This window comes from Paraliobacillus sp. PM-2 (assembly GCF_001368815.1).
Lineage (GTDB): Bacteria > Bacillota > Bacilli > Bacillales > Amphibacillaceae > Paraliobacillus.
The window spans coordinates 461,370-576,712 of sequence record NZ_CTEI01000001.1; the positions used below are offsets into that span (position 1 = coordinate 461,370).

Here is a 115,343-nt window from a genome sequence, read left to right on the forward strand (position 1 = left end):
TAAATGTTGGCGCATATAAAATTATCTTTCTTCCTTGTAAAGATGGAAATTCATTTTTGGAATTTTCCTCTATTTGTTTTAGATGATATCTATTAAAGAAAGAATCAGTACGCGGAATGCCAGTTCTTAAAATTTGATCCTCAGATAGATTAAAACTTTTACGGAAGATTGTAGCCATCTTTTCTGATCCAACAACCACATAAGAAAAGCGATCATAAACTTTTTGAAACCGTCTATTTGCTCTATCTGATCGCGTAGCATTTGAGGGATCCATTAATCCAAATTGTTTAATAGCCCCTGCGGCATGCCAAAGTTGCACACAGCTGACATTCGGCTTGAATGATGTAACAGATAAAAATCCAAAGTAATTATCAATAAAAATTACTTTGGATGTAGCAAGGTGATAAATAGAACGAATATAATCTATCACTTGAAATACATGAAATTGTAAGGTTTGTATATTGTTAATAGTAGAAAAGTCTTTACGACAGCGCGAATCTTTTAAAACAACTAATTTATGATCGGTTAGTTGATTGACTTCATTAGCAACGTGATAGATATTGTCTCCAAAAGAACTAACAAAGACCGTCTTTTCTTCTTGCGGAAACAGTTTAAAGAAAGAAAATATGATCCTGAATAGGAACAGATAAATATTTATTGCAAATTCTCTAAGCATTATTTACCTTTTTCATATCATTTTTTATTTTAGTAGTAGAAATGCCAACTGTTCTTGGTAAATAAATGACCTCACAATAGTCTTTTAAAAAGTCAAATTTACCTTCCCAGTCATCTCCCATTACAAAAATATCAATATCATGGTTCTTTACATCAGCAATTTTTTGTTCCCATTCATGTTCAGGAATTACTTCATCTACATAGCGAATAGCTTCTAGAATCATTTTGCGATTTTCATAGCTATGATAAGATTTCTTACCTTTAATAGCATTAAATTCATCAGAAGAAATAGCAACGGTTAAATGATCTCCTAATTCCTTGGCGCGACGTAATATATTTATATGTCCATTGTGAAGCAAATCAAATGTACCGTATGTGATTACTTTTTTCATTGTTTTTTTGTCCTCCTAAAATTTACAAACACATAATCTTAAAACTTATTATCCCATAATTATTATTTTACCATAAATAATATACACTTAGTTTTACATTCTATTTACAAATTAACTAAAAGTCAACATATGTAAATGTAATTCACAAAAAATAACAAATTATTATTTTTTATGATAATTTTTTCAAATATATCTTAACATTTTTGGTCTTCTAATCCATAATAGAATAGTAACGGAATAATTAAAAGAAGGGAGAGAGTTGTTTTAAAAGAATGAAATTATATATGAAAATAGTATTCTCTTTATTGGTTTTCTTCACTAGTTTAGTTGTTTTTCAAACTAATAGTCTAGTAAATGCTAGTAGTAGTTGGAGTGGTGTTTATTATGACGAGAAAGATCTAACGGGTAATACAATAGATGTGACATCTGATGCACTGAAATTTAACTGGCAGTATGACGCTCCACATGCCAAAGTACCTTATTACGATTATTCTGCATCATTCTATAAGAAAGTACAAGGGAATCAAGATTACTTTGTACAAACCTATGCAGATGATGGTATTCGTGTAAAGGCAAACAATCAGTTAATTATTGATCGTTGGTCGAATGCGGCAGGTACGTACGATAGTGGACTGATAACCGGTTTAGGAGCTGGCGAGCATACCGTGCAAACCGACTACTTTGAAAATACCGGAAAAGCTGTTTTGTATGCAGAAGTAGTACCACTAGGTGATTGGTATGGTTACTACTATAACAATACAGCGGTAGAAGGAACGCCAGAGAATGCTAGAATGATCGCTGCAGAAAGTGATGGTTCTCTAAAAGAAGATCATGGATACAACGCTCCAATAAGTGGTGTATCAAAAGATGAATTTTCTGCAAAGTATGTTACAGCTAAAGCGATAGAAGCTGGACAATATATCGTTCGTGCTGGTGCGGATGATGGTGTGCGCGTTTATGTCGATGGTAAGTTAGTACTTGATCGTTGGACTAATAGTCGTTATCGTGAAGATGCGGTGAAATTAGATATAAATGATAATAATCAGGCACCAAACGGTCAACAAAATATCCATTGGATTGAAGTAGAATATTATGATAAAACAAACCATGCCAAAGTTGATGTATCAATCGAACCTTACAGTAAGAATGATGCTATAAGTACTGATGGATGGTATGCAGAGTACTATTCGAATACAGCATTACAAGGTATACCATATGTAGAAGGTGGAACGAATGCAACAAACAAAATAGAAAAAATAGACTTTAACTGGGGATTAGGCTCTCCACATATAAGTGTACCTGTTGATGATTTCTCAGTAAGGTATCAAAAGAAATTCAATCTATCTTCTTCCAAAAAGTATCTTGTAAATGCAGAAGCAGATAATGCAGTAAGGATCTATGTTGATGATGAACTAGTAATTGATAAGTGGAATTCGAGTGTGCATTCTTTTAAAGAATTGATGGAGATACCTAAGGGCGAACATATCGTCCGAGTGGAGCACTACGAAAAAACAATCGACTCGAAGCTAAAGGTAGAATTTACTGAGGTTAATCAAGATAAATTCTATGACACAGTCACTTACAATTATACATTTGATTACATGGTAGACAGGCAAGTACGATATGGAAGTAATAAAAGTGATGCAACAGGTAGTTGGATAGATGCAACAAGAAATCAAATAGCTTATTATGTAAACCCCAATAATTTTAATGCTAAAGACTCAGCATCCTATTTTCAATTTATGAAACTATCAGAAACAGCTAATATAAATACAAAGGAAGTAAATGAAAATATACTTACTTCAAGTACGAATAAATTGGCTGGGCTAGCTAAAGTCTTTAAAGATGCTGGTAATGATTATGGTATAAATGAAGTCTATCTATTATCCCATGCGTTACATGAAACTGGATATGGTAAATCAGATTTATCTAAAGGTGTCAAAGTTAATGATAAGATAGTCTATAATATGTACGGTATTGCTGCTTATGATGGTACAGCAGTACTAAGTGGTTCAGAATTCGCATATAAAAATGAGTGGTTTACACCAGAAGCTGCCATAAGAGGAGGCGCTGAATGGATTGCTAATAATTATATTAAACGAGGACAAGATACCTTGTTTAAGATGAAATGGAATCCAGATAGTCCGGCTACTCATCAATATGCAACAGATGTGGGATGGGCCGAAAAAATAACCTCTACAATTAATAAGGTGTATAATAGTATTCAGAACTATGTACTATTCTTTGAGGAACCTATTTTCAATGAACAACCAGATTCAGGTTATAAAGATATTATTTATCCAAAAGGGGTATATGGATTAGTCAATGTTGATAATCTCAATTTTAGAACTGGTCCAAGTACGTCATATGACATCATACGTCAACTTAGCAAGAATACAAAAGTTGAAGTTATAGGGAAAAATGATGTTGATGGTTGGTATAATATTATTGTTGACGGTAAAGAAGGCTGGGTTGCAGCAAAATACATTGATGTATTAAACCTTCTTCAAGTTGATCTAACATCAGGCACGCTTAATGTAAGAAGTGACAGTAGTACAAATTCAGAGATAATCGGTTCTCTAGTAGATAATAGATATGTTGCTGGTGTTATGTCCGACAATTCTATGGTACAGACAACAGATTGGTATAACATAGGATTTGATGGTAAAAATGGCTGGGTTCACAAAGATTTTGTAAATCGTATTGAGTAAGATGTGAATCAACTTTATAGATTTTTGAAAAAACAGGAGCTAACCTAATTATTAGGAAGGCTTCTGTTTTATATGTAATCATTTTTCATAAAACTACATAGTCATATATCTATTTACATATATAATATTTTTTGTAAACTATTCATGTTCGTGATATAATTTGTTATTGAAATTTACATTGAATAAGGTGGAAAAAAATTGAAAAAAATATCAGTAATTGTACCGGTTTTTAATACGGAGGAATTTCTAGAAGATTGTTTATATTCCATAGTTAATCAATCATATTCAAATCTTGAAATAATAATCATAAATGATGGCTCTACGGATAATAGCCAACAAATTATTGATTCATTTGTAGAACAAGACGCACGCATCACATCTTATCTATTCGAGGGAAATAATGGGATGGGAGTAGCGAGAAACTATGGTCTGCAAAAGGCTACTGGAGACTTTATTTATTTTGTAGATAGCGATGATTTTATACCCTTAGATATTTTACAATTATTGATGAATAACATCGATGAATATCCAGTTATATCTGGAAAACTTAAACGCACAGATAAATCAGAAAATAACAATATAGAAATCACGGAAGTGTCACCTATATATTATACAAAGAAAAGAACAAAAATATTTAAGAATAAATCAGCTCTGAATAGACTTTATCGAAAAGACTTTCTTGATCAGTATAATATCCGTTTTTCAGAAGAGGTTGCCTACTTCTCAGATATTGCATTTATTGCCGAGGTACTACAACATACATCAAGAATTCCTTATGTAAAGGAATGTGTATATTATAAGAGAAGACGAAATGATCCTATTAATAACGCCTCTTTGATGCAGCAAGGAAAAAAAGAAAAAATAAAAGCTCTTACTTTCTTGTATATTAAATTAAAAGGTAATTACGAAGAGGATACTCTAGTTTCCAAATACTTAGATCAACAACTGTTAAATTACTATCGCAAATCCATAGTAGTTTATTTCAAAAAAGAAGAAAATATCGTTGACGTTTTTGAGGATTTAGCTAGAGCAATGAAAAAAGTAGATAATAGGTACTTATCAAATAGAAGTAAGTTACTGAAACGAGAAATCAAACCTATGCGTGATAATAATTTAAAATTATTTAAAAAGGTAAATAACCAACACCAAATGCTTAGGGGTTTTAAAAAAGGGTTTAAGAGTAAAAGAGCTTTCTACTTACAAATATATCGTTCTGTTTTCACTAAGCTATCATTGAAAAATGACTTGATTATCTTTGAGAGCTTTTTAGGTAGAAATTATTCTGACAATCCTAAATATATTTATGAACATATGGTTCAAAATAATATGAATTATGAATTTGTGTGGAGCTTTAATGAAACTAATAAAAATATTCCTGGAAACGCGAAACAAGTCAAGCGTTTTAGTTTAAAGTACTATTATTATATGGCCAGAGCGAAGTATTGGGTGAGTAATGCTCGTATACCTAAAACTTTAGGGAAGAGAGAAGGAAATATATATCTTCAAACATGGCATGGGACACCTTTAAAGACGCTTGTTTTTGATATTAAGGATATTCATTCAGCTGATCCTAATCATAAGAAAAATTTCTATATACAATCACGAAGATGGGATTTTCTGATTTCTCCAAATCAATATTCAACAGATATCTTTAGAAGAGCATTTCAATTTAACAATGAGATGTTAGAATATGGATATCCGCGAAATGATATACTTTATTCAAAAAACACGACACAAGACATATTATCTCTAAAGCAACAATTTAATATACCTTCAAATAAAAAAGTGATTTTATATGCACCGACATGGAGAGACAATGAATTTTTTGAGAAAGGCAAATATAAATTCACGCTCAAACTAGAACTGGATAAATTAAGAGAAGAATTGAGTGACGAGTATATTATTATTCTAAGAACGCATTACCATATCTCGAACCAACTAGATATTTCAGAATATGAAGGTTTTGCCTTTGACATGTCGAACTATGATGATATTGCTGAGTTATATTTAATAACTGATATTTTAATTACAGACTATTCATCTGTTTTCTTTGACTTTGCAAACCTTAAAAGACCAATTTTATTCTACACCTATGATCTAGAAAGTTATCGTGATACGATAAGAGGATTTTATTTTGATATTGAAAAAGAAGTACCAGGTCCTCTGTTAAAAACAACTGAATCTGTTATTGATTCAATTAAGAATATTGACCAAGTACAATTGGAATACCAAGAAAGATATAATGAATTTTATGAGAAGTTTTGTAAGTGGGATGACGGTAATGCATCGAAAAAAGTGGTTGATCGAGTATTTAAGCAAGAAATTGACTAGAGGTGAACCTTTTGTTAAAGAAAGCAATCAAAAAAGCGATGAAAAGTCGCCATATAAAAGAATTATACAAATATCTATTTTTTTTAATTGGCTTGTTGCCAGTGAAAAAAAATGTGATTATCTTTGAAAGTTTTCTTGGTAAACAATACAGTGATAATCCTAGAGCGCTTTATGAGTATATGATAGCTCATAATTACCAAAAATCTTTTAAGATGTATTGGAGTATAAACGGAAAAGATATACAAAAGGTTCAGAACTATGACATTACTATTATTAAACGATTATCACTCAAGTGGTTGTGGTTGATGCCGCGTGCGAAGTATTGGATTGTAAATAGTAGGCTTCCTATATGGATTCCGAAACCAAAAAATACAGTTTATTTACAAACGTGGCATGGAACCCCCTTGAAGAAGCTGGCACTTGACATGAAAGAGGTACACATGCCGGGCACAAATACAGAGAAATATAAGGCGAATTTCTTGTACGAGTCTAGGAAATGGGACTACTTAATTTCTCCAAATCGTTATTCTACTAACATATTTAAGCGCGCATTTCAATTTGATAAAGAAATGATAGAATCCGGATATCCACGTAATGATTACTTATACAACAATAATAATGATAACTATATCAGTCAATTAAAGGAAAAACTTGGGTTAGATAAAGATAAAAAAATAATTCTTTATGCACCGACATGGCGAGATAATAGCTTCTATGGAAAAGGAAGATATAAATTTGATCTTGAACTAGATTTATCTCTGATGAAGGAAAAATTGGGTAATGATTATATCATTTTATTACGTATGCATTATTTAGTGGCAGAACACCTTGATTTATCTGAATGTGAATCATTTATTTATGATTTTTCAAAATATGAAGATATCCGAGATTTATACCTAGTTTCAGACATACTTGTAACTGATTATTCTTCTGTCTTTTTTGATTATGCAAATCTAAGGCGTCCAATGTTATTTTTTGTCCACGACATAGACAACTATCGTGATAATTTAAGAGGATTTTATTTTGATTTTGAAACGGAAGCACCAGGTCCGCTAGTAAAGACGACGCAAGAACTAATCAATGAAATAGTAGCAATGGAGGACGGTCAGTTTTCTAAGGTGCAATATTTAGATAACTTCAGGGAGAAATTTTGTAAATTGGAAGATGGTAATGCATCAAAAAGGGTTATTGATAAAATTATTAAATAAATAGAACTGTTTTTTTCATTATAGACAAGGGATTTTATTTCCCTTGTTTTTTATGAGCTGAATTTGCCGATGGTTTAAAGCTATATTATTTAAAAATAAACTCGAGTGATTAGTATGTTTCACTCGAGTTTTTAAAAATTATTTTTAAATTTCTTTAATTAATGAAACCCAGTGATCTACATATTGTTCATGACTAAAGCGTGTGAGTACGTCTTGGGTATTACTGGCTAATTGCTGTCTTAGTGTTTGATTCTCCATTACATGAATTATTTTATCTGCCATTTTTTGTTTATCTTTGTTATCAATCAAAAATCCGTCGACACCATCTCTAATGATATCTCTAGGACCATATTTGATATTAAAGCTTATGACAGGTGTACCAGAAGCAAGGCTTTCAGTTAGGACCATCCCAAACCCTTCAAAATCAGAAGTTAAGATAGAGCAACAAGCTTTTTGATAAACCTTAGTAGGATCGTCGGTGAATCCCTTTAGTTTAACATTCTTTTCTAAATGTAATTCTTTTATAAGTTTCTCAAGAGCGGATTTTTCTTCTCCAAATCCATAAATATGGTATTCAGCATTAGGGAGCTTATCAACAACATATCTAAATGCTCTGATAGCTTCGTCCAATCTTTTTTGTACGTTATATCTAGCAATAGAAATAGCTAAATAAGGAGAGTAATCTGTTGCATCTTTATGATTACTTTTATCTACTGCAGCATGTGGGATAACAACATAGTTACTCTTAATTCCTATGTCTGTCGTGATGTCTTCTTTTTGTTCATTAGTTAAAAACACAACACGATCAAATAAATGGACATTTTTAAAGAAAGGCTCCCAAGTGTGTTTCGAACCATTACTACCATCATAAGGTTTTTTATAATGATTATTATGTAAAACAGCAATCTTCTTTGCATTAATCGTTGCTGTAACATTATCTGTGCTTCTTGCATCTGAGATTACTACAGGATTTCTGTAAAGGGAGACTTTGTCTGCTAACCATTTACTTACAAAGTCAGAATGATTATCAAATTGTTGGTTCTCTTTACCGAATAATAGTGTTGTACTGTTTTGGCCCTCTTTATTTATCCAGATCGTTAGATAACATTTTCCTTGTGGATCAAAATAACGATCTAGTTTTGGTTTATTGGTGTTGAGGTCCATATGTCTGGTGCGAACGAGGTGACCAGAATCATTAAATTCTTCTCTCCGATATCGATGTCTGCCTTCAGAAAAATAATCAATAAATTTCAAAATGTTATGTTTGTCAAAGCGTTTATATTTTATGTACAAACCATTGTTATAATAGCGATAAGAAGGTGTAACATCTCTCTTATCAGTAAAAACGTCTAGTCCTCTTTCTTGTATTTTATGTTTAGCCTTTGAACCAAATATTTTTAATCGTTTTGATTTATTCCCCATCACATCATCAAATAAATTAATAACTTTTACATTTTTATTTAATTTTCCAGTACTATATAATTGCTCAACAATAGAATTGAAATTCGGCTGAAACTTTAACGTTAAAAAAATCACCTCATTGAAATGCTTTGATAAAACATTTGCTCTAGTTATGACAGCTTTAGTCAATCCACCTCTAACTAAATCTAGTGAATTAAAAATAAATATTGGTGTTCTCATGTAGAAAAATACTCCTTTAAATGTTAAAATTTTGGCCAATAGTGTTTTAAGCATGCATAGGTATATAAAAGGAACGAAACCTTATTTCATGGTTTAGCTAGATTCTAAAAAATATATATAACTAGAAAAACTTGTCTATCATTATGATATCTGAAAACCATAAAGATAAGCAAGTAATAAATTGAACTACCAGCCACTTAGCGCCTTACAAGTTGTTTGAAGTTAGTTCCGCAAGAAAGAAGTGAATAGTCTTTACCCATTATCAATCACATGTATTCCAAACGAGAGCCAATATCCGTTTCATATCTTAAAATAGTGTAAAGGTTAGAGCTCAACTTCTTGATTTATTAGGAGGCTAAGCAGCTCCCTAAAACTGTCATATTTTAAAACATTACGTACACCATTATTGTCTTTTTATAAAATAACTAGTATAATTTTAAAAGTATTTATATACAGTGTGAACTGGGAAGGATATTTATATGAAATCTGCATGGAAAGTCTTTAAAGAACAATTTCAGCATTTTTATTTAGTAAGAAGATTGTCACTATATGAGTTAAAAAATAATAATAGCAATAACTATCTTGGAATAGCATGGGAAGTTATTAATCCGTTATTTCAAATTGGAATCTACTGGTTTGTGTTTGGCTATGGTATTCGACAAAGATCTGAAATGCCCGTAGCAGAGAATATGACAGTTCCTTTTATTAACTGGATGTTAGCCGGAATGATTATTTGGTTGTTTTTTTATCAATCCATTATTCAAGGGTCTAAATCGATCTATACCAGAATTAAAATGCTGTCAAAAATGAATTTCCCAATGAGTATTATTCCGAATTTTGTTGTTTTTTCTCGATACTATATACATTTAGTCATGCTTGTTATAACGATTATTATTATGCAAATGACTGGTTTTACCATTAATTTATATTATGTGCAGTTTATTTACTTTACAATAGCTTTGTTTGCTTTTACATTTTCATTATCATTGTTGATGTCAACATTATCAACAATTATTCGAGATATTCAAATGTTTTTACAAGCAACCTTACGAATGGTTTTGTACCTATCACCAATATTATGGAATCTAGATGCTTTACCAGAAAAAATTCAATTTATCATGAAACTAAATCCTCTGTATTATTTGATAGAAGGATATCGATCTAGTTTCTTTGGTTTAGATTGGTATATGATTACAAATTGGCAATATACGCTATATTTTTGGGGAATCACTTTAGTTATATTTATACTAGCCTCCATTTTACACGTCAAATTCAGAAGACACTTTATAGACTTTGCTTAAAAAAGTAGGGATATTATGGATAAATCTATTATAGTAAGAAATGTTTCAAAAAAATACAAATTATATTCTAGTTCATCGGAGCGAATCTTAGATTTGATTACTCCTAAAAGCTATGGTGAAGACTTCTGGGCTTTAAACAATGTTAGCTTTGAAGCAGAAAAGGGAGATGTAATTGGGTTTATTGGAATTAATGGATCTGGTAAATCTACCTTATCAAATATTGTAGCTGGAATCGTACCTGAAACGAGCGGATCGGTCAAGTTGAATGGGCAGGCGTCGCTCATTGCTGTTTCATCTGGTTTAAAGAATGATCTAACTGGGCGTCAAAATATTGAATTAAAATGTCTAATGCTTGGATTTACCAAAAAACAAATTGAAGCAATGGAAAATGATATTATTGAGTTTGCTGAATTAGAACGATTTATCGATCAGCCAGTAAAATCTTATTCAAGTGGAATGAAATCACGATTAGGATTTGCCATTTCAGTTACAATAGACCCCGATATATTAATAATTGATGAAGCATTGTCAGTTGGAGATAAAGCGTTCGGGGAAAAAAGCTTGGCTAAAATGAAAGAGTTTAAGAAACAGGGGAAAACAATGATTTTTGTTAGTCATTCCATCGGTCAAATGAAAGAGTTTTGTGAAAAAATACTTTGGCTAGAATATGGAATGGTTAAAGACTTTGGTACTGTCGAAGAGGTTATACCAAAATATCAAGACTTTATTAATAAATATAAGAAAATGTCTAAAAAACAAAAAGAGGCATATAGAGTAGAGGCATTGAAAGCACAAGGTGTCTTCGTTTAAATCAAATATGTAATATAGATCCTCATCTGGATGATGAGGGTTTTTTATACTGTGATTGCTAACCTTGTCATTCCATGTCATAATAGATAAGAATTTGTATAAAAAGATAGATTACTAGAGAGGTTGCAGCCTGATGTCATATAAACATGTCAATATAATGGATGTCTCTTTTTTGAATATAGAGAGGAAGGAACTGTTCCAAACAATTATATATCCTAGCTTACAGAAGCAAGGAAAGCAGTTTTTCGTAACGGCAAATCCAGAAATAGTGATGTTAGCTAATGAAAAGCCAGCATATAAAGCGATGATTAAACAAGCCGATTATGTTCTACCAGATGGTGCTGGCATCGTTATTGCTTCCAAGCTGATTGGCAATTCGATTGTGGAACGCATTCCAGGATTTGAAGTAATGACACATTTGATTGGTTATGCGGAAGAAAATGGATTAAGCTGTTACTTTTTAGGTGCGCATCAAGAAGTGATTGAAGCATTTATCAAGCGAATAAAAACGCTACATCCCAACTTGTTGATAGCTGGTTATCATAATGGCTTTTTTGATTTAGATGATCCAAACATTGTCGAACATGTAAAAAAAGCAAACCCTGATTTGGTGTTTGTGGCCTTAGGTTCTCCGAGACAAGAGCAGTGGATTACGAAACATTACCATCAATTCGATAAAGGACTATTTATGGGTGTAGGGGGAAGTTTTGATGTGGTAGCAGGAAAAGTAAAGCGAGCCCCCGAATCATGGATTAAATTAAATTTAGAGTGGTTATATCGTTTATTACAACAACCATTTCGTTGGAAACGAATGTTAAAAGTGTTTCAGTTTATGTTTCGTGTACTCATAAGAAAATATTAAAAAGCTGATGAATGATGAGCTGTCTAATAAAAGTTAATGTTTTGACCTAACTTTTGCGGGATGCGTCTCATGTTCATCAGCTTTTTCGCAGCATAATGCAGTAGGAAATAGGATGTAGATCGTTATTAAATGTATGATGTAAGATTGAAATGAAAGAATGAAATAAGCACAGCGAGTAATTCTTAAATGATCTCGTAAAATAAACAATAAATAGAAAGGTGTTTCATAGTGAAAAAAATTATTGTAATCTCCAGCAGTATTCTATTAGTTGCAGCTATTGGAATTGCTATTTCTTTAACGAATAACAACAGTTTTGGTCCAGAAGAGTGGACACAGTATCGAATGAAAAGTGATAAAAATGCTGTATATGATAACGGCGGAAAACCTTTAGAGATGGATACATTTCAAACAACTTGGCAAGTGAGAGCTACACCTGTCGTAGCTGGTGATCGAATGTTTGTAGGTAATCACGGAACAGGTGACTTGCATGCCTTTAATATAAAGACGGGTGAGAAAATTTGGCAATCACAAGCACCGAATTGGGTCCATTCGGAAATGGTATTTTCCAATGATGTAGTCTATGTAGGTTTTGGGAATCGTTTCTTTCAAGACGGTGTACGTGGAACGAAAGAAAGTGGGGTTCTAGCCCTAGATGCAGCAACTGGAGAAAAGCTTTGGAAATACAATACAGAGGGAGAAGTCATGCCTACTCCAGTTATCTATAACGAAAATATTTACGTAGCAACTGGAGATAGACATTTATATAAAATAGATAAAGAATCAGGTAATTTGACTGAACGGACCTTTTTAGGTGCAATAACAAGTATGTCATCACCAAATTTAACGGAAGATGTCTTATATATGGGTGGTAGTAGTGACTATACATTTACAGCCTTTGATCTACAAGAAGATGCAATAAAATGGCAAACCGATTTCCCTGATGTGGTAGCTGGTTTGGATGATGTTCCTCCTGCTGTTTCTGATGGTATAGTTGTGACAACTGCTATAGAAGGTAGTTATGACGACCCGAATCATATGATGTATGCGATGGATACGAACAGTGGCGATATCATTTGGGAAACAAGTCTAGGCGAGGGCGAAATGGTATCAAATAATAAATCTGGAGCACCGATCATACACAAAGGGAATATTTATGTTGGCAGTCCAATAACAAAAACCTTTTATGCATATGATTTAGCGACAGGTGAAAAAGTATGGGAATTTGAAGATGAAATAATGAAGGGGCCTCCAGTGGCTAAAGATGGTGTCGTCTATTTTGGTAATAAGAATGGTGTCATGCATGCTTTAGATACAACAACTGGCGATTTAATAAAGCAAATAGAACTTGATGGTGCATTAGCTCCATCAGGGCCAATTATTATGAATGATACGCTCATAGTAGGCAGCCAAGACCATCAGGTTTATGCTGTTCCTTTAGCCGATTTCACAGGTGAATAAGATTAATACATTCATTGTTAACAAATGCTAGTTATAAACATAAAATAGTCCATACCTAGGTTTAGGTATGGACTATTTTTATGTTGCTGGTGGAAAAGAATAAGTTCGTTTGATTATTCCGTACGCATTGATGTGGTGTCTTCTAGTGTATTGTCATCATCTGTTTGGCTTGAAAACGTGCTTAGACCAAGATGTTCTTTAAGTATTTGTCGCTTTTCGGCTAAGTCTTCATCATTTAATTGATAATAATAGAGATCGGCCCATAAATCAGAACCTTTTAGGCTTAATGTTTCAATATCTAAATTTCCAGTACTTCCATAAGAGACAAAGCTTTTAATTTCTTTAAATGACATGTTAGTCGACATATTATCTCCTACCGCTTGCATAAGGTCGCCAATGTTTAGCAATGTATTAAAGGAAACAGCTTTGTTTACCATTGCTTTGATGATTTCTTGTTGTCTTTTTCCTCGTTCAATATCATTGTCTTGCTTTCTTGTACGAGCTAAAGCAAGTGCTTCTTCTCCATTTAGAGATTGTTCGCCAGGCAATAAATGAATTGCGTTGGCATTATCTTTTGAATCTTGTTCATACATTTCGTATGGTACTTCTACGGTAATACCGTTTAACTCATTTACCACATCAATGAAAGCATTAAAATTGATTTTGACATAATAATCAACCGGGATATCAAATAACCCTTCTACCGTTTCTAACGTTGCCTTCACACCACCTGAAGCATGTGCATGGTTTATCTTGGTTTTATAACCCAAATCCGGGATATACACATAGGAATCACGTGGAATAGAGACCATTTTCACGCTTTTATCTTCTTTGTTTAATGTAGCAAGGATCAATGCATCAGATAGTTCATTACTTTCATTATTTGCTTCGCGTTTTTCACTTTGATCCACGCCGATAAAAAGGATCGAAACATCATCAACGGTTGGATCTACACCATCATCACGCAGTTCTGATCCATTTTCTCTTCCATCATCCTCATAGGAATCAGCGACAATATCTTGCGCTTGGTTCCATACCATGGCGAAATAGGTTCCTCCGCCTCCTAAAAGTAATAGAATAGGAAGTAATATATATAAGTATTTTCGTCTTTTTTTCGTTTTTCGTTTATTCAAGCGAGACGTATTCTTATCTTTATTCATCATGGTATAACTCCTTTATATAAGTAGACATTCAATCTTATTTTACTACTCAGTAAGAAAAAGTAAAATGATATTTTGATTACAAAAAGATTATATTTATTACAAAATCAAAAAATGATAACTGTTAGGTAACTTATCAATTATAATATATTTACAGATTAATGTGAACGGATTATTGTATTTTCTTAAAATTGTCATTATTTCACGCATCCGATCATAAAATGAAGGGACAAGGGGTCAGACGCTCTGTCCCATTTCTCATTTTGGGACAAGGCGTCTGACCCCTTGTCCCACTTATGTGACGGAAGGTGAAAAGATGATGAACATTACAGTAGTTGGTATGGGTTATGTTGGATTATCAAATGCAGTGTTGCTCGCACAACATAATAATGTAATGGCACTAGATGTTGTTCCTGAGAAAATACAGTTAATCAATCATTTATCTTGCCCAATTAAAGATGCTGAGATTGAAGAATATTTAAAAGAGAAACAGTTAAGTCTGTATGCTACAACAGACAAGCAGATGGCGTATCAACACGGTGATATAATTATTATTGCTACGCCAACAAATTATGATACAATCAAAAACTTTTTCGATACAAGTGCAGTGGATGCTGTCATTCAGGATGTTGTTGCTATCAACCCGGATGCAACCATTATGATTAAATCAACAGTACCAGTTGGCTATACATTCGAAGCAAGGGAAAAATTTAAAACAGAGAATATTATCTTCTCTCCAGAATTCTTACGTGAAGGAAAAGCTTTATATGACAATTTGTATCCTTCTCGAATTATCGTTGGTGAACAATCTGAACGCGCCCGGAAGTTTGCAGATCTTCTAAAAGAAGGTGCGTTAAAAGAAAAAATAGATGTGTTATTTACGAATTCTACCGAGGCGGAAGCGATTAAGCTATTTGCGAATACACATTTAGCAATGCGTGTGGCTTTCTTTAATGAATTGGATACATACGCTGAAGTAAGAGGCTTGGATTCGAAGCAAATCATTGAAGGGGTCGGATTAGATCCAAGAATAGGGACGCATTATAATAATCCTTCTTTTGGTTACGGTGGTTACTGTCTTCCAAAAGATACCAAGCAATTACTTGCAAACTATGAAGATGTGCCTAACAACATAATGGCAGCCATTGTTGATGCGAATCGCACGCGAAAAGATCATATTGCAGCAAGTATTCTTGCCCGAAAACCAAATGTTGTCGGAATTTATCGTTTAACAATGAAGACAGATTCTGATAATTTCAGACAATCTGCGATTCAAGGGGTCATGAAACGCATCAAAGCTAAAGGAATTGAAGTCGTTGTTTATGAACCAGTAATAGAAGAAGATGAATTCTACAATTCCAAAGTGATCAAAGATTTAGATGCTTTCAAACAAATGTCTGATGTGATAGTAGCTAACAGATTAACAGACGACATCCAAAACGTAAAAGAAAAAGTATACACAAGAGACCTATTCAGTAGAGACTAATTGGGACACGGGGTCAGGCCCCCTGTCCCATTTTTTCTCTTGTTTCGCTTGGAATATTGTGGTAGGATAATAATGTTATAAATAACAATTAGATGTCAAAATAATTCTACCAAATGGAGCGTTTGAACAAAATGAATAGTAGTAAGGCACTTGATAGTGAAAAAATGAAAGCGATATTATCTAAGGTTTATCTTAAAGATGAACAAGGTGCAAACTTAGAAGATATTATGGAAGATCTAAAAAATGAGTTAGCACAAATGATGAACAAAGAAATGGGACAAGGGGTCTGACCCCCTGTCCCATTATCTGTTTTTGATTAACAATGTTAAATAAATAAGTATGGCAACTAGTACTGAGCCAGCTGCTGTTAAGTAAATATAGCTGTAGCCGAAGCTTGAGGCGATTATACCAAAGGTCATGGCACCAATACCAACACCTAAATCAAAAAAGGCAAAGAACGTCGCATTTGCCATTCCTTTACGATTTGCTGCGGCTTGATCGACGGCCCATGCTTGAAGGGCAGGTTGAACACTACCAAACCCAAGTCCGTAGCATGCAGCTGCAGTATACAAGATAAGCGTATTAGGTAACCATACGAGCAATAACATGGCCGAGAAAATCATTAGTGCACCTGGTAAAAAGACAGCTATGTGCCCTTTCCTATCATATAATCTACCCGCGAACGTTCGTGAAAACATTAGAAATAATGCGTAAACAAGAAAATAAATTTCTATTCCTGCCATTCCTTTTTCCGCTGTGTATAGGGGTAGAAAAGAAGCAATTCCACCAAATGTCACTGTAATAAAAAACAATAGAGTGGCAGGTTTGATGGCACTTTTTTCAAAAATATCGAACTTAACCGTTGTTGCTTTATGCTCGGATTGCTCCACTTTTTTATAATGAATTTGTGAAGATAATAAGAACGCGACCAAGCCTAATGCAGCACATATCAAAAATAATTGGGAGAATGTCAACGTACCAGCCAAAGTCAAACCAAGTGCTGGACCAAACGCTAGAGCAAGATTACCTGACAACCCGAAGTAACCCATTCCTTCCCCACGTCGACTTGGTGGAATAAGGTCTGTAGCGATCGTACCAGTGGCGGTAGTGGATAGACCCCAGCCAATTCCTTGGACCATGCGCATCAGAATCAAGAACCCAATACCAGCAATAATCGAATAAGACCCAACCGATAGAACAAAAATGCCTAAGCCAGTCATATAAACGAATTGACGTCCTTTCGATTCTAAAGCATGTCCAGCATAAGGGCGAAATAATAATGCGGAAAATGTAAATATTCCAGTAATAATACCAATTAATTGATCACTACCACCAAGGTGTTGCACAAATAATGGAATAGTTGGTAATGTCATTTGAAACCCTAAGAAAATAAAAAAGTTTGCCATACAAATCAGGGCGAAATCTTTCGTCCAAATTTTTTCTTTTATCACAGTTGCTTGTGCATGTTTACCATTCGGCATATATACGCTTACCTTCTTTCTTTCGTAACTCGAAATATATTATACACAAGTACAGTCTATTTGCAAAGTGGTCCAGTTTTTTACAGCGTATTAGGATAAAAAAGGTCATGAGGGCGTGTCTTTAATTTAACGTGGCTATAATTCGGCGAACGCAGGCTATAATTCGGCGAACGTGGCGATAATCCGGCGAACACAGGCGATAATCCGGCGAACATAGGCGATAATTCGGCGAACGCGGCGATAATTCGGCGAACGCGGCGGTAATTCGGCGAACACAGGCGGTAATCCGGCGAACACAGGCGATGATTCGGCGAACACAGGCGATGATTCGGCGAACGCAGGCGATAATCCGGCGAACGGAGCGATAATTCGGCGAACGCGGCTATACTTCGGCGAACGCGGGCGATAATTCGGCGAATACAGGCGGTAATTCGGCGAACACACCAAAAAAATAAATTAGATAAGTCCATCCAGCATATAATAGCAGTCCCTTGTCTTTCCTACTTTCTTAATTTTAGGATGATGAAGGATTCTTTTGGTGGCAGAGCTGGATTGCACACCTAAGAATGTACGAGCCTCTTTGTTTGTGATTTTTTGATGAAAAAGAATCGCATATTCTCGGAGAGCGGTCAAATGAGCGTTTTGATCCTTTTTCCTACATTTTGGACAGACCCAATTCCCGTGCATACGCTCCATCATCACTTCCTTACACGCTGGGCACCAGATCCCCTTCTTAATATTCAACGGACTAATCTGGTATTTATCTATGACATGATACGCTTTTGGGGTGTGATTTTTCTTCAGATGTGTCACGAGCGCGGCCAATGCTTTAGTCGAATAATTATGCTGTTGTTGCTTTTGAAAAATTTGTTCCATTCTTCTGGGCAAATGTGGATTGACTACAATAGCTTTGGAATCATGTGCTTCAAGGTTGAGCAATACCTTTTGATGTGTAAATGTAACAATAGGATGAATCTCCAATGGTGCAAATCCCAGCTTTTTAATATAGCGTTGAAGCCGTCGTTTTTGAACATAAACTTGGGCCAATGGATCGTTAAATACTTCGCTCGTTCCTTCAAGTGTACGAATCATCTGTCCCGCATGATTAAAACTTATTTCCCCCTTAAAATTCTTCGCCTCAATGATTAAACAGGTCTTTGATGTTAATAAAAGTGCATCAATTTGAAAATAACTATCAGATTCAGGGAGTCGCAGACCATAAAAAATAAATGCATCATCCAGATCAATTACGTTAATATAATAATCTAGCGTTGATTCTCCATAATATCCACTCGACACCTTGCCATATAAATCATCTAACTGCTGGAAATTTGGATCCCTGCGCATAAGCCTTGGTAACAACATTTCTAATTGCATTAGCTCAACTGTTTTTTGGGAAGGTAGTATAATCAACAAAAAAATCCTTTCTTCGTCTAATTTTTATAAAATTTACTGTTTTAATTAAAACTTTTTTTATTGGCTGGAATAAGACGATTTTAAAGAAATGAACGTTTTTCGTATGGAGCGTCGTCATTGAAAATACGTTCCAATAAAAGCTTTACCGGAGCGATATCTTCAAATGATCAACTTTAACTGTTGGGTGTGTGTATGTAATGCTTAGGAAAATCGGAATGGAAGGGAAGCCAGGTTGATGTAAGGATTTTTATAAAGGTGTCCGATCGCTTTAATAAAACTTTAATTTGAAAAAATTTTTAGTGGAATTGCGTTTACTGTTAAATAGGGAGCTTGTTGTTCACTAAGGGTACGGAAAATTTGTTGCAAGTGTAACGCACTTGTGGAAAATCCTTCCATAATTGTTGTTTTAATGTCGTGTGGCTGATAAAAATGCGGAGTAATATCTTAAGGTTGCTTATTTGGAAACACATTCAATTATAAATTATTGCCGTTAAAAATGCCAGTACTACATATCTAAATTACGTTTGGTATTGAAGGCAGTTTTAGTGCATTTGCCGAATGAATTCGGCGTTCGCTGAATTACTGCTGAGTTCGCCGGAAAAGCGCTCAACATCGCCGGATCAATCCAGAATTTCGCCGGAAAAGCCCCCAACATCGCCGAATCTATCCAAAACTCCACCAAATAAATGCCACCACTAACACTAAAACCATCCTTTTCGTTTAAACCATGCGAACATGGCAATGGCGATTACTACCATTACGCCGAGTGTAATAAAGTATCCGAAATCTGTTTGGAGTTCTGGCATATAGGTGAAATTCATTCCATAAATACCAGCGATTAACGTGAGTGGTGCAAAGATAGAAGTAATAATCGTTAACACTTTCATTACTTCATTTGTTTGATGTGAATTCAGTGATAAATAATTATCTCGAATATCGTTGGCGATTTCACGATTGGATGCTACCATTTCTGAAAGTTTTAATAAGTGGTCATAAATATCGGTAAAGTATGCTTTGCGATCTTTAATTCCTTTTAGATGACTGGAATTGAGCATACGGTAAAATAGATCACGCACTGGATTGATGGTATGCCGCAATTGTAGTAGTTGATGTCTTATGTCAAATAAATTATCAAGTAGTACAGGCATCGCTTCCTCATTGGGATTGTCCTCAACTTCATTTAATTCATCTTCAATCGAATAGACGATGGGAAAATAGTGATCAACAATTTTATCCAATATTTCATAAAAAACACGATAGCTATCCCATTTTTCTATTTGCCCGTTGCGTAATTTAATCACACGCTGCCATACTTGATCAATTTGAATAGACGGCTGGTTATGAAAAGTCACAATTGCTTGATCGCTTAAAAAGAAATCATGCTCTAATTGAGTTAATGCAGTTGGATCAATGGCATGCATAATAAAAAAACTAAAGTCATCATAATAATCGAGTTTGGCTCGTTGTAAATTTTGCAGGCAGTCCTCAATGGCTAAGGGGTGATAATGTAAGGTCTTTTCAAGGTGGGTTACTTCCTCTGGTGTTGGTTGATCAAAATCAATCCAGTACCATTGATAATCAATGGCTGCCAACGCTTCAATGGAATCTAACGCCACTAATTGTTGTTGCTGATTCACTGCAAGAATATGTATCATCTGATAACCCCCTCTTTCTGACTAGTATACCTTTGCACGAACAACGGGACAAGGGGTCAGTCCCCTTGTCCCGTTCCACACAAAAAAATGGGACAGAGGGCCTGACCCCCCGTCCCGTTATAGCATTACTGTATTTTTGTTGAGGTCGATGACGCGTTGGTTTCGACTACCTCTGAATTTCAGTGTTAAATCTTTTTCTGCCAAGACAAATGGTCCATCGACGAGGACGTCACAGTAACGAAGCAGCTCCCGTTGATAAGGATTGTCTGATTGCTGTAATTGTTCTAATGTAAATCCACTGTAAGCCCAAATGTGTTTGCCCATCGCTTTTAGACGTTTAGCCACTTGTGCCACTTCTTGTGCTTGAAAGAACGGCTCTCCACCAGATAAGGTGATATCCGTTAATGGGTTACTTCCGGCTTCTTCAACCACTTCTTCTACCGTCATTTCTGTTCCGTTTCGAATATTCCAACTTGCTGGATTATGGCATCCTTTGCAGAAGTGCGGACAGCCGGCAAAGAAAATAACCGTGCGCAAGCCTTCTCCGTCCACAACCGAATCATGTAAAATATTCATTACTCTCATGAATGATCAGAACACTTCTGTGCGGCAGCAGATCCTTTAGCACCATCTGTTTGGTGTTTCACGCGTTGGCTTTCTTCTGCACGTTTCGCAGAATTCCATTTTTTCATATCACCGACAAGATAACCAGTAATTCGACGAATCCGTTCTACTTTTTCTTGGTCCGCATTTTCGCATTTAGGACAAGCCTCGTCAATAATCCCTGTATATCCACAAGTAGTACAACGATCGACAGGGTGGTTAATCGAACCATAGCCAAAGTCACTAGCTGCCATTGTTTTCACTAACGTATCGAGTGCTTTTGTATTTTTGGAAACATCGCCATCACATTCAATATAAGAGATATGTCCGCCATTACATAATTTATGAAAAGCACCTTCTTTGCGAATTTTATCAATCGCACGAATAGAATAATAGACAGGGACATGGAATGAATTGGTATAATAATCACGTTCCGTTACACCAGGGATGTTACCGAATTCCTTTTTATCGCCTCTTGTAAATTTACCAGATAAACCTTCAGCTGGCGTTGCGATTAAAGAAAAATTCAAGTCATACTGATCAGCAGCTTGATCCGCACGATCACGCATGTGAGAAACGATCTTGTAGCCTAATGCATAAGCATCTTCTGATTCCCCATGATGTTCGCCGATTAGTGCTTTTAAAGCCTCAGCTAATCCAATAAAGCCCATACTTAGTGTTCCGTGTTTTAACACTTCTTCTAGTTCATCTTCAGCGGCTAGTTTCTCACTATCTTTCCATACGCCTTGGCTATATAAAAAGGAGAAATGCTGTGCCTTCTTCTTTATTTGGAAAGCATAACGTTCCAATAATTGTTTAATCACAAGATCAATATAATGATCTAATTTATCAAAAAAACCAGCAACATCGTTCGAAGTCAATGCAATTTTGACAAGGTTAATGGAGGTGAAAGATAGATTACCACGTTTAATACTATTTTCTACCCCATGACGATTCCCCATCACGCGCGTACGACAACCCATGTATGCTACTTCGGATTCGGTTGTTCCATCATAATATTGCCCATTAAAAGTAGAATCGATAAAACTGAAGTTAGGGAATAAACGTTTCGCTGTTGTCTCAAGTGCTACTTGATAGAGATCATAGTTTGGCTCACCAGGTTCAAAGTTAATTCCTTTTTTCATTTTAAAAATTTGAATAGGAAAAATAGGTGTTTCGCCATTTCCGAGTCCTGCTTTTGTTGCTAATAATAAATTTTTTACAAATAAGCGACCTTCGTGTGATGTATCTGTTCCGTAGTTAACCGATACAAATGGAACTTGCCCACCACCACGAGAGTGCATGGAGTTACAATTATGAACAAAAGCTTCACACGCTTGATACACATCGCGATCTGTTTCTTTCCAAGCAGCTGCATCCAGTGCTGCTTCTGTAAGGTTGGTTGCATAACGTTCGATTCGTTTCTTGTGTTTTACAAATGTTTTATGTACATAAGGTGCAAGATCTTTATCGAACATTGGGTAGCTTTGACCACCGTGTTGCATGTTTTGATTCGATTGAAATACAATGGATGCTAGTGCCATTGCACTTAAAATATCATTCGGTTCACGCATATAGCCATGTCCCGTGTTGAAGCCATCTTTCAAAATCTCACCTAACGGAATTTGACAACAGGTGGTTGTTCCAGTTGGCATAAAATCAAGGTCATGTGGATGGATGAAGTTCTCTTCCATCGCTTGTGTAATATCTGGACTTAGCATTACTTTTTTGGCATAGTGCTTGGCTGCTTCTGAAGCAAATTTTGACATTTGACCCATCGGTGATTGGCCATCGACATTGGCATTCTCTTGAATTAAATCCTGATTACTAGAACCAACGATTTGATCTAGTGCTTCAAATAAATGATCTTCTGTCTGTTTTGCGAGCGTTGGCATGGTTAGCATATAATCACTCCTATTACAATATATTGTACACATCTTGTGTTATGTTTACTATATCTAGTGTTCGAATGATAGTTTAGCATGCATATAAAAGAAAAGACTGTGCGCTATATCACACCCAACCAACCCAAAAACGCCCAAAAGCAAGTGGGGCAGGGGACAGGCGATTTCTTCTATTTTTTTGACCGACGTGCCTGCCCCCTGGAATGGGACATAGGGTTACCCCCTGGTTGGGGCACGGGGTCAGTCCCCCTGTCCCATTGCACAGAAAAAGAGCTACCCGAATGAACGGAATAGCTCTCATTAAAGAAGGTTCGCGCTAGTGCTGTGGGATAAACGTTTGACAATCTGTCTCTTTTTGATCACGAGCGTGTTTACCATGATGGCTTACCACATAAATCTCGTCTGCATGACACTGATTACCTGTTGCCCAATATTTACAATTGTGCACTTCACAAAGTACATCCTTTGCCATTGCACCCACCTCCTATGCCACTAGTTTAAACAAACCAAACCGATTTATGCATAAGAGTGGGACGTGGGACCTGACCCCTTGTCCCAACCCCTTGTCCCATTATTCCCAGTTGTCTATTGGTGCGGGTTTTCCTAGCAAAAAGCCTTGTACGTATGTAATGCCGACTGCTTTAGCTACTTGCAATTCTTCCTCTGTTTCTAATCCTTCTAATATTAGTTTAATGTCGTTCTCTTTACAATATTGTAGAAAAAAGCGGATTAAGTTTTGTTTTTTCTTTGATTGATCTAATTGATAGGAAAAAAGTCGATCTAATTTGATATAATTTGGCTCTAAGTCAATCATCATGTCAAAATTCGCATACCCTTTGCCGACATCATCTAAAGCGAAATGGAATCCTTGTTGTTTTAGTCTTTCAATATGCATCCTAAATAATGGCGGATCTTCAATCAGTTCTGATTCAGAAATTTCTAACACGAGTTGATCTTTCCTGATTTGATTATCGCGCAGTAAATGCTCTAGAAAATGATCAAATGCTTCATTGACAATACTAGAAGGAAAGACGTTAATAAATAAAAATAGCTTTTCCGTTGCTATTGCAGATGAATAGTAAGTGGTTATTGCCTTTTTAATCGACTTTGAATCTAATTCATATAATCGTTTTACTTCTTTAGCTGCTTGAAAGGTGTATACCGGATTAGGAAATAGGCTGGTACGCAATAGCACTTCATATCCAATGACTTTCTGACCATTGATATTGAATATCGGTTGAAAATAATGATAAAAGTGCTCTTCCTCAATCACTGTATCAATTAACATGCTTACAACTCCTTGTTAATCATACCAAATGAACAAAAAAAGGTGAACACAACTTTAATAAGTAGGTTCACCTTTTTAAGGAGGCTTCTTCGGTAGCTTGGCAATCGTATCAACAGTTGTTGCTTTAGACCCATAGCTTTGCGTCCTTACCTTTCGATAAGTTTGCTATTATCGGTAAACCGGATATATGATTTTTGTCTATATTATATCAAAATTCTACAAAATTCCAATCCGTTTTACTACATACAAATAGGGAAAAAAGTCACAATTTTGGGACGAGGGGTCAGACGCCCTGTCCCAAAAGTGGGACAAAGCGTCTGACCCCTTGTCCCGTTTAAAATTTTCCTTCGTGAATGGATGCTTGTAATGGGCGGCGAGTGGATGGTGTTTCTCGTTCTTGTAATTCAGGTGTCAATGTTGTTTTATCACCCTGATACCCTAAGGCAACCACAGCATGTAGTTGATAGTGATCTGGAATGTCTAATACCTCGCGGGCTTTTTCTTTATCAAATCCGCCCATTGGATGGGTAACCAACCCATTTTCCATTGCTTGTAATGCGAAAAAGCCAAATGCTGTCCCTGTATCAAACGTATGTGCACCGCCTTTTTTCTCAGAAATAAATAAAATCAAAACAGGTGCCTGCTCACACCATACACGGTTCCCGTCCATAATAAAGGAGTGGAAACGCTCGCGATCTTCCTTTGTCCGGGCAATAATAAAGCGCCATGGTTGAATATTCATACTAGATGGCGCCCACCGTGCAGCCTCTAATGCACTAAAAAGTAATTCCTCTGGCACCTCTTTATCAAGAAACGCTCTTGGTGACCAGCGTTGAATAAACTGGTCATCAATTGGAAAATCTGCCTTGCGATTGTTTTCAATAGTCATCAAAAAATCCCCCTATCAATCAAGCATCATACGATCCATTATACATCTTTTAGCTCAATTGGGACAAGGCGCCTGACCCCGCGTCCCACGAGCCATTATACATCTTTTCACTCAATTGGGACAAGGCGCCTGACCCCCTGTCCCGACCCCCTGTCCCGTCTGGCCACTTATCCCTATTCTTGTCCTTAATTGTAAAAACTTGTCCAAAAAATTAATATTGTATGATATAATTTCGTTTGTATAAATTTAAATATAAATAAACTAAATTATAATCATGCAGGGGGACCGGCAGTATGGAAGAAACAATATCAATAAAAGAAATAATGGAGGTGTTGAAGAAGCGCTTAGGGCTAATTTTCTTACTAACGATTGGTGCAGCGCTTATTAGTGGACTAGTAACCTACTTCTTATTAACACCTACCTATCAATCTAGTTCACAATTCATTGTTAACCAAAAAACAGCAGAAACCGATCGAGTAGATTATAATGAAATTCGATCCAATGTAGAAATTATTAATACATACAATGTTGTGATTCGAAGCCCACGTATTTTGGATAAAGTAATAGACGAACTTGATCTTACACTATCTGCCGGCGCATTAAAGAACAAAATTAATGTAGGTAGTGAGCAGAGTTCCCAGGTCGTGACAGTGACAGCTACTGATCCAGACCCAGCAACAGCCGTAGCCATTGCGAATAAAACGGTTGAAATCTTTCAAGAAGATATTGATGATTTGATGAACGTGGACAATGTTAATATTCTATCGGAAGCAGAATTGAGTGCCAATCCGTCACCAGTAAGCCCGAAACCAACCTTAAATATTGCCATTGCCCTTGTAGTAGGTGCCATGGCCGGAGTAGGATTAGCCTTCTTGCTAGAGTACTTGGATAACACGGTTAAAACAGAACAAGATGTTGAACAAAAACTAGGCCTGCCTGTGATTGGAACGGTCTCACATATTAAAGAAACAGACGTGGCATCGGTACAATACCAGTCCACAGCCATACGTAAGCGAGAAAGGGGAAATTTCAGTGGCTAGAAGAAAAAAACAAGCTAAAAATACAGCAATCCGTCATTTAATTGCAAAGTTAAACCCAAAATCCCCTATATCTGAGCAATATCGTACCATTCGAACCAATTTACAATTCTCCTCTGTCGATGGAGAAATGAAGAAAATATTAGTCACCTCTTCCGGACCATCTGAAGGAAAATCATCCACCGTTGCGAACCTAGCAATTGTGTTTGCACAGCAAGGGAAGAAGGTACTGCTTATTGATGGAGATATGCGTAAGCCAACGGTTCATTACACCTTTCGTATTGACAACCGTCGTGGATTAAGCAGTGTCCTGGTAAGTGAAGCGACCCTTGAGGAATCCATTGAAAAAAGTGATGTAGCAGATTTGGATATCTTAACCTGTGGACCAATCCCACCGAACCCATCCGAATTACTAGGGTCCAAGGCAATGGGCAAACTAATGGAACAGGCCTGCGAATACTATGATATTGTTTTATTTGATACACCACCAGTATTAGCCGTAACCGATGCACAAATTTTAGCGAATAGTTGTGATGGATCTATTTTAGTCCTTCGCAGTAAGCAAACAGACTATGAAGCGGCTCAGAAAGCTCGTGATCTATTACAACCAGCAAATGCTAAACTAATAGGCGCTGTGTTAAATGACCGTGACATGAAAAAAGGAAATAGCTATTACTACTATTATGGTAACCATTAAGCACAACAAGAGAAGCCGTAGCGATCGTGAACGAATCACTGATCGCTACGGTTTTTTTATGCTTTCTGCCAAACGCATTACCTCCCAAATCGTACACGCATAGCGGATCTCCTTTTCCCATACGCATTGCTCCCATTCACTCCTAAATCATTTATCCCTATTTTAATTAGTTAATAACTCCCGTAAAAATAACAAAATATAGTATTTTTATCTTGTTTAACTAATAGTACTTTTGATATAATTAACAATAATCGTTTGGAAAATATAAAAATATATAGACAAACATCAAAAATAGCATTGCTTTATTGCTGTAAATTTAAAAATTGGCTAGTTGCAAAGCAGTTAAATCCATGCTAAGCAACAACGTCCCATTTTAAACCAAAGGCATAGGATAAAGAAATAAAAAATATTTTGCTTTATGACAAAGGTTCTAATCTATCGACACCAATTAAATGATACGATATTACTAGAAGAATGATAACAGGATAATCTGGCAATTTTATTAGGGGGAGAAGGAACAATGATAGATATTCATAGTCATATTTTACCGAATGTTGATCACGGGGCAAAACATATGCAAGAAAGTGTGAAAATCGCCCAACAAGCGGCCCAACAAGGGGTGGACACCATCATAGCCACACCGAATCATTTAAACGGGAAGCATCATAACCCAAAACAACAAATTATGGACCAGGTTGAAAAGTTGAACAACACCCTAATAGAATACAACATCCCAGTGACCGTTTTACCTGGCCAACGAATTCGCCTGCATGGGGATCTTATCGAAGGATTGGAAAAAGACCAATTCTTAACGTTGCGCGATACATCGGAATACCTGTTAATAGATTTACCATCCAATCATTTACCAAATTATACGATGCAATTAATCTATGATTTACAATTGAAAGGATATAAGCCGATCTTCTCTGAACCAACAAAGAACGTCGTATTACAGGAACAACTCGATGTGCTTTATGACCTCGTTAAAAAAGGCGCACTGATCGAAATTTCTGCCCCAGCAGTGACAGGTCAGGTGGGTAAAAAAGTGCAACGACTTACAAAGAAAATGATGGAGCATAACCTGGTTCACTTTATTGGTTCAGGTGTTACCAATCAGAAAGAATATCTATTGAAAGATGCGATCGCAACCATTCAACGATCGGTTGGTAGAGAAAAGGCGACCCAGTATGTTGAAAATGCAACAGCTTTAATCCAAGGGAAAGCCGTGATCGGCGATGAACCAATCCGCCCGAAAAAGAAGAAAATCCTCGGCCTATTCGGTTAAAAGTACAAATCGACTTATTCAGACAAAAGATAACACCTCCACTTGTGGGGGTGTTTTTGTATGCGGTAAAAATAATTTAAAGAAATTTTGGATATATATTAAAAGTGGTGGTGCTCTTTATTCTATTAAGGTTCAAAAGGTAACAAGAAGTTAGTATAAAAGCGCCTTAGCAGAGGAAATATGCGAGACTCCTGCGGGAATAGCACGCGTCCGAAGATCCACTTGGTAAAGTGAATTTCTTTACCAAGTTAGCTTCGGCCGTGCCCGCGGAAAGCGAGTGTATTTCCCCTGCGGTTTAGGTACAAGCATTGCTTATAATAAACTTTTTATAAAAGAGATGGTGGAGCGAGAACCACACCACCACATTTGACAGAGAACCAAAAATTTTTTTCAAAAAACAGAGAAATATGCTCAATTTTTAAGCGTTTTCAGTGTTTTAACCTCCATCTATGGATGGGGTGTTTCTGTTTCTTAAGAAAAAATAGTCCCGAAATAGTAGTTCAATAGATCCATAAGACTTATCTTTCTTTTTAAAAGAATGTCGCATTGTCTGTTTCCAATAAAAATTATTCCTGCTATAATAAATAATGTCATTTGCAAAAAAACAAAATAAAAAGGTTGTGCGTGTATGATCGACATTCATTCTCATATTCTACCTAACATTGATGATGGTGCGAAGCATATGGAAGAAAGTGTCGCAATGGCACGAGCAGCAGTGGCAGAAGGAATTCATACAATTATTGCCACACCACATCATAAGAATGGTCGCTATGATAATACGAAAGAAATGATTCTACCATTGGTAGATCAATTGAATACTAGATTACAACAAGAAGAGATTCCGTTAACGGTTTTAGCCGGACAAGAATCACGTATTTACGGGGAAATGATTGAAGATTACGAGCAGGGAATCGTTCTTCCATTGAATGAAACGACCCGCTATGTGTTTGTTGAATTTCCGTCGAATGATGTGCCGCGCTATGCGAAACAGTTAATGTTTGATATGCAAGTAAACGATCTCAAACCAATTATTGTACATCCGGAGCGGAATAAAGCAATCATGGAGGATCCATCCATCCTATATGAGTTCGTCCGGAATGGCACATTGACCCAAATTACCGCAGCAAGTGTAACCGGTCATTTTGGAAAGAAGATAAAGAAGTTCACCCATGAATTGATTGAATCGAATTTAACTCATTTTATTGCTTCCGATGCACATAACACCTCAACGCGTGGTTTTCGTATGCAAGAAGCCAATCAAGTGATTCAACAAACCTATGGTGCTTCGATGTTATATTATTTCATGGAAAACGCACAATATATGATAGATAACGCAACAGTGATCGGTGAAGAACCAATCAAACCAAAAAAGAAAAAAATTCTAGGGCTATTTTAACGCCCTCCATTCATTGTTAAGTAGTGATTGGGAAGGGAGAACGCAGGATGAAAAAAGTAAGAAAGGCTATTATCCCAGCTGCTGGACTGGGAACACGATTTTTGCCAGCAACCAAAGCGATGCCGAAAGAAATGCTACCCATCGTGGATAAACCAATGATTCAATATATCGTAGAAGAAGCTGTCGCATCTGGCATTGAAGATATTATTATCGTAACAGGTAAAGGAAAGCGTGCAATTGAAGATCATTTTGACTTTGCACCAGAACTAGAACAGAACCTTCGTGAAAAAGGAAAAGTACAATTACTACAAAAAGTAGAACAATCGACAAAATTAGCAGATATTCATTACATTCGTCAAAAAGAGCCAAAAGGCCTCGGTCATGCCGTTTGGTGTGCAAGGAAATTTATTGGCGACGAACCGTTTGCCGTACTGTTAGGTGACGATATCGTGCAAAGCGATGTCCCTTGTCTCAAACAGTTGATTAATCAATATGAAGAGACAGAATCTTCTGTAATCGGTGTGCAACAAGTACCAGAAGAGGAAACCTACCGTTACGGGATTGTGGATCCAAGTGCACAAAACGGTCGACGTTATCAAGTAAACCATTTTGTCGAAAAACCAGCAAAAGGAACGGCACCATCTAATCTTGCTATTATGGGTCGTTACGTGTTTACACCGGAAATTTTCCGTTTTCTTGATCGACAACAGATTGGTGCAGGCGGTGAAATCCAACTGACGGACGCCATTCAAATGTTAAACGAAATTCAAAAAGTATATGCGTATGATTTCCAAGGACATCGTCATGATGTGGGAGAGAAATTAGGCTTTGTGAAAACAACGATTGAATTTGCCTTGCAGAATAAAGAAATCGGTGCAGAAGTAAGAGACGTGTTAAAAGCGATGTTAGCGGAAGAAGCGAACGAATAAAGCAACGAAACAACATAGGGGAGTGGTAGTAGTATTGCTTCCCTGTTCGTTATACATAGAATGCAAGAACGATCTACCTACTAAATATATTTTTAGAAATAGAAAGTCTATATAGTTTTATCAATAGAAAGAAGGAATTAGCTCATGTCCTATCGTTCAAGAATGATATTCCTCATCATTTTAGACTCGTTGATTGTAAGCTCGGCTATCTTTGTTGCTTCATGGATTGTATATCCTAGTATTTCTTCTGGATCAATAAATGTGCTTATCATTAGTTCTATTATATTATTACTGTGCCATCATCTATTTGCTTTTGTTTATAAGTTATACCATAAGGTTTGGTCCTATGCGAGTATTGGGGAATTAGTAGCCATCGTCAAAGCAATTAGTCTATCTATTTTAGCTACTGGTATTATTCAACTTTTTATAAATGATTTTAACATGTATAATCGTGCACTACTTGTTACGTGGCTATTACATATTTTCTTTATTGGCGGATCACGCTTTGTTTGGCGGGTTTTCCGTGATCGATTTATTAGTGCGAATGCAGACCAGAAGCGAACCCTAATTGTAGGTGCAGGTGCTGCTGGTGCGATGATCGCACGGCAATTAAAAAACGAACCACAACATACCGACCTTTGTCCAGTGGCTTTCGTTGATGATGACTTTACCAAACATAAAATGGAGCTGTACGGGATACCGGTGATTAACTCAACCGAACATATTCCGTCTATTGTCGAAACATTCAAAATTGAACATATCGTACTTGCAATTCCTTCAGTAACAAACGGCGCATTAGCCGAAGTACTGGACCGTTGTAATCAAACAGGAGCAAAGGTGCAAATGCTGCCTAAAATTGAAGACTTAGCAAGCGGTCGGGTTTCGGTAGCTGCGTTACGGAATGTCGATGTGGAAGATGTATTAGGCCGTGCCCCAGTTCAATTAGATATTACAAAAATATCCGAGTATGTCACAGGTAACACGGTCATGGTTACTGGTGCAGGTGGTTCGATAGGTTCAGAGATTTGTAGACAATTAATGAAGTTCACGCCAAGTAAACTGTTATTAGTCGGTCATGGGGAATTTAGTATTTATTCGATTGATATGGAATTACGAGAAACCTTCACTAATATGGATATTGAAATTATTCCGATTATTGGGGATGTCCAAGATCAAAAACGCATCTTTGACATTGTCGAAACCCATAAACCAACAATTATCTATCATGCCGCAGCACATAAGCATGTGCCATTAATGGAATATAATCCACATGAGGCAATCAAGAACAATGTGATTGGAACCAAAAATGTCGCAGAAGCAGCCGATGCCTTTGGTGTAGATACATTTGTTTTAGTATCAACCGATAAAGCGGTTAATCCAACCAATGTCATGGGGGCAACCAAACGCGTGGCGGAAATGGTGGTCCAAAGCTTAGCCCAACAATCCACAACAAAATTTGTTGCGGTACGATTCGGAAATGTGTTAGGTAGTCGTGGTAGTGTCATCCCACGGTTTAAAAAACAAATTGAAAAAGGTGGACCAGTCACGGTCACCCATCCAGATATGACACGTTATTTTATGACAATACCAGAAGCATCACGTTTAGTGATTCAAGCTGGAACACTAGCCCACGGTGGAGAAATCTTTGTACTAGACATGGGTGAACCAGTCAAAATTGTTGACCTTGCAAAGAACTTGATTAAATTATCCGGTTATACCGAAGAAGAAATTCCAATTACCTTCTCTGGGATACGCCCAGGTGAGAAAATGTTTGAAGAATTACTCGGAGAAAAAGAAGTACACCCAGATGAAGTCTATGAAAAGATTTATGTTGGCCGAACAATGCGAATTGATACCAAGCAATTATTTGATTTAATCCATCAATTCGAAACCTATTCAACGATAGAATTAAAAGATCAGTTGATGGGGATTGTTTATCAAGAATCACAGTTAGATGTGGTGGAGAATTAATGTGATAGAAAGCTAGATAGAAAGAAACGTTTGTATGGAAAGCAAGAATTAAGGTGATGTCTCCAACACCTTTATCAACGGAGGCACTCGGCTATGCTGTGGGTGGAAACACCTTAGCACTCGTTGGCAGTAGTGTAGCGTGAGGTAGGGTTAGATGCCCTGAGTAGAAAAGTAATGAAAGAAGAAGTAGTGAATGAAAATAATAAATTAATATAAAAGATCAGCTGCTAATTATGTGTTTTATGATTGGTGGCTGATTGTATTATTGGAAGTGAAACATGTATTTGAATAAATTATCTAATAATAAGGGCTTTACATTAATTGAAGTTTTAGCAGTGCTTATTATATTGGGGATTATTATTGCAATTGCTATTTCTTCTGTTTCTGGAAATATTGAAACTAGTAAAAAGAAGTGTGTTCTGTTAACCAGGTAGAAATCGAAAGAATGTATGAAAATCACTTAACATTGGAAGAGTTAGAGCATAGCGATCAACTGTTCATTAGTTATATGAATGAGAATGATCTAAATAAAAGTAATGATCACGGTGTATATAATTATACGGATGGGGAAGTTCATTGTAATGTTCATTCTGATAATGAATTACCAGAAAAAGACGAAGGGGAAAGTGTTCCGATTTTATAGATTTGAAAAATATATAGAGGGACAGTTAATGCTTATAGAGACAACAACAGTTTCCCGGTTAATTGAATGAAATTTTTGTATTAAAAACTTAGGAAGTCCAAAAAATTTTAAATAAAATATATAAAAAATGATTGAATGTTAAAAGGGAACTGAGTATCATAGTTAGATTGAACGTTAGAAACCTTGCGGGATAAGGGTTTGAGGCGTTTTTAGTTAGAATTATAGATTGATTGAATGGTATATATAATAGGAAGAAACTCGGTTTAGAGTGATTATGGAGTGAATATCTATTTCGTATTTGGTTGGTAGATTGAATAGATATTACGAGGTGAGTATCAGAAAGAGATAACAATGTTAGTGGTTTAGTAGTTGGTTGGAATAATGAGATTCCAAGTAAGTCCTAATCTACTAAGGAACAAAATTTTAAGGAGTGTTGCTGGATGTATATGAAAATTAAAAGGTTGATAGATGTCATTCTTTCTTTAATTGGACTAATAGTATTATCACCGATTTTTTTAATTCTAATTATTGCTATCAAGATTGACTCGAGAGGTCCAGTGCTGTTTAAACAAAAGCGTGTTGGAATCAATAAGACACATTTCAATATATTGAAGTTCCGTACTATGAGTATAGATACGCCTAAGGACACTCCTACTCATTTATTAGAGAACCCGGATCAATACATTACTAAAATGGGTAAGTTTCTAAGGAAAACTTCACTTGATGAACTCCCACAAATTTGGAATATCTTTGTTGGTCAAATGAGTATCATTGGTCCTCGCCCTGCATTGTGGAATCAATATGACTTGATTGCTGAACGTGATAAGTACGGAGCCAATGATGTTCCTCCAGGTTTAACTGGGTGGGCACAGATTCACGGGCGTGATGAGCTACCGATTGATGTCAAGTCCAAGTTGGATGGTGAGTATGTTGATAAAATAAGCTTAACAATGGATATTAAGTGTTTCTTCGGAACTATCGTTAGTGTTGTTAAAAGTGATGGTATTGTTGAAGGTGGGACTGGCTCTAAGAAGGAAGTTGCTAAGGAGAGTATTACTAAATGAAAAAAATACTGATAACGGGTAAAAACAGTTATGTGGGGAAGAGCCTAGAGAGTTGGCTCGGAAATTATCCTGATGGTTATTCAATAGATTTAATTAGTCTAAGAGATGATTCATGGAAAGAAAAGGAATTCTCTGTTTATGATGTTGTGTTTCATGTTGCAGGAATTGCTCATGTATCTTCAGATCCCAAAATGGAAGATATTTATTATAAAGTTAATCGTGATCTTACAATAGAGACTGCTAAAAAGGCAAAAGCTGAAGGTGTGAAGCAGTTTATTTTTATGAGCAGTATTATTGTATATGGTGAAAGTAGTAGTGAATTAAGAGTTATTGGTAAAGATACAGCACCTAACCCAAGCAACTTTTATGGAAATAGTAAACTGCAAGCAGAAAAGGGAGTAAATAGCTTGAAATCTGATGAATTTAAGGTGGTAATTTTGCGTCCGCCGATGATTTATGGAAAGGGTTCAAAAGGGAATTATCCAAAGCTTGCTAAAGCATCACGTAAACTACTAGTATTTCCTGATATTGATAATCAGCGTAGTATGATTCATATAGATAACCTTTGTGAGTTTATAAAGCTTATTATTGAAAATGAAGAAAGTGGTTTATTCTTCCCACAAAACAGGGAGTATGTTAAGACAAGTGAAATGGTTAAGTTAATTGCTGAAGTTAATGGTGGAAAGGTTAGACTTACTAAGGTCTTTAATCCTATATTAAGATTTTTAGGGATAAGAATGGGGCTAATAAATAAGGTATTTGGCAATTTGATTTATGAAAAAAGTATTAGTAGGTATAAAGATGACTATCAAATCCGGGATTTAAGGAAGTCAATAGAGTTATCAGAGTTGGAGTGTGAACAAAAGTGAGCAATGTACACAGAAATAACTCAATCGAAGATCTAGTTTCTATAATAATGCCCGCATATAATTGTGGGGACTATATTGGATTCACAATTGATTCTGTGAGAGCTCAAAAATATAAAAACTGGGAACTTATTCTAATTGATGACTGTTCTTCAGATAATACTAAGGAAATAGTTAAACAATATATGGTTCATGATCATAGAATTAAATATTATAAATTAGAAGAGAACTCTGGTGCCGCGGTTGCTAGAAATAAAGCTCTTGATCTTGCAAAAGGAAAATATATGGCCTTTCTTGATAGTGATGATGTTTGGTTTCCTGAAAAGTTAAGTAAGCAGATCAACTTTATGGAGCTTAACGGATATAACTTTACCTGCACTAGTTATACTAAGATTGATGAAATTGGTAACTCCCTCGATCGTACTATTAGGGCACAGAGCATACGTGACTATGATGGAGTTTTAAAAACTTGTCCAGGGAACTCAACGGTTATTTATAATGCAGAGAAACTAGGTAAATTTAAAATTTCAAATATTAAGAAAAGAAATGATTACGTAATGTGGCTTCAAGTTATTAAAAAAGAAAAATTCTTATATGGTATTGAAGAGCCTCTTAGTAGCCATCGTATTAGGACAAATGCAATATCTAGTAATAAGTCTAGTTTAGTGGGATATCACTGGAAAGTTTATAGAGAAATAGAAGAATTATCGGTGATCAAATCAGGTTATTTAATAATATATTGGATTATTACTACATTGTTTAAATTAAGATGAGTACTGAATTAGAAAGAGCCTATGTGTGTTCTTTTGGCTTAATGAGATAAATGCAAAACAAATTTTACAATATTATATATTGTCGATTACCTTTGGTAAGTGATATATATATATATAAAGTTCTAACACACATTACAGATATAATAATGTATGAAATTTTCCATTAAAAATAGTCTTTTATCAGGTTTATAGGGGATGTATCTTATGAAAATCGCGCTGTTGACTCCAAATAAAAATTCTAATGGTGGAGTTGAAGTATATAATAATTACCTTACAACAATTTTCCAAGATGTTGATATTTTTTATTACGACTCTAATAATGTAAAAAAAAGAGGAATTAAAAAGAAGTTAAAACCATTTGAAGAAATTAAGAAATCATATCATGTAGGAAGGGAATTCATAAAGGCTCATAAAAAAAATAAATATGATTTAGTTATTTCTAATGGTATGTTTGGTTGGTATTTATATTTTAAGAAAGTAGATGCAGTGTTGGTTAATATCTATCATGGTAATTATGTTGGCTATTTAAAGGCTAATATGAATATAAACATAAAAAAAGCGATCGTTTTCTCTATAAAAGGTTTTTTTGAGAGGATAAGTGGTTATAAAAAACAATGCATAACAGTATCGAAATTTAATCAAAAACAATTAGAAAGATATTATGGTTTAAATTCAAGTGTGATTCATGTTGGTGTGGATATGTCGAAGTTTAAAATAATTCCCACTAATGAAGCAAGAGAGCTTTTTTCATTTCCGCAAAATTCTAAATTATACTTGTTTGTAGGGCGTATAGATGAGAATAAAGGAATAAATACTATACTTAGAATTGCCAAAAATAACCCAGATATAAAGTTTATTATAGTAGGTAGTGGGTCTTTAAATAGTAAGATTAGTAATGTAATTCATTTTAATGGAATAAGTAATAAAGATATGTATAAATTATATTCAGCTGTAAATGGGGTGTTAATTCCATCGCATTTTGAATCAGCAAGCTTGGTTGCTATAGAGTCCTTGGCAACTGGAACCCCTATTCTAATGAATAGAACAGGATATTCAGTCGAGATTAACGAAAATTTTCCAGAGTTTATTTCAAATATAGATGACTTTGAGGTTGATTTTAAAAAGTTTAATAACCAAGTTGAATCAAAGTATTTAAAAGAGGAATTAAGAGAATGGGCAGTTAAAAACTTTTCAATATCGGTTTTCGAGAAAAGATGGAAAAGTTTTGTGAAAGAGACATTGGAGGATAATGATGTTTTTTGATAATGTTTATTTTGAAAAAAATAATTACTTACAAGAGTTAAGAAAAAATGATGAAAACTTAATAGGTAGTTGGGGAATAGAAACAGCGGATTCCAAATCTTTTTTAAGTCTAGAAAATGGTGGTTATGATTATAGGCTAATTCAATGTCAAAGGAATATTTCTCAATTTGAAAATAAATTTAATGGGGAATATGAATTTCATGATGGAAGATTCAATTTGAATATAAAAGATAAAGTCTTAGATAACAAGGTAATACGAACAAACAGTATTTGTGCACTAAAAGACTCATATTTTATGGACTTTGTAACTCGTTTTCAGTTTAATAAGTCTTTATTTCCTATAGCAGAGTTAGCTGGAGTAAAGTTTGAACATAAAAATGAATATATAAATCATCAATATGAAACTGATAAGGTAAAGTTGTATGGACCTAACTATTGTGTCGATATTAGAGTCTTGTCTGTAGAAAAAATCCCGAACTTCAAGCAGGTTATATATGTTAGGGGAACTGCAAAATATTGGGTTGTCCACGTTAGACTATTTCCTGAAAAATATGACAAAGAGATTGTTAAATTAGTAAAATACACTAGTAAGGCTAGACCTCTTCCGGTTAACATTTCCAAATTTCTATTAAAATCCCCACTCGCTAAACACTTGTGGTATAACGGTGAGAAGAGTCGATTAAAACTACCAATTAATGCATTCGGTTTAGTAAAATTAATGAACGGAAAAAAAATATCTTTAAAAACTGAGGCAGTGTTCTCGAAAATATAGGGTGAATCTATGATAAAAAAGGAAATGCAAGTGACAGTTGATAATTTAGTTAATTATCTATTGAAATCTGTAAGTAGGGGGAATTTTTCTGCTAGGACATTTTATGCGGAGACATATTTTCTTTTAACATTATATCAATTAGATAAAAAGAAGTATGAAATAGAAATAAAGGATTTATTGAAAAGTTACTGTGAAAAGGATAAAAAATACTTTAACTTTCATTGGGAATTTAATAATTATGCACTACAGCAGTATTATAGTTTGAGTAATGATGAAGAAGCATATAATTTATTATACCCTTTAAAGTTTAAAGGAACTAAGTGTACAAATTGGACAATGCTTCGAGGTTTATGCAGAATTTTAACTAAGAAAAAATATCCCCTAGGTATATTTGAAATCACACGTAAGATAGTCAAGTATCAAGATGAATTCGGATTTATAAGGGATGAAAAAAGAGTAAACTCCTTACAGTATCATTGTTTTTCAATGGCATTAATTGCTGAAGCGTATCAAGTTACGAAAAAAGATTTCTTTAAACGAAGTTTTCTTAGAGCAGTTGACTTTATATCGGATTTTGTTCTTTCTAATGGAACTACTAACTATATAGGTAGGGGACAGGAGCAATTATTTGGATATGGACCGTTATTATTTTCGCTTGTATTTGCGCATAATCTAACAGGTGATTCAAAATATGAAATACTAGCTCGTAACGTGTATAGCCATTTAAAATCGTTTGTTAGGGAGGATGGATCATTACCTTTAGTTTTAAGAAAAGAAGAACAATCCTATCCTATGAAAATAGATGTAAATGATCCAAATTATTTAGGGTGGTATAATTATAATAATTATTTTGATTATACTTGTTTTCTTGCTTATTACCTTAATAAGGCAATCAACCTTTATGAACCTGACACTAACCTTTTAGAAGATTATGAAATAAAAAAAAGAATAAGTAATAAAAACTTTTATATATTGAAAGGTAAAAATTATGATGCAGTGATTGCAGCACCAGGAGGTTATTGGACTAATGATTTACCAATACCTTTTATCTGTTATAACAAGGTGAATTTAACCCCTACATATGGTGGGGAACAATTTGGTAGTGTACTATATTCGCCTGAATCTATTCCTCTCCCACATGGGACTGTGTACAAAAGAAGTCATAGTGTAAAACAGTTATTGAAATTGAACTTGAAAAGGATTCTTAAAAAGCCAATTAATAATAGTTTATATTTTAGAGATGAGCTAAAATATAAATTATTAAATAATAAATTAGTTGGAAAATCAAAAATAATAAAACACATTAGAGATTACGAATTTAAAGAGACAGAAATAATAATCAATGATAAGATTTTTTTTCGAAGAAATATAGAGTTTGAAGAATTTCAGCCTTTGAAATTATTCTTTTATAATTTAACGAAAATTAATGATAAAAAATTCATTTCAGAAATTGAAGGTCAAAAGCTTGAGGTTTCATTTGAACAAGGTAAATATTATATAAGTGATAATAATCACTATTCACCCCTAGGTGAAGTAAAAATGCTAGGTACAGAGTTAAAAAACGTAAAATACAATAAAGGTGATATTCTATCTATTAAATATAAACTAATATTATTTGGAAAAGGTGATTAATACTATGGGTGTGAGCATTGTCATCCCAACTTACAAAAGAGTAGATTTGTTAGAAAGGCTGTTAAAGAGTATAGAACAGCAAGTATATAAACACTATGAAGTAATAATAATTGATGATAACTCTCCAAATAGTCAAGAATATAATAATCTTATACAAAAATACTCTCACAAAATTAATAATCTAACTTATATAAGAAATTCAGAAAATAAAGGTGCACCATATTCACGAAATCAAGGCATTTTAAAATCAAAATACGAACTAATTGCTCTAGTTGATGACGATGACGAATGGTTATCTACTAAATTACAAGAGCAAGTTAAATTATTTAATAATTGCGACCCTGAAGTTGGAATAGTATATACCTGGACTAATGCAATAAATGAAAAAGGTGAGCTTGTGCATGAGTATAGAAGTACTATACATGGAAAAGCAATAAGACAAATGTTGAAAGACTGTTTTATTCCCTCACCTTCTGTAATGGTAAGAAAAGATGCAATTCTAAAATCCAGACTTTTTGATGAGAGTTTTCCTAGTTGTCAAGATTGGGATATGTGGACAAGAATTTTAAATAATGGTTACTCATGTGAAGTAGTTAAAAGTGTACAAACTATATATCATAAGCACACAAGAGTTAGTATAGGAAGTTCAAAAAGCGCTAGAGATGGATATAAGAAGTATTACAAAAAACACTTAAAATCATACGTAAAGTATTTTTTAAAGACTTTGGAACTAAAAGAGATCAAGAAGGCATTGATGTATATAATTAGGTGAATTTTTTATAAGATATGACTTTTAAGCTGTTTTCAACACTAAAAGTCAATGCTATAATCTAAATTTCTGTAAAAAATAATCCTTTCTGAAAAAATTGATACGTGTAATGAATAAATAGTTATCTATTAGAAATTTTTTTTGTTTATTTGACATCTAAAGCTAAACAAAAGCATTCTTCTTCGATATGGTGTTTTTAACCCTATAATATAGTTTAAATTCAACTAAAGCTAAAAACTAAAAAAGGAATTATTATATGAAAGATAACAGTTCAAATACTAATTTACGGAAAAAAATAATTAGCTCTGTATCTTATGGATTGAGTGAAAAATTTATAGATATTTTATTTGGATTAATAGCTAGCATAATTATGGCTAGATATTTATTGAGAAGTGACTATGGAATTATTGGGTATATTGCTTCTATTGCAACTATAGTACAAATAGTCAATTTAGCACCTGAAACGTTTTTCTATAAGGAGTTTAAATCTCTTAATAAGAAAGAAAAATTCACCTTTTTAAATAGCTATTTTATTTTTAGTGTTCTAAAATCCAGTTTAATTATTATTTTAAACATTATTATTGGTGTTTTTTTATTATTATTTCATGGTGATTTAATGTACTTAATAGTAATTAGTGTCAATAGTTTTGTTTTATTTATTAAAAATATCAATGCAGTAATGAACATATTTTTAGAAGTGAGTTTCCTTCAAAAGTTCATTACTAGATTTTTTCTTATTTCCAGATTATTCAGGACATTAGTGCTTTCTATGTTAATACTATTTCCAAATCTATATATAGTACTTTTAAGTGATATAATATTTGTTACTATTCAATTCGTGTTATCTTTTATATATATAAAGGGGCATTTTAATTTTAAGTTTCAAAGTGTAAAATTAAAAGAATGGTATTCAATTATAAAAAAATCAACATTAAATTTTTCTTTGTGGGCACATTTGTCAGGTGTAGTAACTAATTTAATTTATAGGTTTGATCCCTTTATTTTAGGTTTTTTTACAACTATGACTGTAGTAGGGAATTATTCCATAGCACTAGTGATTGCTAATTATTTTATAGTTATTTTTCAAATCATACAAAAAAATACTAACATTGCCCTTGCCAATTTATCAGAAAAAGAACCCAAGAAGGCAATTTTGGTAGTTAAAAGATTTATTTTTATAAGTGCAGTACTATCAATTATACAATATCTATGCTTTATAATATTTGGGGAGTATTTACTAAAGCTATATGTAGAGGGAAATGACATAAAAGTCATCTATGAATTTCTTGTATTTATTTTGTTAGGATTATCAATTTTTAACACCTTTAGACCTTTGCTGAGTTATCTAACTATTAAACATAGTGCATATAAGTTTTTTATTTACTGTATCTTACCATCGGGTGTGTTTACCATTTTAACTTATACATTAGCAGCAGCAAATTTTGGTGCATTAGGTGTTGCTAAAGCAAATGTCCTTGCATTTTTATTTTCTGTAATTTGTATGATTGTTTTATTTTTATATTATAGATTCGCTGGTGAGAAGTATTAAAAAGATAGAGGTGAAATGATGCAATACTTTACTCATTTTAAAGTTGCTGCTAGTAGTTTAGTTTTATTTCTTGTTTTTTTTATTCCTAATAGTGGCTTAATCGGGATCCCGGTTATTACTTCTGTCTTTTTCATAATATACGGACTACTAATGTCCAACAAAAAGGTGGAGAAAAAATTACAAATAACACCAATTTATATCTTGATATTACCACTAATTTATTCTCTTTTAATAATATTATTCTCTCAATCTGGGGATTTGTATTATTTCATTCTCTTTACGAAGTTAATTATTATATCCCTAGGTTTATATTATATAATAATTCTATTTAACCTAAATATTTATGAAGGTTTAAAATCGATATTAATGGTATTATTAGTAAATGTATTAATAACCTATGTTCAATATTTTGATCTTTTTTCACTAGGAGATTTCGCGCTTAATTTAAATAGCACTTTTCTACTTCATGCATATAAACCTTATAGAGCAATGGGACTAATGGCGGGTTATGATGCCAATGGAATTATTATAGCAATGACATTTGTTTTATCAATTGTACTAATAAAAATAAGCAATAGCCAAACGGCGAATTTGCTTTATAGTGCATCTGCGATATTTTGTGGATTTGCCATCTTTTTCACATCAAGAACAGGACTAGTAACGCTGCTTTTATTTTTTCTTATTTATTCATTTTTGAGTTCTAAAAACTTATTTAGATATTTAACGAATATAATTATTTATACCTTGATAATAATAGTTATGCTTTTGGCTGGATCAAAAATTATAAAGTCAGAATATCCAACACTGTATGAACAAAGCTATAATTTTATGTTTGAAGCGTTTATTAATTATTCTGAAACCGGGGAATTATACACTAGTAGTTTTGATAATACATTAGAAAACCACTATGAAATCACAAACAATTTGATAAAGCTAATTTTTGGTACATCTTATTCAAATGCCTCTAAAATAGGAGGGTATTCAGATGTAGGGTATGTTCAGATCATAAACGGTTTAGGAATTATCGGCTTAATTATTGTTATATTTATTTATATATACTGGTTTATAAAATTGATTAATATGAGTATATTTTTTAAAAAGCAATTAAATATAAAAATAAATATAATTTATTATTTATATACATTTATTTTGGTGATGTTTATTACTAATATAAAAGGTCCATACTTTTTCGCAAATACTATTTTTTTCCTTTTTCTGTTTCTTTTTAATCTAGTTTATATAAAGTTTAAGAATAGCCGAAATATATTAATAAATTGATAGTTTGTTTTTTGCTAACGTCGTAATGTATAAAACCAATAGAGAAAGATTTTTGTATTTTGTGCTGTTTAAAAAATCGTAAAAAGTTTACACCATAATGTCAAAGATATAAAAGGTCATTCACTATTAGAATGATCTTTTATAATGCAATAAGGCCTAAAGGTAGGGGTCTATAAATTTAACGGTTATGTTGAATGTGAACTATTTTTCTGAAAATATCATTTATTAAAGGGAGAGGAAATCTTTGTTGAACATTTTAGTAATTACTCCATGGTTACCCTATCCAGTAAATGATGGAGGAAGTATTGCCTCGATGTCTTCTATCAATTGTTTAGGTAAACTTGGACATAACGTACACCTAGCAACCTTTGCAGAAATTGATGATTCAAGTATAGATCACCATAAAAATAAATTATTAAGTAAAGCTTGTATAAAAAATGTTCTGATTTTTAGAAAAGAAATCAAAATGAATAGTAAGCTGCTTTTTAAAAGTCTATTCTCTGTTAATTCAATATTGATTAATAGATATTATTCAAAAAAGGTTTTAAATGATATTGTTGTTTACTGTACAAAAAATAATATAGATGTAGTATGGGTTGATCAATTATGGCCAACAGTGTACGTGAAAAAGCTGAAAAATATTCTACCCAATATAAAGATAATTTATAGAGAACATAACGTTGAGTCAGATTTATTAAGACAAAAAACAAAAAAACAAGGATTTTTCAAAAAACTTTTTATGCATACGCAGATTCCTTTAGTTAAAAAATTTGAAAAAGAATTATTTAATTACTTAGATTATACGATTGTATTATCAAAGGAAGATAGGGAGCTTCTTGATATTCCTATAAATAAAAGTGATGTTATACCGTTTGGTTTAGATGATAATGAAGATCCAATAGGTGATTTTAACACTAAACCAAACCTTGTTTTTGTAGGAAGTTTAGAATATATACCTAATAATCAGGGAATAGAGTGGTTTCTCGATGAGGTTGTTAGTAAATTTAACTTTAATGAAGTTAAAGTATATATTATTGGAAAAGGTGCAAATGATAAACTTAAAAAGAAAGTAGAAGCTTTTCCAAATGTAAAACTCTTGGGTTTTGTTGACGATCTATCTTCATTTTTGTTAAAAAGTAATATTTTTATTGTTCCATTATTGTCTGGTAGTGGCATTAGGTTAAAGGTATTAGAAGCTATGAGGAAGGGTATTCCAACAATTTCTACCAGTAAGGGGGTAGAAGGAATACAGTTACTACACTTTGAAGATATATTAATAGCTGACACTCCAGAACTATTTTCTGATCATATTAATCTATTATTAAAAAACCAAACGCAAAGAGAGTCGCTAAGCAAGTATTCGAGACAAAAATTTGAAATGATGTATTCCAATGATGTAATTGCAAAAAGGATTAATTCAGTACTTAATGAGTTAATTTAATTAATAATTAAATTAACTCATGATTATAAATAATGATGTTAGTCTAAAAATTGGACACGGTAAATTGGGAGAATTTCAAGTATAATGAAATTAACAATTTTACAGGAGTGTCCATAGAATGAGAAAAACATATGATAAAGATTTTAAATTACAAGCAGTCCATATGGTGAAGGAGGACGGCAAGAGAATTGCGGAAGTGGCACGGGAATTAGATTTAGCTGAACAAACTCTTCATAATTGGGTGAAGAAACATAATCAAGGTAAGGATGATGCTTTCGTTGGTAGTGGCAATGTACAACGTGAAAAAAGATGGAAAATGACCTACAAAAACGAATGCGTGATTTAGAAGAGGAAAATGCTATCTTAAAAAAGGCTATGGGCATCTTCGCAAAAGACCAGAAGTAATCTATGACTTCATCTACAAGCACCGACACGACTTTCGTGTAGCGAAGATGTGCGAAGTATTAGGTGTTTCCAAAAGTGGCTATTACGCTTGGCTTAACCGAACAAAAAGTAATCAGAAAAAGAGACGAGAGCGTCTTACAGCACGCATTAAGCGTATTCATTTAGAATCAAGGAAGATCTATGGAAGTCCTAAAATTACTAAGACATTGAACTCTCAAGGCATTAATGTATCCCAAAAGACTGTGACACGGATTATGAGAACCAAATTCGATCTAAAACAGTTAAAAAATATAAAGCAACAACGAACTCCAAGCATCATTTGCCTATTTACCCAAACTTATTAAAGCAACAGTTTAAAGTTGACCGACCCGGACAGGTTTGGGTAGGTGACATTACTTATATTTGGACAGGCGAAGGATGGTTATATTTAGCCTCTATGATGGATCTTTATTCACGCCGCCTTATTGGCTGGGCTATGGGTGAACGAATGACAAAAGAACTTGTCATAACAGCTTTAAAACGAGCAATAGTTACACAATCACCTACAAAGGGGTTAATACATCATTCTGATCGAGGTAGCCAATATGCCTCTAATGATTACCAAAAGCTACTACGCAAAAATGGAATAACTACAAGTATGAGCAGAAAGGGAAATTGCTATGATAATGCTTGCATTGAATCCTTTCACGGTATCATTAAAAGAGAATTGATATTTCATGAAAACTATAAAACTAGAAATCAAGCAAAAAGAAGTATTTTCAAGTATATTGTCAGCTTTTATAATTACAAGCGCATTCATTCAACAAATGAATACATGTCACCAATTGTATATGAAAAGAAATATTATAAGCGCTTAATCAATACAGCTGTGTAGAAGATATTATCCTCTCTGGTAGGAGAAGGGAAACATCCCTTCTCCTACCAGAGAGGCCAGCAAGCGAAGCGCGGTAGGGAAAAACAACTTTCTCCGTATTCGCTGCGCCCATTTTCTTGACATAATATCAATAAATAGGAAAAAGGTGGTGTAGAAATGTCAAAATTAGTTTCAATAGCAATCCCCACATATAATAGACCCGATACTCTATTGTATATAATTAATTCATACCTAATACAAGATAGTATTGCTGAATTAATTATAATAAATGATGGTAGTACAAAAAATTATAATAATACAATTGATAAAATTTCAACTATGTGTAGAAATAAAAATATAAATCTCAAATATTTTATAAATGATGAAAAAAAGGGGGCAGAATATTGTAGAAATAAATTAAAAGAAGAGGTTGAATTTGATTATATCTTGTGGGGAGAAGATGATGTTTTATTAGGGGATAATTATGTAAAAACGCTTATCGAAAAAAAGTTGAACAACCCAAATATTGGTGCCATAGCAGGGAGGATACTATATATAGATGGTAGTTACTATCAAGAATATTCTCCAACAATGCAAGAGCTGGAAGAAAAAAATAACAGTAAGACAAAAGTTTATGATTTCAAACTATTAGAAGGATATTACAGGATAAAAACAGATAAGGATCATATTGTACCATTTGTTCATGCAGTCTGTTTAATGGATGCTAACTTTATAAAAAAGTATAACTATAAAGATATTTATAAAATCAATGGATACAGAGAAGAATCAGATTTTCAATTATACTATTTATTGGAAAATAAAAAAAATTACTATACCTCTGAATGTACATGTATCCACCTTAATCAGAGAACTGGTGGTCAAAGACAAAAGGGACGACTTAAGAATGAGTATTATATTATAAAAAATAATAACAAATTTATTGATGAAAATTATGAGCTAATTACTAAAAAATTTTCAGTAAAACCTAAATTTTATATCAAGTTTTTATTCGTAACAAATAGAATATCTTTGATTACTCAAAGTATTTTAAAAAAAATTTCACCAATAAATAGTAAATAGGTAAGAGGTGTTTATTATTTTTAAACTTAATAAAAAGAAAAATAAAGAAAAAGATAATCTCTCTGTTGTGATCATGGACTTATTGTGTATAACCCCGTATTATGATTACTACTTGATTAAGGAAATAATAAGTTTAAACTCTAAAACAAAATTTGCATCTATTTCTTTTCATTTAGATACTTCATATTTTAAAAGTAATGGAATAAAAAATGATCCAGGACTGATTGACATAATTTCTAAGTTAGGTATTAAACAAAAAAAAATCAGACAAATTTTGAAGATTAGTGAATACCTAGTTAATCTAGTTGCATATACAATTAGACTTCTTATAAAGAAGCCTGATGTAATTCACATTCAGTGGCTAAACCTACTAACTATAACTAAATTGGAAATTCACCTATTAAAGTTATTGAAATTAAGAGGGATTAAAATAATATATACAGTTCATAACATTTTACCACATGACACTAATGATAAATATAAAAAAGTTTATTCAAAAGTGTATAAGGAAGTAGCAGATAACCTTATTTGCCATACAGATCATGCTAAGAAAGAGCTAATCAATAATTTTAATATTGAAACTGAAAAAATTAAAGTTATCCCTCATGGGCCAATGTTTAATTTAGATATTGAATATGATAATGTTGAATGTAAAAAAATTATTGGGGCAAATAGTGATGAAGTTGTGGTTCTTTTCTTTGGCATAATAAGACCGTATAAAGGTATTGAATTTTTATTAGATACTTGGAGAGAAGTCATTGATCAAAGAAAGAATGTTAAGCTTATAATTGCTGGGAACGGTGATGAAAAATATTTAAGTTCATTACAAAATATAATTTCCCAAGCAGGCTTAAACAATATAAAAACAAACTTTGAATATATTCCAACAGAGATGTTACCAATATATCATAATGCTGCAGATATACTAGTATACCCTTATAAAAATATCACGCAATCTGGAGCTTTGTTGACTGGGATGTCATTTAATAAGCCAATAATTGCAACAGATATTGATGGTTTTAAGGATGTTTTAAGTGATCGATATAATGCTTTCACAGTAGAATATGGAGATATTGAGAATTTTAAAACTGCTCTTATAAATTTAATCGATAATCCTGAAACTAGAAAAAAAATTGCTGAAAATGCTTATAAAGATGTAAATACAAAATATTCATGGAAACAAATTGGAATGAAAACTCTAGATTGCTATAAGAGCTAGTATTAAAAAATGTTTATAGAATAATCTTCCGATTAAAATATTTTAATATAAAAGTTTAAAATTACGAAAGAAATCAGAGTAAAAATTACACAATAATCATATAAAAAATTGGGGGCTATATAATGGAAATGATTTTATTGTCTGGTGGTTCCGGGAAACGTTTATGGCCACTATCTAATGATTCAAGGTCAAAGCAATTTTTAAAGGTTTTATATAATAATGGTAATATGGAATCTATGGTTCAAAGAGTTTGGAATCAGTTAGAAATGTTGCAGTTAAATGATTCCACTGTAATTGCAACTAGTAAGAATCAGGTGGATATGATTCATAGTCAACTTGGTAATCATATTCCATTAATTATAGAACCAGAGCGTCGTGATACATTTCCTGCTATCGCTTTAGCTGCTACTTATCTTTATTCTGTAAAAAGAAGTAGTTTAAATGAAGTAATTGGAGTATTACCAGTTGACCCTTATGTAGATACTAGCTTTTTTGAAAGAATAAAGGACTTGGAGGCCGCATTGGGGAAATCTGAGGCTGATCTAGCGTTAATGGGAGTTAATCCAACATTTCCTTCACAAAAATATGGCTATATAGTTCCAGTAAAAAGTAATAACAATGATTATATTCAAGTAAGTCATTTTAAAGAAAAGCCAACAGAAACTGAAGCAAGAGATTTAATGAGTCAAAATGCTTTATGGAATTGTGGTGTATTTGCTTTTAAACTTGATTATATAATCTCTTTGTTAAAGGCTAAAGGATTACCAATTCAATATGAAGAGTTGGTAAAGAAATACCATGATTTTGAAAAAATAAGTTTTGATTATGCTGTGGTAGAGAAGGCAAAAAAAATTGTTGCTCTTCCATATAGTGGAGACTGGAAAGACCTTGGAACATGGAATACATTAACCGATGAAATGGGTACAAATCAAATAGGGAAAGGTATTATCAGTAAGGATTCCACTAATACCCACTTAGTAAATGAGTTAGATATTCCTATTACAGTGTTAGGCATAAAAGATGCGGTTGTTGCTGCAAGCCCGGATGGAATATTAGTAACTGATAAGGTTGCAAGTCCGAGAATTAAAAATGTATTAAAAGGTTTTGAACAGCGTCCTATGTATGAAGAGAGGCGTTGGGGTTGGTATAAAGTTCTTGACCATACAAAATTCAAAGAAGGAAATGAAGTCCTTACAAAGAGAATCGGTGTTAAAGCTGGAAATAACTTAAGCTATCAGAAGCATTATGCTAGAAGCGAAGTTTGGACAATTATTAAGGGTGAAGGTGAATTTGCTTTAAATGATGAGATTCGCCAGGTAAAATCAGGTGATGTTTTATTTATTCCAGTTGAAGCAAAGCATGGAATTAAAGCTATTACAGATTTGGAGTTTATCGAAGTACAAACTGGTACTCAACTTATTGAAGAAGATATTGTCCGTTTATACATGACGTGGCAAGAAGTAGAAGAACATTGTAGAACTTTAGTGAAATAATGGATTAATGAAAGATAGAAGATGAATAAGTTGATAAATTATATTATAAATTATTTAACTAATATTTAGTTGTCAAGATACAGAACTAAGTGGATTTAAAGTTTTTAATGTTATAGATTAAGAGAGGGAATATTTAGATGAAAATCACAATTGCTGGAACAGGCTATGTAGGCTTATCAAACGCAGTGTTATTAGCTCAGCACAACGAAGTTATAGCACTGGATATTTTACAAGAAAAAGTAGATATGATTAATAACAAAAGGTCTCCAATAATAGACCATGAAATTGAAGAATTCTTGGCAACAAAAGAATTGAACCTTACCGCAACGACGGATAATTATGAAGCATTTAATGATGCAGAATTTGTAATTATATCTACTCCTACCGATTATGATCCTGAAAAAAATTACTTTAACACTCGAACTGTCGAGGATGTTATTGCTAACGTTTTATCTATTAACCCAGAAGCAGTAATGGTTATCAAATCAACTGTTCCAGTTGGTTATACAGAAGCAGTACGAGAAAAATTTGATACAAAAAATATTATCTTTTCACCAGAGTTTTTAAGAGAAGGTAAAGCCTTATATGATAACTTATATCCTACAAGAATTGTCGTAGGCGAACAGTCAGAAAGAGCTAAAGTTTTTGCTGATTTATTAGTAGAAGGTGCAGTTAAAGAAGATATTGACGTCCTATTTACCAATTCAACAGAAGCAGAAGCTATTAAACTATTTGCAAATACTTATCTAGCAATGAGAGTTGCTTTCTTTAATGAACTAGATTCTTATGCGGAAATTAGAGGCTTAAATGCAAAACAAATTATTGATGGTGTAGGTCTCGATCCACGTATAGGTAATCACTATAATAATCCCTCTTTTGGTTACGGAGGGTACTGCTTGCCTAAAGATACTAAACAATTATTGGCTAACTATGAGGATGTACCGAATAATATCATGGCAGCTATTGTAGATGCAAATAGAACAAGAAAAGACCATGTTGCTGAGATGATCATAAATAGAAAACCTAAGATAGTAGGTATTCATAGATTGACAATGAAAACAGACTCAGATAATTTTAGGCAATCAGCTATTCAAGGAGTAATGAAACGTGTGAAAGCTAAGGGAATTGAAGTCGTTGTGTATGAACCAGCTCTTAGTGAAGATACTTTCTATAACTCAAAGGTAATTAATGATTTTGAGGAATTTAAGAAAGTTTCAGATATAATTGTAGCTAATCGCTTATCTGATGATTTACGTGATGTAGAAGACAAGGTTTATACAAGAGACTTATTTAGTAGAGACTAATATCACTCGAGGCACATTTACATGTATATCAAAGAAATGTCAAAGTTTAAACAAGTTTACGTGAACCAGATTTTTAACCAGATATCGGAAAGACAGGGTCAGGCCCTGTCGGGAGACAGGTTGGTGAATTTGTCCATGAAGAGAGGGCGAAGATGTTGTTTGTTAGATAAGGGGTTAGCAAATGAAGAAGTCTTATATATGCAATCACGTTCCAAAGTAATGAAGTTGCTTTGGAACGTGATTATTTTATTTTGTAATTTTTTTGTGATCAATGAAGGAATTTAGCATAGTAATGGGGAATATTGTGACTGCTAAACTAAATGAGACAGCACACGCTTGATAATATGAAACACTTATTGCCTTAGAGTGACTTTCCAGTGGGAAGCCCATGGGAACCCCACTGGAAAAAATATCTTATTAAATCTAAAGCTTTCTCACTATATGATAGATTAGTAAATCTATAGTGATGGAGGTTTGAAAGGTGGATAAGTGGCAAGTGTATATGGAAATAGAACAACTATTAAGACAAGGATTTAGTAAAACAAAAGTAGCTGAGAAGCTTGGGGTTTCAAGATCTACAATATATCGATATTTAGAAAGAAGTCCTCAAGAAATGGCGGAGTGGATGGTTATTATTCAAACTAGGGGCAAGAAGCTTGATCCTCATAAGGAACTGATTCTTTCTTGGTTAAGAAAACATCCTGATATGACAGCAGCTCAAGTGTATGACTGGTTAGAAGAAAAATATCATTTGATTGATGTTGGGGAAAGTACCGTTAGAGATATCGGGGTCAGGCCCTGTCGAAAGACAGATTGGTGAATTTGTCCATGAAGAGAGGACGAAGATTTTGTTTGTTAGATAAGGGGTTAGCAAATGAAGAAGTCTTATATATGCAATCACGTTCCAAAGTAATGAAGCTGCTTTGGAACGTGTTTATTTTATTTGTAATTTTTTTGCGATCAATGAAGGAATTGTAAGCGTCAAATAGCCCACACCTATCATTCAGGTCTGGGCTCATGCTATGATTGGGTTACTTCTTACTTGGTACGCGGCAAGCTTCTGGTAATTCGCCTGACCAAGGTAGATACTTTTGGATTTCATTAGGATCTGTCAGATCTACATTAGGAAGTTCTTCAAATAAATATTTTAAATAGGCATAGGGATTAAGATTGTTTTCTTTCGATGTTTCAACGACACTATAAATAAGAGCACTACTTTTTGCACCCTTAGCTGTGTTGCTAAACAGCCAATTTTTTCTCCCTAAAACAAAGGGCTTAATTGCTCTCTCCGCACGATTATTATCCAACTCTAATCGTCCATCCAAAAGAAAGGCTTCCAGTTTAGGCCACTGCGACTTACAATATTAAGGTATGGTCACAGTGACACCCCGGAATTTGTCGAAAATGGATAGAGGAGAAGTGGGGCAGCAATTGGATTTGTTGTGTTTCTTTCTTTTTCTTTTGGCAGGAATTTTGATTATTTTGTAGAATATTGGTATTGTGCATTGTATTTTTCTATCTGTTAGTTGTTTGTATTACAAAAGACTTACTTCTATTTTGACCTCGATGACACATCGAATTTCTTCGTTGGCTTGCTTTTCTGTTGCTCATGTATTAGATTGCATACATTCCTACTCAAAGTTACGCCTCCTTTTTGAAGACACACTTGTAAGGCTTTCTGTATTTAATTGTAAAATTTCTAATTTTACTTAATTTCATAAAATACATGACAGTTAGGGGAAATCTCTTTATAATAGTAGTAAGTGAATAAAAAGGACGATCATATGATAAAAAATGTATCCAACTGGAAAAAGGACATGAAAAGTCAGGCGTCTGGAACTAGGGCGAAGTTTTGGCTTGAAAATCCAACTGACGAAATAAAGTACTTATTCAAAATTCCTACTGAAAATACTGGAGAGTATTGGGCTGAATATATATCGAGTCAAATCGGTCAGTTGATCGGGATTGATGTTATGCACGTGGAATTAGCATCATACAATGGTATTATTGGAACAATTGCCAAAAATTTTGTTGAAAAGAATGAGGAATTTTATGAAGGTGGAGACTTGTTTTTTAATTATTTTCCAGACTTCGATCGGTATCAATTGAAACATTACGAACTTCCAAATATCTTAACAGTATTATCTGAATACAGTGTAGAAAGGGATTTCATTATTATACCTGTATTTGATACTTTTATCGGAAATCAGGATAGACATTGTGATAATTGGGGCATAATTAATAGTGAAAATGGATTTCATCTTTCTCCTATCTATGACAATGGCTCATCTATGGGGTTCAATTTATCGGAAGAGCGTATTCATAAGATGTTAAGAGACAAACGAATGTTTAAAGGGTTTTGTAACAGAGGTAAAGCAATAATAGGATTACCGGGGAGCAAGAAAACAAAATTCTTGGATCTACTCACATATATAAACAATTGTTTTCCTTTAGAATTCAAACAATCACTAGAGAAAATAAATAGAGTTAATGATACCATGATTTGTAATGTTTTGAGTGAAATTCCTGATTCAATTATGAGTGAAGTATATAAAGAATGGGTACGCGCCATTCTCTTATATCGAAAAAAATGGATTGTTGCTTGGTACGAAAGGAGGTTGTGATAATGAATAGACCGTTTGAGTTGTGGTTAATCTGGCAGAATGTCGAAACTCGTCAAAGATACCACATTGGTAACCTTGTACATGAAGAAGGTAATTTTAAATTTTATTATGAACATGGCAAAAGAAGGAAATTAGATGAGGCTATGGAAAATGGTTATAGACCGCATTTGGCTTTTCCTAATGTCACAAAGATCTATACCTCTGATAGACTTTTTGGCCCTTTTGCACGTAGATTACCTGACAAGAGAAGACCGGATTTTTCTAAATTAGTAAAGGAACTAGGTTTACCTAATGACTATTCAGAAATGGATTTACTACGCGCAACTGGTGGACGTTTAGCTACAGACTCCTATGAATTTGTTCATCCACTTTACGTGGAACATAACCACTTTGATTTTGATTTCTATATCGCTGGATGGCGCTATTATGAAGGGGATCAAATTATTAATCAGTTAAAAGCTGGTGATGATGTACAGTTTAACTTACACCGTGATAACCCTGAAGATGATAAAGCTGTTATCGTTTTATCAGGTCTGAACGGACTACAGTTAGGATATATCCCAGCATATTATAGTGGTTTCATGTTTGAAGCAATCAGAAATCGATGTACCTACACCGCTAAGATTGAACGAATTAATCCAGCTGCTGTTCCACAAAGAAAAGTTAATATTTCTGTTGTCGGTGATTTGAGTAATAATTTTAGTATGAACAATATTGATTTTAACTCTAAGGACTTACAATTAATTAAACAATAAGATATCGGGGTCAGACCCACTAGCGTTGCATCAGTGTAATTAATTTACATTAGTTTTAATAATTGTTATCAAATCAAATATTCATGCTTGAAACGTAGAGGAAATACACTCGCTTTCCGCGGGCACGGCCTCAGCTAACTTGGTAAAGAAAAACACTTTACCAAGTGGATCTTCGGACGCGTGCTGTTCCCGCAGGAGTCTCGCATATTTCCTCTACTTAAGCGCCTATATTCAAACAAGAATATAGGCTATTTCTATTTACAAAAATAAAAAATGCTCCTATTGTAGAAGAGAGACCATACTTGTTCCCAAATCTTCTACAAAGGAGCACAAAATGTGTACTAAAAGTATAGGTCATAAACAGCTAATTAGTCAATGTTTATCTGTATTACCAACAGAATTTTTTTCTTCTCCACTATTAAATTATGAGTATGACAAGCTTTCTGTAGATGCATTAATGAAAGTTTTTGTTGCTGCGCAACTAGATAAATGGGAATCCTATGATGATATGGAAGAAAAGCTTCGAGCCAACCCAGGCTTTTGTGAATCGATCGCTTTATCTAGTATTAGTGGATCCCAGTTAAGTCGAAGAATTAATGCGTTGCCAACAGAATATGCACAACAGCTCTTTCAACGTGTGGTGCACATCATTCAAGATATGACGAAAGGTCATAAAGGAATAAATAAAGCTGTCGGACGCTTGAAAATTATTGATTCTACGCATTTGAAGCTACCACCCGCCCTTTGTGATTGGGCGTTTGTCACCAAAGGTTGGAATGTCGTGAAAATGCACACCCGTATTGTAGTCGTTTCAGAAGATATCTCCTATCCAGATAAGATCATTCCTTCTACAGGCAACGTCGGTGACGTTGAAACAGGTGAGCTACTCGTTGAAGAAAACGACGCCACGTATCTGATGGACAGAGGGTATCCTTCGAAAAAGAATGTGACGGCTTGGGTGGATAAGGGGATCGATTTTGTCGTTCGTATTACCAAAAAAATCACAGCGACACCAATAGAAAGGTATGAATGTCAGCATCCTTCTGTGCTTATAGATGCAAAAGTGCAGTGTAGTTATTCTAAAGAACCCCTTCGCTTAATCGAGTTTACTGATGAAACAGATACATTATATCGTTTACTTACAACGAGGTGGGATCTACCTGCGGAGCAGGTGATGGATCTATATCGTCATCGTTGGATAATTGAAACCTTTTTTAAATGGGTGAAACAACACTTAAGATTAGTTAAGATTTGGAGCACAAAACCACAAGGCATGTGGAATCAAATGTTTCTCGCTTTAGCAGCTTATGGATTGGCTTTAATCCTTCAATTACAAATGAAAACAAAAAAGAAACTGTGGCAGTTTTTACGTCTGATGCGGACGTATATGTATAAACCTTACGATGCGTTCACAGAAGCGCTTTTCAGAAGGAAAAGCAAAACAACACGGGGATGACAAAAAATACCGATACGTAAAACAACCACAATGTTTGAAGGAACGATAGCCATGATTAAGCCACAAAAAAGAAATAAATAAAGTTCTAACTTCACAATATAATATACAAAAAATGGGAACAAGGTCTTTTTTACGACCCGGTTCCCTTTTTTAATTTCTCTAACAAAACCTAATGGTATTTTTTTGATTAAATGGTTAAAAACTCTATTGGTGCAACGCTAGTGGGTCAGACCCTGTCGAAAGACAGATTGTTGAATTTGTCCATGAAGAGGGGACGAAGATTTTGTTCGTTAGATAACGGGTTAGCAAATGAAGAAGTCTTATATAGGCGATCACGTTCCAAAGTAATGAAGCTGCTTTGGAACGTGATTATTTTATTTTGTGATTTTTTTGTGATCAATGAAGGAATTTAGCATAGTAATGGGGAATATACTAGATAACAAACTTCTACAAACTTCGCATATAGATTTACAACTGGTCGTTTCTACATTTTTAAACCGCATCATTACTTTCCATTTTGCTTCATACCGCTGCAGTTATCATTTGAATTTTACCATATCAACTAAATCGTTCTTTAAAAGGGAGGTTATTTTTTTGCCTAGGAAAAAACGTATATGGTTTCCTGGAGCTAAGTATCATATTACTAGTCGTGGTATACGGAGGACATCATTATTTCATGATGATAATGATCGTATCGAGTACCTTCGGCTATTGGAGGAAACAAAGTTCATCTATCCATTTATTCTTCACGCTTATTGCCTCATGACAAACCACATTCACCTTCAATTGGAAACCATTGATCAGCCAACAGGAACAATTATGAAATATCTTCACTCTGCGTATGCTACCTATTTTAATCGCAAATACCATTATTCCGGTCATGTATTCGAAAGTCGTTATGGAGCTGAATTAATAGACTCAGTTGCGTATGAATTAGAGGTGAATAAATATATTCATCTAAATCCATTGCGTGCTAATATGGTGCAAGATCTTAATGATTATAAATGGAGTAGTTTTCTAAATTATCGGTATGCAGATCAGAGTTCGCTAGTAACCACTGATCGGATATTTACCTTCTTCCGTGCACCTAAGGTAGACAGTTATCTCCATTATCTACATGCTAATGTGAAAGAGGCTGATAGATATACAGTTATTAAGCAAGAAATAATAAAAAGAGGTGAATAACATGGTAACAAAAGTTTCTAGTATTGGGCTTCGCGGCATGGAAGGTTATCGTATTCAAGTTGAGGTGCATGTGATGGAAGGGCAACCTTCGTTTACGATTATTGGATTGCCAGATTTAGCAGTTAAAGAGTCTCGTGAACGTGTCTTAAGTACACTTTCTGTTATGAATTGTGATGTATCAAATGAAAAGGTAATTGTTCAGTTATCACCACCTGAACAAAGGAAAATGGGGCCGTTTTTTGATATCGCCATTGCTTTAGCCATCCTAAAGGAGAAAGATCAAATAAAGGTAAATTTTGATGAAGATACCGCTTTTGTTGGGTCATTACGGTTAGATGGAACGATTCAATCGGTTGATGGACTTCTACCTAGTGTACTGGCTGCGAAGCATTTAGGCTTTAAGAAACTTTATATCCCCACTACTTTGGATCTTCCGCTAGCAAGTGTTCCCGATCTTGAGATTTGTCCTATTCATGATGTAAACGAATGTCTTGGTCATTTGGAGGGACAGAACTGTTTATCTTTTACCAAAAGGGATGATTCTTATCTATCTGTTGTAGCAGAACAAGATAATAGGAATGACTTTGCTCATATTATTGGACAAGAACAAGCGAAGCGTGCGATGACGATTGCGGCAAGTGGTGGGCATCATTTGTTTATGACAGGTCCACCGGGTTGTGGGAAAACATTATTGGCGGAGACTTATCCAAGCATTTTACCGCCGTTAACAGATGAACAATTTTTAGAAATGATCAGTATCTATCAAATGACGAATACGACTCCTCCTTCTGGTCATTCAGCCCCATTTCGAGCACCACATCATTCTTCTTCTTATGTATCGTTAGTTGGCGGAGGTAGTAACCCAAGACCAGGTGAAGCTTCTTTAGCGCATCATGGGGTATTATTTTTAGATGAACTGCCTGAATTCACCAAGAAAACGTTGGATATGTTGCGTGAACCATTAGAAAGTGGCCAAGTCCATATTAGTAGAGCAGTTGGGACAGTCAGTTATCCTGCTCGTTTCCAATTAATTACCGCGATGAATCCTTGCCCATGTGGCTATCACGGAGCAAAGAAACGCTATTGCACATGTAGTCCAAAGGAAATTCAGAAGTATGTGAATCGCATCTCTGGCCCATTACTTGATCGATTTGATATCTTTTTGCCACTCGTGCCAGTATCAATGAATCATATAACAAAAAATAATACTACTTCTACTGACTTAAGCACACACGTTGCTGAAGTCCGCCAAATACAAAAGGTCCGTTATGGTAGTGATGTTTTAAATGCAAATGTATCCCTAGATCTACTTAAAAGCGTAGGAAATATCACAGATCACCAGATAAAGATAATTGCAACATGTGCACAAAAACAACAATGGAGCAACCGTGTACAAGTAAAAATTCTAAGGTTGGCAAGAACAATTGCTGACTTAAATAATGAGGAAGCAGTAACAGACGAATCGCTATGGGAAGCGATGACGTACCAACGAAATCCATTAACAAAGAAAGATAGGCTTTCAGTAGTATATAACGATAATGTAACAAACTAAGTAGGACTGAACTGTAATGATTTCATTTCATACTGTGCTGCTTGATTGCCGTCCCTGGATGGAAAGGATATATAACCTTTTTCTTGTAGTAGCGGATGAGGATAAAGGATTGAGTTCTATTTGATTGTAAAATGCATTCATTTTTTTTAGGCAATTCATTTGATCCCTTCCTGTTCATGTGAAGTTTATGATAAATCTCTGTTTGATACTATAATCGTTTGGATCGTTTTGGTTGGTGTCTGTTTGTTGGATATTCTGTCTTTTATTACTCGGAATCATTTTCGTACAATACCCGGGACATACTTAAAGGAAAAGAAATACAAAAAGAAATTAGAGGAGAAGGTGAAGCAATATCAGGGTCACAGACCACTCTTAAAAGTAATACTGTGTGACCTAAATGCATTTTCCCTTTTTGACCATTATGTAATTGGGACTTGTTATATTGTTATCGGTTAAACGGATGGTGAATTATAAATTCATACAATCTCACCCAACTAAGACACTAAACACCAGTAATGTAACGATCATATAGATAAAGAACTATAAGGGGAGGTAATATCAATGGAAAGGTGTACAATTACAGTAAAGGAATTAGCAAAAGATTTAGGTGTGCACACGGATACGCTTTATGATCCTAATTAATTTATCAATATTCATCATTTAGAAAATGTGCGTTCTTATAATGACTTTTTTAAATATATGATTCCCTTTAGTGAAGAGGCAATTGAAGATTTAGAATTAGAATTAATTTAATTTACCAATAAGTATTATGGACAATATTTTTGTTGAACAGTCATGTTGAAGAATAAAAATCTAGATGAATGCATAGTATTTATTATTATAAGCAAATAAGACAAGCCTTCCCAATTTTATCTCTTTAAGATATGATAGTTATAGACTATCTCTTTAAGGGGGAGGTGAGCTGTGGTGGAACAAAGCACACAGAAAATTTTAAAAAAGAAATTAAGCTTTGATGAGATGATTGAACACCTAGATCAAAAGAATGTTAAATTTGAACTAATTACGAAAGATGAAGCCAAAAACATCCTCCAAACGTCAAATTACTTTTACAAAATCACTGCTTATAGAAAGAATTTTGAAAAGAATAAATATGATAAGTATATCAATTTAGACTTTAAACTGTTGCAAGACCTTGCCACTATTGATATGCGGCTGCGTTATTTAGTATTACAAATGTGTCTAGATATAGAGCATGCAGTTAAAACACAAATTCTTACGGATATAACTAATGACTCTTCTGAAGATGGCTATAGTATTGTGACTGATTACTTAGCGTATGATAATAGCTCAATTGAAGATTATATGAAAGCTTTAAATAAAGAAAGTCATTATAATTATGGTTTATATGTAAAGCATCATGAAAATCCGCCTATTTGGGTTTTATTTGAAGTTATGACTTTTGGTGCTTTTGTAAAGTTTGTGGAGTATTATTATCGTCGGAAAAACAAGCCACCTGCATACAAAGAGATACAGCAAGTATTAAGGTATGTAAAAAACATACGTAACACAGCTGCTCACAATAGTCCTATTTTGATGGATATAACTAAAAATGGGCAGATCGGTCCTCAAAAGGTTATAAAACCGATAACCATTTTCACAAAAGGGATTCCGGGGTTGTCACCTCAAGCGAGGAAAAAAAGGCTCTCTAATCGGAAGGTACATGACTTGACTGCACTTATTTATGTTCATTATACTTATATTAATAGCGATGGTATAAAAACTGCACGTTATGGAGATCTTAGGAAATTATTGGAACGCACAAAACGGTTGGAAGATGCATATAATAATCAAGATTCCTTGATTGCAGTGTATAAATACTTTAAAAAACTGATTGACTTCGTAAGTTAATTAGTGTAGTATTTTATCTAAGGAAAAAATCGGTTCGCCCGGTTTGCAATAGCGGGGTCATACTTCGCTTAAGTTTATCGTGCTAGCACCTGTCATTTTGGCGGGTGCTTTTATTATGATTTAAAGAGGTACGAAATTACTGTAGTCTTATATATAGAAGAAACTCGTTTTGCTCATCACTTAATAGGTGGTGGCTTTTTTGTTTGCCTTCATTTATAGCAAGAGCAGACCGGAAATAATGAAAGTTCAGTTACAATCCAGCAGCGTTTAACTGCTGCACGATTAAGTGCGGTGCCTGTCACCACCCGAATTTTGTCGGATAAAAAGTGTTGGTTTGGGAAAAGTTTGATTATATTTATAGTGAGTGGAGAAGATCGCGACTTGTTTAATGGGACAGGAGCCAGTCCTCTTCTCCTGTTAGTATGGTGGGACAGGGGGTCAGTCCCCTTGTCCCATTAGTCAGTAAGTTTATGAATAAATGCCCAGAATTCTTCTCCTGTCAGTGTAGAAAATGTTTCTAAGAATTTTTGTACAGCTTTTTCTGTTGGAAAGCTTTTTGTTAATAAGTGATACTCTGTTTGATACTTTGATGGCGGATGGAATAGTATTTTATATATAACTAATGTGAGATCATCATCGTTTTTCCGTAATACGGCTATTCCATCGCTCGGGTCTGTAGGGTGAAGCAGCATGCCTTCAAAATAGGTGTCTGCTGCAATTTCTTGATCTAGAACCAAACTGAATGTTTCCGGTCTCATCGTAGAACATCCTTTCTATGCATTTTTTTGGTAAGGAATTATTTGTTATTTCTATTGTAATCTTTTTTAATAGAAATTACATCTATCTTTTTACAATTTAAATAGGAATAATCGTCTTCTGTCTTAATGCTTCGTGTAATACGAATGCTTTAAGATTTTGCTGTTTGATTTGATAAGGTGATTCCATAAGATGAAATTTAATAGATTGGAAATGAATGGTCGTTTGTAAGTTGGATGAATCCGTTTCTTCATACGCCGTAACTGCACATACATGATTGGCAACAATCCAACGACATTCAAAGTTCTTTGGTGATTGTGTTGGGAATACACATAGCCTCGGTTGCTCACTGATTAGAATAGGCACTTTTTGCTTTCGTTTTATTAATTGTTGAGCGGCAAGGCATCTTCCTTCAAAGGTAGAACCGCCGATTATGCAATTATACTGAATAATTTCTAGTGGTGTTTGTTTTACATAAATTGTTTGTGTTTTTTCGAGAACAACAGCATGATGCTCGATTGCTGTTGCAGGTGAAATAGCTAGTGTGTTTTTGTCTATGATGTACTGTTTTACAATTAACATAGTTTTACCTCACTCCTTTATTATCACTTACTTATATTACCATAACGGGATAGGGGGTCAGACCCTTTGTCCCAATATTTGTTTAATTTTTGGTTTGGCTAGTCGCGCCCAATTTTTCACTGCATTTTCGGTTACATTCTCTTGACGAGCAATTTGTTTATTCGTTTGTTGGTGAAGGATATAGCCAGTAAACCATTTCATTTGATTCGCGGATAATTTCTTCTCAATGGCTGCTAATAGATAAGGATCAAATGGAAGTTGGTTATAGCAGACAAGACTATCTCCATCCGTGTATGTCGCATATTTCTCTTTTCTTTTTTGAACATTTTTTTCTTTACGCATTAATGTGAAAAAGGCTTTTTGGATGGAGAAATAGGCATAGGTTGAGAATTTCCCCTTTTCTTGATCATAGGTTTGCCAAGCACGCCATAGTGCAATGCTTCCTTCTTGATAGAATTCTTTTTCTGCATCAACAATGCCATATTTGTGCAATAAATGATGGATCATTGGTTCAAAATCACGAAGTAATTGTTCGAATGACATTTCTTTTTCCATAATTGTATCCATTTCTGACTCAGGTACCTTGGTCCTTTTATTCCGCCGGTAGAACAAGCATAAGTAATAATTCCATTCAAAGCAGAATCAGAATTTATGCAAAAAGGCGGTAAAATTGAAAAATGATGTATGGAAAGAGGTGCATATATTAAAAATACAGCTGAAATTTAGCTGTAAAATGAAGGTTTGGTACATGTTTTTAGAAGTTTGGATAAAATGGATGCCTACCACTGCGCGAGTTGTGTCGAATCCAATCTACTAATCTAATCGTATCCTTTTCTAACAGCACTACAGGTTAGGTATATCTTCTTAGGTCTAAAAAACCTAAGTTTCCCTCTGATTCTATGTTAAAATGACAGGTAACTTGGCGAAATCGGGGGGATATAGATGAAAAAGAACGTCTATATAGGTGTTATTCTATCGACTTTAATAGCTGTACTTTTCTCATTGGTAGTATTTGGAGAGCAAGAGGACAAGAGTGCATTTCGTTCATATGCACACTATAGCCAGAAAAATGTTGGAGTTAATAATATAACAATAGATGCAGAAAATATTGTACGATTTGAAGAAGCAAGAGAAGAGCAAAGATTAATAGAAAAAGAACAAGAACGGATACGGTTAGAAGAGGAAAGGTTAGAACAAGAAAGAAACGAAAAAGAGGAAGAAAAGTCACCAATAGAAGAGGAACGGCAACAAGATCAGGAACAAGAGCGAACCGATGAGCAAAATGAGCCAAAAGAAGCGGAAGAAGACCCAGCTGATCCAGAAGAAACAGCTGAAATAGAAGAAAATGAACAACAGTCAAATCAAAGTGGCGATGACGCAGCCGAAGAAGAAAGTAAGCAAACAACAGAAGAAAAGCAAGTGGAAACAAACTATCCAGGAATAAGTTCCTATGCAAGAGAGGTTGTTTCCTATACCAATATGGAAAGAGAAAAACAAGGGCTATCGAAGTTGACAATCGATAGCAAACTAAGTGAAGTGGCATGGTATAAGTCAAAAGATATGCAAGTAAATAATTATTTTTCCCACACTAGTCCAACGTATGGTTCACCGTTTGATATGATGCGGGAATTCGGTGTGAGCTATACAGCAGCAGGCGAAAATATAGCAATGGGCTATCCTGATGCAAAAAGTGTTGTGAACGGATGGATGAATAGTGAAGGGCATCGAAAAAATATATTGAATGAAAACTATACGCACATTGGAGTAGGATTTGTGAAAGATGGGTACTATGTCACACAGATGTTTAGAAGGAAATAGGTGCCTAAAGATATGATCACAGTGACACCCCGAATGATATCAATTAGGAATTACTAACAAGAGTAACCTACAGTAGATGGATAAAAAAAAGGGATACGATATTGGCAAATTGAAGGAATTAAATGGAGTATCTGAAAGTCGCCAATAGAAGAAATTATAAAGCGAAACCATGGGAACACTGGCTAAAATGGGTGATTGTGGACCGGTGAACCTGTCCCTCTGGTCCAAAAAGAGAGAAGCAAACCGCTTCTCTCCTAACATATTCTACCCTATTAATGTGCTATACTATTCTTATTACCATACAACGCTTGAACCTCAGATGCTTTTCCTTGGCAGCCTACCAACTTAATTTTAGATTGCGCTAAGTCTTTTGCAGCTTGCTTTGCCTTCGTTAAATATTGTCTTGGGTCTAAAGCGTTTGGTGCTTCCTCAAAATGGTCTTTAATTGCTTGAGAATAAGCATTTTTCAATTCAGTTGATACATTCATCTTAGACATTCCAAGTGAGACACAACGTTTTACATCGTAATCTGGAATTGCTGAGCCACCATGAAGTACAAGTGGAGCATTCACTAGGTTTGTAATCTTTTCGATTCTTTCAAAATCAATATCAGGATCGCCGCTATAGATACCATGTGCTGTTCCAATTGCTGGTGCTAGTGTTGGAACACCTGTAAGTTTTATAAACTCTGCACATTCTGATGGCACTGCTTTTTGTGCATCTGCTTCGTCAACAACGATATCATCCTCAACGCCACCAACTTTTCCTAATTCAGCTTCAACATTTACATCAAGGTATTTAGCTACATCCATCACTTGGTTTGTACGGCGGACATTCTCATTAAACGTATGCATCGAAGCGTCAATCATTACAGATGTATAGCCTGCACGGATACATTGAATTAGAACGTCATAATCCGTACAATGATCTAAGTGAAGTGCCATCGGTATTTTATATTCTTCTGAGGCTGCATTTGCAGTAGCAACAATGTTCTTTGGTCCTAAATTTCGAACTGTTCCTACTGTTGTTTGAATAATTAAAGGTGCATCTAATTCAGCAGCTGCTTCAGCTACGGAATATAACATATCTAAGGAATGAACGTTGAAAGCAACGATTCCATATCCTAATTTTCTCGCTTCCCTTAACATTGGTGTTGAATTAACTAAAGTCATTAAATAGTTCCTCCTTGATTTATCTTCTTTCTATTCAGTTAAGTGCACTTGAGATTACGTCTAAAACCTTTTCTGGACTATCTGCACTAGCAAGTGCTTCACGGTTACTCTCATGGATCAACATTTTGGAAACAGATGCTAGGGCGTTGATATGAGTGGTTCCAGCTTGGTTTTTTGGAATTAACAATGCGATAAAGAAAGATGCTGGCTTTCCATCTAAAGAGCTCCATTCAATTCCTTTTTTACTAGAAATTACGATAATTCCAGGCTCTGAAATCGTATCTGTTTGTGCATGTGGAATAGCAAATCCTTCTTGAAATCCTGTTGTACTTTCATGCTCACGCTTAATTAATCCTTCAACCACCTCAACTGCATTAGAAGCAATTCCGCTGTCAACTGCAATCGAAGCAATTAGTTCGAAAACATCTTGCTGTGATTTAAGATCTTGGTTTATTTTTATATGTTCTAGTTTAAGCAACTTGCTGCTCATCATTATCACCCTTCTGTTTATCTTTGTTGTGTTGATGTTTTTTATAGAAGCCGTACATTACCGCACCTACTAAAGAACCCATCAGGATTGCAAAAACCCATTGAAGCGCTCCTGTAACTACTGGCAACACAAGGAAACCGCCATGTGGTGCTGGAACTTGAACCTTCATAATATAAGTTAAGATCGCTGAGATGGATGAACCAACCATTAAGATTGGAATAACAACAATTGGGTTCTTCGCCGCAAAAGGAATCGCCCCTTCTGTGATATGTGTTGCACCCAAGATAAAGTTGACCCCACCAGAGTTACGTTCTGCTTGGTTAAAGTATTTTTTAAAGAATACGGTTGCGAATGCAGTAATTAATGGTGGCGTAATACATGCTGCCGATACTCCTGCCATAAAGAAATAGTTACCTTCACCAAGTAAAGCTGTACCAGTTACATATGCTGCCTTGTTGACAGGTCCACCCATATCAAAGGCACTCATGGATCCAACAACTAAACCTAAAAGAATTGGGTTTGCATCTTGGAAGTTACCTAAGAATGTTTTCATACCTTCATTGATTGCTGTCATTGGCTCAACTAATAGAGTCATAACCGCTCCAATTAATAATATACCAATTACAGGATATAGGAAAATAGATTTAAGTCCGTTTAAAGATTTTGGCATGCGGTCTAGTAATTTAGATAATAAAACGATAGTATAACCAGCTAGGAAACCTGCTGCGATACCACCAAGGAAACCTGCTCCCCCGTCACTTGCAATTAAACCCCCGATAAAACCAACAACCATACCTGGCCTTTTAGCTATTGATTCCGCTATAAATGCTGCAAGGACTGGAACCATTAAGGAAAAGGCAAGACCACCAGTATCATTTAGGAATTTTGCTGTTTCGTTAAAGGATTCGTGATCTGGATTTGCTGAGTGAATACCAAACAAGAATGAAATAGCAATAAGAACACCACCGCCAACTACAAAAGGAAGCATGTGTGATACGCCATTCATTAGGTGTTTATAGATAGCGTGAGCGATAGAACCCCCACTAGATTTAGCGCTTTCGTCTTCATCATTAGACTCACTTTTCTTCGCTTTGTAGACAGTTGCCTTACCATCGATGATTGTCTGAATAAGATTTTCTGCTTCATGGATACCTTTCGCAACAGATACTTCAACAACAGGCTTACCAGCAAAACGTCCTGTGTTTACATCTTTATCCGCAGCAATAATAACCCCATCTGCTACAGCTATGTCCTTCTTCGTTAGTTCATTCTCAACACCTACTTGCCCATGTGTTTCAACCTTAATGTCAACGCCAAGTTTTTTAGCCGCTTGCTTTAATGCTTCCTCTGCCATAAAAGTATGAGCAATACCAGTTGGGCATCCAGTTGCGGCTACAATTTTGATACTAGCCATTTACTTTTTCCTCCTTTAAATTACTGATTTTAGTTTCACTTACTAATGATTCAATATAAGACAGTTCACCCAGCCCTTTACTAAAGGCTGTTGCAGCCCCAGCTGCTGAAGCAAACCTTAATGCTTTCTCTAAAGAATATCCCTGTTCCAGCTTCCCGATGAAACCACTTAACATCGCATCTCCAGCACAGGCTGTATTTACTACTACTCCTTTAGGTGATGTTACTTTTAACAGATTGTCATGGGTTACATAGATGGCACCCTTTTCACCTCTTGATACAAGTACTTGTTTTGCACCTTTTTCTAGAAGAATATTGCTACATTCGATAATCTTTGACTCTGTCATTTCAGAAATATCTAAGTCAAAAAAGATAGCCAGTTCCTCGTCATTCGGCTTAATTAGGTGGGGCTGATAGTTTAAGCAATCCATTAGAACCTTTGAACTAATGTCCAATACAAGCTTTATTTGCTTTTTGTTACATATCTTGGCTACTTCTATACAGAAGTTATCACTTACTCCACTTGGTAAACTACCAGATACAAACAAAATACTTTTCTCTGGAAGTTTATTAATCTTTTCTAGCATTTCTTTTACCTTTTCCGATTGAACTTCTGGTCCCTTATTTACTATCTTGTATTCTTTATCTGCATTGGCAAAGATGTTAATTCGTGTTATCCCGTCAATATGGACAAAGGAAGTGTTAATTTCCATCTTTTCTAATTCATCCTCAATAAATTTCCCCGAGAATCCTCCCAGAAAGCCAAGAGCTGTATTTGCTAACCCTAACCGCTTTAACATAAACGAAACATTAATAGCTTTCCCATTTGGTTGATAATCTTCTTCATAGGTTCGATTTACAGTATCAGCTTTCAGCTGTTCTAATCCAACATATAAATCAATGGCTGGATTTGGTGTTAATGTGTAAATCATTTTTCTCACCTGCCTTGTTGTCTGTTTATCTTTCGTTAAATTCATTATGACATAGATATCTGTGTAAATGTTTTCAGAATATGTAAAGGTTTTCAGTTGTGCTAAAAATGTTTTCAAACAAAAAAAGAATGCCGTTATTACAGCATTCTTATCGCATATGCATCCAATAGTATTCTAGAAATGACACTTAAAGGTAACCTTGACCTAACCTCATAATCCGGAAAATAAGAGTGGCCACCCTTGTATCCAACAAACGTCATCTCGGACATTAAACCAAGGCTAGAATCCATCCTACAAGTTAGGGTCATGGTTGTGATTTGTTTAATATTTAGATTCTTACAAGCTTCCACTAACTCTTCTGTTTCACCATTTAACGATACAAAAATCGCCAGCTCATTCTCTTTAATACTTTTTGATTTTGTCTTAATAATATTAGGATCATCATGTATTTCGCAGTTTTTTCCCATCAGTTGAAGCTTAACCGTCATTTCCTTTCCAATCATCTCAGAGAAACCACGAGCAAAGACGTATATCTTATCCGCATTGTATAGCTTCTGGACAGCATCCTCAATCTGTCCAATACTTTGTAACTGAATGGTTTTACTCACTTCAAACTCATTTTTCTTTATTGCTTGGCTAATTTCATTACCGATATTCTCCATTTCATTATTGTCATCGGTAAAACTATTCTGTTCTTTTAAACTATATTTAAAAGAGGTATAGCCATCATAGCCAATTTTTTTCATTAACCGTACGATTGTCGCGGTAGAAACACTTGCATTTTCGCTAAGCTTAACAATAGACATAGTTGGTATATCCTGTAAGTGATTTGTTATATATTCAAGTAGATACATTTCTGATTCACTTAATGTTTTATAGACATTTGTAGGTATATCAAAAAGGATATTATTCACTAATGTTCCTCCCTATCTCAGGCGCAGACGTCAGACTTATAAATCTATCTCACACTATATCTTAACACATTCTAGTAAAAGAGGGCAGATCCCTCATAAAGCCAAATTGTTTTATTTTACCCAAAGATCGCTTCCTCATTAATCAGCTCTTCTTTTACCTGTTGCCATCAAAAAAACATTGGTTAAACAGTTACTCAAAAACAGTAATCGCGATAACTCGGCTTATAACCTTGCGTTAATCACATTTTATAAAAAAAGTGCACCCTCCAACTATAACCTTGGAAAGGTGCATCTTTTTATTTTTTTAGCTGCGTTTTGTACCAGGCTCGTTTCTATGTTCCTTATGCTAATCGTTGTTTTCCTTTTTTCTCTAACAATCCTAATATTAAATCTGAAGTAATAGCTAATAGTGTTGCTGGGATTGCACCAGCATATATTCTAATATCTGATTGAAGACTGATTCCCGCAACAATTTCTTTTCCTAGACCGCCTGCTCCAATATATGGGCCGATACTAGCAACTGCAATTGCGATAACAAAGGCAACGCGTAATCCTGCGATTAAGAAAGGAATGGACAAAGGAAATTGAACTTTTGCTAACAATTGTAATGCTGTCATTCCAGAGCCTTTACCAGCCTGCATGATGCTGTCATCTACTTCTTTAATCCCAACATAGGTATTTTTCACAATGGGTAGTAAAGAGTAAAAGAATAGACCGACCACCATTGTTTGAAACCCTAACCCCAAATAGAGCATTAGGATAGCTAACATCGCTAAACTTGGGATTAATTGAAGGATATTCGTTAGAGAAATAATAATTGGTGCAAGTTTTTTATATTTAGCAGCTATAATCCCGAGTGGAATCCCTACAAGAAGTGAAAGTGCAATTCCGTATATCGACATCAGTATATGTTCGATCGATAAAGAAAATAATTCTGCTTGGTTTTCTACCATATACTGACTAAGTTCAGTTATAAAACGCATGTTATATCACCTTTCTTTTATTCAACCATTCCTTTTTCTTGTAAAAACTCTCTAGCTACCTCTTCTGAGCTACGTTCATTAATATTTACCTCACGAATTAAGGCAGTCATTTCATCCGTGCTAATGGATCCAACGAGCGAATCAAGAATGTCAGCAATTTCTGGATATTCATCGATAATTTTATTTCTTGCCACTAAAGATCCTTCATATGGTGGGAAGAATTTCTTATCATCTTCTAAAAGTTTTAAATCATATTCGATGATTTGAGGATCAACTGTATATGCTGTAATAACATCTAAATCCCCGCTTGCAATCCCTTCATACATTAAGGCTACATCCATTCCTCGAGCCTCTCCGAAATCGTAACCATAAGCTCTTTTATACCCTTCATATCCATCGTTGTCACGCTCAATCCATGAATTATCTGTTCCTAATGTGAGGTTTTGTGCATATTCACCTAAATCACTCATTGTTGTTATGTTATTTTCTTCTGCGAAATTACGTTGTACAGCAATACTATATTGGTTACTAAATCCAACCGAGTCGTACCATGTTATGTCATACTTTTCACCAAATAACGCTTGAGCTTGCGTCAGTGTTTTTTCAGGATCTGTTGAATATTCTATTTTATCTTCATCAAAGTGATTGTTGTACACTTCACCAGAGTAGAGTAAAGCCATGTCAAAATCTTCTCTCTCAATAGCACCCAATATCTGTGGGCTTGCTGGAATATCTTCTGTGATATTTACTTCATGATCTGTTTGATCTTCAACTAATTGTTTTACAATTTGAGCCATGATTTTAGGGTCGGTATTTTTCTGTGTTCCAAACTCGAATACTCTCCCACCTTCTGCCGATTCATTATCACCACCACATCCTGTTATAATAAGTAATAACAGAGCGAATAAAACAGTATATAACGTCTTGTTCATGATTAGCCTCTTTTCATTTTTATATATTTTTTCTTAAGCTTTAGAAAACCTTTTTTCTAATTTCGCAAAAATAAAATCTAACAGTAACGCAATCACAATAGCTACCAATGTTCCGGTAAATATCATGTGTTGATCGTTATAGCCAATTCCTGACAATATCAAATCACCCAAACCTCCAGCGCCAATAAGAGCCGCCAGTGTTGTCCAACTGATAATATAAACAGTCGTTACACGAATTCCTGACATAACATAGGGAAGGGCGACTGGTAATTCTACTTTAACTAGTCGTTGATAGGTGCTGTATCCCATCCCTTTTGCAGCTTCTACAATAGCTGGATCAATCGATTGCACTCCAGTATAGGTGTTGCGAAGTAATGGTAAAAGGGCATACAAAAACAATGCTACAACCGCTGGTGTGAAACCAATACCGAAAATGGGGATCATAATGGCTAGTAAAGCAATAGTAGGGATCGTCTGAAATATATTTGCTATATTAAAGATTACACTTTTTATCTTATCGCTTTTCATTTTTGTCATGTAGATGGCAAGTGGAATTGTCACCAATACAGAGAAAAATATAACGACGAAAGAGATGATAATATGTTCATAGGTATATCCTAAAACAGAGTCATATTTATCTTGCCAAAAGTCAATGTAATCCATGATTATTTCCATTTAAGCAACACCACTCTTACTTTCATAAAATTTGTGCAGCGCCTCCAACAACTGATTACCACCCAGAACGCCTGTAAGTTTTTTATCATTAGAAATAATAGGGATAATGGATTGTGTTTCCCTTACTTCTTTAATTACGTCGTTTATATCTGTGTTTTCAGATACGGTTGTCGATTGATCTACTATCTCTGTTAATATCCCATCTTTGTTTGCTAATGCCTTGTACAGACTTACAACTCCTATGAAAGTTTCCTTGTCGTCTACTACAGGAATTTGAGTGATATTCTTTTCAATCATTTTATTAATTGCCTCGTTAACGGAGGTTTTAGAGCTGACAAACGGATAATTCATATCAGCAAGTTCACTTAATGGTGGTAGTACTTGATCTAGACGATCTGACCCTATGAAATCTTTTACAAAATCATTTGCTGGATTTTCAAGAATATCTTGTGGAGATCCTTTTTGAACAATAGTACCCTCCCTCATTAGAATAATTTGATTAGCAATTTTAATCGCTTCATCCATGTCGTGGGTAACAAAAACGATTGTCTTTTTAATCTCTTTTTGTAGACGAATAAGTTCATCTTGAAGTTGTTCTTTACTGATTGGATCTAATGCACTAAAGGGCTCGTCCATAAGAATGATTGAAGGTTCTGCAGCCAAAGCGCGAATAACACCAATTCGTTGTTGCTGTCCACCACTTAATTCAGAAGGATAGCGTTTTTTAAATGTTTTTGGTTCTAAGTCCACCATGTTCAATAACTCTTCAACCTTTTTATTGATTTTAGATTTATTCCATTTTAAAAGCCGAGGAACGGTTGCTACATTATTGAAAATAGTCATATGAGGGAATAAACCGATACTCTGAATGACATATCCCATTGTACGTCGGAGCTTAATCGGATCTATTTCTTTAATGTTTTTTCCATCAATTAAAATTTCTCCGTCAGTATATTCTGTTAATCGATTTAGTAGCTTCATCAACGTGGTTTTTCCACAGCCACTTGGCCCAATCAATACATTTATTGCTCCTTCTTCAAATATAAGGTCAATCTCTTTTAAAGCTTGAAAACCGTCTTCATAAACCTTACTTACCTTTTTCAACTCAATCATAAGCGAACCTCCTTATAAATCTGCTACGTTCTCTTCACATATAATTGTTATTAAATTACTTTAAGTGAAATCCCTCGGAATCTCTGTTTCCCATGTTTTATGAAATACTTCTTTATCATTGTTTTCATAAGCGGTTAGTGTGTTTTTCAGGTAGTAAGTGGTTGCATCGCTGGTCATTTCACTATCACTAACTAGTTTGGTTTGCCAATCGGATCGTCCTAGTCTTAATTCCCATTTGCACTGTACATGGGCAGATAGTGGATCATTTTCCTTGATCGTAAAAGTATTATAATTTTTACTACCATATTCTATACCGTTATGGTGAAGCTTTCTTTCGCCTTCATCAGAGAAGTCTTCTAGTTTCCATACGCCATTAATCAAATCATGTCTAACTTCACGCGTACGATTTTCCTCTCGTAGGATTTCTTTTCCAATCACTTCAGCTGTTTCTGGTGGACCAAAATGACCGCAATCTTCATCCTCAGGTTGTGGCGTTCGTACAGGTAGAGTCAGCTTCGTATCTTTCCCTGAGTACACGTTAAGTGTGACGTTTTTGGATGAAGGCCAAGCCTGTGGCCAGGAAGTGGGGGAAAGGGCTACCTCCAATTGATGTCCTTTAGGAATTTGCTGTCCTAACACATCTAATTTTACTTTCACCTTATATTTCTTACCTGGTTCAAGGAGTTCAGGATGTTCATGCGAGTTGCGATGTGTTAAATTCAATAGTCCCCAGCTGATGAGTGTGGATTCCCCAGTTGGAGCTTTATCACATAGCCTAACAATCAATAAGGCATTTTCTTGATCGGAAGATAATTCTGCATGTAATTCGGGATGTCCTAAAAGATCAGTCGTTTCCTCAAACGGTTTGGATGTAAATACTACTGATTTGCCATTTTCTGTACGTTGATCTCCAGGTAAATCTCCAGGTTGTCCAAAGGGACAGAATACACCTGTGTAAAATCCGTGCTCTTGTACACTTGGAATACTAAATTTTTCTCCATCTGTGCTCTTTTCCGATAGGAGTTTTCCATTAGATAGCCAGAGAGATGTATCCTTCACATGTTTAGAAGGCCATGAATGATCCCCAACCCATTTACCTGGACGTTCGTCATAGGTTACTTGCGGTAACTCACTGTTCTGAATCCATGAAATTAACTTTGGTTCATCCATAATTCCTGTGTTTTTGCCTTTTAACCATTGATCCCACCAGCGCAAGCATTCTTGTAAAAAGCCGATTGCGGGATCTGGTGTTGCTACTTCTGGAAATTCATGAGCCCAAGGTCCAATCAAGCCTTTACTTTCTTTTGGTAAGTTCTCAAGTAAACGAAAAACAGCATTGGTATAGCCATCCTGCCAGCCACTGACGGTAAAAACGGGTATTTGAATGTCGGAATAATTTTCATTTATCGACCCATGTTTCCAATAGTCGTCCCTTCGTTGGTGTCTTACCCATTCTTCTACTAATGGTGGGGTGTTCTCAAGGCGATCTAACCAGTTTTCTTTCCACCCATCTCCAACAACCTCGGGATCTTGCGGACGCGCATTATAAACAAACATGGTTGATGCCCACCAAAGCATGTCAGATGCTAGGATAGTACCACCTCGATAATGAACATCATCTGAATAACGGTCATCTGTGGAATCTAGTGTGATGATGGTCTTTAATGCAGGATGTTGTCTTGCTGCAACTTGAAGTCCATTAAAACCTCCCCAAGACTTTCCAATCATCCCAATTGCTCCAGTTGACCATGGTTGCTTGATAATCCAATCAAAAATTTCTAAGGCATCGTCTTGTTCCTGTTTGATATATTCATCTAACAAAATGCCGTCAGAGTCACCAGATCCACGGATATCAACACGAATGCTAGCATAACCATGTCCGGCGAAATAAGGATGTCTAGCTGAATCTCGAATAGCTGTAAAGTCGTTTTTGCGGTATGGGAGATATTCTAAAATAGCTGGTACTGGTTTAGCTTCAGCATCCTCAGGTAGCCAGATCGTTGCGGCCAACTTTGCTCCATCTGACATCGGAATCCAAACGTGTTTGATTTTTCTTACTTTTCTTGGAAAGTCTTTTTTTATCTTGCGCTTCTCAGAATCTTTAATGTTAAATACCAATCTCTTCACCCTTTCTTACTATAGGAATGTGTTCATTCAACTATTATTTTTATTTTGTTTAGTGTTTCCGGTAATTTAAAAGGTATTCATCAATTTTAATAGCTGCCTGTCACTTCCCGTTAAATAGAAAGCATTTTAAAATACACAGCTAGTAACGTATGAAATAAAAGAGCAGTGAAATAGTTTGCTTCGCTGTTTTTTTGAATCATTTAGTATCAGGCACTATGTTAGAATGATGGTAGGAGGTAGGTGGAAGATGCAAAATTATTTGATTGGTTATGCGCAAAAAATACTTACACCCCAATTACCTATTGATCTTGCTGGCTATAATCCGATAAGAAAAGCAATCGGGATTCATGATGACATATATGTTAGAGTGATCACTTTTAGCAATGATGAAGCATTGCATGTGATTGTATCTTTAGATGTGTTGGCCGTAGACCATTTACTATATGATGGAGTAAAACAACGTTTGTTACGTAAAGGCATCGAACTGGACAGCTTACACATTTTCGCGACACATACACATTCGTCAGTAGCTGGTATTTGTGATACGGAAAATGGTGTATTGAAAGGCACAGAGGGAATAGTAGGGGAAGTGGATGAAACCCTAGTTAATCATTGTGTTCATCACTGTACAGAAGCTATTCTAGCTGCGCTCGACAACAAGCAGTCCTTTACGATGGAGATTGCCAAAGGAACAGTGACTGGTGTAGGGAAGGAAAGGCATAATCCTAATAAACCTGGTGATGAAGCCTTAGTAACTATTTGTTTTTATTTGGAAAATGGAAAAAAGCTGTTATTGTATCACTTGGCTTGTCATCCAACCGTACTTAATAGTGAAAACGCTTATTTATCTGCTGATTTACCTCATGGGGTTGAGAAGAAGTTAGTAGGGTATGATTTGGTTCTATTTATCAATGGGAATGGCGGTGACATAAGTACACGATTTACTCGAAATTCCTCATCCTTTGAACAAATCGATCGATTTGGTGAGATTATTGCCCAGGCAATTAAGAAGACAACGAAGTACCCCTATTTTAGAGGTGCGATGCGTCACTATAAAGTAACGAATAAGGTGATTCATGTAAAGGCTAAAGAAGTCGAGTCCGTTCAGTTAGCCGAAGAACGATTGGAGAAACTAAAAAGAGAGGTTACCCCTGTTTTAGCCACAGCAGATCCAGCGGAACGTCGTGTGTTGGAATCTAGGCTGGAGGGTGAGAATACAAATCTTTTATTGGCGAAGAACCTGCGTGGCATAAAGGAGATTCCATTGCATTGTTCAATCATTCAAATGAATGGATTAACAAGTGTGACGTTTCCTTCCGAAGTTTTTTCAAGTTTAACGAGAAAACTAAAAGCGAAGGATCAAGTTAGCGTGTTTGCTTATTGTAACGGATTTAACTTTTACTTAGCAGATGATGATGCGTATGAGAAAAACTATTATGAGGCATTAAGTAGCCCTTTTGCCAAAGGGGAAGGTGAAAGGATTATAGAAGAGATAGAAACACTTTTAAGCGAGAATAAATAGGAGTGATACGTCATGGAAACAGAAAAATTTCTAAACTATTTTAAATCGATTTATCAAGATGTTATGGATCATGAAGTTGAAAACATTAAAGAAGCGGCAGCATATGTGACCAACAGTTGTGAACAGGATGGAAGACTGTACGTGTTTGGTTCTGGTCATTCCCATATGATTGCAGAAGAAATATACATACGGGCAGGAGGCTTAGCGTTTGTAAAAGCGATTCTGCCTACAGAAGTAATGCTGCACGAAATGCCAAATAAAAGTACGTTTGTTGAAAGACTAACTGGTTATTCTGAATCATTGTTAGACCTTTATAAAGTGGAACAGAAAGATACACTGATGGTCGTTTCTAACTCTGGACGAAACAATGTGCCGGTGGAAATGTGCTTAGCAGCAAAGAAAAAAGGGATGAAAGTGATAGCCATTACCTCTGTAAAAGGATCAAAAGATGTTGCGTCACGTCATGCTTCAGGCAAGAAGATCTCGGATGTGGCTGATGTAACGATTGACAACCATGCGCCAAAAGGAGATGCTGGTTATTACATTGAGAATTTTCAAGTACCAGTAGGCGGTTCATCTGACTTTACTGGCATTGCGATAGCGCAAGCTTTAATTACGACTGTAGTGAGCAATTTGGTGCAAAAAGGAATAGAACCCCCGGTATTCAGAAGTTCTAATGTCGATGGAGCAGATGACTATAATAATCAATTATTTGAAACGTATTATGGCTATTGGAAGTAGGTGATAAAATTGAAGAAAGCGATATATTTTGTTTCAATTATTATACTTATTTTTATAGGTTACTCATGGTATTATGTTAATCAATATCATATTGAAGATAATAGAACCGCTATTCAGTCTAACCTAACAGAATGGAGTAGCAGAGGTTCAGGAAGCATTCATCCTGATGTTATAGAGGTTGTACAATTAGATGATACAAGTTCCTATATTGTTTTATTTCAAACGCAAAGCAGTCATATGGGATATGCTCATATGATTAAAGGATGGAATGGTAAATTTAAAATTACCCACTCAGGACATGGAACAAACATTGTTAAATATCAAAAAATACAAACAAACAAAGGTATGTACGGTATAATTGTTGGAAAAAATCCAGATTTGAAAATAGATCATATTATAGCAGATTTGTATGATGGAGATTTTAGTTTTAGCTCTAACGTGCGTGCCGATGAAAAATTTGTAAGATATGAAAAAATCCCTAATGATATAGAAGAACCTTTTCCCGCAGAGTTAACTTTCTATGACAAAGAAGGATCCGTCATTAAAAAGTAAGATTTCAAAATTAATAGATGCTTAAATTTAAAGGGAATCCGCATTCTACATGAGGTTCCCTTTTCATTCTGTAATGGAAAAGGCTCCTATCTATAGAGATAGGAGCCTTTTATTTATAAAATATTTTCCTTTTTCAAAGCTAAAAAAACCCGGGGTTGTTCCCAACATTACCATAAGGAGGCTTTCCAACTCCCTTTTTATAACCAGGTCCATATCCTGGGCCGCCACCGTATCCGCCGTAACCGCCATAGTTAGGACCATACCCGAAGCCAGGTCCGTACCCTGGACCATAACCGCCACCAAATCCCGGACCGTATCCACCGTAGCCTGGGCCATAACCAGGACCATAACCAGGTCCGTATCCTGGGCCAAATCCACCATATCCACCACCATCAAATAATTCGCCACCTAAATAGCCTAATCCAGCTCCAATTAACCCTGTGGTTAGTGGACTGAAGCCAAAAAAACGCTCGTCTTGAGGTGGCATCTGATGATACATCGGATCATTTCCTCTCATTCCGTCCATAATAAATTCTCCTTTTTCACATAGTTAGTATGTGATCGTGGTCTAGTCACATTTTCACTATAGTGTATGTCAGTTTGCTGAAATGGACTGGGCAAATACATAGAATGGGTGAATGTCCACCCGGGTTTGTTGAATGAAAAGTTTTGAACAGTACATCTGAAAATCAAGTTCTTATAATTAGGCAATAAAATACTTGATTATTAAAGGAAATCTTAGTCAGAATACTGAAATATATGATACGCTAAGGTTAAGTGAATTTACAATATAGAATTATTTTTATTCAACAAACGGGCCATTATGCGGAATAAGGAGGGGATTAAAATACTTCTTTTTAAGCCAATTGATATACAAAAGCATCGTGACATAGTAATAAAATTTAGAAGGGATTCTTTTAAAGTAAGTTTCGGTGATAGCACGGGCTTCGGTGAAGACGAAGACTATCTTCAATGGCTAAGGAACAAAATCTGCGATCATCCGAAAGGTTTTGTTTTAATTGAGGAAGACGGTAAGGTGATAGGGCAACTTGAATTGTCTGTTAAAGAATTTCAAGGCAAAAGGATTGGCTATGTAAATCTGTATTATTTGATACCAGAAGAACAGGGACTAGGTAAGGGCAAGGAATTACACAATTATGCCAAACAGTTTTTCAAGGATAATTATGTTCAAGAATACCACCTGAGAGTGTCGCCTACTAATACAGCAGCAATTGGATTTTATCGAAATAATGGAATGGTTGAGGTTGGGCCAGAAGCTGATGGTAAGGTGATTAGGATGAAAGGAAAATTATAAAAGCCCTTCGTTATTTAAAACGAGGTTTATTCCATATAAGGGCGCGATTGTTGAAAAAAACGATATTAATCCAGAACCAACAGAACCTCCATTTATTGGAGGTTCTATCTTTTTAAAAATAAAAACAACATTAAACTTTAACAAAGCCTATACCAAGAGCCTTTTGGTAGTAGACCGTAGGCAACAGTACCGCGCAACCCATTGGTGTACGCCTTGCACAATCTCTTCAATATTCGTTGCTTTAGTAATGGCTTCTATAACTTGAGTATTGGCTGTTGATCCTTTTTATAACCTAAACGGGAATATATAAGATGGACAACTTTTTCTCCTCTGAGAAATAAATCATTTTTGATGCCTGAAATTGCCTTCTCAGCATCTAGGATCACCCAATATAGGTTCAATAATAAAAAGAGAAGTAGGACTATGCCTACTTCTCAAACTGCTGTTTCTATTCTTCTATTGAAACATTAATACCGTTTGGACTTACGATAGAAATCGAGTTGTCTGGAGAAAGGTGGAATCCTTTTACCTTCGGGTTGATTCCTGTTGAGATGTCCAGATTATCAAATTCAATTGTCGCGTAGTCGTTCATAATTTCTGTTACTGCCTCTTTATATAACGCGCTACGTTCTGCTTGGTCTACTGTTTCGGTAAGCGCCTTATCTAGGAGCTTATCCACTTTTTCATTTTCATAACCTTTTCCGTTCCCGTTCGATCCTTGTTGATTCGAATGGAAGCGAGGGTTCAGGAAGAAATATGGATCTGGATACCAAGCCCAGCCACCAATGTTCATTGGCGCGTTATTTTTTGAAATGGTATCGGTTAATGTACCCCACTCAGAAACTTTAATGTTTACATCAATATTTAGGTTTTCTTTCATTTGATTTTGGAAGATGGTTGCATAGTTTTGACGTGATTCAAGTACGTACAGGTCAATTTCAAAACCACCTGCATATTCTGTTTGATCTAAAATTTCTTTCGCTTCTTCTGGGTTATATGCCGGTCTTACTGATTCATAGGACGCATCATAACCCCAAGAGCCTTTTGGTAATGGACCGTAGGCAACCGTACCGCCACCCCATTGATGTACCCCTTGAACAATCTCTTCAATATTGGTTGCTTTGGTAATGGCTTCTCTTACTTTAGGGTCGGCTGTTGGTCCTTGTTTGTAGTTCATATCAAGGTAAGTAATCGAAAGTCCAGGTGTTGATCGTAATTCAAGATTACCATCTTGTTCAATGACTGCTCTATTTTGCCCTTTAATGTTTGTTGCAATATCAATATCACCAGAGCGTAAGGCATTTGTCATCATGGCATCTTCTGTAATAAATTTGAATGTGACACCATCAAGGTTCGGTTCTTCTCCCCAATAGTTTTCATGCTTTACTAATTCTACTTGTTGGTCAGTCTGCCAATCCTCAAGCATGAATGGGCCTGTCCCAACTAAGTGCGCACCAAATTGATCTCCCCAGCCTTCTACTTCTTCTTTTGGAATAATACTATTACCAGGATCGGTTAGCATTGCTAGTATTGCTGAATTTGGTTCTTCCAAATGAAGCACAACTTCAAACTCTCCCGTAACTTCCACGCTTTCTACACCAGCTAAACGATTTTGTGCTGAATTCTCTGCAGAACGTTCTAAACTATATTTTACATCTTCTGCTGTCATTAGCCTTCCATCTTGGTATTCGCCTGGTTGGAAATGAACATCATCTCTTAACTTGAACGTATATGACATCATATCATCAGCTGCTTCCCATTCTGTTGCTAAGGATGGTGTGAAGCTTTGTAGATCTTTCGAATATACCATTAACGTATCGGCAATCGATCGGATGATCTGTGATTCATATGCCCCAGTAAAAAGGGTTGGATCTAATGTTGCGGCATTAGAGGATAAACCAATATGTAATACCCCACCACCAGTTGTGCTTTCTCCTTCAGGTTGAGAAGTTGCTTCATTTTCATCTCCTGAAGAGCAAGCTACTAAGAATAAAGTGAATACTCCAAAAACAATCGTTAAAAGTCCTGCTTTCCAATTTTTATGCATTCTATTCCCTCCTCTTCTATTGGTTCACATTATGATACATAAATTCAGATAGTGAATACAAAATAAATTACCACAATAGTGTGACAATTGTAAATACAATTTAACTAAAATTTTATAAAAATCTAAAAATTCAGTTGTTTTTGACAGAATGCTATTTACATTCGATATAAACGGTGGTAATATTCAGATATTTCACATATTAATACAACGATTCACATATTGAATCAAAGGAGGGATCTAGTTGAGGGGTTTTTTATTTAAAAGGATTATACAATTAATACCGACCTTGTTCATCGTAGCGGTTATTGTATTTTTTATTACTAGAATGTTACCAGGTAATCCAGCTGCCGTTATGCTAGGGCCACAAGCTAGTGCGGAAGATATAGCAGCTTATTCGGATAAATTAGGATTAAACGATCCGATGTATCAGCAATTTTTTGATTATTTACTAAATTTAGTCACTTTAGATTTTGGAAATTCACTCTCCTATAATCAGCCGATTGTCGACTTAATTATGGAACGTTTTCCTAATACGATTCTATTAGCGGTTAGTGCGTTGATCTTAGCAGTGATTGTGGGAGTACCTGCTGGGATTATTGCTGCTAGAAAGCAGAATACACTGATTGATTATTCCGTTACTACTTTATCGTTAATTGGTGTATCGATGCCAATCTTCTGGTTAGGCGTGATGCTTGTGCTTTATTTTAGTGTGAATTTAGGTTGGCTTCCTGCAACAGGTATGGGTTCCCTTGAGGACGGGTTTTGGGACTTTATCAGCCATCTCATTCTACCAAGTATTGCATTAGCGACTATCCCAACCTCTCAATTTGCTAGAATTATTCGGTCTAGTATGCTGGAAACTATTTCACAAGATTATGTGAAAACTGCACGATCAAAAGGGTTAAAGGAATTTATGGTGATTAATAAACATGCATTTAAAAACGCGCTAACACCGTTAATAACGGTCATGGGATTGCAATTCTCTGCCTTATTAGGTGGTGCTGTGCTAACGGAAACGATTTTTAGTTGGCCGGGGATGGGTTTATTAATTATCGATGCGATTGAAAAACGAGATTTTGTTGTCGTGCAGAGTACGGTTATCTTCGTTGCGGTGATCTATGTCGTTATTAACTTAATCGTTGATATTTTATACAAAGTGGTTAATCCAAAAGTGAATCTAGACTCCAATAATGGAGGTGGAAAATAAGAATGATGTCGATGGAACAGGTCGAACAAGCTAGAGAACTTCAATATCAAAAAGCGAAAAAAGAACAATCTTTTCGTCGCAAATTGTTACGCAATCGTTTTGCAGCATTAGGTTTATTCGTTATTTTACTACTCATTGTAACAGCGATACTTGCGCCTGTGATTGCAACACATGCACCCAATGATATGGATGTAACAAAAACGTTGTTAGGTCCAGGACAAAAAGGACATCTTTTAGGAACAGATAGCTATGGGCGTGATATCTTTAGTCGGATTGTTTATGGTTCGAGAATATCGTTAATTGTCGGAATCGCTGCCGTTGTATTTGGTGCTGTTTTCGGTTCATTGCTCGGATTAGTTGCTGGTTATTTTGGTGGCAAGATCGATGCAATCATTATGAGATTTATGGATGGCATGATGGCATTTCCTTTCATCTTACTAGCTATTACATTGATGACTGTTTTAGGACAAGGGTTAGTCAACGTGATTATTGCAATTGGCGTATCGAACATTCCTGGTTTTTCGAGGGTTGTTAGAGGCCAGGTGTTAAATGTGAAAGAAGCGGAGTATATCGAGGTCACACGTTCTTTAGGTGCGAAACACGGAAGAATTATCTTTAAACATATTGTACCAAACAGTATTGCCCCATTAATTGTTTATGCAACGATGGGGATAGCAGGAGCGATTATCTCCGAAGCGTCATTAAGCTTTTTAGGATTAGGGGTGCAACCACCGACAGCTTCTTGGGGGAGTATGTTGCAAGAAGGAAAAGACTTTCTCGTACTAAGCCCAGAGCTTGCAACCTTTTCCGGATTAGCGATATTGATTACAGTTTTAGGTATTAACTTATTTGGTGATGGGTTAAGAGATGCACTTGATCCGAAGATGAAATTATAGGATGGAGGTGAACGTATGTCACAACAATTACTACGTGTAAAAGACTTACAAGTGGAATTTAAATCAGGCTCGATCACGAACAAAGCGGTAAATGGCGTGAGTTTTGATTTAGATGCAAATGAAAGTATCGGAATTGTAGGGGAATCTGGTTCTGGTAAAAGTGTAACAGCTACGTCCATCCTTCGCCTCATTCCTAATCCACCGGGAAAAATAACAGGTGGTGACATATATTTCAAGGGAAATAATCTATTAGAAATGTCTAACAATGATATTAGGAAAGTTCGTGGTAATGAAATTTCCATGATTTTTCAAGATCCTTCTACTAGTCTAAATCCTGTGTTTAAAGTAGGAAATCAGTTGATGGAATCGATCCGAACCCATCAAAACGTATCAAAAAAAGAAGCAAAGAAAAAAGCAATTGAAATGCTTGAATTAGTAGGCATTCCTGCTCCGGAAAAAAGAATGAACATGTATCCGCATGAATTTTCTGGAGGGATGCGACAACGGGTGATGATTGCAATTGCACTATCTTGTAATCCAGAGCTATTAATTGCTGATGAGCCAACCACAGCATTGGATGTGACAGTACAGGCACAAATCTTGAATTTAATGAAAGATTTGCAAGCTCGTTTACAGATGTCGATTATCATGATCACCCATGATTTAGGAGTTGTTTGGGAAACGTGTGACAAAATGATCGTGATGTATGCTGGCAGAGTGGTTGAATCAGGTGAAGTGAAGGCTATCTATCAAAACCCATTACATCCGTATACATGGGGGTTACTAGATTCACAAATTACGGAATCACAAGAGAGTACAGAAGCCTTGTCAGCTATTCCTGGTAGTCCACCAGATTTAAGTTATGAAATAAAAGGTTGTCCGTTTGCTGATCGGTGTCCATATGCGCAAGCGATCTGTTATGAAACTACACCAGAACTAGCTGAACCATATCAAGGACATGCCGTTGCTTGTCACTTCCAAACAACAGAACAGCAATTGGAGCGAAGGGAGGATGCCTACGTCGATGGAAGCACTTCTAGAAGTTAAAGATCTGAAAAAACATTTTCCAGTAGCGAGTACGATCCCATTTAAAAAGTCTACCCAAAGTGTGAAAGCGGTAGATGGGGTGAATTTCAACGTCTATCCTGGTGAAACGTTAGGGGTTGTTGGTGAATCGGGTTGTGGGAAATCGACCATGGCCCGTCTGGTTAACCAATTAATTACACCAACTAGTGGAATCGTCCATTTTAAAGGTGATGATCTTGTCACTATGAATAAAGAAACGTTACGCGAAACACGAAAGAAAATTCAAATGATTTTCCAAGATCCCTATGCTTCGCTTGATCCACGGATTAGTGTTGGGGAGTTGATTGCTGAGCCGCTTGTTATTCATAATGTAGGGGATAAAGCAAGCCGGAAGAAGCGCGTGGAGGAATTACTTGAAATTGTTGGGCTTAACAAACGGTTTGCCGACCGGTATCCGCACGAATTTTCAGGTGGACAAAGACAACGGATTAATATTGCAAGAGCGCTAACGATCAATCCAGAACTGGTTATATGTGATGAACCAGTATCTGCTTTAGATGTATCTGTCCAAGCGCAAGTGATTAATCTATTAAAACAATTACAAGCTGAATTTCAATTAACCTATATCTTTATCTCGCACGATTTAAATGTAGTACGTTACACGTGTGATCGCATTGCGGTGATGTATTTAGGGAAAATTGTCGAAATTGGCACGTATGAACAAATCTATTCGAATCCGAAACATCCTTATACCAAGGCACTATTTTCAGCAATTCCAAAAGAAAGCCCGTTTGATGATAAAGAACGGATTATTTTAAAAGGGACGGTACCTAGTCCGTTAAATCCGCCATCTGGTTGTAGTTTCCATGAGCGGTGCCCAGTAGCAATTGATATTTGTAGCAAGCAGGAGCCAAACGTGGTGACGACCGCTAATACACATCAAGCATCTTGTCATTTAATTCAGAAATAAGGATGGAGGAACGAACATGTCATTAAAACACGTCATTGAAATGTATGATGTAATGGATGATCTAGCTGTAACAGGAGAAAAAGTGAAGAACTATTTAAGAAAAATCAGTGCTAATGGCGAAATTCAGGTACAAACCATTGAAGGAAACAACGGGAAAACTGATTTTGTGAAAGTCGTCATTCCGGGGAAACAAGGTAAGTCTAATGGAGGAGATGCACCAACATTAGGGATTATCGGCCGTTTAGGTGGAATTGGCGCTCGTCCTGAAATGATCGGATATGTTTCGGATGGAGATGGTGCACTAGCTAGTATGTCAGCTGCAGCGAAATTGTTGGATATGACCAATAAAGGGGATCGATTAGATGGTGATGTGATTTTGACTACACATATTTGTCCAGATGCCCCTACCCAACCACATGAACCAGTACCTTTTATGAATTCACCGGTAGATATTTTGACAATGAACGATTATGAAGTGGTTGATGAGATGGATGCCATTCTATCGATTGATACGACAAAAGGCAATCAAATTATTAACCACCGCGGGTTTGCGATTACACCAACTGTTAAAGAGGGCTATATTCTAAAAGTGAGTGATGATTTGCTACATGTGTATACACAATCCGTTGGTAAGTTGCCAGTGACGATGCCAATTACAACCCAAGATATTACGCCTTATGGGAATGATGTCTATCATGTGAACAGTATTTTACAGCCTTCTGTTGCAACGGATAAACCAGTTGTAGGGGTTGCAGTTACAACGGAAACAGCAGTTGCCGGATGTGGGACAGGAGCAAGTCGAGTGACAGACATTGAAGAAGCGGTACGTTACTGTATTGAAGTAGCGAAACTGTTTGGCCAATCAAAATGTGACTTTTATGATAAAAAAGAATTCGCACATCTCGAGGCACTTTACGGTAAGTTAACACACTTGCAAAAACTAGAAAAGTAAGGACGGTGTTCATGGTATGACAAATAAGCAAGCACTAAAAGATCGGTTAATTCAAGAGGTAGAAGATCGCAAAGACGAATTGCTAGCGTTGTGTAGTCAATTGATTCAAATTCCAAGTGAGAATCCACCAGGAGATTCAACCGAAATCACCACATTTATTGATACCTTTTTAAAAGACGCAGGCGCGGATACAACATGGTATGAAGCGACCGATAAAATGTATAATTTGATTTCAACGATTGGCAACGAGGAAGGTGGCAAACATTTAGTATATTGTGGCCATTCGGATGTTGTGCCGACAGGAGATCTTTCTAAATGGGAATTCAATCCTACCTCAGGTGAAATGGTTGATGGCTGGTTGCTTGGTAGAGGGGCAAGTGATATGAAAGCCGGCTTAGGCGGCATCATGTTTACATTTGCACTGTTAAAAAAATTAAACATTGCGTTACCAGGGCAGTTGACGTTAGCTGTTGTACCAGATGAAGAAACGGGCGGAGCGTATGGTGTTCCATGGTTGCTAGATCGGAAGCTTATTGGTGGAGATGGCTGTTTAATTCCAGAACCTTCTTCACGTTTTAACCCAACGATTGCCCAAAAGGGGTCTTATTGGTTTAAACTGAAAGTATTCGGAGAACCTGGGCATGGTAGTTTATCACCATTAGCTGGTAATAATGCGATTATTAATATGATGGAAGCCATTAATCAGGTTCGTACCTTATGGGATGTAGAAATAGAAATTCCTGATGAGGTGAAGCCTCTAATCGAAAAATCGAAGAAATATTTGCGTGAAGTAGAAACAGATCGTGAGCGGTTCCAACCTGTGATGGATCATATCACCGTTAATATTGGGAAAATTGAAGGTGGCACCAAGTCGAATATGATTCCTGAAAACTGTGAAGTCGAAGTGGATTGTAGACTTCCATTTGGTATTACACAAGATGAAGTCACCGCATTGCTACATAAGAAGCTAGATGCATTAGGCATTGATTATGAAATCAGCCGATTTGGTTTCCGTAGTGATGCAAACTACACCAGTGCAGCAGATCCTGTCTGTGAAGCAATTGTGGATAATATTACGTATGTAACCGGTCATGAAGCATATGGTGTGTCACAATGGGCTAGTAGTGATGCAAGACACTTCAGACAGCATAACATTCCCGTACTTCAATATGGTCCAGCTTATTTACCAAGTATCCATGGGTATAACGAGAAGGTAAAAGTAGAAGACATTATCACGTGTTGTAAGGTGTACATTGCAGCAGTTGTTGATTATTTATATGAGTAATAGATGAATTGATTTTTAATGGTGCATCGATTAGTATTTATTAATAGATGCACCATTAATTGGGAAGAAGGGGGTAATACAACGGATGTTAAAAACCTTAAGCCTCTCTTTGGAAGTCTTAAAAATGTTTACCAAAGACAAGCCAACATGGGGAGGAAGAGAATTAGCAACAGCACTCAATCAAAATCATACAAAAATTTATCGGATTTTAGAAACACTCGAGGGTCATGATTTTTTGACTAAAGACACGGAAACGAAAAAATATGCTTTAGGTATTGCCATTTGGGAATTAGGAAATACCGTAGCAAACAACTTTCATATAAATGAATTGGTTCAACCCATTTTAGAAAAATTAAGTGAAAACACCAATGAATCAGCCTTTTTAACGGTCCTTGATGGGGAAGAAGGACTAACATTTGCGGCGGTAGAAGCAAGTACAACGGTCCGTTTCTCTGTATCCGTTGGAAGTCGAACCCCCTTGCATGCCGGTGCCTCGTATCGTTCGATATTAGCCTATATGTCGCCAACATTTATCGATAACTATTTAACGAAAGCAATTACGAAATATACCGATAAAACTATGGTCGACCCGCAAATGATTCAAGAAGATTTGATGAAAATTAAACAACAAGGATATGCGGTGAGTGAAGGAGAATATACAGAAGATGTTATAGCCGTTGCCATTCCCATTTTTCATAAAGAGACGGTAATTGGCTCCATCACGATATCAGGACCGAAATATCGGATTCAAGCGGAAGACATAGAAGTATTTATTAAAGAATTAACCCAGGCCAGAGAGGAATTACATGCTTCGGTACCTGTCACCACCCAGCTTTTGTCCAATGAGCAGTGTATGAATAGGTGATATTTTGGCAGGTGCTGGAGGTCGGTACCTGTCATCACCCGAGTTTTGTCGAATGGGTGCTGGCGGGGGTGGTGAATGCTATTAACATTGATACTTGTTTCAAACATTTCCATAAGGTTGTCAGCGGCACCTTGATTGTAAAGATCAGTCGAGATATAGCTATAAATTTCATTTAAATCTTCAGCTGCTTTTGGTGTGATTTTTATTGAATATTTATTTTCTTCCATGTTTCTTATTTAGATCCCTAAAGACCTGTTCTCCATCTAGAAGTTCTTCCCCATTTTTAATTTGCCCTTCTGCTTCATTTAGCTTTTGATATAACTCCAACTTAGCCAAAGACTTCTCATAGATTTCTGTTGTATTTCTTACATCCTTTATCGGACGAATTTCAGGCATAAAAAACATCTCCTCACTTTATTATGATGTATTAATTATATCATGATGATTAGGTTTCCCTGTCACCACCCGAGTTTTGATTGATGCATACTCCCCACCGCATGTATCAATCAAAGTTGTATATTTATATAAGTGCTAGCACTATCAGCATTTCATCAAATGAATTAAATATAAATTAATTAACTTTTCAAGGAAAAAAAGATACTTGCACATTATTTAAAGATTCGGGTTACCAAACAGGATATATTGGTAAATGGCACCTTGCTGGAGAAGAACCTGTAACAGAACCGAATCGTGGTGGATATGATTATTGGCTTGGATCTGAGCTACTTGAATTCTCATCAGATGCATATGATACAGTACTTTTTAATAACGAAAATGAAGAAGTAAAACTCCCTGGTTATCGCGTAGATGCAATGACAGATGCCGCAATTAGATATATTGATAAGAATAAGGAAAATCAGTTTTTTATGTTTTTATCGTTTTTAGAGCCACATCATCAAAATCATACAGATAATTATCCAGCTCCAAATATATATAGGGATAAATTTGTCGGCAGTTGGACACCGCCTGATTTAGAATCATTAGATGGTACTGCACCTCAACATCTTCCAGGATACTATGGCATGGTGAAGCGTTTGGATGATGCGCTTGGAAGAATTATGGATACACTTGAAAGTTTGCATCTTGATAAAAATACTATCGTACTTTTCACCTCTGACCACGGGAACCATTTTAAAACTAGAAATGGAGAATATAAAAGATCGCCACATGATAGTTCGATCCGTGTACCTACTGCATTTTACGGTTCCATCTTTCATGGTGGTGGGACGATTGATAAATTAGTTAGTTTAGTAGATTTACCTCCAACATTACTTGATGCCTGTGGGATTGCAGTTCCTAAAGAAATGGAAGGAAATTCAATCGTGCCGCTTGTACAAAGGAAAGAGAAAGAATGGCCAGAAGATATTTTTGTTCAAATTAGTGAGTCGCAGATTGGACGCGCAATACGAACGGATCGTTGGAAATATGCAGTTTATGCTAAAGATAAAGATGGTACAGAAGCACCGAGTTCAGACACATATGAAGAATTGTATTTATACGATCTACATGCCGATCCATATGAATTAACAAATTTAGTAGGAATAAATGCTTATCGTTCGATTGCTGATCAATTAAAGGATAGGATGCTTAAATATATTGAAAATATCGAGGGTGAATATCCAGTGATTCATAATGCCCCACCACGTGAATCCGGCCAACGAAGAGCTACAAAGCAAGAAATTTTTGAGGATCACTGGAAAGAGTAAGTAGTGGTGCATGTGGTCAATCCCCAATTTTTCGGACACTAAAAACTTCGACAAATCGAAGTTTAATAGGCTTCATAACCCTTTGACGCTAAATTAACTAAATTTATTTTATATTTTGAGTTAAATATGCTTATAATGTATAATTAGATAAAAAAAAAGGGTAGAAGGTGTTAAATTGGTAAAGAGAGGTATATCTAAACTTCCAATCAGTGTAAAAATAGACGAAGCTTTACAAATATTAGAGATCTTATCACAAGTAAATCATAAAATAGGCCGACTTGAGGAAAAATTTAATCACTCCATTGTAAGTGAAGCCCTTGTTCAAATCTTATCATTGAGTGAATCGGTTGAATCAACAAGAATTGAAGGCACGCAGGTTACCTTTACGGATATGGTGGAAGAACAAAATGATCATAAACCACGTTGGGAAATTAAAGAGGTCGATAATTATCAACGTGCTCTTCAAGAAGGATATGAGCGAATTAGAAATGGTTATCCGATATCTTCTAGATTGATAAAGGAATTACATGAAATTCTGATGCAAGATGCGCGGGGTTCAACGCAATCTTCTGGAGCATACAGAAAAGTTCAAAACTTTATAGGACCAACTAATCGAATAGAGGATGCAACATATATTCCTGTTTCAGCAGAAAAGATTGATGAGTTCATGGAGAATTTGGAGTATTTTATTAATCATCATCCGTATAATGAAAAATTATCTACCAGTCATATAACCGAAAAAGGGTATATATTTAATGAAGATGCGAATCCATTTATAAAGACAGCAATTATGCACGCTCAGTTTGAATCCATCCATCCATTCTTAGACGGAAACGGTCGTCTTGGTCGCATTTTGATTGTGCTATCTTTGATGGAATCAAAGGTTATTACCCAACCGATCTTTTTTGTAAGTGAAGAATTGGAGAAAGAACGTGCAAGATATTATGATATGTTAAATGGAGTGAGAGGAGACGTACCTAAATGGGGAGACTGGATTTTATTTTTTATTAATGCTTGTAATAGAATGGCTGAACGAATTAATAGAAAGCTGGAGCATGCTGAAACCTTAGCTAAGAAAGGGTTATCACTTTGTGAATTGAGCTCAGAAAGAAAGGTTTGGTTGTATACATTTTCTGATCCATTTACCAATGCTAAAAAGGTTTCTGAAAAACTTGATATTTCTGCTAATACCGCTAGAAAAGCTTTACATTCTTTGGTCGAAAAGAAGTTATTATTTACGGATTCAGAAGTGAGACGAAATAAAAAGTACCGCAATTATGACTTGATGAGAATATTGAGGGATTAAAATGAGGATTCTGTCACCGCATAGTTTGCAGCTGATAACTACTGGGATTAAAAAGATGGCATGGCGGTTGAGGAAGAAAGGAAAACCTCGTAAGAAGTAATAGTGAATAGAAAAGGTGAAATAACCCACTGAGTTTAGCGTATCGTTTTTAATACAGCTACTTAGTGGGTTTTGTCGTTTATATCAGGCAAAGCATTCACACAAGAAATAATAGGTGATAGAACAACATCTATGATAGTAATTACCTCTCAAACAGGTGATGAGCAGACATATACGTTTACTTTTGAAAAATCTGTTGATATTCCTGAAAGAAGCTTAATTGCTCCATTACACGATGGATTCAATAAATAACGAAACTATAAAAGATGAAGCTGAAATGCTTAAGGTGCTTGGCAATTGTTACTGCCCAATTATTACCCGGGACGGAAAGGGTAAGTGGCATGTTCTTTTGAAATCCATCACAGCTGCATATAGCGTTTTTTATTTGAATTTTAATCCAAATTACTATTTTTAAAAAAATGATAAATTTTTTTCGACAAGTATTGACAAACTGTTGAAAACGCTTTAAAATTCTATTTGTATTAACTGGTTATAACATGTTACAACCTATAATGACAAGTTTGAAGGTGAAAAGGTATGGTTGATAAAAATAGCTCTGTTCCTTTGTATAGTCAACTTGTTGATCTGCTTATTAATGAGATCACAGAAAATTTAGAGCCAAATAGTAAGATGATGTCAGAAAGAGAAATATGTGAAAGATATGATTTAAGTAGGACGACTGTAAGATTGGCTCTAGGTGAATTAGAGAATTTAGGGTACATTTACAAGCAACATGGAAAAGGAACATTTGTATCAGAGGGTATTAGAGATAGAAAGAATTTATTAGAAAGTTATAGTTTTACAGATTACATGCGTCAGTTAAACAAAGAACCAAAGACAATGGTAGTTGCATTTGAAGAAGTACCCTTATATAGACATATTGCCCAGGTATTAGGGGTAAGAGAAGGGGAATTAGCCTACCGCATGGAAAGAATTAGATATGCAGATGACGTACCGATGATGTTTGAAGTTAGTTATATACCTGAATATCTATTTAAATCCTTGAGTATAGAAATGTTATATAAAAAGCCTTTATATGAGGTTTTTAGAGAGGACTATCGACAGGATGTGGCAGTTGCTGATGAAGAGTTTGCTGCTAGTATTATGACAGATAAAGAATCCAAGTTACTAGAAACGATGACAGACGCACTGTGTTTACGGATTCAACGAAAATCTTATAATAAGCAAAACATCATGATCGAATACACGGTAAGTGTTGCGAAAAATGATGAGTTTGTATATAGAGTTAGACATTCAAGATAAAAGAAAGTGGGGACATCTTATGATAGGAATAGTGATAAGTGGTCATGGTCAATTTGCTTCAGGAATTTATTCATCTATACAATTAATCGCAGGTGAACAACAAGAAATGAAAGCGGTTGACTTCAAAGAAGGAATGAATGTAGAGAGTTTAAAAAGCGCATTAAATCATGCGGTAGAAGAGGTAGAACAAGGTGATGGCGTGGTTATATTTACAGATATACCAGGAGGAACACCATTCAATCAATCAGTCATTCTATCGACAGAAAAGAATAACATTAAAGTCATTGCTGGGACAAATTTACCTGCGATCTTAGACGGTGTATTTAGTCGTAATAGTGGATTAGAAGCATTTACTAGTAAAGTGATCGAATCAGGTCAATCTGGTCTGCAAATGTATAAAACGAAGGAAAAACAAGAGACAGACGAAGAAAATGGAATTTAATAAGGAGGTTAACATGTATAACTTATCTGAAGAGAAATTAAAATCAATGGGTGCTTCGATCACAACAGCAGAAATTAAACAGCAGCCAGACTTATGGAAAGAAGCTTATGCACGTTATACCGAAAAAAAAGAAAGCATTAAAAACTATCTTAGTGAGATTGAAAGTAAACATGAAAGAATTCGCGTGATATTCACTGGTGCTGGTACTTCTGCTTATGTCGGAGATACGATTCTTCCTTATTTAAAGGAAAAAGGGAATGAGCATAAATGGGACTTCCTTAGTATTCCAACAACGACGTTAGTATCTAATCCGTATCAGTTTTTAAAAGAAGATATACCAACTATATTAGTATCGTTTGCTAGAAGTGGGAATAGCCCTGAAAGTGTAGCATCAGTGGAATTAGCTAAAGAAATTGTAACCGATTTTTATCAAATAACGATTACTTGTGCAGCGGATGGAAAGCTGGCAAGAAGTGTAGCAGGCGATGATAAAAATCTTTTACTATTAATGCCAGAAAAATCAAATGATCAAGGTTTTGCCATGACAGGAAGCTTCACTTGTATGACATTAACTGCTTTACTCGTATTCGATTCTTTAACCGATGGAGAAGAACAAGGTTTAGTAGACCTAATCAGTGATATGGGTGAAAGCGTTGTAAAAAGAGAAGCGGAAATTCAAGATATGATTGACTCACCGTTTAATAGAATCATTTATTTAGGGTCGGGAAGCTTGGAAGGCTTAACTAGAGAAGCACAATTAAAAGTATTAGAACTAACTGCTGGTAAAACAGCAACGAATTTTGATTCTTCCCTTGGATTCCGTCATGGACCAAAATCATTTGTTAATGAAGATACGGTAGCCTTTGTTTTCATTTCGAATAACAGCTATACACGAAAATACGACATGGATATGTTGAATGAATTAAGACAAGACGATACGGCAAGACGCATTTGTGCGATTTCCGTTGTCGGTGAAGCGAATGATCAAGGAGATTGCTTTACTTTTAAACAAAAAGCGCAGCATGTACCAGATGCTTATTTAGCACTTCCGTATGTCATGTTTGCACAAACGATTTCTTTATTAGCTTCAGTGAAAGTTGGTAATACACCAGACACACCATCACCTACTGGTACAGTTAATCGGGTTGTTAAAGGTGTAACGATTCATGAGTATCAAAAATAATGAAAGCAAAATAGCAATAAAACAATTAAATAAATTTAGAGGAGTGATTTGTAATGGGAACACCAAACATTTTGTTAACAAGAATTGATAATCGTTTAATACATGGACAAGTAGGAATGACATGGACCAACACGCTAGGTGCGAATCTAGTAGTTGTGGCAAATGATGAGGTTGCTGAGGATGATGTTCAACAAAATTTGATGGATATGGTTCTTCCAGACACCGCACAAAGTCGTTATTTCACAATAGAAAAAACGATTCGTATCATTGAAAAAGCAGCTCCACGCCAAAAAATTCTTTTGGTGGTGAGAACTCCACAGGATGCTTTAAGACTAGTGGAAGGAGGGGTGCCTATAAAAGAAATTAATGTAGGAAATATTCATTTTGCTGAAGGAAAGAAACAAATTTCACCAACCGTTTCACTAGATGAAAAGGACATTGAGACATTTAAGAAGTTAAATGAGCTAGGTGTTGAACTGGAAGTAAGAGGTATTCCAAATGAAAGCGGATTCGACTTAATGTCAAAAATTTAATGAGTCGTAGATTCGGCTAGTGAAAAGGTTAAAAAGCGAGGAGGATGAAACATGTTAATGGAGGCATTACTGATTGGTCTTTGGGCAGGTATTGCTGGGGTTGATCAGTTTAACGGTTTGACGCACTTACATCGACCAATTGTCGCAGGTGCTGTTATAGGTTTGATACTTGGTGACTTACAAACAGGTCTGATTGCAGGTGCTACATTAGAATTGGTTTGGGCAGGAATGGTACCGCTCGCAGGTGCGCAACCGCCAAACGTAGTTATAGGTGGGGTTATTGGTACTGCATTCGCGATTTTAGTTGGTGAATCACCTGAAACGGCTGTAGGTATTGCTGTTCCTTTTGCGGTAGCAGCACAAGCTATTATTACATTATTATTCACTGCTTATTCTCCGATTATGCATAAAATGGATACCTATGCATTAAAAGGGAATACGAGAGCAATAGATAAACTGAACTATTTAGGACCAATATTACTATTTATTTTCTTCTTCATTGTTTCCTTTTTACCTATTTATTTTGGGGCAGAAAAGGCAGCAGATGTTGTTGGTTTAATGCCAGAATGGTTAATCAACGGACTTACCGTTGCTGGTGGTATTATGCCAGCTGTTGGTTTCGCAATGTTAATGAAAATTATGTTTAAGTGGACTTACGCACCATTTTTCGCCATTGGTTTTGTTGCGGTAGCCTATTTGGAACTACCAATTTTAGCAGTAGCAATAATTGCGGTAGCTATTGCAGCTTATGATTTCTTCGTTAGTGGAGGAACTCCTAAAGCACAAACGGTTAATGAAGGGCCGGCAGATGAGGAGGATTATTCTGATGGGATCTAAAGAACAAGAGCTAATAAACAAAGAAGAATATATAAGAGATGATTACAATGATCCAACTGCTGAAAAAGTACTTACAAAGAAAGATTTAAATAAGATGGTCTGGCGTTCTCTATTTTTACAAGCTTCTTTTAACTATGAAAGAATGCAAGCTGGTGGCTGGTTATACAGTATCTTACCAGGTTTGAAAAAAATTCATAAAGACAAAGATGATCTTAAAGTTGCGATGCTAGATCATATGCAATTCTTTAATACGCATCCGTTTCTTATTACTTTTGTTCAATCTATCATTCTAGCAATGGAAGAAGGAAAAGAGAATAGAAGTGCGATTCGTGGTATTAAAGTAGCATTAATGGGTCCTTTAGGTGGTATCGGTGACGCTTTATTCTGGTTGACACTCCTTCCGATAACTGGTGGTATAGCCGCCTCGCTCGCCTCTGAAGGAAATATAATGGGTCCTATATTATTTTTACTCGCTTTTAACGCCGTACACTTTGGTTTGCGATTTTTCTTAATGCATTATGGATACAAGAAAGGTACCGATGCGATTAGTATGCTTAAAGAGGGAACACAAAAAATCTCTCGTGCCGCTTCCATTGTCGGTATAGCTGTTGTAGGTGCGTTAATTGCTTCTTATGTAAACTTCAAACTTGATTGGACGATACAAGCTGGGGAAATTCCAGTTAACATTCAAGAAGAAGTGTTAGATTCGATCATGCCAGCATTGCTTCCGCTATTGTACACGATCTTCTGTTTCTGGTTACTTAAAAAAGGAAGATCACCATTAACACTAATAGGTGTTACGGTAGTAGTCGGGCTTCTAGGTAGTTTAATCGGAATCTTATAATAAAAAAATCTATATAAGAAAGGATTTGACTCCCTTTCTTATATAGGTTTTAATCGTATACACATAAAGAAGAAAACATTTAAAGTTTACCAATCATGTATCTAAATGGTTTACAAACAAATGTAATGCTTTCTTGAATGCAATTTTTAGTACAGCATCTATTTAGCGTTAAAGCGACTTTCTAAAATAAAGATTGTCGCTTTTAACGTTGATATGATGATGAATAACGAAGAAAATAACAATAGGCACAATGATAATCATTCACTTTGACGATCAGTTTGTTTTGATTAAAGTGGAAAAAATTTAACAAACAGGAGCTGTTGACCATGCTAACATTATCAGAAAATAAATATAATGCTTTAAAACGCTTATCAGATGAAAAAGGGGTTATTGGTGCTTTAGCAATTGACCAAAGAGGTTCATTGAAAAAAATGATCAGTGAAGGTAGTGGGAAAGAGGATGATCAAGGCATCATTCGATTTAAAGAGTTAATTTCAGAAGAATTAACACCATATGCGACGTCTATTCTGTTAGACCCTGAATACGGGCTGCCAGCTAGTAAGGTTCGAGATCAAGATGCTGGTTTGTTGTTAGCGTACGAAAAAACAGGTTATGATGCGACACAACCTGGTCGTTTACCTGATTTATTAGAAGAATGGTCTGTTAGACGTATAAAGGAAGCGGGAGCAGATGCCGTTAAATTCTTATTGTATTATGATGTAGATGAAGATGAAGCAATCAATGAATTGAAGCATGTATATATGGAGCGTGTCGGTGCTGAATGTCTGGCAGAGGATATTCCTTTCTTCTTAGAAATTGTAAGCTATGATGCGACAAACAGTGATGCAAAAGGAAAAGCATTTGCTAAAGTTAAGCCACATAAGGTTAACAAAGCGATGGAAGAATTCTCAAAGCCTCAATATAATGTAGATGTTTTGAAAGTTGAAGTACCTGTTAACATGAATTATGTTGAAGGGTATGCTTCAGATGAAACAGAAGTGGTTTATACGAAACAAGAAGCAGCAAACTATTTTAAAGAACAGAGTCAAGCGACACACTTGCCTTTTATCTTCTTAAGTGCGGGAGTTAGTGCGCAATTGTTTCAAGATACGTTAACTTTTGCAGCCGAGGCTGGATCAACATTTAATGGTGTACTATGTGGGCGTGCTACATGGAAAAATAGTGTCACACCTTTTGCGACTGAAGGAGAAGAAACCGCACGTCAATGGCTTAAAGATACAGGAAGATCAAACATAGAAGAGTTAAATGTAGTAATCAATCAAACAGCAAAATCTTGGTATGATAAAGTAACAAGATAATAAACATGCCACATATTCGTAAGAACGAATCCAATCAGAACATTAGCCCAGACCTGTTAAAAGGTTTGGGCTTATTGATTCTTACATCATTTTTAATCATCGAGTGATTTCGTACCGATTGTTTTGATAAAAGCCTCTTTATTTCTTGGTACAAACGCTACCGTATTATCCAGCTCTATACCTACTTCTAGTGTTCGACCCAATACAAAACCACCTTTATAGGAAAATACTACCGTTTCGCACGTATTATTCCTCCGTTATTTGTATTGTTTATTAAACCATTTTTTGCTTTGCTGAGACAATTTATTCTAATTATAATTGGAATTTGTCTTTTATTAAAGAAATGGACTGTCATTGGAATCAGGACTCAAAACCCCCTTAATTTGGTAAAGGTAAACAATGGTAAGAACAAGGAACTATTTAGTGGGAGAAGTAGTTTAATAGGAACCCAATAATAAAAAATATTACTGCTATAATCGTTTGACATGAAACCGTTTTATAATTAAACTATATGCGAGGAGGGTGGTAGATTTCGGTTAAAAAAAAGAAAAAATTGAAATGTGTTCTTTAAAATGGGAAGGAAAAACAAAGACAAAGCTGTTTCGTCAATCTTAAAAATGTGAATGTATGCACAAAGATTTTATAGTAAGTAGTAAGCACATTACAACAGGAAAGCTTTCTATTCTATTAACAACAGCAAGGATATTAATTGGCAATATAGGAATGATATATCGCCATTCTTCTTAAACATCCCAGTATACATAGACAACATACCAATTGCTATAGCGTATTTACCTTCAGTTTCTTAGTAAACATTTTCATAGACAAGAAGAATAATAGAATACTAACTGAGCAATAGAAGATAATAGAATCAGAAAGAGAAGGACAACAAGTAAAAATAGAAAATTATCTTAAAAACAAGTGGAATAAGGTCGCTTGTGCAAAAAGATAGTTTATGCGTTGTGCCTATGATCTATATTTATATTGAGATTAAAGTACACTCAGAAGGAAGGTAAAAAATGTGGGGAAAATAAAAAGAATAGTTATCTGGTTATTAATTGTTTTTTTAGTGGCAGGTAATGGATATGTAAAACCTACTGTTAGCGCAGCGGAAGGGGATTATTCTATTAGTTCACCTGAAACGTTTATCTATAAAACTGATATAAGTGATAATAAACGTCGTCAATTATTTAATGATAATTGGAAGTTTTATTATGGGGAACAAAGTAATGCGCAGTTGAATGCGTATGATGATTCAAGCTGGGATGATGTGCAATTGCCACATGATTACAGTGCAGATCTGCCATATACTAAAGCAGGTGAAGCAGAAAGTGGCTATAAGCTTGGTGGTATTGGTTGGTATCGTAAGTCATTCACTCTAAGTGAATCTATGAAAGACAAGCGCGTTGTTGTTGAGTTTGGTGGCGTTTACATGAATGCGACCGTTTATATTAATGGACATAAATTGGGTGATCACCCAAATGGCTATACACCATTTGCGTACGATTTAACTGATCATATCAATTACAATGGAGAGAACGTAATTGCGGTTCGTGTGAATCATGAGTTTCCATCAAGCCGTTGGTATTCAGGAAGTGGTATTTACCGTAATGTGCATCTAACCATAACAGATGATGTGCATGTTGGGCATTATGGTGTGCAAGTATTAACACCAAATCTTGAAAATCAAGTAGGACAAGATGTAGATGTAGAAGTGAATGCGGAAATTAAGAATCAGTCAGCTGAAGCTGTTAATGCGGTTGTAAGACAAAGCATCCGTGAAAAAGGTTCAGAGGATCATATCGTGAGTGAGCAAAGTGATGTATTGCAAATTGATGCGAATAACGCTGTGTCATCGAATGTTGCTTTGCAAATAAATGACCCTACCCTTTGGTCTCTATCTAATCCATATTTATATGAAATTGTTACAGAGGTTTTAGTAGATGGTCAAGTGGTTGATGAATATGTAACAGACTATGGTTTCAGAACGTTTGAGTTTACAACAGATACAGGGTTTTATTTAAATGGAGAAGCCATTAAATTAAAGGGTGTAAGTATGCACTCTGATCAAGGTGCATTGGGTACAGAAGCGCATTACCGTGCAATGGAACGCCAAGTTGAAATCTTATTAGACATGGGTGTCAATGCAATCCGTGTGACACACAACCCTGCACCAGATGAACTAATTGAAATTGCAGATGAAAAAGGTATGCTTGTTATTGATGAATCATTCGATACATGGGTAGCCAGCAAAAATGGTAACTACAACGATTATGCGAAATGGTTTAATAAATCAGTTGGTGATAACCCATTATTAGGTGCAACTCCAGACATGACATGGGCAGAATTTGATACGAAAACCATGGTTCGCCGTGGAATTAATGCACCATCTATCATTAGCTGGTCAACAGGTAATGAAGTAATGGAAGGTAACAGTGGTCCGTATGGAGACTATCCAAATATTTTAGAAGATTTAGCAATTTGGGTCGGAGAAGTTGATCAAACGCGTCCAGCTACGATTGGTGATAATAAACTTAAAGCCAATTGGGATGTGTCTAAAGAGTTTGGTAACAGATTGACTGAACTTGGCGGTACAATTGGTTTTAACTATGCAAATGGTAGTCAATTTGACCAATATCATGCAAATTACCCAGAGTGGAAAATGTATGGCTCAGAGACAGCATCATCTGTCAACAGTCGTGGGGTTTACAAACCTTCTAACTACGATAGACACTTAACATCCTATGATGAATCAAAAGTAGGATGGGGTAAACTTTCAGCAGATTCATGGTATTCCATTATTACCCGTGACTTTATGGCGGGAGAATTTGTTTGGACTGGTTTTGACTATCTTGGAGAACCAACACCTTGGAATAACGTTGGTTCAGGTGCCACAGGTGCTTGGCCTTCACCAAAATCAAGTTATTTTGGTATTGTTGATACAGCAGGTCTTCCAAAGGATCGATTCTATTTCTATCAATCCCAATGGAATGATGATGTAAATACGCTTCATGTACTTCCAGCTTGGAAAGAAGATATGATTAATATTGATGAAAACGGTAATGTTCGTGTTGATGTATATAGTGATGCAAGTAGTGTTGAATTATTTTATAAAAATGAACAAGGTGAAGAAACATCACTTGGTAAGAAAACATTTACAAAATACACAACAGATGCAGGACATAGTTATCAGGTATATGAGGGTAGTGACAAAAAAGCGGAAGATTTCAGAAATCTTTATCTAACATGGGACGTTCCTTATGCAGATGGAACTGTTTATGCCAAGGCCTATGATGAAAATGGTAATGTTATTACGGATACAGAAGGCCGCGACAGTGTGACTACATTTAAAGAGGCATCGAATCTAAACCTTGAAGCGGATCGAGAATCGATTGTGGCTAATGATCGTGATTTGTCCTATATTACCATTGATGTTATCGATGAGAATGGTGATATCGTTGCGGATGCTTCAAATTTATTGCATGTAAGTGTAAGTGGTGAAGGGAAACTGATGGCACTTGATAATGGTGACCAGACGGATCATGAACCATATGACAGTGGCAAACGTAAAGCATTCAGCGGAAAACTCGTTGCTATTGTAAAATCCACTGATAATGCAGGAACAATGACAGTTAATGTGGAAGGCGAAGGGATCAAAAATCAAAGTATAACTATTACAACGACACCTGATCCTGAAGAGTCAACTGAAAAACATGTTATCGGATATACAATGCCTAAAAATTATTATGTAAAATTAGGTTACCAACCACAATTTGTATCAGAAACAAAGGTACTTTTTAGTGATGGAACAGAAGAAACACATCCAATTACATGGGATACGGAAGAAAACATGTTCGATGAACCTGGAACGGTTAACGTAGTTGGGCAAGTTGATAACCATGATCTTCGTGTTTTAGCTAATGTGACAGTTATTGAATCAGTTGGTGCGCTACTAAACTATTCTCTAGCGACTACGACAGGTGTTGATCATGTTAATTTACCTTCAAGTAGACCGCTTGTTTTAGAGGATGGTAAAGTACTACAAACTGAGTTCCCTGTAGATTGGGAAACGCAAGATGCTAACAACTATAAAGAACCAGGACTTGTAACCATTGAAGGAACGTCGACAGTGTTTGGGGAAACCATTCCTGTAACTGCGTCCGTTCGTGTGGATGATGCAGACGTTACTTTAGGTGATAATATAGCAGGTAATAACCTGACATTAACACAAGATATACCAAAAGAATTACAATCTGATAACTTGGAAGCCATTGTTGACGGTGATACAGGATTTGATACGGTTCAATCAGGGCCAAACAATTCTATTTGGACAAACTATGATATGGCTCAAACAGGGCAAAACAAAGCAGAAATTATTTTCACGTATGCAACGGCACAATATTTAGGATCTGCAGATTTATATTTCTATCAAGATTCTTGGGCTGCACGTTTACCTGAAAATGTAGAACTGTATTGGTCCAATGAGGGTACAGAGGATGCAACTTGGACAAAAATAGAAAACGTTAAAGAAACACGTGGAGAAACAACGGAAGGTACGCCAAATACGACAAAAATTAATTATCGTTTCAATGGTGTTCCAGCGGTTGCATTTAAGATCGTCTTAACAAGTGATCCTGGAACCAATAAAGCTGGCAAGCATTTAGCAGTTGGACTTTCAGAGGTAGAATTACGTGTTGAACACAGTTCGCTTAACGTAAATGCAGAAGCAACACTTGATAATTTACTACTCAATGGTAATAGTGTTTCAGCTAAAGAACTTGATGAAAAAGTGATTAACACAGCATATCAAAAAGCAGTGGTTGAGGCAGAAAGTGATAAAAACGTTGCAGTAACAGTACTGGAACCATACAAGAATGTGATTCGCATTCTTACTGAATCAGAAGATCACGAAACGAGAGAAAGCTATAGGGTTAATTTAGACCAACCTGCACCTGATATGGATTTACCAGCAGATGATGGTTCTAGAGACTACCCATATGGAAAGACTACGGCAACTGCAGGAGCTTACCACCAGAATCACCCAACAGAAGGTGACCCTAATTTTGCTGTAGATAATGACACATCAACTATATTCCATACGCCATGGGGTGGTACAGATAAGTCAAACTTCTGGATTACTTTGGAAATGGATGGAGTAACAAAGATTGATGCACTCCGTTACTTATCTCGTAGTGGTAATTCGAATGGTATGGTAAATGAGTATAAAGTGGAAACTTCTTTAGATAATGAAACATGGGAAGAAGTAGCCGTTGGTAATTGGTCAAATGAGGCAAACACATGGTCTATAGCGTCATTTAGCGAACCAGTGGAAGCTAAGTTCGTACGCCTTACAGCCCTATCATCTTATGGTGATGGAGGTCAAGCTGATCGATTTATGACAGCAAAAGAAATTAGACTTCGTGAAGCCCCACCTGCAAAAGAATCTTTAGAAGGTGCAGAAGTTGCCCTTGATCAAGAAGTATTTTCATATGATGGAGAAGCAAAGGCTCCTAAAGCAACCGTAACTTTAGACACTGTTGAACTAGAAGAAGGCATTGACTATCGTGTAGCATATGAAAATAACGTTGAGGCTGGTGAAGCTACAATCGCCATTACGGGTATTGTAGAATACGAAGGCACCATCAATGAAACATTTAACATTTTAGACAAAACCGAATTAGAATCGTTGATCACAGATGCGAACAAGATTGATCCAAACGATTACGCAGAAGAATTAGTAACAGCGTTAAATGAGGCAATTACTGCGGCAGAAGCAGCATTGGAAAATGCTACAACACAAGTGGAATTAGATGAAGCTTTAACTGACTTAGAAACAGCTATTGCGAATCTTGAAAAGGAACCAGAACTTGATAAGGCCGCATTGAATACTAAAGTAACGGAAGCTAAAGCGCTTGATGTATCAATCTATACAGAAGCATCCGTTAATGCTTTAAATGCAGCAATAACGGCAGCAGAAACAACAATAGAAGAAGCTACAACGCAAGCGGAATTGGATCAAGCTCTAACTGATTTAGAAACAGCTATTGGAAACCTAGAAGAAAAGTCAGAAGAACTTGATAAATCTGCATTAAACGTTAAGATAGCTGAAGCTAAAGCGCTTGATGAAGCGTTGTATACAGAAGACTCAGTAACAGCGTTAAATGAAGCGATTACTGCAGCAGAAACAGCATTAGAAGAAGCTACAACACAAGCAGAGTTGGACGAAGCTCTAACTGATTTAGAAACAGCTATCGGAAATCTAGAAGAAAAACCAGAAGAACTTGATAAAACAGCATTAAGCACTAAAGTAACTGAGGCTAAAGATCTTGATGAAGCGTTGTATACAGAAGACTCAGTAACAGCGTTAAATGAAGCAATTACAGCAGCAGAAGCAGCACTAGAAGAAGCTACAACGCAAGCGGAACTGGATCAAGCTCTAACTGATTTAGAAACAGCTATTGGAAACCTAGAAGAAAAGCCAGAAGAACTTGATAAATCCGCGTTGAATGCTAAAGTAACGGAAGCTAAAGATATTGATGAAGCGTTGTATACAGAAGACTCAGTAACAGCGTTAAATGAAGCGATTACTGCAGCAGAAACAGCACTAGAAGAAGCTACAACACAAGCGGAACTGGATCAAGCTCTAACTGATTTAGAAACAGCTATTGGAAACCTAGAAGAAAAGCCAGAAGAACTTGATAAATCCGCGTTGAATGCTAAAGTAACGGAAGCTAAAGATATTGATCTAGAGAAATATACAGAAGCATCCGTTCAGGCATTAAATGCAGCAATTGCAGCAGCAGAAACAGCAATGGATGAAGCTACAACGCAAGAAGAAGTAAACACAGCTGTTCAAGCGCTAGAAGCAGCAATCGATCAGTTAGTTGAAAAATCAGACGAAGTAGTAGTTGATAAATCTAGTTTGGAAGAAGCGATTACGCTTGCTGAGAAGAAAGACAAAGCTGATTATACTGCTGATACATGGAAACTATTCATGGAAGCACTAAAGGAAGGAAAAGCAGTCCTTCAAGATGAAGCAGCTTCACAGGAAGATGTAAATCAAGCAACTAATAACCTTGAGCAAGCAACTGAAGCGTTAGAAGAAGCATCTAGCGACTCGAATGAACTGCCTGACACCGCCACAGATAATTACAACCTTATCTTAGCAGGTTCACTGCTTATGGCATTTGGCACATTATGGCTTATAATTCGTAAACGAAAAAGAGAACAAGATGCTTAATAATTAAATATTGATTTTGATGGGACAGGGGGTCAGACCCACTGTCCCATTATTATGGTCTTTGAAAACCCCTGGCTATGCCGGGGGTTCCATAGAGCTTCCAGCGTGGGGACAAAAAAAGCCTCTCTTCATGATAAGATAAGGTTGGTTTCCCGACCACCAAATCTCATCAAAGAAGGAGGCATGTCCAATGCAGGACAAGAATAGTTTAGCACATACACAGTGGAGATGTAAGTATCATATTGTTTTTGCTCCAAAATATAGAAGGCAAATTATCTATGGAAAATATAAAAAAAGTATTGGAGAAATCGTAAGAGATCTTTGTGAAAGAAAAGGCGTTGAGATACACGAGGCAAATGCATGCAAAGATCACATTCATATGTTAGTAAGTATCCCACCAAAACTAAGTGTATCTCAGTTTATGGGATATCTAAAGGGAAAAAGTAGTTTAATGATTTTTGATCGTCACGCTAATTTAAAGTATAGATATGGTAACCGGAAATTTTGGTGTAGGGGCTACTTTGTAGATACAGTGGGCAGAAACAAAAATCAAATTCAAGAATATATTAGGAATCAGCTTAAAGAGGACTACGTAAGCGATCAATTAACTTTATTTGAAGAGTTTGATCCTTTCACTGGAGAGAAGAATAAAAAGAAAAGATAAGAGATTCTTTAGAATCAGTGAGTGAGTGTGGTGCAAAAGGGAAACCCGTTCAGCGGGCCTTTAAGGCCGAGGCCGGTAACAAAGGCTTCCAGCCGCAGAGCAAACCACCAGTTCACACTGGTGGTTTTGATTTAGTTATATTTCGGTTTGCCATTTTATCGTTGGGACATGGGGTCAGGGACACTGTCCCAACCCATGCTGTGTGTTTTCTGAGGTTGTCGTTTATTCATAATATAGGCATCAAATTTTAAGGAGGATTTATTATGAAGAAACCTAAAAATGATTTGTATTTAATTGAGGCAAAGGATTTAATATGTGGTGTCGATTTTGAAGTAGTTACCAATACACCTTATAACGGTGATGTAACAGTTCATTTTTATGAATTTGAAAATCACGAGATTGATACTGATTTGGCCACTATGTTAGGACTGGGTGTTGTGAAAAATTTGCATATAGTGGATGATTATTATATCTATAATGCTAGTAATGATCATGCTGATAATTTTGGTTTTATGAATGAAGTAACCAGGATTGCGATATATTACCAAATCACCCATCCTCATTATGATGATAAAGAACTGGAAGAATTTATTATAAACACAGAAAGGGGAAGGAAATATCTAAAAAAGCTACAGACTGTTGATTCCGATATGCCATTTCAGAAGCTAAAAGAAATTTATGATAGGAAAAAAGGAAATTTAGTTTTATTAGATAGGCAAATATAGATTGGGACAAGGGGTCTGACCCCCTGCCCCGTTATCGGTTTGCCATTTTATCGTTAAGCTGCAAATAGGAGAAATGGTTTGCGATCGACTCTATTAATATGGCTTTGTTATTGTTCATCGTTAATTTCAATTTTAGTTGTTTTCCGATGGCAATAAGTTCAGCCTTTTTATATTTTTTTAAAGCTTTCGTTATTTCTTGTCGATTCATTGTTTTCATCTTATCTATCGGTACAGAAATTTCTATTTCGGGCGAAGTTTTTTTCGGCTGATCAAGCGGATTAGGTTTCTGAGCAGACACTTTCTCTTTGATATCATCAAGCATATCCTCGATCTTCCAATTCTCATAGCATTTTAAAATACCTATTGTTTTTTCTAACTGTATAATTAATTTATTTACTTTCATGTTCCATTCGCACCTTTCATTCTATCTAATGATTCAGTGATTATTTTGCGAATGTGCTCGCTTTGTTTCGCAGCATTCTTAGATGATTTTTCAAAAGCGAAAACGGGATAGGCATGGGCGGATGCTTTTGAAATGCCATCACCTTGTGTGAGATATGAGTCAAATACTAGATTCGGAAAAGCGCTTTGTATTTTATTAAGTACAAGCATTTGTGTGTTTTTAGGTTGGCCTTTCGTTTCTATAATGCTATTAGTAATAATGCCTAGTAGTTTCGTTTTTATATAATTACTATCTTTCGAATAAAAAGTGTTGTTCAACTCTGTTACTTTATTCTTAATCGACATTAGTCCGTAAGAAGATAATGTATCAAGAATTGTAGGGATTAGATAGTAATCACTAGCATAGAGTGCATTTTGGGTTAAGAAATTCAAATTTGGAGGGCAATCAATTAAAATCAAATCATAATTGTTACGGAAGTTGTTTATTATCTTATTAAGCATTTGAAATTTGTAAATATCTGAGCCAACTAAATGTTTATCAAAATCAGTTCGTGTGTATGCTGCAATTTCCATGTCTGTATAAATGAGATCAGGGTGAGATGGAATAAGGTCGATATTTTCATATACTTGTTGATTATTTTTTCTTACCTGATGTTTAAGTATGTAATCCGCTGGTTTGATTGCTTCGGCTGGGTTGTTATAGAGAAATTGTTTAAATAAGCATTTAATTCCTTTGTTTTGTTCTTTTCCTTCACGAATAAACTGTTCAAACTTGTCTTCCATTAAACAAGAAACAGACAGGTTACATTGTGCATCCATATCAATGACCAATACTTTAGGTGGTGTTCGTTTATTAAAGTGTTTTTCTAATATACCTGGTTCTAAATGTTGTAATCCTGTAGCGATATGATGAGTAAAGGTGGTTTTTCCAACGCCTCCTTTCCAATTAATAATACTAATTACACGCGCTTTATTTGTCATTTCGTTTTCCTCCCATCTAACCCATATATATTCAAAAGTACAAGCGATAATAACTAAAACTGGGACACGGGGCCTGACCCCACGTCCCAACCCCACGTCCCAAGAGAGAGGGACAAGGCGCCTGACCCCGTGTCCCAACCCCGTGTCCCATTATTGCATGAAGAGTTTGTGGTATTTTTCTTTTATTTTTTTAAGGTGTTTGGTGTTTTTAGGGTCACAGGATTGTATCGCGCGTTCATAGGCATCTTTTGCATATACTGAGTCAGCACTACGTTCAAAACGAATCGCTGCTTCGTAATGTCTGCCTAATTTATTGCAATAGATCCCACTTCCATTCCAATTTTCCTTTTTATCAAACTCCTTAACTCTATATAAGTAACTTTTTAATATCCATGCCTGCTTTTCATCAGGGTCACTGATGGAACGTATGACTGTTTTTTGGATGTAATTATATGCTGTCATAAATTGTTCCAATATATCTAAACATGAAATAACTTCATCATGCATGTTTATTTGCTTAAAATGTGCTAATGCATCCTCATATTTTTCATTTTCTTTAGCTGCGTATCCTAAGCATGCATGCTTATAGACTTCTATTTCTTTTGTGTTTTTTAGGCGATTAAAACAATCATATCCCTGAATATATAATTTTTTCTTAAACAATCTTTTTCCTTCTTGAAACCAATCTTTTTCTGTTGCCTCTGCAGTATGTGCCTCCGTCTCTTGTAAAACAGCTAAATTTTTATGTTCCTGCATTTGTTCATGGATGGGTTTAAAATTCCAGAAGGCAGCAGTGTGATCTGGATCAAAAATATAACAGTAATGACTCCCACGTGTTACTGCTACATATAAAAGGTTTGTTTCCCATGATAATGTACGTAGAATTTCCTTATTACTTCGAATCTTTTCTTCATTTCCATCATGGATTTGTCGAATCGTGTTTTCCCAGAATATAGTTTCTTCTGCGTCTTTTTGAAAGAAGTCCCAAATTAAGATTCGTTCAAACTCTAGCCCTTTAATTTCAAAAATGGTAAAGATAAGTGGTGGATGGGCATATCGTTTCTGGAAAATCGAACGGAGCTTCTTCTTCATATCATCTGATCGAACAATGATTGCTTGGTGAGGTCCAAAGTCATGAACGGTCTCCATCATTTCCACTTCTGATATATTGGAGAAATAATAAGGTTTTTCCCCATAATGCAAGCTTTGTGGTGGTTTTGCTTTGATTTTTTTCTTGGTATAGTTTTTCTCTAATTTATTAATCGCCCTTGCTAGATCGGTAATAGCCCCAACGCTACGGTAATTCATTGTTAAATGTTCGAGCCTAGGTGGTTTATGTTTAAATTGGTAGGTGAATAAATCTTTAACTGTTGGCCATCTAAACCCACTATGATGGAGTATTTGTTGATCATCACCAGTTAAAAATAAGTTCGTTGCCTTTTTACCAGCTAGTTCATACAGGAATTTTAGATGTAGCATGGATAGATCTTGCACTTCATCACAGAAGATATAATTGTAGCTAGTGTTATTGAATTCAATCGCTTCTTGTAGTAAATCTTGTTCATCGATTTTATGTGATTGTGATAACATCGTTTGATAACAAAGAAACTGTTCATAAGCCTTTTTACGATTCCCAACAAAATTTGGTGCTTGATCATCCGTAAGGTTTAGATATTCTTTTTCGGTGAGAATATAATTCTTCCCGTATAAACCACCTTTCCAGACGCCACGTAATTCTTCCCACATCATCAGTGCAGGAAAGTCTTTTTCGATGTTTTTTTTGCGTGCTAACTTTTTATGATCACTCATAAACCGTTCTCTAGTAACCACATCTTGTGCTTTGTCTTTCTGTCGTTCTCTCATAAGTTCATCAAACGTTTTAAAATGTGTATGATTAAGGTATTTATGTTCGTCATCCATCCCTTTGACAAGACGCTGAAACATTTGTTTTGCTACTTTGCAAAGGTCTTTTGTATAGGTAACATATAGTTTTGTAGAAGTTGGATCCATCTCTAGTAGTTTGTGAATCACGATGGTAGTTTTACCGCTTCCTGCTGTCCCGCTTAATAAAAAAGGTAGTGGTGCCCGTGCGAAGTTACGTTGTTCGCTGCTTAAGCTAATTTTCATTTCGAAAAATTCATTTTCATTTAGTTCTTTGCTGCGCATTAATCGTAGCAGGGTATCGTCATCTAATTCATATGATTTTAGCTGATTTAGATACGTATGGAAATGTTCAGCTTCATTTCCCCAGATGGGTTTTGTTTCTTCTGTAAATTCCTCTAATGAACAAATTTGCTCTTCCTCTTGATCATATTGGTGTTTATCATAATCATCTTGCATAAGTGTCTTTGCTGTACGGATCACCCGGTCATGATCCACTTCAAAATGAAAGATTAATAGTGCTGCTTGTTTAGCTACTTGCCGATTTTTAACTATGGTAAATAGCATTCTTCTTGCATTATCCTCTCGTGCTTCATAAATGGTTCTTTTGTGATTGATGGAACGAAGCTTCTTTACTCGCGTTCCATTTTGCCATTTCCCATTGCGAAGGCAATCTATACGTTTGGATAATTGTGCGATTCTTTTTTCGGACATATTAAGAAGTTCTTCCCTTGCAGTGTCTGAATAATAAATACCAAAATTCACACCAATCTCCTCCTATGGGACACGGGGTCAGTCCCTGCGTCCCAGTTTAGTTAGAAAGTGGGACACGGCGCCTGACCCCGTGTCCCGTTAGTCGTTTAAGTCTTGTTTTGGTTGTTGGTGAAATGTAAAGGTGAAGTGATTTTTACTAGCTAATACTTGGTTGATTTCTTCATACATTCTATAATCGCCAATGCCGCTTAGGTGAACCCACGCTTTGGCTCTTGTTAATGCAACAAATAACTTGTTTCGCAAATGAATATCGGATTCTTGTTGTGCGATTTGATCTACGCCAATCACATAGACCATCTCCGCCTCATTTCCTTTGGCACGGTGGATACGAGAGACAGTTACAGCATCATCTTCCCAAAATTTATCAGGGTTTTTCCGATCATGTTTTTGATAAAATATATTAGACTCTAGGGTACTAGGAATATAAAAATTGACCCCTTCTAGTCGTAACTGCTCACATAGTGCTCTTTCTAGTTTCCAAATGTCATGGTTTTTATGGCTACCTAGAATAATAACAAGAATCTCTTTACTTGGTTGTAATCCCTCTTTTTCAATGTTTATTTTAATTTTTTTTGCAACATCATTTACCTCTTCTTGCCGTGAGTTATATGTTCTAAACTGAAACACATCTCCCTTCCAAAGAGAAGGAACGATATTTGGTGAATTTTTTTTTGGACGAAAGAGTTCAATTTCTGTTCCTTTTTTAAACGCTCCTTTTTTAATTTCATATCCAATACTTTGCCAGTTTTCTTTCGTGGTAAAACCCCGTAGCATCCCATCTTTTCGTAGCAAACCCATTCCTAGACCATGAGCAGCGGTTAAAATTGGTCCAGGTGTACGGTAACAACGGTGCATCACTTCACTTTTTTTGATTCGACCTGTATGCATGCCACTAACTAAATGGCCTAATGCTTCTCCGAATAATGCCTTTGCTTTTGGGATTTCTAATGTATCTAAACTTTGTGCTTCATCATATGCCCATATTAATCTACGATTATCTTCGTTTGTTGCATCAACAGGTTTAAGTGATTGATAGGCTAACCAATAAATCGGCTGTTTGTTTTCAAATAACAGTGTTTTATCATCAACAATTAAATCCTGTCCTTCATCAATTAAAACAGCATCAAAGTAGGGCGTGATTTGTTCTTGTTCAAGTAATTTTTTACAGGCTTTAGCTAGGCCTTTATTTGGCTTTTTATTTTCAACATTATTGGCTGTTAACCTAGGAACACCATGTTTTTCACACATTAGTCCGTAAAAACCTGTTCTATCCCTTGCTCCCCATGCATGTAATACGCGTAGTTTATCATTTTTAATAGGATCATAATGCATTTCGCCATTGCTGAAGTGGCGGATCCAACGATCAATATGAGATATCATTTGATCGTACAAACTTCTTGTGAAAAACACGAGAGCGATATTCCAATCCGGGTGTTTTAAATGCATGTGTGCAGCTTTTTGACAGAGAAGTATTGTTTTTCCTGAACCAGCGATTCCTCTTATTCGCTGAGGACCTGGAGGTATAGCTTTTCCGATTTGTTCTTGTTGGATATCTAATGTGGAAAGTTTCTGATTTAAGCTAGAAATAATCGCTCTGCGACTATTTTTTTCAGTATTTTGTTCTTCAATTACTGGTTTTTGATAAATAGTGCTACCGCCAATATAGGAAAGTAATTGGTTCCATCGACTTTCGTTTATTTCAATGCCAGCTTTAATTGGAGTGGTGTTTTGGATGGTAGATAAAAAGGTGGATTTGGATAAGTCGTCTTTAAATATAATTGGTGGGGCGGATGGAAGCTTATCAAACCCTCGTTCTTTCCATTCCTTTTTTGTAATTAAAGGAAGAGAGATGAGCACTCTGCCAGTTATTTTTTTTCGTAGTGTACGATCAGCGGTAAAGTAGCTATATAATTTTTCTAATTGATCTTCTGCTTGAAAATAAGGGCTGCCACTCTTCTGATAAAAATTTCTGAAAGTCCATTGATGGCCGTTCATACTGACGATCTGATCAATGGTTATTCCCTTTACTTCAATGATAATGACACCTTCATCTTTATCGATTATTAATATATCGGGTTCTCTTCGTGCCTCTCCTGTTTTAGAAAAGACTGGATATTTCCAATAGGCTAAGCATTCTCGATTAGCAAAGGCGGATTGAACGGTAGTCCAAACGATTTGTTCACACCTTTCTCCATCCTTTCCTATCGGTTCGGTTAAGATAAATTTTCCCTGCATGAAATTCCTCCATTTTTGTTAAGTCATTAAATTATGACAAAAAGTGGTTTAGTAAACCCATAATCATTCGTTTTTTATTTGTTTAAATGTTCACTATTGCTCATAAATTTATATGCAAAAAATAAGCTAATCATTCGAAGGTGACCTGTTTCACTCCTGATTTTCATAAGTAAAGTGGTTGCAATGAATAACTAATTCCTTCTCCAAATATATTTAGATGATAGAAGATTTTTTGGAGGTGTAGAGATGCCGATCAATACAAGTGATGAAAATAATATTTTAAAAAGATTACAGGCTAATTGGAGTTTTGTAGAAGATGGGGAATATACAGCAATTATTAAGGACGTGATAGCTGACGATCAGATACGAGATGATCGTCGCCCCATTAAATGGACCCTATTTTTAGAAGATGAACAGGTAACACTTAAAAAGTTTCATTGGGTGGACCGAGAAGGTGGGGTTAGTATGCTAGTGGAGGATGTGAAGCGGTTGGGATTAAGGATAAATCCAGAAAACGCTGTGGATGTTTGTAATAGTTTAATTGGATCAAAGATAAAAATACAAGTGGTAAATGGTGAGTATCAAAATATTTATTTTAAAGGGAGATTGTAAACGTATTGTCAAAAGATAAGTCGATAACACTGTATCTCTATGATGCGATCTACATGACTGATCAGGTAGATGCCACTGTTTGCTCAACGATCCTATCCGAGCTAACACTTCTGAATCCAGCTTATGATGAAGCAGTTAGATTTAATTTTTCTACAAAAGGAATTCCACAGAAGCTTCGTCTATATTCAAAAGTAAATCATAAAAAATTCGGTCAACTTTTTCGACTTTCAAGGGGGTATTTACCTCAGTTAAAAAAGATTTTAATGGAGGAAGATATTTCTTATCGTATCGTGGATTACAGGGTGGTCCAACCAGTTAGTTTTGGAAAAATAAAAGGGGAAATGCGAGATTACCAACAGCAAATCGTGCAGGAAGTGTCAAATTTAGATCAGGGTTTGATTGAGAGTCCTTGTGGATCAGGGAAAACCGTTATGGGGATCTTTTTATTAGCTTCTTTTAGTCAAAAAACCTTATGGGTTACGCATACAAAAGATTTATTATATCAAGCGATAAACGAGATTAGTTATTTTCTGCAAATCCCAAAAGAAGATATTGGAGTAATTGGTGATGGGAAATATGTAATAGGGGAAAAAATAACGGTTGGATTGGTTCAAAGTCTAATTAATGTGGATCGGAAGGTTTTAAGCGATCGTTTTGGAACTGTGATTGTTGATGAGGCGCATCGAGTACCAGCAACTACATTTCGGAAAATAGTAGATCAAACAACCGCTAAATATCGATTTGGATTTACAGCTACATCGAAAAGGAAGGATGGCTTAGAACCGATTTTATTTCACACGATTAGTCCAATTACGGCTAGCATTACTGAAATGGATCTTATGCATGCGAATCAAATTATGATACCAAAGGTGAAAATGGTTTATACGTCATTTCAATCTAGGTATGGGGATGATTTTAACAAGTTAACAAAAGTACTAATCAAGAATATGAACCGAAATCAACTAATTATTGATGTGATTGGTAAAACAATGGCTGCAGATGATTGTGCGTTAGTGATTTCTAATAGAGTTGCCCACTGTGACATCTTAAAAAATTTAATAGATAAACAATGTCCGCATCTTACAAGTGCTATATTGACTGGAAAAGTTCAAAAGAAGCAAAGGGAAGAGATCATAAATAAAGCGCGGAACAAACAACTGCATCTCATCATTGCCACAAAAATAGCAGATGAAGGATTAGATATTCCCGTGCTTAATAAGCTATATTTAGTCACGCCGAGTAAATCACAAACCAAAGTGAAACAACAGATAGGTAGAATCATGCGAAAAGCAAAAGGCAAAAAAGAGGCGATTCTTTATGACTTTATTGACGACCAAATTCCGATGTTACGAAGCCAAGCAAGTGCAAGGAAGGATGTTTACCTAGACTTACAATGTGACATACGAGTCTTGTAAATGGGACGTGGGGTCTGACCCCCTGTCCCCTTGTCCCAACCCAGTTCCCCCTGTCCCAATTGATTAAATTATATTATACTTGATGTAAACATTTTAAAGAGTGGGGAATCGGGTATGTCTAAGAAATCTATTTTTATTTTTTTTACATGTATTATTTTTATTGGTTTAATTGTTTATGGAAATCTGCAATATAGTGAAAAGTTAAAAACAATAAGTAAACAAGCACACGAAAAAATGGATCAAAGATTAATAAAGTCAGAGGAAGCAAACCGAAATCTGTATACAAAACTAGCAAATGGTAAAAAGATTGATTTTTTGATTATTGGTGATGAGTTAGGTTCTGGGATTGGTGTAGAAGATGAACATACACTGAAACAACAAGTAAGTAATCTAATAGAAGCGAAGTATAATAATAAAGTTAATGAGCATCAGATAACAAAAAAAGGTGCTGATGTATTTAATGGATTGTTTGTGTATGAAAAGGAGAAAAAGGATACTGAACAAGACTTAATCATGGTTGTTTTTGGTCAACATGATACAGATAGATTAACAGTGAAACAATTTGAGAAAAATTATGAATCGCTTTTAAAGCAAATAATCACTGACCATCCTAAGGCAGAAATTTTCACCGTGATTCAAAATAGTTTAAGTGATCAACAAGAGTATGTAACGGTTATTGAAGAATTATCTGATCATTATGGCATGCCATCTATTGATGGCAGAAAGATTTTTTCAAAGTCTGATAAAGAAACGGATCAATTACTGACCGATGAAGGGTATCCTAATGCGGTAGGTTACGAATTGTATGCTGAAGCCATTGTTAACACGATTGCTGAAGATGTTACAAAAGATATTACAATTGATTATTCGAATGTAGAGGTATTACATGATATAAACAAGTATGATGATTTTCGTTTTATTGATACACCGGAAGAGTTGGATGGTTTCGCATTAGTTGATGGATATTATTCGTCAAGTCAAGCAAGTAGTTCGATTCGGTATGAATTTTCTGGTGATTTGCTCGCATTACATATAAATAATACTGGTGGCCTCATGGAGGTTTATCTAGACGGTGAATATTTGCAGCAATATGATTTAAATGATCTAACAGAAGGAGAAATTCACCTTATGATCACGGATGAACTGGAAAAAGGTGACCACACTGC

The 115,343-nt window shown here is 35.5% G+C and carries 96 protein-coding genes, 4 pseudogenes and 1 riboswitch (2 of these 101 cut by a window edge); of the genes and pseudogenes, 67 read left to right on the forward strand and 33 right to left on the reverse strand.

Translation table 11 applies throughout. From position 1 onward, the window contains the following. Together BN1058_RS02105 and tagD are read right to left on the reverse strand one after the other, a co-directional pair. Positions 1–676, reverse strand: partial view of a CDP-glycerol glycerophosphotransferase family protein gene (locus tag BN1058_RS02105; RefSeq protein ID WP_090852193.1) — the 5' portion only. It extends 506 nt beyond the left edge of the window; 676 of the gene's 1,182 nt are visible here — the first part of the coding sequence; its start codon is at positions 674–676; its stop codon lies beyond the left edge, outside the window. Beyond that, a complete protein-coding gene (tagD, locus tag BN1058_RS02110) occupies positions 669–1,067 on the reverse strand; it encodes a glycerol-3-phosphate cytidylyltransferase (RefSeq protein ID WP_090852196.1) in 399 nt (132 codons plus the stop codon). The genes BN1058_RS02105 and tagD overlap by 8 nt, the downstream gene beginning before the upstream one ends. 284 nt (positions 1,068–1,351) lie before the next feature. Here tagD and BN1058_RS02115 point away from each other — a divergent pair, with 284 nt between their 5' ends. The 3 genes and pseudogenes from BN1058_RS02115 to BN1058_RS02125 form a co-directional block, all read left to right on the forward strand. Continuing rightward, positions 1,352–3,778 (forward strand): PA14 domain-containing protein, encoded by a 2,427-nt coding sequence (locus BN1058_RS02115; protein ID WP_176694419.1) that lies wholly within the window; start codon positions 1,352–1,354, stop codon positions 3,776–3,778. A 198-nt stretch (positions 3,779–3,976) separates the two neighbouring features. Beyond that, a complete protein-coding gene (locus BN1058_RS02120; protein WP_090852203.1) occupies positions 3,977–6,109 on the forward strand; it encodes a bifunctional glycosyltransferase/CDP-glycerol:glycerophosphate glycerophosphotransferase in 2,133 nt (710 codons plus the stop codon). Between the two features lie 26 nt (positions 6,110–6,135). Continuing rightward, a pseudogene (locus tag BN1058_RS02125) lies at positions 6,136–7,317 on the forward strand (CDP-glycerol glycerophosphotransferase family protein); the annotation flags it as partial. Positions 7,318–7,461: 144 nt separating this feature from the next. On the opposite strand, the gene BN1058_RS02130 reads toward BN1058_RS02125, so the two are convergent. Then, positions 7,462–8,958, reverse strand: coding sequence for a glycosyltransferase (locus BN1058_RS02130; RefSeq protein WP_176694420.1), 1,497 nt, complete (start codon positions 8,956–8,958; stop codon positions 7,462–7,464). 479 nt (positions 8,959–9,437) lie between these two features. On the opposite strand from BN1058_RS02130, the gene BN1058_RS02135 reads away from it, so the two are divergent. The 4 genes from BN1058_RS02135 (at position 9,438) to BN1058_RS02150 (ending at position 13,389) form a co-directional block, all read left to right on the forward strand. Beyond that, positions 9,438–10,259, forward strand: coding sequence for an ABC transporter permease (locus tag BN1058_RS02135; RefSeq protein WP_090852213.1), 822 nt, complete (start codon positions 9,438–9,440; stop codon positions 10,257–10,259). Between the two features lie 15 nt (positions 10,260–10,274). Further along, a complete protein-coding gene (gene tagH, locus BN1058_RS02140; protein ID WP_090852216.1) occupies positions 10,275–11,069 on the forward strand; it encodes a teichoic acids export ABC transporter ATP-binding subunit TagH in 795 nt (264 codons plus the stop codon). A gap of 133 nt (positions 11,070–11,202) precedes the next feature. Then, positions 11,203–11,931, forward strand: a complete 729-nt coding sequence (locus tag BN1058_RS02145; RefSeq protein WP_090852218.1) for a WecB/TagA/CpsF family glycosyltransferase — start codon at positions 11,203–11,205, stop codon at positions 11,929–11,931. A gap of 228 nt (positions 11,932–12,159) precedes the next feature. Continuing rightward, positions 12,160–13,389: an outer membrane protein assembly factor BamB family protein gene (locus tag BN1058_RS02150; protein WP_090852220.1), complete on the forward strand. Its 1,230-nt coding sequence runs from the start codon at positions 12,160–12,162 to the stop codon at positions 13,387–13,389. A 113-nt stretch (positions 13,390–13,502) separates the two neighbouring features. Here BN1058_RS02150 and BN1058_RS02155 read toward each other — a convergent pair whose 3' ends face one another. Continuing rightward, positions 13,503–14,549, reverse strand: coding sequence for an LCP family protein (locus BN1058_RS02155; RefSeq protein WP_090855892.1), 1,047 nt, complete (start codon positions 14,547–14,549; stop codon positions 13,503–13,505). A 319-nt stretch (positions 14,550–14,868) separates the two neighbouring features. Between BN1058_RS02155 and BN1058_RS02160 the strand changes: the two genes are divergently transcribed. Beyond that, positions 14,869–16,035: a nucleotide sugar dehydrogenase gene (locus tag BN1058_RS02160; RefSeq protein ID WP_090852222.1), complete on the forward strand. Its 1,167-nt coding sequence runs from the start codon at positions 14,869–14,871 to the stop codon at positions 16,033–16,035. 131 nt (positions 16,036–16,166) lie between these two features. Beyond that, positions 16,167–16,325 carry a hypothetical protein gene (locus BN1058_RS14265; RefSeq protein ID WP_176694421.1) on the forward strand — a complete coding sequence of 53 codons (159 nt, stop codon included), beginning with the start codon at positions 16,167–16,169 and terminating at the stop codon, positions 16,323–16,325. 12 nt (positions 16,326–16,337) lie between these two features. Here BN1058_RS14265 and BN1058_RS02165 read toward each other — a convergent pair whose 3' ends face one another. The 8 genes from BN1058_RS02165 to BN1058_RS02200 all read right to left on the reverse strand — a co-directional run bounded on the left by BN1058_RS02165 (position 16,338) and on the right by BN1058_RS02200 (position 25,271). After that, positions 16,338–17,516, reverse strand: a complete 1,179-nt coding sequence (locus tag BN1058_RS02165; protein WP_090852225.1) for an MFS transporter — start codon at positions 17,514–17,516, stop codon at positions 16,338–16,340. A gap of 456 nt (positions 17,517–17,972) precedes the next feature. Next, positions 17,973–18,929, reverse strand: a complete 957-nt coding sequence (locus tag BN1058_RS02170) for a nuclease-related domain-containing protein (protein ID WP_090852228.1) — start codon at positions 18,927–18,929, stop codon at positions 17,973–17,975. A 704-nt stretch (positions 18,930–19,633) separates the two neighbouring features. Continuing rightward, positions 19,634–20,587 carry a magnesium/cobalt transporter CorA gene (gene corA, locus BN1058_RS02175; RefSeq protein ID WP_090852230.1) on the reverse strand — a complete coding sequence of 318 codons (954 nt, stop codon included), beginning with the start codon at positions 20,585–20,587 and terminating at the stop codon, positions 19,634–19,636. 117 nt (positions 20,588–20,704) lie between these two features. Continuing rightward, entirely contained in the window at positions 20,705–21,172 is a 468-nt protein-coding gene (gene nrdG, locus BN1058_RS02180) for an anaerobic ribonucleoside-triphosphate reductase activating protein (RefSeq protein WP_090852233.1), read from the reverse strand. Then, entirely contained in the window at positions 21,169–23,085 is a 1,917-nt protein-coding gene (locus BN1058_RS02185) for an anaerobic ribonucleoside triphosphate reductase (RefSeq protein ID WP_090855895.1), read from the reverse strand. The genes nrdG and BN1058_RS02185 overlap by 4 nt, the downstream gene beginning before the upstream one ends. Positions 23,086–23,410: 325 nt before the next feature. Continuing rightward, positions 23,411–23,566: a DUF1540 domain-containing protein gene (locus BN1058_RS02190; RefSeq protein WP_090852236.1), complete on the reverse strand. Its 156-nt coding sequence runs from the start codon at positions 23,564–23,566 to the stop codon at positions 23,411–23,413. Positions 23,567–23,665: 99 nt separating this feature from the next. Then, the gene (locus tag BN1058_RS02195) at positions 23,666–24,382 is read right to left on the reverse strand and encodes an EAL domain-containing protein (RefSeq protein WP_090852240.1); all 717 of its coding nucleotides are present in this window, start codon (positions 24,380–24,382) and stop codon (positions 23,666–23,668) included. An 88-nt stretch (positions 24,383–24,470) separates the two neighbouring features. Next, a riboswitch (cyclic di-GMP riboswitch) is annotated at positions 24,471–24,559 on the reverse strand. A 157-nt stretch (positions 24,560–24,716) separates the two neighbouring features. After that, on the reverse strand, positions 24,717–25,271 hold the full coding sequence (locus BN1058_RS02200) for a nitroreductase family protein (RefSeq protein ID WP_176694422.1): 555 nt from the start codon (positions 25,269–25,271) through the stop codon (positions 24,717–24,719). 293 nt (positions 25,272–25,564) lie between these two features. Here BN1058_RS02200 and BN1058_RS02205 point away from each other — a divergent pair, with 293 nt between their 5' ends. From BN1058_RS02205 to BN1058_RS02325, 24 genes and pseudogenes are all read left to right on the forward strand, one after another. After that, positions 25,565–26,311 carry a YveK family protein gene (locus BN1058_RS02205; RefSeq protein ID WP_090852245.1) on the forward strand — a complete coding sequence of 249 codons (747 nt, stop codon included), beginning with the start codon at positions 25,565–25,567 and terminating at the stop codon, positions 26,309–26,311. Then, positions 26,304–27,005 carry a CpsD/CapB family tyrosine-protein kinase gene (locus BN1058_RS02210; protein WP_090852247.1) on the forward strand — a complete coding sequence of 234 codons (702 nt, stop codon included), beginning with the start codon at positions 26,304–26,306 and terminating at the stop codon, positions 27,003–27,005. Before BN1058_RS02205 ends, BN1058_RS02210 begins: the two co-directional genes overlap by 8 nt. Before the next feature lie 520 nt (positions 27,006–27,525). After that, a complete protein-coding gene (locus BN1058_RS02215) occupies positions 27,526–28,290 on the forward strand; it encodes a tyrosine-protein phosphatase (RefSeq protein WP_090852250.1) in 765 nt (254 codons plus the stop codon). Between the two features lie 628 nt (positions 28,291–28,918). Then, the gene (locus BN1058_RS02220; protein ID WP_090852253.1) at positions 28,919–29,686 is read left to right on the forward strand and encodes a tyrosine-protein phosphatase; all 768 of its coding nucleotides are present in this window, start codon (positions 28,919–28,921) and stop codon (positions 29,684–29,686) included. Positions 29,687–29,733: 47 nt separating this feature from the next. Then, the gene (gene galU / locus BN1058_RS02225) at positions 29,734–30,615 is read left to right on the forward strand and encodes a UTP--glucose-1-phosphate uridylyltransferase GalU (protein WP_090852256.1); all 882 of its coding nucleotides are present in this window, start codon (positions 29,734–29,736) and stop codon (positions 30,613–30,615) included. Positions 30,616–30,759: 144 nt separating this feature from the next. Continuing rightward, positions 30,760–32,586: a polysaccharide biosynthesis protein gene (locus tag BN1058_RS02230; protein WP_090852259.1), complete on the forward strand. Its 1,827-nt coding sequence runs from the start codon at positions 30,760–30,762 to the stop codon at positions 32,584–32,586. A gap of 278 nt (positions 32,587–32,864) precedes the next feature. Next, positions 32,865–33,020, forward strand: coding sequence for a prepilin-type N-terminal cleavage/methylation domain-containing protein (locus BN1058_RS02235; protein ID WP_090852262.1), 156 nt, complete (start codon positions 32,865–32,867; stop codon positions 33,018–33,020). Positions 33,021–33,031: 11 nt separating this feature from the next. After that, entirely contained in the window at positions 33,032–33,229 is a 198-nt protein-coding gene (locus tag BN1058_RS02240) for a hypothetical protein (RefSeq protein WP_090852266.1), read from the forward strand. Positions 33,230–33,669: 440 nt separating this feature from the next. Next, a complete protein-coding gene (locus BN1058_RS02245) occupies positions 33,670–34,293 on the forward strand; it encodes a sugar transferase (RefSeq protein ID WP_090852269.1) in 624 nt (207 codons plus the stop codon). Continuing rightward, positions 34,290–35,162: an NAD-dependent epimerase/dehydratase family protein gene (locus BN1058_RS02250; RefSeq protein ID WP_090852272.1), complete on the forward strand. Its 873-nt coding sequence runs from the start codon at positions 34,290–34,292 to the stop codon at positions 35,160–35,162. The genes BN1058_RS02245 and BN1058_RS02250 overlap by 4 nt, the downstream gene beginning before the upstream one ends. Next, positions 35,159–35,932 carry a glycosyltransferase family 2 protein gene (locus BN1058_RS02255; RefSeq protein ID WP_255306954.1) on the forward strand — a complete coding sequence of 258 codons (774 nt, stop codon included), beginning with the start codon at positions 35,159–35,161 and terminating at the stop codon, positions 35,930–35,932. Before BN1058_RS02250 ends, BN1058_RS02255 begins: the two co-directional genes overlap by 4 nt. Positions 35,933–36,136: 204 nt before the next feature. After that, positions 36,137–37,195, forward strand: a complete 1,059-nt coding sequence (locus BN1058_RS02260) for a glycosyltransferase family 4 protein (protein WP_176694423.1) — start codon at positions 36,137–36,139, stop codon at positions 37,193–37,195. Then, on the forward strand, positions 37,185–37,967 hold the full coding sequence (locus BN1058_RS02265; RefSeq protein WP_090852278.1) for a hypothetical protein: 783 nt from the start codon (positions 37,185–37,187) through the stop codon (positions 37,965–37,967). The genes BN1058_RS02260 and BN1058_RS02265 overlap by 11 nt, the downstream gene beginning before the upstream one ends. Before the next feature lie 9 nt (positions 37,968–37,976). Next, positions 37,977–39,599: a hypothetical protein gene (locus tag BN1058_RS02270; protein WP_090852281.1), complete on the forward strand. Its 1,623-nt coding sequence runs from the start codon at positions 37,977–37,979 to the stop codon at positions 39,597–39,599. Positions 39,600–39,603: 4 nt separating this feature from the next. Further along, positions 39,604–40,371, forward strand: coding sequence for a glycosyltransferase family 2 protein (locus BN1058_RS02275; protein WP_090852283.1), 768 nt, complete (start codon positions 39,604–39,606; stop codon positions 40,369–40,371). Between the two features lie 253 nt (positions 40,372–40,624). After that, positions 40,625–41,917 carry a lipopolysaccharide biosynthesis protein gene (locus BN1058_RS02280; protein ID WP_090852286.1) on the forward strand — a complete coding sequence of 431 codons (1,293 nt, stop codon included), beginning with the start codon at positions 40,625–40,627 and terminating at the stop codon, positions 41,915–41,917. 18 nt (positions 41,918–41,935) lie between these two features. Then, positions 41,936–43,195, forward strand: coding sequence for a hypothetical protein (locus BN1058_RS02285; RefSeq protein ID WP_090852289.1), 1,260 nt, complete (start codon positions 41,936–41,938; stop codon positions 43,193–43,195). 247 nt (positions 43,196–43,442) lie between these two features. Continuing rightward, the gene (locus BN1058_RS02290; protein WP_141652098.1) at positions 43,443–44,636 is read left to right on the forward strand and encodes a glycosyltransferase family 4 protein; all 1,194 of its coding nucleotides are present in this window, start codon (positions 43,443–43,445) and stop codon (positions 44,634–44,636) included. 118 nt (positions 44,637–44,754) lie between these two features. Next, a pseudogene (locus BN1058_RS02295) lies at positions 44,755–45,915 on the forward strand (IS3 family transposase). A 156-nt stretch (positions 45,916–46,071) separates the two neighbouring features. Then, on the forward strand, positions 46,072–46,974 hold the full coding sequence (locus BN1058_RS02300; RefSeq protein WP_141652099.1) for a glycosyltransferase family A protein: 903 nt from the start codon (positions 46,072–46,074) through the stop codon (positions 46,972–46,974). 7 nt (positions 46,975–46,981) lie between these two features. Continuing rightward, complete coding sequence (locus BN1058_RS02305; RefSeq protein ID WP_090852295.1) at positions 46,982–48,193, forward strand: glycosyltransferase family 4 protein; 1,212 nt, start codon at positions 46,982–46,984, stop codon at positions 48,191–48,193. 122 nt (positions 48,194–48,315) lie between these two features. After that, the gene (locus BN1058_RS02310; protein ID WP_090852297.1) at positions 48,316–49,686 is read left to right on the forward strand and encodes a sugar phosphate nucleotidyltransferase; all 1,371 of its coding nucleotides are present in this window, start codon (positions 48,316–48,318) and stop codon (positions 49,684–49,686) included. Between the two features lie 137 nt (positions 49,687–49,823). Continuing rightward, on the forward strand, positions 49,824–50,990 hold the full coding sequence (locus tag BN1058_RS02315; RefSeq protein WP_090852300.1) for a nucleotide sugar dehydrogenase: 1,167 nt from the start codon (positions 49,824–49,826) through the stop codon (positions 50,988–50,990). Between the two features lie 481 nt (positions 50,991–51,471). Continuing rightward, on the forward strand, positions 51,472–51,810 hold the full coding sequence (locus BN1058_RS02325) for a helix-turn-helix domain-containing protein (protein WP_255306955.1): 339 nt from the start codon (positions 51,472–51,474) through the stop codon (positions 51,808–51,810). Between the two features lie 211 nt (positions 51,811–52,021). On the opposite strand, the pseudogene BN1058_RS02330 reads toward BN1058_RS02325, so the two are convergent. After that, positions 52,022–52,354, reverse strand: a pseudogene (locus BN1058_RS02330) (transposase); the annotation flags it as partial. A 420-nt stretch (positions 52,355–52,774) separates the two neighbouring features. Here BN1058_RS02330 and BN1058_RS02335 point away from each other — a divergent pair. The 6 genes from BN1058_RS02335 to BN1058_RS02360 all read left to right on the forward strand — a co-directional run bounded on the left by BN1058_RS02335 (position 52,775) and on the right by BN1058_RS02360 (position 60,431). Next, positions 52,775–53,614 (forward strand): HipA domain-containing protein, encoded by an 840-nt coding sequence (locus BN1058_RS02335; RefSeq protein ID WP_090855903.1) that lies wholly within the window; start codon positions 52,775–52,777, stop codon positions 53,612–53,614. 2 nt (positions 53,615–53,616) lie between these two features. Next, a complete protein-coding gene (locus BN1058_RS02340) occupies positions 53,617–54,369 on the forward strand; it encodes an HIRAN domain-containing protein (RefSeq protein ID WP_090852306.1) in 753 nt (250 codons plus the stop codon). Between the two features lie 334 nt (positions 54,370–54,703). Next, positions 54,704–55,825 (forward strand): IS4 family transposase, encoded by a 1,122-nt coding sequence (locus BN1058_RS02345; protein ID WP_255306956.1) that lies wholly within the window; start codon positions 54,704–54,706, stop codon positions 55,823–55,825. A gap of 594 nt (positions 55,826–56,419) precedes the next feature. After that, complete coding sequence (locus BN1058_RS02350; RefSeq protein WP_255306957.1) at positions 56,420–57,010, forward strand: transposase; 591 nt, start codon at positions 56,420–56,422, stop codon at positions 57,008–57,010. Between the two features lies 1 nt (position 57,011). Beyond that, positions 57,012–58,562 carry a YifB family Mg chelatase-like AAA ATPase gene (locus BN1058_RS02355; protein WP_090852309.1) on the forward strand — a complete coding sequence of 517 codons (1,551 nt, stop codon included), beginning with the start codon at positions 57,012–57,014 and terminating at the stop codon, positions 58,560–58,562. A 927-nt stretch (positions 58,563–59,489) separates the two neighbouring features. Beyond that, the gene (locus BN1058_RS02360; RefSeq protein WP_141652100.1) at positions 59,490–60,431 is read left to right on the forward strand and encodes an Abi family protein; all 942 of its coding nucleotides are present in this window, start codon (positions 59,490–59,492) and stop codon (positions 60,429–60,431) included. Between the two features lie 455 nt (positions 60,432–60,886). Here the strand turns inward: BN1058_RS02360 and BN1058_RS02365 are convergent, their stop codons facing one another. From BN1058_RS02365 to BN1058_RS02375, 3 genes are all read right to left on the reverse strand, one after another. After that, positions 60,887–61,189, reverse strand: coding sequence for a hypothetical protein (locus BN1058_RS02365; protein ID WP_090852314.1), 303 nt, complete (start codon positions 61,187–61,189; stop codon positions 60,887–60,889). A 97-nt stretch (positions 61,190–61,286) separates the two neighbouring features. Next, positions 61,287–61,769 (reverse strand): competence protein ComK, encoded by a 483-nt coding sequence (locus BN1058_RS02370; protein ID WP_090852317.1) that lies wholly within the window; start codon positions 61,767–61,769, stop codon positions 61,287–61,289. A 57-nt stretch (positions 61,770–61,826) separates the two neighbouring features. Further along, positions 61,827–62,336: a sigma-70 family RNA polymerase sigma factor gene (locus BN1058_RS02375; RefSeq protein WP_090852320.1), complete on the reverse strand. Its 510-nt coding sequence runs from the start codon at positions 62,334–62,336 to the stop codon at positions 61,827–61,829. Positions 62,337–62,711: 375 nt separating this feature from the next. Here BN1058_RS02375 and BN1058_RS02380 point away from each other — a divergent pair, with 375 nt between their 5' ends. Next, the gene (locus BN1058_RS02380) at positions 62,712–63,587 is read left to right on the forward strand and encodes a CAP domain-containing protein (protein WP_090852323.1); all 876 of its coding nucleotides are present in this window, start codon (positions 62,712–62,714) and stop codon (positions 63,585–63,587) included. A 272-nt stretch (positions 63,588–63,859) separates the two neighbouring features. On the opposite strand, the gene BN1058_RS02385 is transcribed toward BN1058_RS02380, so the two are convergent. The 10 genes from BN1058_RS02385 to BN1058_RS02430 all read right to left on the reverse strand — a co-directional run bounded on the left by BN1058_RS02385 (position 63,860) and on the right by BN1058_RS02430 (position 74,329). After that, positions 63,860–64,759 carry a class II fructose-bisphosphate aldolase gene (locus BN1058_RS02385; RefSeq protein ID WP_090852326.1) on the reverse strand — a complete coding sequence of 300 codons (900 nt, stop codon included), beginning with the start codon at positions 64,757–64,759 and terminating at the stop codon, positions 63,860–63,862. Positions 64,760–64,793: 34 nt separating this feature from the next. Beyond that, entirely contained in the window at positions 64,794–65,249 is a 456-nt protein-coding gene (locus BN1058_RS02390) for a PTS sugar transporter subunit IIA (protein WP_176694424.1), read from the reverse strand. Then, complete coding sequence (locus BN1058_RS02395; RefSeq protein WP_090852333.1) at positions 65,230–66,663, reverse strand: PTS fructose transporter subunit IIC; 1,434 nt, start codon at positions 66,661–66,663, stop codon at positions 65,230–65,232. Before BN1058_RS02395 ends, BN1058_RS02390 begins: the two co-directional genes overlap by 20 nt. Next, entirely contained in the window at positions 66,656–67,594 is a 939-nt protein-coding gene (pfkB, locus tag BN1058_RS02400) for a 1-phosphofructokinase (RefSeq protein WP_090852336.1), read from the reverse strand. Before pfkB ends, BN1058_RS02395 begins: the two co-directional genes overlap by 8 nt. 137 nt (positions 67,595–67,731) lie before the next feature. Continuing rightward, the gene (locus BN1058_RS02405) at positions 67,732–68,508 is read right to left on the reverse strand and encodes a MurR/RpiR family transcriptional regulator (protein WP_090852339.1); all 777 of its coding nucleotides are present in this window, start codon (positions 68,506–68,508) and stop codon (positions 67,732–67,734) included. Positions 68,509–68,849: 341 nt separating this feature from the next. Then, on the reverse strand, positions 68,850–69,491 hold the full coding sequence (locus BN1058_RS02410) for an ABC transporter permease (RefSeq protein ID WP_090852341.1): 642 nt from the start codon (positions 69,489–69,491) through the stop codon (positions 68,850–68,852). A gap of 17 nt (positions 69,492–69,508) precedes the next feature. After that, positions 69,509–70,423, reverse strand: a complete 915-nt coding sequence (locus tag BN1058_RS02415) for an ABC transporter substrate-binding protein (protein ID WP_090852344.1) — start codon at positions 70,421–70,423, stop codon at positions 69,509–69,511. A 33-nt stretch (positions 70,424–70,456) separates the two neighbouring features. Next, a complete protein-coding gene (locus BN1058_RS02420; RefSeq protein WP_090852348.1) occupies positions 70,457–71,098 on the reverse strand; it encodes an ABC transporter permease in 642 nt (213 codons plus the stop codon). Next, the gene (locus tag BN1058_RS02425) at positions 71,099–72,211 is read right to left on the reverse strand and encodes a betaine/proline/choline family ABC transporter ATP-binding protein (protein ID WP_090852351.1); all 1,113 of its coding nucleotides are present in this window, start codon (positions 72,209–72,211) and stop codon (positions 71,099–71,101) included. A gap of 60 nt (positions 72,212–72,271) precedes the next feature. Next, entirely contained in the window at positions 72,272–74,329 is a 2,058-nt protein-coding gene (locus BN1058_RS02430; RefSeq protein ID WP_090852356.1) for a CocE/NonD family hydrolase, read from the reverse strand. Between the two features lie 256 nt (positions 74,330–74,585). Between BN1058_RS02430 and BN1058_RS02435 the strand changes: the two genes are divergently transcribed. Genes BN1058_RS02435 through BN1058_RS02445 form a run of 3 tightly spaced genes read left to right on the forward strand, consistent with a single transcriptional unit; the run spans position 74,586 to position 77,153 of the window. Then, a complete protein-coding gene (locus BN1058_RS02435; protein WP_090852360.1) occupies positions 74,586–75,860 on the forward strand; it encodes a neutral/alkaline non-lysosomal ceramidase N-terminal domain-containing protein in 1,275 nt (424 codons plus the stop codon). Between the two features lie 12 nt (positions 75,861–75,872). Further along, entirely contained in the window at positions 75,873–76,601 is a 729-nt protein-coding gene (locus BN1058_RS02440) for an SIS domain-containing protein (protein WP_090852363.1), read from the forward strand. 9 nt (positions 76,602–76,610) lie between these two features. Then, positions 76,611–77,153, forward strand: a complete 543-nt coding sequence (locus BN1058_RS02445; protein WP_090852366.1) for a hypothetical protein — start codon at positions 76,611–76,613, stop codon at positions 77,151–77,153. A 139-nt stretch (positions 77,154–77,292) separates the two neighbouring features. Here BN1058_RS02445 and BN1058_RS02450 read toward each other — a convergent pair whose 3' ends face one another. After that, positions 77,293–77,679, reverse strand: coding sequence for a hypothetical protein (locus BN1058_RS02450; RefSeq protein ID WP_176694425.1), 387 nt, complete (start codon positions 77,677–77,679; stop codon positions 77,293–77,295). A 297-nt stretch (positions 77,680–77,976) separates the two neighbouring features. On the opposite strand from BN1058_RS02450, the gene BN1058_RS02455 reads away from it, so the two are divergent. Beyond that, entirely contained in the window at positions 77,977–78,468 is a 492-nt protein-coding gene (locus tag BN1058_RS02455; RefSeq protein ID WP_090852369.1) for a GNAT family N-acetyltransferase, read from the forward strand. A gap of 448 nt (positions 78,469–78,916) precedes the next feature. On the opposite strand, the gene BN1058_RS02460 is transcribed toward BN1058_RS02455, so the two are convergent. Continuing rightward, positions 78,917–80,515: an ABC transporter substrate-binding protein gene (locus BN1058_RS02460; RefSeq protein ID WP_090852372.1), complete on the reverse strand. Its 1,599-nt coding sequence runs from the start codon at positions 80,513–80,515 to the stop codon at positions 78,917–78,919. A gap of 241 nt (positions 80,516–80,756) precedes the next feature. Here BN1058_RS02460 and BN1058_RS02465 point away from each other — a divergent pair, with 241 nt between their 5' ends. The 7 genes from BN1058_RS02465 (at position 80,757) to BN1058_RS02495 (ending at position 87,716) form a co-directional block, all read left to right on the forward strand. Then, positions 80,757–81,722, forward strand: a complete 966-nt coding sequence (locus tag BN1058_RS02465) for an ABC transporter permease (RefSeq protein WP_090852375.1) — start codon at positions 80,757–80,759, stop codon at positions 81,720–81,722. Between the two features lie 2 nt (positions 81,723–81,724). Continuing rightward, positions 81,725–82,618 (forward strand): ABC transporter permease, encoded by an 894-nt coding sequence (locus tag BN1058_RS02470; RefSeq protein WP_090852377.1) that lies wholly within the window; start codon positions 81,725–81,727, stop codon positions 82,616–82,618. A 15-nt stretch (positions 82,619–82,633) separates the two neighbouring features. Continuing rightward, positions 82,634–83,665 carry an ABC transporter ATP-binding protein gene (locus BN1058_RS02475; RefSeq protein WP_090852380.1) on the forward strand — a complete coding sequence of 344 codons (1,032 nt, stop codon included), beginning with the start codon at positions 82,634–82,636 and terminating at the stop codon, positions 83,663–83,665. Further along, positions 83,631–84,614 (forward strand): ABC transporter ATP-binding protein, encoded by a 984-nt coding sequence (locus BN1058_RS02480; RefSeq protein WP_255306959.1) that lies wholly within the window; start codon positions 83,631–83,633, stop codon positions 84,612–84,614. The genes BN1058_RS02475 and BN1058_RS02480 overlap by 35 nt, the downstream gene beginning before the upstream one ends. Before the next feature lie 16 nt (positions 84,615–84,630). Then, entirely contained in the window at positions 84,631–85,566 is a 936-nt protein-coding gene (locus BN1058_RS02485; RefSeq protein ID WP_090852385.1) for a DUF1177 domain-containing protein, read from the forward strand. A 16-nt stretch (positions 85,567–85,582) separates the two neighbouring features. Then, positions 85,583–86,851: a M20 family metallopeptidase gene (locus BN1058_RS02490; protein ID WP_090852388.1), complete on the forward strand. Its 1,269-nt coding sequence runs from the start codon at positions 85,583–85,585 to the stop codon at positions 86,849–86,851. Between the two features lie 85 nt (positions 86,852–86,936). Then, positions 86,937–87,716, forward strand: coding sequence for an IclR family transcriptional regulator (locus BN1058_RS02495; protein ID WP_090852390.1), 780 nt, complete (start codon positions 86,937–86,939; stop codon positions 87,714–87,716). A 213-nt stretch (positions 87,717–87,929) separates the two neighbouring features. Here BN1058_RS02495 and BN1058_RS02500 read toward each other — a convergent pair whose 3' ends face one another. Continuing rightward, positions 87,930–88,112: a hypothetical protein gene (locus BN1058_RS02500; protein WP_090852391.1), complete on the reverse strand. Its 183-nt coding sequence runs from the start codon at positions 88,110–88,112 to the stop codon at positions 87,930–87,932. A gap of 221 nt (positions 88,113–88,333) precedes the next feature. Between BN1058_RS02500 and BN1058_RS14585 the strand changes: the two are divergent. The 13 genes and pseudogenes from BN1058_RS14585 to BN1058_RS02565 form a co-directional block, all read left to right on the forward strand. Then, positions 88,334–89,422, forward strand: a pseudogene (locus BN1058_RS14585) (sulfatase-like hydrolase/transferase); the annotation flags it as partial. Positions 89,423–89,597: 175 nt separating this feature from the next. Continuing rightward, positions 89,598–90,728 (forward strand): Fic family protein, encoded by a 1,131-nt coding sequence (locus tag BN1058_RS02510; protein WP_090852397.1) that lies wholly within the window; start codon positions 89,598–89,600, stop codon positions 90,726–90,728. A gap of 171 nt (positions 90,729–90,899) precedes the next feature. After that, positions 90,900–91,079 (forward strand): hypothetical protein, encoded by a 180-nt coding sequence (locus BN1058_RS14140; RefSeq protein WP_141652102.1) that lies wholly within the window; start codon positions 90,900–90,902, stop codon positions 91,077–91,079. A gap of 285 nt (positions 91,080–91,364) precedes the next feature. Then, positions 91,365–92,090: a GntR family transcriptional regulator gene (locus tag BN1058_RS02515; RefSeq protein WP_090852400.1), complete on the forward strand. Its 726-nt coding sequence runs from the start codon at positions 91,365–91,367 to the stop codon at positions 92,088–92,090. Between the two features lie 19 nt (positions 92,091–92,109). Beyond that, complete coding sequence (gene agaF / locus BN1058_RS02520; RefSeq protein ID WP_090855910.1) at positions 92,110–92,532, forward strand: PTS galactosamine/N-acetylgalactosamine transporter subunit IIA; 423 nt, start codon at positions 92,110–92,112, stop codon at positions 92,530–92,532. A 13-nt stretch (positions 92,533–92,545) separates the two neighbouring features. Next, entirely contained in the window at positions 92,546–93,715 is a 1,170-nt protein-coding gene (locus BN1058_RS02525; protein ID WP_090852403.1) for an SIS domain-containing protein, read from the forward strand. 53 nt (positions 93,716–93,768) lie between these two features. After that, the gene (agaV, locus tag BN1058_RS02530) at positions 93,769–94,248 is read left to right on the forward strand and encodes a PTS N-acetylgalactosamine transporter subunit IIB (RefSeq protein ID WP_090852406.1); all 480 of its coding nucleotides are present in this window, start codon (positions 93,769–93,771) and stop codon (positions 94,246–94,248) included. Positions 94,249–94,299: 51 nt separating this feature from the next. Next, positions 94,300–95,085: a PTS N-acetylgalactosamine transporter subunit IIC gene (agaW, locus tag BN1058_RS02535; RefSeq protein WP_090852409.1), complete on the forward strand. Its 786-nt coding sequence runs from the start codon at positions 94,300–94,302 to the stop codon at positions 95,083–95,085. Next, the gene (locus BN1058_RS02540; RefSeq protein WP_090852411.1) at positions 95,075–95,929 is read left to right on the forward strand and encodes a PTS system mannose/fructose/sorbose family transporter subunit IID; all 855 of its coding nucleotides are present in this window, start codon (positions 95,075–95,077) and stop codon (positions 95,927–95,929) included. The genes agaW and BN1058_RS02540 overlap by 11 nt, the downstream gene beginning before the upstream one ends. Positions 95,930–96,255: 326 nt before the next feature. Beyond that, on the forward strand, positions 96,256–97,248 hold the full coding sequence (gene lacD / locus BN1058_RS02545) for a tagatose-bisphosphate aldolase (protein WP_090852416.1): 993 nt from the start codon (positions 96,256–96,258) through the stop codon (positions 97,246–97,248). A 1,021-nt stretch (positions 97,249–98,269) separates the two neighbouring features. Beyond that, positions 98,270–104,488, forward strand: a complete 6,219-nt coding sequence (locus BN1058_RS02550; protein ID WP_090852418.1) for a discoidin domain-containing protein — start codon at positions 98,270–98,272, stop codon at positions 104,486–104,488. 190 nt (positions 104,489–104,678) lie between these two features. Continuing rightward, on the forward strand, positions 104,679–105,152 hold the full coding sequence (tnpA, locus tag BN1058_RS02555) for an IS200/IS605 family transposase (RefSeq protein ID WP_090852422.1): 474 nt from the start codon (positions 104,679–104,681) through the stop codon (positions 105,150–105,152). A gap of 263 nt (positions 105,153–105,415) precedes the next feature. Continuing rightward, the gene (locus BN1058_RS02565; protein WP_090852428.1) at positions 105,416–105,877 is read left to right on the forward strand and encodes a hypothetical protein; all 462 of its coding nucleotides are present in this window, start codon (positions 105,416–105,418) and stop codon (positions 105,875–105,877) included. A 31-nt stretch (positions 105,878–105,908) separates the two neighbouring features. Here BN1058_RS02565 and BN1058_RS02570 read toward each other — a convergent pair whose 3' ends face one another. The 4 genes from BN1058_RS02570 to BN1058_RS02585 form a co-directional block, all read right to left on the reverse strand. Next, positions 105,909–106,280: a hypothetical protein gene (locus BN1058_RS02570; protein WP_090852432.1), complete on the reverse strand. Its 372-nt coding sequence runs from the start codon at positions 106,278–106,280 to the stop codon at positions 105,909–105,911. Further along, a complete protein-coding gene (locus BN1058_RS02575) occupies positions 106,277–107,260 on the reverse strand; it encodes a ParA family protein (protein WP_090852433.1) in 984 nt (327 codons plus the stop codon). Before BN1058_RS02575 ends, BN1058_RS02570 begins: the two co-directional genes overlap by 4 nt. Positions 107,261–107,410: 150 nt before the next feature. Continuing rightward, positions 107,411–109,906: a UvrD-helicase domain-containing protein gene (locus tag BN1058_RS02580; RefSeq protein ID WP_090852436.1), complete on the reverse strand. Its 2,496-nt coding sequence runs from the start codon at positions 109,904–109,906 to the stop codon at positions 107,411–107,413. Between the two features lie 87 nt (positions 109,907–109,993). After that, positions 109,994–112,150, reverse strand: coding sequence for an ATP-binding domain-containing protein (locus BN1058_RS02585; RefSeq protein WP_090852439.1), 2,157 nt, complete (start codon positions 112,148–112,150; stop codon positions 109,994–109,996). A gap of 246 nt (positions 112,151–112,396) precedes the next feature. Between BN1058_RS02585 and BN1058_RS02590 the strand changes: the two genes are divergently transcribed. From BN1058_RS02590 to BN1058_RS02600, 3 genes are all read left to right on the forward strand, one after another. Next, positions 112,397–112,762, forward strand: a complete 366-nt coding sequence (locus BN1058_RS02590) for a hypothetical protein (RefSeq protein WP_090852442.1) — start codon at positions 112,397–112,399, stop codon at positions 112,760–112,762. A gap of 5 nt (positions 112,763–112,767) precedes the next feature. After that, on the forward strand, positions 112,768–114,177 hold the full coding sequence (locus BN1058_RS02595; protein ID WP_141652103.1) for a DEAD/DEAH box helicase: 1,410 nt from the start codon (positions 112,768–112,770) through the stop codon (positions 114,175–114,177). A 114-nt stretch (positions 114,178–114,291) separates the two neighbouring features. Further along, positions 114,292–115,343, forward strand: the 5' portion of a protein-coding gene (locus tag BN1058_RS02600) for an SGNH/GDSL hydrolase family protein (RefSeq protein ID WP_090852448.1). The gene runs 61 nt beyond the window's last position; the window shows 1,052 of its 1,113 coding nt (coding positions 1–1,052); the start codon lies at positions 114,292–114,294; its stop codon lies off the right edge, out of view.

Bases quoted from the DNA above. Each gene is read 5' to 3' on its own strand.
- BN1058_RS02585 (WP_090852439.1), bottom strand. From the start codon at position 112,150: ATGCAGGGAAAATTTATCTTAACCGAACCGATAGGAAAGGATGGAGAA.
- BN1058_RS02135 (WP_090852213.1), top strand. From the start codon at position 9,438: ATGAAATCTGCATGGAAAGTCTTTAAAGAACAATTTCAGCATTTTTAT.
- BN1058_RS02235 (WP_090852262.1), top strand. From the start codon at position 32,865: ATGTATTTGAATAAATTATCTAATAATAAGGGCTTTACATTAATTGAA.
- BN1058_RS02395 (WP_090852333.1), bottom strand. From the start codon at position 66,663: ATGGCTAGTATCAAAATTGTAGCCGCAACTGGATGCCCAACTGGTATT.
- galU (WP_090852256.1), top strand. From the start codon at position 29,734: ATGAAAAAAGTAAGAAAGGCTATTATCCCAGCTGCTGGACTGGGAACA.
- BN1058_RS02265 (WP_090852278.1), top strand. From the start codon at position 37,185: ATGTTTTTTGATAATGTTTATTTTGAAAAAAATAATTACTTACAAGAG.
- agaF (WP_090855910.1), top strand. From the start codon at position 92,110: ATGATAGGAATAGTGATAAGTGGTCATGGTCAATTTGCTTCAGGAATT.
- nrdG (WP_090852233.1), bottom strand. From the start codon at position 21,172: ATGAGAGTAATGAATATTTTACATGATTCGGTTGTGGACGGAGAAGGC.
- BN1058_RS02480 (WP_255306959.1), top strand. From the start codon at position 83,631: ATGCCTACGTCGATGGAAGCACTTCTAGAAGTTAAAGATCTGAAAAAA.
- BN1058_RS02195 (WP_090852240.1), bottom strand. From the start codon at position 24,382: ATGTTAATTGATACAGTGATTGAGGAAGAGCACTTTTATCATTATTTT.
- BN1058_RS02440 (WP_090852363.1), top strand. From the start codon at position 75,873: ATGGAAACAGAAAAATTTCTAAACTATTTTAAATCGATTTATCAAGAT.
- BN1058_RS02390 (WP_176694424.1), bottom strand. From the start codon at position 65,249: ATGAGCAGCAAGTTGCTTAAACTAGAACATATAAAAATAAACCAAGAT.
- BN1058_RS02285 (WP_090852289.1), top strand. From the start codon at position 41,936: ATGCAATACTTTACTCATTTTAAAGTTGCTGCTAGTAGTTTAGTTTTA.
- BN1058_RS02410 (WP_090852341.1), bottom strand. From the start codon at position 69,491: ATGCGTTTTATAACTGAACTTAGTCAGTATATGGTAGAAAACCAAGCA.
- BN1058_RS02230 (WP_090852259.1), top strand. From the start codon at position 30,760: ATGTCCTATCGTTCAAGAATGATATTCCTCATCATTTTAGACTCGTTG.
- BN1058_RS02575 (WP_090852433.1), bottom strand. From the start codon at position 107,260: ATGACAAATAAAGCGCGTGTAATTAGTATTATTAATTGGAAAGGAGGC.
- BN1058_RS02460 (WP_090852372.1), bottom strand. From the start codon at position 80,515: ATGCATAAAAATTGGAAAGCAGGACTTTTAACGATTGTTTTTGGAGTA.
- BN1058_RS02145 (WP_090852218.1), top strand. From the start codon at position 11,203: ATGTCATATAAACATGTCAATATAATGGATGTCTCTTTTTTGAATATA.
- BN1058_RS02185 (WP_090855895.1), bottom strand. From the start codon at position 23,085: ATGCCAACGCTCGCAAAACAGACAGAAGATCATTTATTTGAAGCACTA.
- BN1058_RS02490 (WP_090852388.1), top strand. From the start codon at position 85,583: ATGACAAATAAGCAAGCACTAAAAGATCGGTTAATTCAAGAGGTAGAA.
- BN1058_RS02375 (WP_090852320.1), bottom strand. From the start codon at position 62,336: ATGGATACAATTATGGAAAAAGAAATGTCATTCGAACAATTACTTCGT.
- BN1058_RS02130 (WP_176694420.1), bottom strand. From the start codon at position 8,958: ATGAGAACACCAATATTTATTTTTAATTCACTAGATTTAGTTAGAGGT.
- BN1058_RS02370 (WP_090852317.1), bottom strand. From the start codon at position 61,769: ATGTTAATTGTAAAACAGTACATCATAGACAAAAACACACTAGCTATT.
- BN1058_RS02215 (WP_090852250.1), top strand. From the start codon at position 27,526: ATGATAGATATTCATAGTCATATTTTACCGAATGTTGATCACGGGGCA.
- BN1058_RS02355 (WP_090852309.1), top strand. From the start codon at position 57,012: ATGGTAACAAAAGTTTCTAGTATTGGGCTTCGCGGCATGGAAGGTTAT.
- BN1058_RS02205 (WP_090852245.1), top strand. From the start codon at position 25,565: ATGGAAGAAACAATATCAATAAAAGAAATAATGGAGGTGTTGAAGAAG.
- tagD (WP_090852196.1), bottom strand. From the start codon at position 1,067: ATGAAAAAAGTAATCACATACGGTACATTTGATTTGCTTCACAATGGA.
- BN1058_RS02470 (WP_090852377.1), top strand. From the start codon at position 81,725: ATGATGTCGATGGAACAGGTCGAACAAGCTAGAGAACTTCAATATCAA.
- BN1058_RS02190 (WP_090852236.1), bottom strand. From the start codon at position 23,566: ATGGCAAAGGATGTACTTTGTGAAGTGCACAATTGTAAATATTGGGCA.
- BN1058_RS02345 (WP_255306956.1), top strand. From the start codon at position 54,704: ATGTGTACTAAAAGTATAGGTCATAAACAGCTAATTAGTCAATGTTTA.
- BN1058_RS02220 (WP_090852253.1), top strand. From the start codon at position 28,919: ATGATCGACATTCATTCTCATATTCTACCTAACATTGATGATGGTGCG.
- BN1058_RS02380 (WP_090852323.1), top strand. From the start codon at position 62,712: ATGAAAAAGAACGTCTATATAGGTGTTATTCTATCGACTTTAATAGCT.
- BN1058_RS02455 (WP_090852369.1), top strand. From the start codon at position 77,977: ATGCGGAATAAGGAGGGGATTAAAATACTTCTTTTTAAGCCAATTGAT.
- BN1058_RS02245 (WP_090852269.1), top strand. From the start codon at position 33,670: ATGTATATGAAAATTAAAAGGTTGATAGATGTCATTCTTTCTTTAATT.
- BN1058_RS02300 (WP_141652099.1), top strand. From the start codon at position 46,072: ATGTCAAAATTAGTTTCAATAGCAATCCCCACATATAATAGACCCGAT.
- BN1058_RS02165 (WP_090852225.1), bottom strand. From the start codon at position 17,516: ATGCCGAATGGTAAACATGCACAAGCAACTGTGATAAAAGAAAAAATT.
- tnpA (WP_090852422.1), top strand. From the start codon at position 104,679: ATGCAGGACAAGAATAGTTTAGCACATACACAGTGGAGATGTAAGTAT.
- BN1058_RS02475 (WP_090852380.1), top strand. From the start codon at position 82,634: ATGTCACAACAATTACTACGTGTAAAAGACTTACAAGTGGAATTTAAA.
- BN1058_RS02485 (WP_090852385.1), top strand. From the start codon at position 84,631: ATGTCATTAAAACACGTCATTGAAATGTATGATGTAATGGATGATCTA.
- BN1058_RS02420 (WP_090852348.1), bottom strand. From the start codon at position 71,098: ATGGAAATAATCATGGATTACATTGACTTTTGGCAAGATAAATATGAC.
- BN1058_RS02315 (WP_090852300.1), top strand. From the start codon at position 49,824: ATGAAAATCACAATTGCTGGAACAGGCTATGTAGGCTTATCAAACGCA.
- BN1058_RS02335 (WP_090855903.1), top strand. From the start codon at position 52,775: ATGATAAAAAATGTATCCAACTGGAAAAAGGACATGAAAAGTCAGGCG.
- BN1058_RS02540 (WP_090852411.1), top strand. From the start codon at position 95,075: ATGGGATCTAAAGAACAAGAGCTAATAAACAAAGAAGAATATATAAGA.
- agaW (WP_090852409.1), top strand. From the start codon at position 94,300: ATGTTAATGGAGGCATTACTGATTGGTCTTTGGGCAGGTATTGCTGGG.
- BN1058_RS02450 (WP_176694425.1), bottom strand. From the start codon at position 77,679: ATGGACGGAATGAGAGGAAATGATCCGATGTATCATCAGATGCCACCT.
- agaV (WP_090852406.1), top strand. From the start codon at position 93,769: ATGGGAACACCAAACATTTTGTTAACAAGAATTGATAATCGTTTAATA.
- BN1058_RS02270 (WP_090852281.1), top strand. From the start codon at position 37,977: ATGATAAAAAAGGAAATGCAAGTGACAGTTGATAATTTAGTTAATTAT.
- BN1058_RS14265 (WP_176694421.1), top strand. From the start codon at position 16,167: ATGAATAGTAGTAAGGCACTTGATAGTGAAAAAATGAAAGCGATATTA.
- BN1058_RS02240 (WP_090852266.1), top strand. From the start codon at position 33,032: ATGTATGAAAATCACTTAACATTGGAAGAGTTAGAGCATAGCGATCAA.
- BN1058_RS02500 (WP_090852391.1), bottom strand. From the start codon at position 88,112: ATGCCTGAAATTCGTCCGATAAAGGATGTAAGAAATACAACAGAAATC.
- BN1058_RS02155 (WP_090855892.1), bottom strand. From the start codon at position 14,549: ATGAATAAAGATAAGAATACGTCTCGCTTGAATAAACGAAAAACGAAA.
- BN1058_RS02310 (WP_090852297.1), top strand. From the start codon at position 48,316: ATGGAAATGATTTTATTGTCTGGTGGTTCCGGGAAACGTTTATGGCCA.
- BN1058_RS02340 (WP_090852306.1), top strand. From the start codon at position 53,617: ATGAATAGACCGTTTGAGTTGTGGTTAATCTGGCAGAATGTCGAAACT.
- BN1058_RS02115 (WP_176694419.1), top strand. From the start codon at position 1,352: ATGAAAATAGTATTCTCTTTATTGGTTTTCTTCACTAGTTTAGTTGTT.
- BN1058_RS02200 (WP_176694422.1), bottom strand. From the start codon at position 25,271: ATGACTATTGAAAACAATCGCAAGGCAGATTTTCCAATTGATGACCAG.
- BN1058_RS02495 (WP_090852390.1), top strand. From the start codon at position 86,937: ATGTTAAAAACCTTAAGCCTCTCTTTGGAAGTCTTAAAAATGTTTACC.
- BN1058_RS02365 (WP_090852314.1), bottom strand. From the start codon at position 61,189: ATGAGACCGGAAACATTCAGTTTGGTTCTAGATCAAGAAATTGCAGCA.
- BN1058_RS02565 (WP_090852428.1), top strand. From the start codon at position 105,416: ATGAAGAAACCTAAAAATGATTTGTATTTAATTGAGGCAAAGGATTTA.
- BN1058_RS02515 (WP_090852400.1), top strand. From the start codon at position 91,365: ATGGTTGATAAAAATAGCTCTGTTCCTTTGTATAGTCAACTTGTTGAT.
- BN1058_RS02275 (WP_090852283.1), top strand. From the start codon at position 39,604: ATGGGTGTGAGCATTGTCATCCCAACTTACAAAAGAGTAGATTTGTTA.
- BN1058_RS02260 (WP_176694423.1), top strand. From the start codon at position 36,137: ATGAAAATCGCGCTGTTGACTCCAAATAAAAATTCTAATGGTGGAGTT.
- BN1058_RS02385 (WP_090852326.1), bottom strand. From the start codon at position 64,759: ATGACTTTAGTTAATTCAACACCAATGTTAAGGGAAGCGAGAAAATTA.
- lacD (WP_090852416.1), top strand. From the start codon at position 96,256: ATGCTAACATTATCAGAAAATAAATATAATGCTTTAAAACGCTTATCA.
- BN1058_RS02525 (WP_090852403.1), top strand. From the start codon at position 92,546: ATGTATAACTTATCTGAAGAGAAATTAAAATCAATGGGTGCTTCGATC.
- BN1058_RS02425 (WP_090852351.1), bottom strand. From the start codon at position 72,211: ATGATTGAGTTGAAAAAGGTAAGTAAGGTTTATGAAGACGGTTTTCAA.
- BN1058_RS02570 (WP_090852432.1), bottom strand. From the start codon at position 106,280: ATGAAAGTAAATAAATTAATTATACAGTTAGAAAAAACAATAGGTATT.
- pfkB (WP_090852336.1), bottom strand. From the start codon at position 67,594: ATGATTTACACATTAACACCAAATCCAGCCATTGATTTATATGTTGGA.
- BN1058_RS02415 (WP_090852344.1), bottom strand. From the start codon at position 70,423: ATGAACAAGACGTTATATACTGTTTTATTCGCTCTGTTATTACTTATT.
- BN1058_RS02590 (WP_090852442.1), top strand. From the start codon at position 112,397: ATGCCGATCAATACAAGTGATGAAAATAATATTTTAAAAAGATTACAG.
- BN1058_RS02280 (WP_090852286.1), top strand. From the start codon at position 40,625: ATGAAAGATAACAGTTCAAATACTAATTTACGGAAAAAAATAATTAGC.
- BN1058_RS02250 (WP_090852272.1), top strand. From the start codon at position 34,290: ATGAAAAAAATACTGATAACGGGTAAAAACAGTTATGTGGGGAAGAGC.
- BN1058_RS02160 (WP_090852222.1), top strand. From the start codon at position 14,869: ATGAACATTACAGTAGTTGGTATGGGTTATGTTGGATTATCAAATGCA.
- corA (WP_090852230.1), bottom strand. From the start codon at position 20,587: ATGATACATATTCTTGCAGTGAATCAGCAACAACAATTAGTGGCGTTA.
- BN1058_RS02435 (WP_090852360.1), top strand. From the start codon at position 74,586: ATGCAAAATTATTTGATTGGTTATGCGCAAAAAATACTTACACCCCAA.
- tagH (WP_090852216.1), top strand. From the start codon at position 10,275: ATGGATAAATCTATTATAGTAAGAAATGTTTCAAAAAAATACAAATTA.